Source organism: Allobosea sp. RCC_152_1 (assembly GCF_041360765.1).
GTDB classification, from domain to species: Bacteria; Pseudomonadota; Alphaproteobacteria; order Rhizobiales; family Beijerinckiaceae; genus Allobosea; species Allobosea spartocytisi.
Window position 1 is genome coordinate 1 of sequence record NZ_JBFUPU010000004.1, and the last position, 114464, is coordinate 114464.

The window sequence follows — 114464 nt, forward strand, 5'->3', positions numbered from 1 at the left end:
GCGCAGAAGAGGCGCCGCTCAGCGGCGGCGCCGTCTCGATGGGCGGTTTATAGGCGGGACCCCCGAGACATGTCAACGGCCATTTTGAAAGTTTTTCGAGGGAAAGTGCTTTTGATTTGAAATCAATTACTTAGCTAGGAATCCGCTGTTCACAGCCCCTGGCCGATGCCGTTCCGCCGGAATTTTTCCCGCTGTCCTTCCCCGGGGCCGGGCGAAGCCCCCGCGGGCCTTCAGTCCGCGCCATGCGCGCCCTGCCCCTGAACGGCCATTTCGTCGTTCAAGGCGTCGGCCAGGAAGGCGCTCATCGCCGCGACGGCAGCTCCCGGTCGGCCCGGCGCCAGATGCAGCGCGATCTCCGAAGCCGGCAGCGGTGGCAAGCCATGCTCGATCCCGAGCAGCTGCAGATCCGCGCGCGCGGTACCGGCCTTGACCACGGTCAGCGCCGCGCCGGAGGCCGCGACCGCCTCGACAGCGCCGATACTGGAGCTGGAAAACAGGATGCGCCAGCGCAGCCCCGCCTCGTTCAAGGCGTCCAGCGCCCATTCGCGGAACATGTTCGGCGCCTTCAGCAAGGCGAGCTGCAAGGGCTCTTCCGGAACAAAGGCCATTCTATCCGAGCAAGCCAAGTGCGTCGGCTCGCGCCGCAGCACCTCGCCGCGGCCATCGCCCGCCTTCTGCGTGGCGAGCACGATATCGAACTCCTCGCCGAGACTGTTGAGAAGATCGCGGGTGAAGCCCGTCGTCACCTCGAGCTCGACATCGGGATGGGAGCGGGCAAAGCGCGCCAATGTCTCGGGCAGCACGATCGTCGCGTAATCATCCATCACCGCGAGCCTGACCCGGCCGCTGACGCTCTGCGCATTGATGACGTCGAGCGCCTCGTCATGGAGCGCGACGATGCGGCGGGCATAGCCAAGGAATTGTTCGCCCGCGCGCGTGAGGAGAACCTCATGCGGCGAGCGCTCCAGCAAGGTCTGCCCGGCCAGCTCCTCGAGACGGCGGATCTGGGTGCTGACGGTCGACTGGCTGCGGAAGAGCGCCGCCGCGGCGCGGGTGAAGCTGCGCAGCTCCGCGATGGTGACGAAACTGCGCAGCAGATCGACGTCGATATTGCGCAGCATGGCCGAATGCCCCTCACCTCTTAACGATCCAGCGAGAGCCGTTATGCCAATTCGGCAAGCGTCTGTCCCATGGGCAGACGCGGCTGGCTGCCATGCGTGGCGCCGATCATGGAAATCGAAGAATTCAATTTTGTCACAGGGCGCGGCGACGATAGTTTGCCGCGCAACGGGACATCAGGAGCCCGAGACCGGAGACGCATGAGATGCCCAGGCTGAGATCCGCAACCTCCACCCATGGCCGCAACATGGCCGGCGCCCGCGGCCTGTGGCGCGCCACAGGCATGACGGACGGCGATTTCGGCAAGCCGATCGTCGCGGTGGTGAACTCCTTTACCCAGTTCGTGCCCGGCCATGTCCATCTCCAGGATCTCGGCCAGCTCGTCGCGCGCGAGATCGAGAAGGCCGGCGGCGTCGCCAAGGAGTTCAACACCATCGCGGTCGATGACGGCATCGCCATGGGCCATGACGGCATGCTCTACAGCCTGCCCTCGCGAGAACTGATCGCCGACAGCGTCGAATACATGGTCAACGCCCATTGCGCCGACGCGATGGTCTGCATCTCCAATTGCGACAAGATCACGCCCGGCATGCTGATGGCGGCGATGCGGCTGAACATTCCGACCGTCTTCGTTTCGGGCGGGCCGATGGAGGCCGGCAAGTTCATCGCCGAGGGCGTGCTGAAGAAGGTCGACCTCGTCGACGCGATGATCGCGGCTGCCGACGACAAATATACGGACGAGCAGGTCGACGTGATCGAGCGCTCGGCCTGCCCGACCTGCGGCTCCTGCTCGGGCATGTTCACGGCGAATTCGATGAACTGCCTGACCGAGGCGCTCGGCCTCGCCCTGCCGGGCAACGGCTCGACGCTCGCCACCCATGCCGACCGCAAGCGCCTCTTCGTCGAGGCGGGGCATCTGATCGTCGACCTCGCCCGGCGCTATTACGACCAGGACGACGAGAGCGTGCTGCCGCGCAATGTCGGCTCGTTCAAGGCCTTCGAGAACGCGATGACGCTCGACATCGCCATGGGCGGCTCGACCAACACGGTGCTGCACCTGCTGGCAGCAGCGCATGAGGCCGAGATCGACTTCACCATGGCCGATATCGACCGGCTGTCGCGGCGCGTGCCGGTGCTGTGCAAGGTCGCGCCCGCCGTCGCCGACGTGCATATGGAAGACGTGCATCGCGCCGGCGGCATCATGGCGATCCTCGGCGAGCTCGACCGCGCCGGGCTGATCGACACCTCGCTACCGACCGTCCACGCCACCACCATGGCCGAGGCGCTGGCGCGCTGGGACATCACGCAGACGACGAGCGAGGCGGTGCGCTCGTTCTATAGCGCGGCGCCCGGCGGCGTGCCGACCCAGACCGCCTTCAGCCAGGAGCGTCGCTTCGAGGAGTTGGACACCGACCGCAAGGCCGGCGTCATCCGCAGCGCGGAGCATGCCTATTCCAAGGATGGCGGCCTCGCCGTGCTGTTCGGCAATATCGCGCTCGACGGCTGCATCGTGAAGACGGCGGGCGTCGATGCTTCGATCCTGAAGTTCTCCGGTCCGGCCGTGATCTTCGAGAGCCAGGACGCCGCGGTCGAGGGCATCCTCAACCGCAAGGTCAAGGAAGGCGATATCGTGCTGATCCGCTATGAGGGGCCGCGCGGCGGCCCCGGCATGCAGGAAATGCTCTATCCGACGAGCTATCTGAAGTCGAAGGGGCTGGGCAAAGCCTGCGCGCTGGTCACCGACGGGCGCTTCTCGGGCGGCTCGTCCGGCCTCTCGATCGGCCATGTCTCGCCGGAAGCGGCCGAGGGCGGCGCGATCGGCTTGGTCGAGAGCGGCGACATCATCGCGATCGACATCCCCAACCGCAGCATCACGCTGCAGGTTTCCGACGAGGAGCTCGCACGCCGCCGCGCCGCGATGGAAGCCAGGGGCAAGGATGCCTGGAAGCCGGCCGCGCCGCGCAAGCGCAAGGTCTCGACCGCGCTCAAGGCCTATGCCGCGACGACGACGAGTGCCGCGAAGGGCGCCGTCCGGGTCGTCGACTGAGGCGAGAGCCTCCGCCCGGCCGGCTCCATCCGGCCGGGCTCGCCATTCCCATACCGAATCCGGGTTCCTCTCCCCGTGCTGCTTTAGCGTTGGGAGCCTCCCGGCAACCCGGCACCGACGCAGCCGTCGGATCCCGCCTCGCGGCCGTCGCAGATGCTTTGAAACGACGAACGCCGCGCCTGCCGGCGCGGCGTCCGAATTCCGGCAGAGGCCGGATCAGCTCTTGAGCTTGGTGTTGCACTGGCTCCAGTAGCCGCCGCCCTTCTCGATCCATTTCAGATCGCCATTGGCGTTCGCCGCCTTGTTGGCGTTGTACTGATCGACGCAGGTCTTCAGGCGGGCCTTTCCGGCCGTCTCGCTCGAATATTTCTGCGACACCGCCTTCGGGAACACGGCGGGCTTGGCCTTGCCGGCCGGCTTGGCCGTCGTCGCGGCAGCGGCCGTCGCGGGCGCTGCCGGCTCCGCCGGCATGGCCGCAGCGGCCTCGTCATCGGCGGCGTCATCGTCGCCGCACTGGGCCTTGCGGAAGTCGTTCCACTTCTGGCCCTTCAGGGTATTGGCCTTCTTGGCGTCCTGATATTTGACGCTGCATTCCTTCATCGTCAGAGCCGAGGCCGGCGACGCAGCGAAGGACATCAAAGCAAGGGCTGACGCGGATGCGAGAACGAAAGTCCTGAACATGACGGTCTCCATAGCGAGGCTTCTCTGCCGCGAGCGGCATCGCACTCCTATTCTTGCGGCGATGCAAGCCCTTTTCCGGCGCCCCCAACAACGTTTCACGGACTGCGCGGTTCCATTCCGCTCGCTTGCAGCACGTCTTTCGACGGCATGATGACAACCGCCCTCCCCGGCTTGCCGGGGCCGGGCCTTTGCCGCCATGGTGCCGGCCCTGCGAAGCACCGGAGACAGCATGGCAAGACCATCCGACGCGGCGAAAGACCGAGACCTGATCCGCATCCTCTCGGAGAATGCGCGCCTGCCCCTCTCGGACATCGCCAGGATGCTCGGCGTCTCGCGTGCAACCGTCCAGGGGCGGCTGGCCCGGCTGGAGCGCGACGGAGTCATCGCCGGCTACACGACCATCCTCGGCAAGGCCGCCCGGCCTGCCACGACGATCGCGGCGCTCGTCATGATCGAGCTCGAGGTCAAGCGGCAGGGCGGCGTCGTCGCAGCGCTGAAGAAGCGGCCGGAAATCGTGCAATGCCACACGCTGAGCGGCCATTTCGACCTCTCCGTGAAGGTCGAATGCGAGACCGCGAGCGATCTCGACGCGGTGATCGACTGGATCGCCGAGATGGAGGGTGTGCGCCGCACGACATCCTCGGTGATTCTCGCGCGGAAGTTCGAGCGCTGAGGCAGCCTCCACCGGCGCGATCATTTCCCTTCGATTTCAATCATAATCCATCGATATGACTAATCATAATCCGTCATATCGACGATCCGCCCGTTAAACGACGCAGCCCTTCGCTCCAGCATGGCGTCAAGGAACGGTCCGCTGGGGGCCGGCCATGTCAGGGGATCGTCATGACCTTCCAGAAGCAGCGCATCGCCGTACTCGGCGCGGGCCAGATCGGCGCCATCATCGCCGGCATGCTGGCCGAGCAGGGCCATGAGGTCACGCTGGCCGATGCCTCGAAAGCCCAGCTCGCCCATGCCGCCGGCAAGCGCTTCGGCACGGCAGTGGTCGATGCGGCCGATCTCAGGGCGCTCAGTGCCTTCCTGCGCGACCGCGACATCGTCGTCAGCGCCTGCCCCTATTTCCTGAACAAGGGCATCGCCAAGGTCGCGGCCGAGACGAAAACTCATTATTTCGACCTGACCGAGGACGTCGCCACCACCGCCTATGTCAAGGAACTCGGCCGGAGCGCAGATGTCGCGCTCGTGCCGCAATGCGGTCTGGCGCCCGGCTTCATCTGCATCCTCGGCGCCGACATGGCGGCGCGCTTCGACAGCGTGCGCACCATCAAGATGCGCGTCGGGGCACTGCCGCTCTACCCGACCAATGCGCTGCGCTACAACGTCACCTGGTCGGTCGACGGGTTGATCAACGAATACTGCAACCCTTGCGAGATCGTCTTCGACGGCCAGTCGACGCTGGTGCCGGCGCTCGAGGGTATCGAAGGCGTGATGATCGACGGCGTCGCCTACGAGGCCTTCAACACCTCCGGCGGGCTGGGAACGCTGACCGAGACGCTGGCCGGCAAGGTCCGCAACATGAGCTACAAGACGCTGCGCTATCCCGGCCATGCCGAGATCATGAAGCTCCTGCTGCGCGATCTCGATCTCGCCGATGACCGCGAGACGATGCGGCGCATCCTCAGCCACTCCGCCCCTTTCACCCGCAAGGATGTCGTCGTGATCTTCGTCACCGGCGTGGGCGAGCGCGCCGGCCGGCTGGAAGAGGAGAGCGTGGTGCTGCGCTATGACGGCAATGACGAGCTCGGCGCCATCCAGCTCACCACCGCCGCCGGCTGCGTCGCCATGATCGAGCTCTTCCTCGCCGGCAAGCTGCCCGCCAAGGGCTTCGTGCGGCAGGAGGATGCCGCGCTCGCCGATTTCCTGGCGACGAAGGCCGGAACGCGGCTGGTCCGCGAGGCGCGCGGAGCGGATGCTTCGGGGCTCAAGCTCGCGCCGGCGATCAAGAACGCGGCCTGACGCAGAGGCGAAGCAGCCCGGCCGAGCTCGACAGCGCGCCTTCACGCCCTTGTGTGCAGAGGTGTGGGACAATGTCCCCACGCTTCAGCTATGTCGGGGGCGTGAACCCGCATGATGGAGAGCGGTCGTGACAGCTCCGCTGCGCGCAGAGGCCGAAGCCGTCCAGGGCGTCGCCATCCATGGCGACGCCGGGCGGACGACCGCGCGGACAGGTCGGGCCGACAGAAAGCCTGCAAGCGGCAAGAACGCTGCGAACGGCAAGAAGGCCGGGCTGAGGGAGTGGCTGCCCTGGCTCGACCGGCAGGGCCGGTTTTCGGGCCTGCGGGCCGCCGCTTTCGCGCTGACCCTGCTGCCGGCCGCGCTGATCATCTACGCCGCCTGGATGGGCCAGCTCGGCTCGAAGCCCTGGACGGAGGCGATCCACCGCACGGGCATCTGGGCGGTCAGGCTGCTTGTGCTGTCGCTCGCGATCTCGCCGCTCCGGCGGCTCCTGGACTGGGGCAAGCTGATCGGGGTCCGGCGCATGCTCGGGCTCTCGGTGATGGCGTATGCGCTCGGCCATCTCGGCCTCCATTGCATCGACATGGCCTTCGACTGGGGGCTGATCGTCTCCGAGATCGTCAAGCGCTTCTATCTGACGATCGGCTTCGTCGCGCTGCTGGGCCTTTGCGCGCTCGGCGCGACCTCGACGGACGGGATGATCCGCCGGCTCGGCAAGAACTGGCAGAGGCTGCACAACCTCGTCTATCCGATCGCGGGGCTGGCGCTGCTGCATTTCGCGCTGCAGTCCAAGATCGACGTGACCGAGCCCGCGCTGATGAGCGGGCTGTTCATCCTGCTGCTGTTCTATCGCGGTCTCTATCGCTGGAAGCTGCCGGTTTCGCTGCCCGCCCTCGCCGGCCTCGCCTTGCTGGCCGGGCTCGCCACGGCGCTGCTCGAAACCGGCTGGTATGCGCTCACCAGCGGCGTCTCGCCCTGGCTCGTCTTCCAGGCCAACGCCGACATCCTGACCTATTGGGACTATGCCTCGATCAGGCCGGCGCATTGGGTGGCACTGGCCGGGCTCGCCGTCGTGGCGGCGCGGGCGTGGCGCGCCCGCAAGCCCCGTCCGCCGCGCCAGGCGCGGCTGCCGGCAACGGCCTGAGAGGGCGCCCGCGGGCCTGCGCAAAAACTTTCCCAGTTTCGCCGTTTTCGAAATCGAAAACGGTTTCCTCCGCGCGCCCTCATGCTAACCCTATTCCATGCCTGATGATTTGCATGCCCAACCGACAGCCGATGTGGCGGAAGCCGAACTCGCTTCGGAGGGCATAGCGCGTTCGGACACCTCGCCTTTCGTCCCGCTGCGGCAACCGATCTTCCGGGCCGTCTGGTTCGCCAGCCTCGCCTCCAATTTCGGCGGCCTCGTCCAGGCGGTCGGCGCTTCCTGGATGATGGCCTCGATCTCGCCCTCGGCGGAAATGGTGGCGCTGGTCCAGGCTTCGACGACGCTGCCGGTGATGCTGTTCTCGCTCGCGGCCGGGGCGATCTCCGACAATTACGACCGACGCCGGATCATGCTGACCGCGCAGTTCTTCATGCTGGCCGTCTCTGTCGGGCTCGCGGCCTGCGCCTGGCTCGGGCTTATCACGCCCTGGCTGCTCCTGAGCTTCACCTTCCTGATCGGCTGCGGTACGGCCCTCAACAACCCCGCCTGGCAATCCTCGGTCGGGGACATGGTGCCGCGCCGCGACGTGCCGGCGGCGGTGACGCTGAACAGCGTCGCCTTCAACATCGCGCGCAGCGTCGGCCCCGCCATCGGCGGCGCCATCGTCGCCGCGGCCGGCGCGGTCGCCGCCTTCGTGATCAACGCCTTCTCCTATATCGGCCTGATCACCGTGCTCGCCCGCTGGCAACCGCCCAAGGTCGAGCGGGTGTTGCCGCGCGAAACGCTGTTCATCGCGATGGGCGCGGGCGTGCGCTATGTCGCGATGTCGCCGAACATCCGCGCGGTGATCCTGCGCGCCTTCGCCTTCGGCTTCGGCGCGATCGTCGGCCTTGCCCTGCTGCCGCTGGTGGCGCGCGACCTGATCCGCGGCGGGCCGCTAACCTATGGCATCCTGCTCGGCGGCTTCGGGGCCGGCGCCGTCGCCGGCGCCTTCATGAGCGCCCGCCTGCGCCGGGTGATGAGCACGGAAGCCTTGGTCCGCTCGACCTTCATCGCCTATGCGGTCGGTATCCTGCTGGTGGCCTTCAGCCGGACGATCTGGATGACGATCCCCGGCCTCTTCGTCTGCGGCGCCTGCTGGGTGCTGGCGCTCTCGACCTTCAACGCCACGGTCCAGCTCTCGGCGCCGCGCTGGGTCGTGGGCCGGGCGCTGGCGATCTACCAGATGGCCACCTTCGGCGGCATGGCGATGGGCAGCTGGGCCTGGGGGCGCACGGCGCTGCTGTTCGGAACGGACCGGGGCCTGCAGCTTTCGGCCATCGCCCTGCTGATCGGCGCCAGCCTGGGCCTGCTCTACAGGCTGCCGCCGCTGGAGGAACTCAATCTCGATCCGCTCAGCCGCTGGCGCGAGCCCAAGGTCGCGGTCGATATCGAGCCACGCAGCGGGCCGGTGATCGTCACCGTCGAATACATCATCAGGCCGGAGGACGTCGTCGCCTTCCTGAACGTCATGGCGGAGCGCCGCCGCATCCGCCGACGCGACGGCGCGCGCCACTGGACGCTGCTGCGCGACCTGACCGATCCGACGCTCTGGTTCGAGCGCTACGACAGCCCAACCTGGGTCGAATATGTCCGGCAGAATCAGCGGGTGACGCAGGCCGACGCCGAAATCGGGGAGCGCGTACGCGCCTTGCACAGCGGGCCGAACCCGCCCGTCGTCCACCGCATGATAGAGCGGCAGACCGCCTCGCTCACCTCGGCCCCGGCCGCCGCCCCGGCGACCTCCGTGCCCGTCGCCACCCCGCTGGGGGATCCGTCGCGGGCCGGCTAAAGCCGGATGATTTCAGATGGGATCACCTCATGGATCCCATCTGAAATCTGAAGCCGTCCCGACCGAAAAGCGGGTGCGATCAGCCGACGATCCAGAGCCCGGCAAGCCCGACCAAGCCGACGATGATCCGCCACCAGGCGAAGACCGCGAAGCCGCGCTTCGAGACGAAGTCGAGGAAGGAGCGCACCACGATCAGCGCCGAGAAGAAAGCGGCGACGAAGCCGATGACGATCAGCATGCTGTCGTTGAAGGTCAGGTCCTTGTAGCTTTTCAGGAGATCGTAGGCGAAGGCGCCCGCCATGGTCGGCATGGCGAGGAAGAAGGAGAACTCGGCCGCCGCCCGCTTGCTGGCGCCGAGCAGCATCGCTCCGACGATCGTGGCGCCGGAGCGGGAGACGCCGGGGATCATGGCGAGGCACTGGAAGAAGCCGATCTTGAGATACATCGGCAGCGTGAAGGCGGTCGCGTCGGTGTATTTCTCCTGGAGCTCCAGCTCATCGACCACGAGCAGGACAAGCCCGCCGGCGATCAGTGCGCAGCAGACGATCAGGGGATTGAACAGCACGCCCTTGATGAAGCCGTGCAGGAGCGCGCCGATGACGGCCGCGGGCAGGAAGGCGACCAGCACGCCGATGACGAAGCGCCGGGCGGCAGGATCGCTCGGGAGGCGCAGCGCGATGTCGAGCAGGCGGCGGAAATAGACCAGCAGGATCGCCAGGATCGCGCCGAGCTGGATCAGGACCTCGAAGGTCTTGCCGTTCGATTCGAAGCCGAGGAAGTGGCCCAGCAGCAGGAGATGGCCCGTCGAGGAGACCGGCAGGAACTCAGTGAGGCCCTCGACGATGCCGAGGACGAAGGCTTCGATGAGATTCTGCATGGGAGAACGTCCTCGTGCGACTTGGATCCGCGCCGGCTGGCTTCGGTCGATGCGTTACCGGCTTACGCCCGGCTCTTTGCAAATTGGTTACCACTTCGCCAATGAACCCAGGCAAATCGTCCGCATCCGCTTCCCCCGCGCTTGTGGCGCTTTTCGGGCGTGATATGAGCGGGCGCTGGACGCATAGCGGGGATTTTTCTGGCCTCTCGCCCCGCTCCGGCCGCATTTGACCCGCTTCAAGGCTTCATGAGTGCCATGGCGACGCTGTACCATTATCCGCTATGCCCGCATTCGCGCTTCATCCGTCTCGTGCTCGGTGAATTCGGCATGGAGGCCGAGCTGGTCGAGGAGCGTGTCTGGGAGAGGCGGCGGGAATTCCTCGAGCTCAACACGGCGGGGACCACGCCCGTCTTCCAGGAGCAGAACGGCCTGGCCGTGCCCGGCGCCGGGCCGATCGCCGAATATCTCGACGAGACGCGCGGGCTCGCGCTCGGCGACCGTCGGCTCCTGCCGGAGGGGCCGGGCGAGCGCGTCGAGGTGCGCCGGCTGCTCGACTGGTTCAACCTGAAGTTCCATGACGAGATCACCGGGCCGCTGGTGCTCGAAAAGGTGATGAAGCGCTTCATGAGCCGCGACGAAGGCGGCGGGCCGCCGGAAATGGGCGCGATCCGCGCGGCGCGCTCCAATGTGCGCTATCATCTGCGCTATATCTCCTGGCTGCTCGCCAAGCGGAACTGGCTGGCGGGCGCCGGGCTGAGCTATGCGGACCTCGCCGCGGCGGCGCATCTTTCCTGCGTCGACTATCTCGGTGACGTGCCCTGGGAAGAGGACGAGACGGCGCGCGCATGGTACGCCCGAATCAAATCGCGGCCGAGCTTCCGGCCGCTGCTGAGCGACCGGGTGCCGGGCATGGCTCCGAGCGCCCATTACGACAATCTGGACTTCTGAGCGGCGAGGCGCTGAAGCGCGCTATTGCCGCGCGCGCCCGCACCGAGGGCTTCGCCGCGATGCGCGTCGCGGCGGCCGATGCGATTCCGCTCGCGCCGGGCCGGCTCAAGGCCTGGCTGGAGGCCGGCTATCACGGCGACATGGCCTGGATGGACGAGCGCACCGCCCAGCGCGCCGATCCGCGGGCGCTGTGGAGCGAGGTCCGTTCCGTCATCATGCTCGGGATGAACTATGCCGGCGAGGGCGACCCGCTCGCCATGCTCGCCCACCCCGACAAGGGCGCGATCTCCCTCTATGCCCGCCGGCACGACTATCACGACGTCATCAAGGGTAAGCTCAAGAGCGTGGCCGGGCTGCTCGCGGCGCGCGGCGGCGGCGACGTCAAGGTCTTCGTCGATACCGCCCCGGTCATGGAGAAGCCGCTGGCGCAGGCGGCCGGGCTCGGCTGGCAGGGCAAGCACACCGTGCTCGTCTCGCGCGAGCACGGATCCTGGCTGCTGCTCGGCGCGATCTACACCACGGCTGAATTGCCGGCCGACGAGCCCGAGCGCGACCATTGCGGCTCCTGCCGGCGCTGCCTCGACATCTGCCCGACCGCGGCCTTCCCGGCGCCTTACCAGCTCGATGCGCGCCGCTGCATCGCCTATCTCACCATCGAGCATCCCGGCCATATCGATGCGGAGCTGCGCAGCGGCATCGGCAACCGCATCTTCGGCTGCGACGACTGTCTCGCTGTCTGCCCCTGGAACAAGTTCGCCGAAAGCGCGCAGGAAACCCGCCTCGCCCTGAAGGACGAGCTCGACGGGCTGTCCCTGGCCGAGCTCGCCGGCCTCGACGATGCGGCCTTCCGCACGCTCTTCGCCGGCACGCCGGTGAAGCGGACCGGGCGCGACCGCTTCCTGCGCAACGTGCTGATCGCGATCGGCAATAGCGGCCGGCCGGAGCTGGCCGCCAGCGCCCTTGTGCATCTCGACGCGCCCTCCCCGCTGGTGCGTGCGATGGCGGTCTGGGCGCTCGGCCGCCTCGATCCGGCGCAGGCCGCACTCTTGGCGCCGACGAGCCTGCGCACGGAAACCGACCATCAGGTGCAGGCCGAATGGGCCGCCCTGCTCCCACAGACGGAAGACGCCGCATGAAACTGCTGATCCTCGGCCTCGGCTATTCGGCCGGCTTCTTCGCGCGCGCCGCGCTCGCTCGCGGCTGGGAAGTGACCGGCACCTCCCGCTCGGCCGAGCGGGCCGCGGAGCTCAGCCGCGAAGGCATCCGCACGCTGGTCTTCGGCGGCTTCGCAGTCTCGTCCCCGCTCGCCAAGGCCGTGGCGGAGGCCGAAGCCGTGCTCGTCTCGGTCCAGCCGGGCGAGGATGGCGACCCCGTGCTGCAAAGGCTGCGCAACGAACTCGCCACCGCGCCGGCGCTGCGCTGGATCGGCTATCTCTCGACCATCGGCGTCTATGGCGACCAGGGCGGCGCCTGGATTGACGAAAGCCAGCCGGTGAATCCAGGCAATGCCCGCAACAGGCTGCGCGTCGCGATCGAGGAGGACTGGCTGGCGCTGGGGCGCGGCAGCGGCAAGGCCGTGCAGATCTTCCGCCTTTCCGGCATCTACGGGCCCGGCCGCAACCCCATCGCCAAATTGCGCGAGGGCAAGGCGACGCGGCTCGTCAAGCCGGGACAGGTCTTCAACCGCATCCATGTCGACGACATCGCCGGCATCCTGATGGCGTCGCTGGCGCAGCCGCGCAACGGCGCGATCTACAACGCGACCGATGATGAGCCGGCTCCGCCGCAGGATGTCGTCAGCTTCGCCGCGGGCGTGACGGGGCTGGAGCCGCCGCCCGAAATCCCTTTCGGCGAAGCGAAGCTCTCACCGATGGCGGCGAGCTTCTACGGCGAGAACAAGCGGGTCTCGAATGCGCTGGTGAAGCGGGAACTCGGCTACGCCTTCCGCTATCCGACCTATCGCGAAGCGTTGAAGGCGCTGGCCGCAGCCGGCGAATGAACGGCCGTCAGGCGGCGTAGCGCGAGTTCTCGCCGCCGTAATACTGGGCATAGCGCCTGTCGATCGCCGAGACGGGCAGCACGACGAGCACGTCGGTCGTTCCGAACTGGCGGTCGATGACCGCGCCGGAGCCGAAGCGGGCGCCGAGCCTGAGATAGCCCTTGATCAGCGGCGGCATCTGCTTCAGCGCGAGCTTGTAGTCGACCATCTCCGCGGGCAGCCGGTCCATGCCGACGAGATGCTCGGGATGCGCCTCAGCACTCCATTCGCCCTGCGAGCGGGCATGGTGGTGCAGGAAGCTCAGCGGCAAGGCGAGCGCGTCAGGGTCGGTGCCGTCGAAGGAGGCGCAGCCGAACATGGCGTCGATGCGGTGATGCTCCAGATAGGCCCAGATACCGGACCAGAGCAGCTCGACGGTGCGTTTGTTGCGGTAAGGCTGCAGCACGCAGGAGCGGCCGAGCTCGAGGAAGCGCTGGCCGGGATGGCGTGCCAGCAGGGGCGCGAGATCGAACTCGCTTTGCGTATAGAAGCCGCCCAGCCGATTCGCCGCGCTCTGCCGCATCAGGCGGTAGGTGCCGACGACCTTCGGCTTGATACCGCCGAAACGGCCCTTCGCCGCGTGATCGATGACGAGCAGATGATCGCAGGCCTTGTCGAAGCGGTCGGCATCGCGGCGGAACATGCGGGCGATCACATCGGGCTTCGCCGACATTTCCTGGTAGAAGACGCGGTAGCGCAGCCGCTGCGCGCGCCAGATCTCGCGGGGGCCGCGCGCCAGCCGGACTTCGAGCGAGCCGAGCCGACCCAGGCTCCCCGAAAGCGGCGCTGATTCGCCGGCTTCCAATCCGTAACGGCGCATCGCCCCGCCCGTGATGAGCATCATCGGAGCGAGGCGCGAAAGCAGGGGATTGCCGGCGGAAAACCGGGCCGGCAGCGCGTTCGATCGCTCAGAAACGTGCAATGCCATCGCCTGTCTCACCCTCTAAGCCGCTTCCGGCATCCGGGAAGGCTTGCTCCGCGCATCTTACAACTTCGCGACAAAACTGCGTCGAAGCGGTGACGCCCGTCAAGCCGACAATGTCCGCGAGGCCTCCTTGCCGAGGTGATCGAGCCAGCGCAACAGCGCCGCGCGCTCGAGCGGTTTGGCGAGACAATCATCCATTCCCGCGGCGAGCGCGGCCTCGCGATCCGCCGCCGAAACATTGGCCGTGACGGCCAGCAGCGGCAAGCGCCGGATGCGGCCACGCTCCGCTTCCAGCGTCCGCACGGCACGGGCGCAGTCCAGCCCGGTCATCACCGGCATGCGGATATCGAGAAGCGCGAGATCGAGCGGCGCTGCCGCGCCGGCGAGGCTGGCCTCGATCCGCTGCAGGGCCTCGCGCCCGTCGCGGACCCAGATGACCGAGGAGCCGAGACGCTCCAGCGTCCGCGTCAGCAGCAGCGCATTGATCTCGTTATCCTCCGCGACGAGGATGTTGAGGGGCTTGCGCACCGGCGATCTGGCGGCCTGGCTCTTGCCTGTAGCCGGCAAGATTTGGGGAAAGCGCGTACCCAGCCGCTCATAGAGCGAGCGGGCGCGGACGGGCTTGATGAGGAAGCCCGAGAATCCCGCGGCCTGCGGCGAGCCGAACTGGCGCCGTGCCAGCGACGACAGCAGGATCAGGCAATCGCGGATGCCCGCCTCCCGCACCGTTTCCGCCAGCTCCTTCGCCGCGCCGTCGCCGAGCGCATGGTCGATCAGCACCGCGGTCACCGGGCGTTCGCCGGCAAGGGTCGCCCGTGCCGCCTCCACGGAGGCCGCGACGGAGACCGCCGCCCCCGTGGCCCGGATCGACTCCCAGAGGAAGCGCGCCGCGAAGGGCGCAGGAGAAGCGAGCAGGACATGCTGCTCCGGCCAATGCGGGATCGGCACCGTCTCGGCGCCCGGCGCCGCGGCCAGCGGCAGGATCACGCGGAAGCTCGCGCCCTCGCCGAGGCGGCTCTCCGCCCGGACCTCGCCATCCATCAGCCCGACCAGCCGCCGCACGATGGCGAGGCCGAGGCCGGTACCGGCATGGCGGATTCCGGGGCCATGGTCCAGTTGCTCGAACTCCCCGAAAATGACCTCGAGCCTGTCGGCCGGAATGCCGGGCCCGGTATCGGAGACCAGGATCTCGACCATTCTCCCCACCCGCCGCACGCTCAGGCCGACGCCGCCGGCATCGGTGAACTTGACGGCGTTGCCGACCAGATTGAGCAGGATCTGCCGCAGGCGGTCGCGATCGCCGACGAGCTGCGCCGGCAGTTCCGGCGCGATATAAGCCGCAAGCTCGATTCCCTTGGCCTGGGCCCGGGGCGCCATCAGCTCGGAGACCGTCTCGACCAGCTGGACGACATCGAAGGGTTCCTCGACGAGCTCCAGCCGGCCAGCTTCCACCTTGGCGAAGTCGAGGATGTCGTCGACGAGGGCGAGCAGCGCCTCGCCGGAGATGCGCAGGGCCTGGACATAGGTCGACTGCTCGCCATCGAGGCCGGTATCGGCCAGCAGATCGGACATGCCGAGGATGCCGTTCAGCGGCGTGCGGAATTCGTGGCTCACCGTGGCGAGGAAGCGCGACTTCGCCTCATTGGCGGCCTCGGCCCGGGCGCGCGCCTCGACCAGCGCGTCCTCATCGGCGATACGGGCGGAGATGTCGCGGCCGACGCGCTGGATCAGGGTACGGCCGCCTGGGCCTGGAACCGCCGTCTCGATCCAGGCGATCCAGCGCTCCCCGACATAGGTCGCGAGGCATTCGTCGAAACTGCGGGCTCCGCCGTCGAGGGTCCGCAGCGCCCGCGAGGCGAGCTGCGGCAATTGCGCCTCGCTGCCGACGAGATCGTTCTCTTCGGCGCCGAACAGCGCGGCATAGGCGGTATTCGCGTAGATGATGCGGGCCCCGTCGCGCTGGACGATGAAATCGCCCTGAGCCTCGACCAGGCTGCGATAGCGCTGCTCGCTGTCGGCCAGCGTCCAGAGCTGGTCGTTCAGCGTCTCGACCTCATGGGTGAGCGATGCAAGCTGGCGGCGTGTGCGCGCCAGCTGCCTCAGCGCGAGGATGCCGCCCGCTCCCAGCAGGGCGACGATGACGGCGGCAGCGATGACGAACCATGTCCAGGACGAGAGAGCCATGCTCCCCGTCTAAGGCCGCCGCCCTGAAAAAAGCCGCTTGAGGAAAGCACGATTTTGCCGTCAGCTTTCAAGCAAAGCTTAACCCTGAGGGGCTTGCGGGGCAGCCCGGCTTTTTCCGAAAACCGCAGGACCGGGCTTTCTCTACGCCGCCTGCGCCAGCTCCCCGCCGCGCGTGCGATAGGACAGCGCCTCGGCGAGATGCAGCCGGCCGACCTTCGCTTCGCCGTCCAGATCGGCGAGCGTGCGCGCGACCTTCAGCACGCGGTGATAGGCACGGGCGGTGAGCCGCAGCGCCTCGGCCGCATCCCTCAGCAGGGCAAGGCCGGCATTGTCGGGACGGGCGATCTCCTCCAGCACCGGTCCCGGGCAGGCGGCATTGGTGGTGACGCGGCCAAGCCCGAGCGCCTCGAAGCGGGCGCCCTGGAGCGCCCTCGCCGCCGCGACGCGCGCCGCCACCTCGGCGGAGCCCTCGCTGGCGGCCGGCAGGATGAGGTCGGCGGCGGTGACTGCCGGCACGTCGATCGCGATGTCGATCCGGTCGAGCAGCGGGCCGGAAATCCGGGCCTGGTACTGCGCCATGCAGCGCTCGTTCGGCTGGCGCCGGCAGGCATAGCCCGGCTCCGTCGCCTTGCCGCAGCGGCAAGGATTCATCGCCGCGACGAGCTGGAAGCGCGCGGGATAGACGGCACGATGGTTGGCCCGCGAGATCAGCACGTCGCCGGTCTCCATCGGCTGGCGCAGCGCATCGAGCACCTGCGGCTGGAACTCGGGCAGTTCGTCGAGAAAAAGCACGCCGTGATGGGCGAGCGAGATCTCGCCGGGCTTCGCCTGCAACCCGCCGCCGACAAGCGCCGCCATCGAGGCCGAGTGATGCGGCGCGCGGAAAGGTCGTCGATCGGTCAAGGCACCGCCGGCGAGATGTCCGCCGACGGAGAGCACCATCGAGACCTCCAGAAGCTCGCGTGGCGTCAGCGGCGGCAGGATCGAAGGCAGGCGGCTCGCCAACATCGACTTGCCGGCGCCGGGCGGGCCGTTCATCACCAGGTTATGATACATTAATGCCTGCTTGGCTAAGGTGCCCGGCGATCGGGGAGGCATCATGCCAAAGGCTTATTCCTACATTCGATTCTCATCTGCGGAACAGGCTCGCGGAGACAGCCTGCGCCGCCAAGTTGCGAAGGCAGAGAAGTGGTGCGCCGAACGGGGCCTCGTCTTGGACGAGACGCTTCGGGACGAAGGCGTCAGCGCGTATCGCGGGAGCAATGCAGAAGTCGGTAGCGCGCTCGGCTCCTTCCTCCATCTCGTCAAATCCGCGAAGATCGAGCGCGGGTCCTTGCTGCTCGTTGAGAGCTTGGATCGGCTGAGCCGGGAAAACGTAAACGTCGCCCTGCCACGGTTTCTCGACCTGATCAACGCTGGCATCGTGATCGTGACGATGGAGGACGGACAGGAGTATTCCTCCGCTCGGATCGAACGGGATTTCAGCCCCTTGATCGTATCGCTCTGCGCAATGGCGCGGGCGCACGAAGAGTCCCGCACGAAATCGTTTCGAGTAGGCGAAGCGTGGGGCAAGAAGAGGCAGGCCGCAAGAGAGGATGGCAAGCCGATCGGGCATCGGTGTCCGTCCTGGCTGCGGCTGATGAATGGTCGTTATGAGGTGATTCCGGAACGCGCCGAGATCGTCCGGCAAATCTTTAGCTTGGCCGTCGCGGGGTACGGTCAGCGTGCAATCGTCGCGCGCCTCAATCTGGACGGTGTGCCCGTGTTCCGCGGCTCAAAGAAATCCCAGCGCCCCTCGCCGAGCGGCTGGCAAACATCCACCGTCCGCCGCGTCCTGACCTCTCCGACAGTGCTCGGCGAATATCAACCCCATACCGGCTCGCATCGAGCAGGCTCATGGAAACCCGAAGGCGATCCCATCAAAGCCTATTACCCTGCGGTAATCGATGAAGACGTCTTCTGGCGCGCACAACGGGCGCTGGAAGGGCGGCGCGTCAGTGATGGTTCTCGAGGCCGTGGTGGGCGCCGCGGGAAGGGCATCGCGCACCTCCTCCTCGGTCTCGGACGATGCTCGCGCTGCCGTGGTGCCATGCACCTGCTCAACAAGGGCCCTGCGCCGAAGGGCGGCCTCTATCTGGCCTGTTCGACTTCGATGCGGAAGGCTGGTTGCGAAAACGACGTCCGTTGGCGTGTCGAAGACTTGGAGGCGCGCTTGCTCCGCGGTCTGTCGTATCTGGACGCGCAGTCGATCTTGACCGGCGATCCTGGCCACTCCACCGGCGGTCAAATTGAGACGCTGCGGTCACGGCTCGCTGATGCGGAGCGGCGACGTGATCGTCTCTTGGCCATCGTCGAGTCCGGCGACGATGCCGCCACTGCCCGTTTCAAGTCAGTGGTGGACGAGATCAAGGCAATTCGAAAAGACCTGTCCGCAGCGGAGAAGGAAGCTGCAAAGGCTGCGGCAGATCCCGGGATCCAAACTCGACTCGCCGATGCGATCGATCTGTCGGCGAAGATGGACGAGGCCGATGGAGAGCAGCGAACCGCGATCCGGGTAAGGCTGGCGGAGCAGCTTCGGAATCTCGTTCACGAGATTCGTTGCGATCCGGAACTCGGGGCCCTCGCGATCTTGTCGCCACAACCGAACGTCTCTCCCCAAGAAGTCCCGTGGATCGTAGGTGCCGGGCAGGCCCAGAGGTGGCGCTTGTGGCTCGATGGCGATCCTCAGGGAATGGAAGCCGAGGACGAATGGGACAGCGGCCCAGAACCGGTCACCGTCTTCGGCAAAAGGCTTACGCAACAACCGTCGGCAATGCCTGCCCCGACACCAACTCGCGAGGTGAATGCCGACATTCCGAACTCTTCACCCCGGCAATCCCTTCTGCGGCCTCTTCGCCGGAATGGACGAACACCGGCTCGTTCTTGAATCCACCAACGGAGATCTGGCCGAGCGCGGAGACTTCAATATCGTAGCGCTTGGCCTGATCAGCTTCAGTACACTCGGCAGGATGGCGTGGTGTTCATCCCGCGGCCGGGGAGTGCCGGCGCAGCCGGCACGAGCCGGGCGCAACCGACGTCGCCCCCGCGAGGGCGTGAGGCCCCCTGGAGGGGGCCGGAGCAGAGGCCCTTGGGCCGGGGGTGGTGTGGCATTCCACCCCCGGTTCAGATAGCTTTGCAGACTGCATAGCTGCCATGGCGGAGGAGTGGCGATGAAATGGCTGAATAGACCGTGGAGTCGGAAGGAAGCTCTACGGGTTATATTCTGCGGTTTAGGAGCAGCGGCCGTTGTCTTCGTCCTCGGCACGAATCTCAGCGATTTGTTCTTCTACACATTCCACCCGTTGTCTGTTTTCCTTTCGGATGGTTGGGCAATAGCGCTGGGCGTCGTGTGCGCCTTCTTCGGCGGATACAAGTTCGCGACTGCGCATGACTAGATGCGGTAGCCAGTCCCCGAAGAGGTCGGGCTCATCTACATCGTAAGGGAATAGGTCTTTCATGTGGGTGCCTCACTTCATGGGTGGGGCTTCGGAATATCCGCATGAAAGTTGAGCTGAGAAATCGGGCTTCCGGGCTCTCAAAGGTTCGCCCGATCGGCTATCGGCGTTTGGCCTATGCACGGCCGACAGGCAGCCTTGAAAACGAAGGCCCCTCCGGTCTTCGCGCTGGCAGGCGCTCTCGGAGGGGCGTGTGAACGAGGTCAATAGTGATCGCCGGCATCGCGCATAGCAATCCTGCCCGTCGCTCTGACGGGTGATCCCCAGGCTGGCATACCCTGCCAGCCAGCCGACGCCCCTCTCTACCCCCAAAGCAAAATTTGTTGACGACACCGCTTACCGCCTGACCTCGGGCGGTCTGGGCGCCCGCCTCCAGGCGGACGTCCTGGCGCGCGGCCCGGCTGTGGGAGCACGGGCGGCCGAGGATCGTGCGGCGTCGGTCTTTCGTCTGTTCGATGGACAACCTCTCGCGGACGTCGCGATCCCGCTTCACGAGGCCACGCCTTCGGCCGGCGCAAGGGGCGACGTCGCCGCGGCCCGGGCGGGCCGCCTTGTCAGTAGAGGAGCTACGTTTCCCTCCACCTCTCAGGATGAGGAGGAACGGGAGGGACAGGATGATGTCGCTGACTGCCCTCTCACGACGACCAGGGGTCGCTACGATCTTCGTCATGGGATTGCCCGGATGCTTCGCCCCGCGGACGGAACCAAGGGCCCCGCCGTATGTGGTTGCGGTCGCGCGGGACACGAAGTCGACGACGTTGCCGTCCATCTGTCCGAGGAAGGGCGCGCGTACGCCACGGGCGTATACCGCTGCGATTCCGCTGTCCTCTGCCCGACCTGCGCTCCCCGCCGCGCTTTCGAGATTCAGGAGCGTTTGACCCGCGCTACCCAGGCCTGCGTCGAGCAGGGAGGATCGGTCTGGTTCGTCACGCCGACCGTCCGCAGGGTCAAGGATCAGCCTCTTGCGGAGATGCGCGAGGGGTTCCAGGACGCCTTCCGGGAAGCCCGGCAGGGCTCGGGTTGGACAAAGCCATCTGCGCGGGCGGGCGTGCTGGGAATCTCGGGCGTCATCGAGGCACCATGGAGCCCCGTCACCGGCTGGGGCCTTCATGGCCACTACCTGGTTTTCTTCAATCATCGCGATTCCGAACGCGCCCGTGCAGCCTGCGAGTTACTGATCCGGCGCTTCCTGGCACGCCTTCCGGAACACGGCCTGTCCGGCACCTGGTCCGCCCAGGATGCGGAGGAGTGTGTGGATGCAGAGAAGGCCGCGAGATACTGCGGCAAGATCGCTTCGGAGCTGGCGCACGGCTGGGTCAAGAAGTCCCGAAAGGGGAAATCCACCTCGGTGCATCCCTTCGCGCTCGCGACGAAGGCCAGTATGGAGGGAGTGAACGTCCCCGGCCTCGAACGCGTGTCTCCCGTTCGATGCCGCGAGCTTTGGCTTGAATACGCCGCCGCGATGAAGGGGATTCGGCTCGGCGTCATCTCCTCCCACCTCGCGAAGAAGCTGGGCATCGCGCCCGCCACCGATGATGAGAAGCCCGGCTTGCGCCAACTTCTTGAGGACGAGCGCATCGATACGATCGAGACGCCAACCTGGAACCGGCTCGTCGGCCGGGGACGTGTTGGCGAGCTCTTCGCCCGGATCGAGTCTTCGGTCCACCTCGTTGAGGTCGAGGGCATGAAACCCGAATACATCGGCTGGCAGGAGGTCCGCGCATGGGCCCTGGAAGCCGGAGCAGAAGACCGGCCGGGTGACGACGCATTCCTCCGTCGCGATCCATCCCGGCCAGCCCCCTCGCCTTCGATATCTCCTGCGGAGCGGAAGGCGTCGGCCGAGGTCGATCGATTGATGGCTATTCGCCGGGTCCTGTTGGTCGTCAGATCCTCGACCGGTGCGGGTACGATTGCGGCGATCCGGCGCGCGATCGCCGCGGACGCCGCCGCCTATCCCGGCATCATATTGACCGAAGCCGAAATCCTCAGGGCAGCCTAACGTTAGGTGGGTAGGCGTCGTCTCGCGTTCGAATCCCGCTGGCTCAGCGCGTGCTCATTTCCGCGGACGAGGTACCGATAGGGCTGCTGTAAACACGGCCTTGTCGAGCGCCTCGCCCGGCCTCTCAGCACATTCGAGAGCGGTCGCTACGATCAGGACCGTGTCATTCAGGTGCGCAAACCTATCTGGGGAAGCGCCGCGCATGCTCTCGACGATCCAACGCGATATTTCCTCGTGCAGGACTGGTAACTTCTCGCGGCTTTGCGACCAAGCGAAACAGGAAATATAGGCCTGTAGGAAACGGTGCTTCTTGAACTCTTCGCCCTGAACAGGACTAGAGACTGCGGCCGCTAGGGCCGCGATTGAAAGAGCGCGTTTCACGATCCGAATCCCTTGTAGCCGCCGACCGAATCTAGAGGACCTTGGCAAATCGGCAACGTCGTTCCATCCGAATTCAGTAGGTCGCCAAGTCAGCGGCCGAACGGACGTGCGACGTAGCCAACAGAGCGAGGGAAGCGATAGGATGCGTCCCTCGCGACGTCTCTTTCGTTCTCCCCGTTCCGGGATCCCCGCGGGAGCGCCCTCGGAGAGTTCCCGAAGGGCCCGCGGAGCGTCCCGCGGAAGCGCCGACACCATGCAATGGTGGTAGTCGGTCACTAACATCTGGCGCCGGCAGCCTCGTGAGCTCAGCCTTCCCGGCATGAGTGGCTTTCAGTTCGCCCATCTTGAGGTCTATGGACGGAAACCCGACGCCAAAGGCAGGTCGGTGAACTGGGTGCTGGCCGAAGCAACCCGCGAACCCGATGCCTGCCCGCATGTCGCGACGCCGACGCCACCCGAGCTTGTCCATGGCATCGCCCTCTCCGAGGTTCGTCGCCTTCACGATGAAGCCTGCTCGACCGCCAAGGTAACGTTGTCGAATGGAAGGCTTCGGGCGATCAGCAAGGATCAGAAGACCTTGTTGACCGTGGTGACGTCGCATCCCGCTTTGACGGAGTCCGTGCGTTCCGATCCCGCCTTGGCCGCCGAGGTCCGCGCATGGGAGAAGCGCTCCGTGACTTGGCTCCGTGAGCAATACGGCGAGCGGCTTCTGTCGGTCGTCCGGCACGTCGACGAATCCTATGCCCATCTCCATGCCTATGTTCTCCCCTCCGACTTGAAGGCTGCCGGGCTTCATCCCGGAACGGCCGCAAAGCGAGCCGTCACTTCGGCAGGCCCGGCCGAAGGAGAGGATCCGAAGGCTCTGAATCGTCGTGGCGATGCGGCGTACCGGCAGGCAATGCGCGAATGGCAGGACTCCTATTGGGTGAAGGTGGGATTGCCTTCCGGGCTCGCTCGTCTGGGACCTGGCCGCCGCCGTTTGACCCGGGAGCAGTGGCAGGCCGAACGAATGGCTGCGCGTTCGACCAAAATGGCTCTTGATCAGGCCGTGCTCATCGATCGGAAAAGCCGCGAGCAGGCAGCGAAGGTGAAAGCCGCCATCACCGATGCCCAGGCCCGAACCGAATCCGCGAAAGCCCTCCATGACGCCGCCGTCGACAAGGAGAGAGAGGCATCCACGGCCCTCGATCGCGCCGGCCATCAGGAGATGGCCGCGAAGGCCCTCCAGGCTGCCGCCGAAGTCCGTGAGCAGAAGGCCTCCGCGACACTGGCTCGTGCCGGCGGCGAAGCGGAGCGGATCATCGCCAAGGCGGCTCAGCAGGCGTCACGAATATCTTCGTGGGGCTCTCGGCTTCGGAGCTTCCTCGATGGCTTGCGGAAATCGTCGATCGCTGCCGCGGCGCGCCTCGAAGCGGCGCGGGAGGTCGCGCGCGAGCGAGCGCGAGCCGATGATGCCGCGCGCCGCGCGCTTGAGGAAGCGGCGCGACGTCGCGAAGCTGAGCGACGGGCGCAGGCGGCCACGGAGTCCGTCCTGACAACGGCGCGCGAGCGCGACCAGGCGCGACAAGAACTCGCGGCGCTGCGGCCCGCGCCACCGGCGTTGGATATGGGCAGGAGGTTTGGGCGATGAGGCAACGTTCATGCATCGAAGTCGCGGGCATTCGCGGACGCCATGCCCGGGAGCGAGCCCGTACCGGCGTAGGGCCTTTCTCACCGCTTCGCGGAGAGATCGCTTTCGCCGTGTCCTGGTTGACGTCCTTGATGACCTCGCTGGTGATGGCACCGTTCCGGGCTCGTCCCGCTCCGGGCCCGGAGCTGAGTTCATATCAGCCGACGCAGCGGGAACTGGGCGTGCCGGGGCCGCTGCGGCCTCGGGCACATGGGCGTTTGCTTCACGGTCGATATCGCGCGGCACCGTCGCTGAACCGAATCTTTCGGGATCTTCGCCGTCCGGCTGCGCACGATGCTGCGCGGGCGGCTCTGATGGCCCGCATCAGTGATCCCGATACACTGGCCTGGGCGATCGGCCTCATCGGCTCGGGGCATGCTTGGCGGCTCGCTCTCGCCGTTCGGCCGGGCGCATCCGACGTCGACGTCGTGACCTCATGGCGATCAGAAGCGAAGGCGGACAAAGCCGCTGCGGAAGCCGAGGCCGCCGCCGCGCTGCGGGCGAAGCTAGCCGCTGCGAATGCGGCCGAAGGGAAAGACGACGCCGACGTCGCGCCCCGGCCGCCGGGCTTCTGAAATCCATGATAGATCACCCCACCCACCTCAGACTTTGCGTCCAGCGGGCTTCCTACGGCCTCGTTTCGTGGGTCTGACCTCTGGAATGGCCCAATTCATATCCTTCGCGACAGCACCCCTGCGCTGGCTGCTATTTTGGATCCATGCGCTTCGCATCGATTACGGTGTAGGTCGCACCCTCGACCGGCGACTTGCGTCTGCCAATCTCCTCGATCAACAGATTGGCGAAGGCGGCGCCAGCCCCGAGCACCACCCACAGGGGCACACCAATCGCGGTCCCGAGCGCGGCGATACCGGCTCCTTTGCCACCGAAGACCGCCGCTCCGATCGCAGCGCCACCGAGTCCTAGCTTGGCGGTTTTGCTGCGGTCGTCCCAGCCGATTCTTTTGGCCTCTTTCGCCACCATCTTGGCGACCGGCCAGACCACCTTGCTCGATGCGGTCAAAGACACCGCGGCCTTCGCCTTCTCCAGCTTGCTCAGTGGCGCTGATCGAATCTCAAGGAGCTTGATCGCCCAAACCCGGATCGCGTCGAGATCGGCTGGCGCTGCGGTTTCCGCCACAAAGATCGCGACTTGGCGCTGCTTATCGCTCGTCTCAATCAAGATTCCCTAGCCCCTCAACCATACATAGCCAATCGCAGCGGCAGCTCCGAAGGCGACACATAAACGGATACCTTGAGCAAAGCGCCAATGAAGCCTGTCTTTCCAAGACAGGGAATGGAGCCATGCGCAATACTCCTCCTCTCGCGCATCGTCGTAGTGCTGGTCTACGCGCCATCCCATTCGAGTCTCCAATTAATGTAGCATAACCTAAGGAGATTATGGCCGCCGGCCGCCGCGATCTCGAGCACGCGCTTCGCGCTCTCCTGGCCCTTGATGTCGGCGAGATCGGGCAAGGCCCCGCTCTGGCGCGCCACGGCCGGCTCGGGTCGCGCCATCACCTGCGTGCCCTTGAAATGATTGGCGAGCTGGATCAGCGAGCGCGGCGCCAGGATGTCGATATCGGCCGCCGCCCAGGCCGCCTCCGGGCCGGTCGAAGCCGGGCAGATCAGCCCCTGCCCGCGATCATAGGCCGCGATCGCGGCGGGCAGCACGCCGGCGACGGCCGCGATCGAGCCGTCGAGAGCGAGCTCGCCGAGCACGGTGTAGCCGGCCAGGGCATCCGGCGGGAGCGCGCCGATGGCCGCCATCACGGCGAGCGCGATCGGCAGGTCGTAATGGCTGCCTTCCTTCGGCAGATCGGCCGGCGCGAGGTTGACGGTGATGCGCTTGGCCGGCAGGGCCAGTCCCGAGGCGATGAGAGCCGCCCTGACGCGCTCCCGGCTTTCGGCGACGGCCTTGTCGGGCAGGCCGACGAGGACGAAGGCGACGCTGCCGGAGGAAACCTGCACCTGCACGTCGACGGCCCGCGCCTCGATGCCCTCGAACGCCACCGTCGCGACCCGCGTCACCATCTCAGCCCACCCCGTTCCCCAGCGAAACGCTAGCGGAGCTTCGAGCCCAGCGCAAGAACATATAGAGAACTGACAAAAAAGGGCGCCGCTGACAGCGCCCTTCCCCGGAACTCCGATCCTTTCGCCTCAGGCGTGGACGCCAAGGCCGATCTGGCAGGCGACGCCCGTTCCGCCCAGGCCGCAATAGCCGGCCGGATTCTTGGCGAGATATTGCTGGTGGTAGTCCTCTGCGAAATAGAAGGGCGGCGCCTCGCGGATCTCGGTGGTGATCGGCCCGTAGCCATTCGCCGCCAGCGCCTTCACGTATTCGTCGCGGGAGCGTTCCGCCGCCGCACGCTGCGCGTCGTCGAAGACATAGATCGCCGAACGGTACTGCGTGCCGATGTCATTGCCCTGGCGCATGCCCTGGGTCGGGTCGTGATTCTCCCAGAAGGCCTTGAGCAGATCCTCATAGGAGATCTTGGCCGGATCGTAGACGACGAGCACGACCTCGGTGTGGCCGGTCATGCCGCTGCAGACCTCCTCATAGGTCGGGTTCGGGGTCTCGCCGCCGGCATAGCCGACGGCCGTCACCCAGACGCCGTCACCCATCTGCCAGAACTTCCGTTCCGCGCCCCAGAAGCAGCCGAGCCCGAACACGGCCTGGCGCAGGCCTTCCGGATAAGGGCCAGCGAGGCGATGGCCGTTGACGAAATGGGTTTCGGCGGTGGGGATCGCCGCGGCGCGCCCGGGCAGCGCTTCGGCCGCGGTCGGCAGTGAAGTCTTCTTGCGCAGGGAGAACATCGTCGGCTCCGTTCCGTTCAACTCGACGCCTTATGTAAGCATCGAAACGGCCTCTGCACAGGATGCCGCGTCGCAGCCCGTTCACCGACGCGTGACGATCCCGATCCGGGGCTCGGGAGGCCTAGCGAGCCAAAGCAGGGCAAAGCCGACCAGGAGCGCCACGAGCGCGGCCGGCGCCTGCATCACGGAAAGCAGCACCGGATCCCATAGCAAGGGGTGGATGTCGCGCTCGATCATCGGGCCGAGCAGCCGATAGCGCTCGTGCAGCAGCGCCGCGAGGACATCCCCCACCGTGGTGAAGCGCAGCAGCGCATTCGCGATCGAACGCGCGCCATCGATGACCAGAATGATAAAGCCCGCAGCGACGAGAAGATATCCGACAAGCCTGACCAGAAACCGCACAGCTCAGCCCTCTGCGTCCACGCCTTCGCCTTCGGCACGGGCCTGCCACCGCGCCGACCAGAGATGTGCGCGTGCCGACCGCCGAGCGCAACCCGCCCGGGACGATTTCCGCCGGATCGCGCCAAGCGCGCATCGCTTCGCGAGGCGGGCGAACAGCGGAGCCCGCGGCCTGATCGCAAGGGATTGTGAAAACACTGCGACTCGGCCCTTGAAAGATTACGCCTCGGCGGTCATAAGCAGCCCGCCGGACAGGTGGCCGAGTGGTTGAAGGCGCACGCCTGGAAAGTGTGTATACGGGAAACCGTATCGCGGGTTCGAATCCCGCCCTGTCCGCCAGCTGGTTTCAGCTTTCCCGCATATGCGGTGTGCCACGCCCGATTCCGCGGAGCTTCCGTAGGTTCTTCCGTAGGTTAAAGGGTGGGGGCGATCCTCTCGAGAGGCTGGGCGCGCAGATATCCCGGCATCGCAGGGCCGCATTCTTGGGCTGGCCCGTGCCCGCTTCGGTTCGCCGCGAGAACCGAAGTGGCGTGAAAAAGCCTCCAGTAGCGTGCCCGATCCGCTTTCTGGGCCGTCGCGCGAGCGCCTGACGCGCTACCGGTGACGGCCCGTTGCCGACGTTTGCCAGCGAACCATCGATCTCAGGATTTCAGCCGAGGGGCGGCGCAGGCAAATCGATATTGCCTAGCTTGGAATTGGCTCGCCCCTCTCAGCGCCGGCTGGCGGCTTGCTCGGCTGCGCGCTGCCGTGGCCGGACGATCGCCCAGGAGCCGATGAGCACGATGACCTCCGAGAGCGCGCCGCCGAGCAGGGCCCAGGACGGCGGGACGGTCAGCAGCAGCACGAAGACGAGCAGCAGGCCGGCGGCGGCGGCGATGGCCGAGAGAATGGCGATGGAGCGGTAGTCCTGCGCGATTTCCAGCCAGATGCGCGGCATGACATAGAGCATCGGCAGGCTGCTCATCACCCAGGCCAGGACGGAAATCTTGAAGAAGCGCGTGCCTTCGAGGCTGTCGGGCTCGATGAAGGGCAGGGCGATCAGGACGACGATGCCGTAGAGGATGCCGAGGCAGGCGAGCGGCAGGGGCCAGCGCCGCAGCCGCTGCCCGACCTTGGTGAAATCGCGATGCGCCATGAGCTTGGAGAGCTCGGGATGCATCATGTTGGCGAAGGCGGTGGAGACGATGCGCAGCGGCACGAAATTGACCAGCGCCGCCGCGATCGGAGCATAGGCCGCGGGACCCGCCATCGCCGCGACCATCAAGGCCATGCCCTGGCCCTGGAGGTTGGTGATCGTTACGCTCAGCACCGACCATTTGAGCTCGCGCCAGAGCTTGCGGTAGCGCCGCCAGACATGCCGGCCGAAATTGATCCGCAGGGGGCGCCGCCGCGAGAGGATCAACAGCACCGCGATGCCGAGCGCGTTGGCTGCTGTCATCACCGCGAAGGTGTGCTGGAGGATATGGGTGCCGTCCCAGATCACCCAGGCGGTACCCGCTGCGCCGCAGAGGGTGAAGGTGAGATCGCTGAGGCTCACCAGCATCTGGCGATTGCGCGCAAACAGGACCGTGCGGACATGCGCGCGCATCGACCACAACCCGATGAAGGCCCCGCCGAACAGCGCGCCCTCGTCGAGCCAGACGCCGAGGACGCCGGTGACGACCAGGCCGAGCAGCAGCGACAGCAGCAGCGCAGCCGAACCGAAGGTGACCTCATAGGCGCCGGCCGCGCCGGAGCCGCGACTCTGGGCGATCGCGATGCTGGCAGGCAGCGCCGTGAAGGCGCGGATATAGGTCAGGCCGAGCCCGCCAACGACCATCACCAGGGCGAAGATGCCGTAGTCGCGGGCCGATACGGAATGCAGCAGCGCAATGTTGAGGCCGAGATGGAAGGCGCTCTGCATCGCCTCGCCGCCGACCATGACGACGAGTCGCAGCACGATATGGCGGATGGCCTGGAGGTTCATCGCGGGCGGCTCGAGCCCTGGCGAAGCATGTCGGCGGCCACCGCTGCGATCGCCTGCGCGACGGCCTGCTCGCTGAACAGGGCGTTGAAGCGTTCGCGACCGGCCTGCGCCATCGGCGCGAGAGCCTTCGGATGGCTGACGATGGCGGCGAGAGCCTGTGCCAGCGCGTCGGCATCCCCCGGCGGCAGGAGGCGGCCGGTGACGCCGTCGGCCACGACCTCGCGCAAACCGCCGATGGCCGAGGCGAGCGGCGGGCGGCCGAAGGCCATCGCCTCGATCGCGACGCGGCCGAGCGATTCGGGCCGGCGCGACGGCACGGTCACGACATCCGCCCAGCGATAGAGCGGGGTCGGATCGTCGAGGAAGGGCTCGACGCTGACATGGGAGGCGAGGCCGGCGCTGGTCACGGCTTCGCGCAAGGCAATTTCGAGGCCGGGATCCTCGAAGGCGCTGCCGACGATGCGGGTCTCGATGCGCTCGCGGATCTCCGGCGGCAGGGATGCCAGCGCCGCGAGCAGGACTTCCTGGCCCTTGATGCGATTGATCCGGCCAAGCATCAGCACGCGCAAGGGGCGCTGCCCGTCATAGTCGGTCGGTGCCCAGTCGGCAGGGCCGGCGACGCCGTTATAGATGACGTCGGAGGGGATACCGGGCGGAGCCTCGAAGGCCTCGCGCGTCGCACGGGAGTTGAAGATCAGGCGGGCGCGACCCCAGAGGATCAGCCGCCGCAGCAGCGTGCGGGTCGCGCCTTCCGGGATCTCGTGGATGTGCTGGAGTGCCTTGCCCGGAAAGAACCGGGCGGCCAGCACATGGTCCACGATGACCGAGGTGTTGATGTAGACGAGGTCCGAGCGCCTGAAGCGGCGGGCAGCTCGGAAGATGGCGCGGGGCAAGGCGATCGGCGCGGTCGCGACCAGCCGCGGCAGGTCCTTGCGGCGGAGCACCCAGAGCGGCTCGACGACGATCCGGCTCGCGTTGCCTTCGAGCAGCCGGCGGATCGGCCCATCGCGCGGCAGCACGACTTCGATCTCAGCCGAAGGGTAGGCTTGGCGCAGCGCCGCGACGCTTTCGGCGAAGCTGCGGTCCGAGCCGTAGAGTTCGTACCCTTGATGTATGCAGGCGATACGGAGCGTCACGATCCAATTCCGTTCGAGGCCGCGTCGGTCCGTTCTGGACAAGGTCGCAATCCGGGAAAGCCCGTCCTAACCATTCTGGATGAAAGGAAGATAAATCACGGAAATTCAAGGCATAATGAAATTGCGACGCTTTGCCTGCGCCGGTGCGTGGGTCGGTTTGGACAGATTGAAAATGGACACTCCTCCCACCCTGCTGATCCTTGGAACACGCGGGATTCCGGCAGCGCATGGCGGTTTTGAGACCTTTGCGGAGAAACTTGCTCTGTTTCTCGTCGAGCGCGGCTGGCGCGTGGGCGTCTACTGCCAGGATGAGGTTCCGACCGTCACGCAACGGTTTCGCAGCGAGATGTGGCGCGGCATCGAGCTGATCCGGACGCAGGTCGCATCGGACGGACCGAAGGCGACGCTCGAATTCGACTGGCATTGCGTGCGGGATGCGGCACGACGCGACGCGGTGAGCCTCGTGCTCGGCTATAACGGGGCGGTCTTCCTGCCCTATCTCCGGCTGGCCGGACGCAAGATCTTCACCAACATGGACGGCATCGAATGGCGCCGGCCGAAATGGTCCTTTCCGGTCCGCGCCTGGTTCTGGCTCAACGAATGGATCGCGGCCTGGTCGTCCAACCGGCTGGTGGCCGACCATCCCATCATCGCCGACCATCTGGCAACGCGGCGCCCGCGCTCGGCGACAGCCATGATCCCTTATGGCGGCGTGCCGATCCCGGCGGCACCGATGGCTCCCCTGGCGAAGCTCGGCCTCGAAAGCGGCCGCTATCTCGTCTCGATCGCCAGGATCGAGCCGGACAACTCGATCCTGACGCTGGTCGAGGCGTTCTCGCGCAAGCCGCGCGGCATGAAGCTCGTGGTCCTCGGCACGTTCTCGGACAAGATCGCGTATCACCGCGAGGTCATGGCCGCGACCGGGCCAGAGGTGCTGACGCCCGGCGGGATCTATGATGCCAGCATCGTGCAGGCGCTGCGCTTCCACGCACGCGCCTATATGCATGGCCATACGGTCGGCGGCACCAACCCGTCGCTGGTCGAGGCGCTCTGGGCGGGCAACCCGGTCATCGCGCATGACAATCCCTATAATCGCTGGACGGCGGGCGAGGCCGGGCTTTTCTTCAAGGATGAGGCCAGCTGCTCCGAGGCGATCGGCAGGCTGATCGCCGACGACATTCTCGCCGGGCGTCTGAAGAAGGCGGCCTTGTCGCGGGCGCAGGAAAAGTTCAAGTGGCAGGCCGTGCTCGAGCATTACGAGCGCGAGGCGCTGGCCTTGACGGGTGGGGCCGCGGCACCCGAACTGGCTGCCGTCAAGCTGGCCGACAAGAGCTCCGGATGAGCTTCAGCCGCCGGGCCGTCCTGGCGGGAGGCGTCGGGGCAACGCTGCTCGGCGCGAGGCCGGCGCAGGCCGTACAGCCGCTCGTTCTTCGGCGCGGGATCAATCTATGGCCGTGGTTCTCGCTGACGCGGGAATTTCCGGCGCCGCGTACCGATTACGATTGGCCGCCCTTCCAGCTCGATCGTCCCGTTCCGACGGCGCGCGATCTCGGCCGGTTGCGCCGGGCGGGCTTCGATTTCGTGCGCATCCCCGTCGATCCCGGGCCGATCCTGGCCGCTGCGCCGCGTGAGCGGGCGATCCTGCTCGACCAGGTCATGGCGGCGGTCGCATCGGCGCTCGGCCAAGGTTTCGCCGTCGTCCTCAATCTCCATGCCAATGCGGCCACGCATCACTGGACGCCGGCCCGTCTCTTCGGCAGCGAGGCCGCGCCGGGCCTCCCGGCCTATCTCGCATTGGTTGCGGAACTGGCGAGGCGGCTCGTGCGGCTGGGGCCGGACCGTGTCGCGCTCGAACCCGTCAACGAGCCGTTCCAGGCTTGCGGCGCCGCCGAATGGGATCGGCTCCAGCGACGCATGCTCAGCGCCGCGCGCAGCGCCGCTCCCGATCTCACCCTGGTCGCGTCGGGGGCTTGCGGCAGCATGATCGCCGGATTGGAGCCGTTAAAGGCGAGCGCGCTCGCCGCCTTCGAGCCGCTGCTCTTCACCTTCCATTTCTACGAGCCCTACCTGTTCTCGCATCAGGGCGCGAAATGGATGAGCGAGCCGTTCTATCCCGCGCTCAACGCGGTGCCCTGGCCCGCGTCGCGCGGCACGCTGGAGACGACGCTTGCTGCCGTCCGCGCCCGGATGGCGGAGCTCGGCCAGCCGGCATCAGGGAGCGGCGCCGCGACCTATCGGGAGACCGAGCGGGTGCTGAAGGAGTATTTCGACGCCCGGCCGGACCGCCCCTTCATCGAGGGTTATCTGCGCCAGGTCGGGGCCTGGGCGCAGCGCGAAAGCGTCGCGCCCGGCCGCGTCCTGATGGGCGAATTCGGGGCGGTCCGGACAGGCGCGGGCATCGCCGCATCGGCCCCCGCCGACCGCACGCGCTATGTCAGGGATGTTCGAACGAGCGCCGAGGCACTCGGTTTTCCCTGGGCATTCTGGAACCTGTTCGACAGCCTGGGGCTGCTGGTCGACGATGTCAGCCGGCAGCTCGACCCGGCCATGATCGAGGCGCTCGGGCTGAAGATGCCAGGCTGAGCGGCGCTGCCTTGGTCTGCCGCTCCGGGCGATAGAGGCAGAGCACCACGATCGCGAACTTGGCGGGCAGGTTCGTCTTCGTCGCGATGCTCTCCGAGCCGTTCAGGAGGACGATCCAGACGAGCATCGGCAGCCAGACGCCGCCCGCCCGCCCGATCCGCGCGAGCTCGTACATGAACAGGCCGAAGGCCACGGTCACCAGCGCGGTGACGATCGCGCCCTGGTAGAGCGTCATGCGGATGAAGGGGTTCTCGATGCCCCATTCCAGGCCGTTGACGCGCCGGAGCGTGTCGACGAGGTCGTTGTCGGGACCGAAGACGAGATCGCCCAGCGAGAACATGCCGAGCAGGTCGAGCATCTCCTTGCGCGCGTTGGCGCTGCCGCCATCGGAGACGAAGCGCGTCGCGAGGTCGTCGAAGAAGCCGATGGTCGCCAATCCGCCGATCGCGACCGGCAGCAGCGCCGCCAGCAGGCAGGCGATCGCGGCGCCGACGAGCGAGACCCGCCCGCCGCGCAACGAGGCGAACAGCATGGCGACGCCGTAGCAGAGGCCGAGCGCCAGCGAGACCAGCAGCGCCGTCCGGCCACCGAAGACGACGAGGGCGGCGCTCTGCAAGGCGATCAGCGTGCCGCGCACGGCCGGCGAGAGCGGGCGGGAGCCGCTGATCAACGCCATCAGATAGCACGCGGTGATCATGGCATTGGCCAGCGGATGGCCGTGCAGCGCGGCGGAGCGCGTGTCGGTCTCGAAGGCGATACCGTCGAAGCGGTAGGGGAAGAAGCGGGTCTGGGTGACGAATTCGACGAGCGCGAGCAGGGCGTTCAGCGTCATCACGACATGCAGCAGCGTGGTCAGTGTCGCCATGGTCTCGTCATCGGCGTCGGCGAGCAGGAAGACCAGCAGGCAGGCGGCGACATAGGTGTCGACCATGCCGCCGATGCCGGCGCCGCCGCGCAGGATGGTCACCACGATCACGGCGATGGTGACGACCAGCATCAGGAGCGTCGCCGGCCGGGCGCTGGCGAGGTGGATGGCGCGGCTGACCGGATCGCCGCTGGCGAGCACGCTCCAGCAGAAGAACAGAACGACCATATAGGTCGAGGGATGGATCTTGGTCGCGGCCGAGCCGGCGAGGCCGTCGTAATTGTAGCCGACGAGCCAGAGCATGCCGCCGGAGATGCAGAACAGCACGAGCACCGTGGCGACGAGGCCGATGCGGCTGATGCCGTCGAGCCGGGCCCAGCCCGGTGCCGCCCGCAGCCCGGCGGCGCGCATGAGGAGATTTTGCTGCATTTTCTTCACGCGAACCGGTGTCCACTTCGCTTGAAAATGCTCTAGCCGCGCCCGCCGGGATCGACGAGGATCGTGGCCGTGATCGAGCGGCCCATGATGCGCGCGGCCTCCATGGCCTGGACGATGTCCTGCTGGCGCGTGCCGTAGAGGCGTGCGACCAGCACGATCTCCTCGACCATGCCGACGAGCGGAGCGATCCTGACATTGCGGCCGAGCGCGCCGCCATCCATCACGACGAGGTCGAAATGCCGGCTGGCATCGGCGAGCATCCGCGCCGCGAAGGTCCGGCCGACATGCTTCTGCGGCGGGGCCTTGCGGCGCCCGCCGGACATCATCGCGACATCCTTGCTGGCGCCAAAATGGATCGATGATTCCAGGCTGCTTTCGCCGCGCAGCAGGTCCATCAGGCCGAGGCCGGTTTCCTCTGGCTCCTTTTCCAAATCGGCATCGATCAGCAGGACGCGCTCGCCCTGCCCGAGGGCTGCTTCGGCAAGCTGGTCCGTCACACGCTCGCGATCGACAGCGTCGCTTTCGACCGAGGTCAGGAGCAGGCTGCGCGCCGCAGCGGCAGCCGCTTCCGACGTATTGAACAGTCTGAGCAGGGCAAGCCCGGCCTCGCCATCGGGCCCGGACGGCGCGGGCGGCACCTTGCGCAGGCGCCAGCGCTGCTTTGCGGCGGGCTTGCCGGGGCGCAGCACGGCTATGACCGGGGCGCCCACCAGCGCCTCGGCCTGGGCGCGGGAGATGAGATGGGGCGCGGCATATTCGCGAATCAGGGCCAGGCCTGCGCCAAGTCCGAGCCCGAGCATTCCGGCTGCGGCGACGAGCGGCAGGGTCGGCGGCCAACTCGCCTGCTGCGGCGCCTGGGCGCGGCTGATGATACGGGCATTGGTGGTGTCGAGATTGGCCTGCTCGCGCGTTTCCTGCGCGCGCAGCAGGAAATTGGCATAGACGGTGCGGGCAGCCTCCAGGTCGCGCTGAAGATCGCGCAGCCGGACCGAAGCCTGGTCCGCTCCCTGTGTCTGCTGTGTCAGTGCTTCCAGCTTGCTGGCGAGGAGCTTCTCGTTGCCCTGCGCGCGCTCGTAATCGGTGCGGACGGATTGTTCGACGCGGGTGATCTCGGTCGCGATCATCCGGCGGATGGTGACGAGCTGGCTCTGGGCCGCCCCGATCGAGGGGTGGCGCGGGCCAAGCTGGCTCTGCAGGTCTGCCCCGCGCAGGACGAGCGCCGCCTCCTGCTCGCGCAGTTTGGCGATGACGGGAGACTGGATCGCCTCGGTCGAGTTGCCGGCGAGGCTGCCGCCACGGTGCTGCTGGGCGATCTGCTCGACCTGGGACTTGAGCGCAGCCGTCCGGGCCTGCGCCGCCGAAAGCTGATTGCTGATTTCGCCGAGCTGCTGGTCGCTGATCAACCGGCCTGAGGAGGCGACGAGATTGTTTTCCGCACGGTAGCGTTCGACGGCGTTCTCGGCCTTCTCGACGCGCTTGCGCTGTTCGGCGAGCCGGGCAGTCAGGGAGTCGGCTGCCTCGGTGGCCGCCTTGCTGCGGGCATCGGCCTGGTCGGCGAGATAGGCTTCGGCGATGGCATTGGCGAGCTTCGCGGATTTCTCCGCGTCCTTCGTCGTCACGACGACGTCGACGACGAAGACCTTGTCGGCGCGCCGCACCGAGAACTTGCGGCGCAGGTTGGCGAGCGCCCGCGCCTCCGCGGGCGTCAGGCTGCCATCGGCGTTCGGCGGGTCGGCCGCGACCCGGCCGAGCAGACGCGACAGCAGGCCCTGGCCGTTGAACTCGCTGTCCTCGGCGAGCTTGGTCGTGCGGATCGCGCGCATCAGCACGCTGGTGGACTGGATGACGCTGGCCTGGCTCTCGACTTGCGCCAGCCCGCCATCCGGCGAGACGGAGCTCGGATTGACGTCGTTGCTGACGACGTTGCGGTCGCGCGGGTCGATCAGGAGCTGGGCTGATGCCGTGTAGAGGGGCGAAGTCACGACGCCATAGGCCAGTGTCAGGCCTGCGAGCAGGCCGGCAATGGCCAGAATCATGAAACGGCGGTGCCAGAGGATGCGCCAGAGCTCGGAGATCTCGACAGCGCCATCCTGACGCCGGCGATAAGCCTCCCGAGGAGCCGGCTGCACCGCTTCCTCCTGCCGATGATCGGTCGCAGCCAGGCTGGCCATTCCTCTACTCTACCAACATAACAACGCCGGCACCGCGGCCTTTCCCGATCGCGATACCGCTGGGGACAATGGCATCGAGTCCTTAACAAGCCCCGCTCTACCCCCGCGCCACTGCGCCGGCAGGGCTAACGAAATCGAAATCCCGACATGGCAGGCTACCCTTCGCTCGCGGGCCGCCTGGTGCGCGCGGCCGCGTGGGATGGGGCATGCGACTGAGGTTGACTATCGGTGCTTCGCCGTTGCGGCGATGGCATCTGCTGCTGATCGATCGCCTGCGGAGCCTTCCGGGCCTCGAGCTGTCGCTCTGCCTGCCGGAGAGCGCTCCTGTCGACGGGAGCGGGCTCGGCCCTCTGTTTCGCGTCGAGGGCCTGCTCCATGGCTTGCGCCCCGACAGCCTGTTCGCCGTGGCTGAGCCCGGCGATGCGGCAGTTCCGATCAGCCGGCAGGCCGGCCCCGTCGATCTGGTTCTCGATCTCGGGGACGGGAGCGTGGCGGAAGCCGGGCGGCGCTGGACGCTGCATTTCGACGGCAAGGCGGGAGAAGATGCTCTGGTCGCCGCCCTGCTCGGCGGCGGGATTCCCCTCGTCGAGCTCAGGGAAAGCGGCTATGTCGTCGCCGCGGGCCGGCCGGGCTCCGAAAACGGTCGCATCCTCCTAGCGAAGCTGGACGATATCCTTGCCCGGATCGTGACGCTGATCGTCGCCGCCATGGCCGGCGGACGATTGCACGTTCCGGTTCTGCCTGCGAACGAGACGGGGCCGCCGACGCCGCCCGCCGCGCCGGCCGGCATCGCGAAGACGGTCGTCAAGGCCGGTATCGGGAAGGCGATCGAGCTGGTCTACCGGACCTGCTTCCACGCGCCGCATTGGCGGGTCGGCTGGCGCAAGCTCGACGGGCCTGACCTGTTCACCCTGCAACGGCATCCGGATAGCGGCTGGACCGACCTGCCGGATGACGGCACCCGCTTCTATGCCGACCCCTTTCCGATCCTGCACAAGGGCCGGGTCACGCTCTTCGTCGAGGATTTCGCCCATGCGGCCGGCAAGGGCATCATCTCGGCGGTCGCGTTCGGGCCGGACGGACCGCTGGGCCGGCCCGAACCCGTGTTCGAGCAGCCGGGCCACCTGTCCTATCCCTTCGTCTTCGCCCGCGACGACGAGGTCTGGATGATCCCGGAAAGCTGCAGCGCGGCGCGGGTCGATCTCTTCCGCGCCACGGCTTTTCCGGGTGGCTGGGTGAAGGAGGCGACCCTGATCGAGGGGGTGGTCGCGAGCGACGCCACCCTCATCGAGCAGGATGGGCGGTGGTGGCTGTTCGCGACGGTGCGCGACGGCGGCGGCTCGTTCTCGGACGCGCTGCATCTGTGGTCGGCGCCGGATTTCCGCGGCCCCTGGACGCCGCATCCGCGCAATCCCGTGCTGATCGACATCGCCTCGGCTCGGCCTGCGGGGCGGATGGTACTGCGCAACGGGGAGTTGCTGCGCCCGGTGCAGGATTGCCGTCAAGGGTACGGCAAGGCGCTCGGCATCGCCCGCGTCACCCAACTCGACGACACGGGTTTCGCGCAGGAGGTCGAGACCATCCTGGAGGCGGGGGGGCCGCTCTGGCCCGGCCGCCGCCTGCACAGCCTGAACAGTGCCGGCGGGTTCGAGTTTATCGATGGCTCGGCGATGGTTCGGCGGAATCCGCTGGCGCGCCGGTAGCCGCCGGGCGCGAGCGCCAGTTCTTGATGGCGTGGCCCGCGCTGTCGGCGAGCATCGCCAGCCGGCCGACCAGCGTGCGCGCGCCCGTCACCGATTCCAGCGTCGCGGATTCCGTCGCAAAGCGCCGCTTGAAATCCTCGCCGCCGCACATGAAGTCGACCATCTCCAGCCCCTGGTCGATCGACCACTGGATATAGTCCATCATCAGGACCATGCCGGGCGAGGCACGCTCGAATTCCGGGTCGTAGGTGGTGATGAAGGCCATCATCCGGCGGCGCTGGACGACATTGATCGAGACGGCGACGACCGTGCCGGCCAGTTCCAGCACGAAGGCATGCAGGATGCCGAGCCGGGCCATGACGTCGACCAGCGCGGCGAGCGCAGGGGCGCCCTCGTCGAACAGATCGGAGGCGCGGCCATGCCGCTCCAGCCATTTGCGCTTGAGCGCGGCAACGCGAGTGAGCACCGGCTCCAGCGGCTCGTCGGGCGTCATCAGGCGGAAGCGAAGTTCGCCGGCTTCCTCCATGAATTTCCGGCCGCGTCGGTAGTTCTGCCGGGTCTTCTTCGACTGTGCCTCGAACCAGTCCGTGCCGCGCCGCCAGGGGCCGGCGACGCGATAGCTGATCTCGCTGCGGTGATTGGGGCGCAAGCGGCCGCTCGCGACGTCGGGCGCGATGATGCCCCGGATAACCGCATCCGGCAGGAGGCGGTTGAGGTAGAACATGTCGAAGCCGCCGGCCGCGGCGATCTCCCACCAAAGGGCGGTGACGGCGTCGCGGTTCCGGTCGGGCGCCAGGAGCGCATCGCCATAGTCGCTATGCTCCTTGGCGGCCCATTCGAGCACGGTGACGCTGCGGCGGCGGATCGTGGCCAAGGGCAGCACGGCCTCGAGCTCCGCACCGTTCCAGACCAGCCCGATCAGCAGGTCGCGATCGTCGCGCCGCGTCGCGGTGCGCCACCAGGCGTCGATCCAGGCGTGGCTCTGGAACACGAGCCCATCGGCGCGCCGCCACAGGTCGTCCCAGGCCGGCGCAAGCGCCGCGAGCCGCTCGTAGGAGGTGACGATCTCCAGTTCGCGGCCGGCTGCTGCGGAAACGCGCTTCCCCCCGGTCACGACTGGGTTTCCTCGATCTCGGGCGCGGTCTGCCGGGCCGCGCGGGGGCGCAGACGCAGCTTGATCTGGCGCCACATCCGCTTCAGCGGCATGAGATAGAGGCCCGAAAGCGACTGGTAGTCGCGGACATTGCGCTCCATCAGGCCGAACTTGAAGTCCTCGTCGGGCTTGGGCACGCAGAGCGTCCCGAAGAAGCGATCCCAGAACGAGAAGAGCAGGCCGAAATTCTTGTCGTAATGACGCGGATCGACGCTGTGGTGCAACTGGTGCCAGTGCGGGCAGAGCACGACGCTGTTGAGCGGCCCGAACGAGATCTTGAAATGCGTGTGCCTGACGAAATCCATCATCAGGATATTGCGCATCACATAGACGTTGATGCCAAAGACGGTAAGCTCGACGAGGTTGAGCGAGACAAGCGACCAGATGCCAAAGCAGATGCCGGGAATGACCCCGTCCCAGGCGCGGTTCATCAGTTCGTCCAGCGGGTGGACGCGGTCCTTGGTGATGCCGACCATCACCTCGGCGGAGTGATGGACCTTGTGCAGCTCCCACAGGATCGGGAAGCGGTGCTGCGCGACATGGTACAGGTAATAGGAGATGTCGTAGGCGAGCAGCATCGTCACGGTGAAGATCACCGTGGTGAGCGGGCCGGCCGGGCCGGGGATCAGGGGCGGATCGATGTGGAACAGCGTCGCCAGCACCCGGTTGGTCGCATAGCCGACCGCGACGACGAAGGTGATCCCCGCCGGCAGCATCAGGAAGGGCATGATCGCCTTGCGCGTAACCCAGAACAGCAGGTCCGCCTTCGCCGAAGGATGCATGATGATCTCATGCGGGAACACGAAATCGAAGAACTCGCGGAAGCTGCGCTCCTTCGTCGTCCTGAGATAGGCGACCAGCGCGCTGACGAGCGCCGTCAGCAGGAGCATTCCGGTCGCGATCAGGCTCGTCGCCGAGATCTTGTCGAGGATCTTTCCGACGAAGTCGGTCATTTGCGCAAACATCGGCATCTCAATCATCGATGCGGGGCCACATCTTTGGCACGCAGGTGATTAAGGCTTCGGCCGATGCGATGAAAGACCGTTGCTCAGGGTTAAGCCATTTCTGGTTAAGCCGGGGCGACCGCACTCGCAGAATGTCGAGCATCCATCCCGGCCTACATCGTGTCCTCCTAGACGAAGCTCCCAGCTCCGAGGAGTATCGAAACCCCCACAGCGAATTTGAGAACGAATATCTCTCCTACTATGCCCAGGCCGTCGCTACATATCGAAAGCGCCCACCCAGCGCGGCCGATTATGCTGCCGGCCGCGTGATTTCGGACGCAATCGACGGAGTGATCCACAATGCGGCGCGACGGGGTAACATCGACGACCTCGCGATGCAGAGTGAACTTGTTCGGCTGGTGAGCCTATATCTTGGGGATGATCGCCGCACCTAGGACGACCGCTTAGAGTGTCATTTCGCCCTCAGCTGAAACCGACTCCTTCCCGGCGAAAGACCAGATCTGGCCTACCTTGGTGAGCCACTTTGACCGGGTACGCATCCGCCCCCGCTGCTCTCAGCTTGTCGGCGGCCAAGCCTCGCTACGGTCTCGGCGATCGGCGCCGCTTTCGGAGCGCGCCGACTGCGGAGGCTGCCGAGCTTTCTGGAAGCTGACATGCGGAGCGGCTGTGCCGCCGCATCGATTTCCGATCGGGCAGCGGATCACCGGCTCAGGCCACGGGGTCAATCCGGCTACGACATGAGGCTATGAAGGCGAGGCTCCCGGCTGAGGTTGTCGACGCCAAAGGGATCCGGATCGTGGCGTCCTGGTCCTTGAGCCGATTTCTCGCGCCTTCTCCAGATTTTCATTGCAGGCTTCGAGACAGGAGGACCAGCGGCGCCGATCTTTGAGCTCTTGTAAAATGTTACAAAATGTTTAGGCTTGCCTTTCACCGTGCCACGCCTTCAAGGCGAAGAAGCGCGGAGTTCCAGGGAGATTCAAGAAGCCGACGCTTGGCGGCTGAACCCCATCTCCTCGACTGTTCATGTGAGCTCTGCTCGCTGTCATCGCGCCCCGCCGTGCGTCCATCATCGCCGGTTGCGCGTGCTTTGGCGGCGGCGATCCTCACGGCGATCAAAACCAGCCCGGGCAACGGGACAATCGGAGGAAGCCATGACGACACTGACCCGCCGCGCCGTTCTGGCAGCCGCCGGCGCCACCGCGGCGCTCGGCGCCACCCGCGCCTTCGGCCAGGGCAAGACCACGATCACCTTCGCCGCCGCGACCTTCGCCGAGGCCGGCCGCGGCGACAAGCTCAAGGCCTGGATCGACAAGTTCAACGCCTCGCAGGACAAGGTCGAGGTCCAGCCTGTCGCAATCCCGTTCTCGCAGCTCGCCAACACCGTCTTCACCCAGATGGGCGGCGGTGGCGGCCCGGACCTCGTGCGCTTCGACCAGACCGACTTCTTCGCGGCGCTGCCGGCCAAGCGCATCCTGCCGATCGACGACCTCGTCGATGCCGGCAAGTACACCTTCCAGGCGCCGGACAAGTTCCTCAATGTCGAGGGCAAGCGCTACGGCGTCGTCTTCGAGCTCGCCAACTACCAGCTGATCTACAACCCGGCGCTGCTGCAGGGCGGCGAGCCGCCGAAGACCTTCCCGGAATTCCTCGCCGCGGCGAAGGCCGCCACCGGCAAAGGCAATTTCGGCTACGCCTTCCGCGCGACGATGCCGGAGCGCTCCGGCTTCTGGCAGGACATGACGAACTATGTCTACGGCTTCGGCGGCAACTGGGCCGACGGCAAGCAGCTCACCTTGAACAGCCCGAAAGTGGTCGAGGCGATCACCGCCTACAAGCAGGTCTATGATGCCGGCGTGATCCCGAAGGGCGCGGATGCGGCGACCTATCGGCGGATGTTCTGGGAAGGCAAGATCGCCATGAACATCGACAATGGCGGTGTCGCCGGCATCTTCGCCGCGCAGAACCCCAATCTCGGCTTCAAGGCGGCGCCCTCCCCCTTCCCGAACCGCCAGCAGGGCCTGATCCTGACCTCTCTCTCGGTCAACGCCAACACCAAGAACAAGGAAGCCTGCGGCGTCTTCATCAACTGGATGCTGCAGCCCGCGGCGCAAAGCGAGCTGCAAGGCATCCTCGGCGCCGCCAGCGTCGCCACCCCGGTCGAGCGGCCGAAGGCCGATCTGGAACGCGCGCCCTGGCTCGGCGTCTACGACGCGCAGACTCCCTATGCTCTGCCGCAGCTCGTGCTCGGCTTCGAAACCAAGACGCTGGAGATCCAGCAGATCGTCGTCGAGCAGGTGCTGAAGATCCTCGTCGGCAATGCCGACGTGCAGAAGACCATGGACGAGGTGCAGTCCCTGGCGCTGAAGCGCATCGAGCGGCAGTAAGAGCATGAGCACCGCCAGCCCGGCGACGGCAGCGGCCGGCCGCCCTCCGCAGAGCGGTGGGCGCGACCGGGAGAGCCGCTGGACGCCCTATCTCTTCATCGCGCCCGTCGCGCTCTATCTGGCGGTGTTCCAGGGATATCCGCTGGTCAGCGAGTTCGTGCTGAGCTTTCAGCAGAGCTCGCTGCTGGCGCCGCAGGACGCCCGTTTCGTGGGCCTGCGCAACTGCCACGACCTGGCGACCTCGAGCGATTTCGCCTCCGTACTCTGGACCACGCTGATCTATACGATCGCCTGCGTGGTCTTCGCGATCTCGCTCGGGCTCGGCGCCGCGCTGCTGCTCGACCGGCCGTTCCGCGGCCGCGGTCTGGCGCGGGCGCTCGTCACGGTGCCGTGGGCGGCCCCGCCGGTGGCGGTCGCGACCATCTTCGCCTGGATGCTCAACGCGCAATACGGAATCTTCAACCACGTGCTGAAGCTGATGGATCTCGAGGTCGGCTATGAGAGCTGGCTCGACAATCCCAAGCTCGCGCTGCCGGCGGTCCTGTTCACCACGATCTGGCAGATCTTCCCCTTCTCCTCCGTCGTGCTGCTCGCCGCTCTGCAGGGCGTGTCGGAGGAAGTCCGCGAGGCCGCCCAGATGGACGGCGCTGATCGCTTCAGCATCTTCAAGGTCGCGGTCTGGCCGACCATCCAACCGACGGTGGCGCTGCTCGCGCTCTTCGTCACGATCTGGTCACTGCGCCGCTTCGACCTGATCTGGGTGATGACGCAGGGCGGGCCGATCGGCGCGACCAAGACGCTGGTCATCGAGCTCTACACGCGTGGCTTCGTCGCCCGCGAGCTCGGCGAAGCGGCCGCCGTCGGCATGATCGGGCTCAGCATCGCCCTCGTCGTGACCTTCGTCTACTTCTGGTACACGCAGCGCACCGAGCGCGCGCAGGGGCGCCGCTGATGAAGACCCCTGCCTCCCACGCGCTGCGCATGGCGCTGATCATGGTGTTGCTCAGCGCGGCGCTGTTTCCGATCTACTGGATGGTCGTCACCTCGCTGACCTCCTCGGCGAACCTGTTCGCCGACCGGCCGCAGATGCTTCCCGACCCGGCGCAGGCCTTCAACTATGCCGAGACCTTCGCCAAGACCGGCGTGCTGCTCTGGCTGAGGAACAGCGCGATCGTGGCCGTCGGCACCATGGTGCTGTCGATCCTGCTCGCCATCCTGCCGGCCTATGCGCTCTCGCGCTTCCGCTTCCATGGCAAGGGCGTGCTCGGCTTCGTGCTGTTCGCGACACAGATGCTGCCGGAGGCGATGCTGGTGGTGCCGCTCTATGCGATCTTCGCCAAGCTGCTGCTGCTCGACACGCTGGGCGGCCTCATCCTGGCGAACGCCGCCTTCACGGTGCCGGTCATCACCTGGATCCTGAAGGGCGCCATCGACGGCGTGCCGCTGGAGATCGAGGAGGCGGCCCGCATCGACGGCTGCTCGCGGCTCGACATCGTTCTCGGCATCGTGCTGCCGGTGGTGGCGCCGACGCTCGCCGCCGCCTCGGTGATCGCCTTCTTCCATGGCTGGAACGAATACGTCTTCGCCCAGACGCTAATCCTCAGCCAGGAGCTGCGCACCGCCTCCGTCGGCCTCGCCAGCTTCGTTGGCGAACTCTCGACCCCGATCCACACCGTCATGGCGATCGGCGTGATGTACACGCTGCCCGCCGTCGCCTTCTACCTGATGGTCCAGCGCTATGTCGTGGCCGGCATGACCGCCGGCAGCGTCAAGGGCTGACAAAGCACCGGGCTCAGAAAGAACACGAATGGCCTCGATCACGCTCAATCACGTCGCCAAGCATTTCGGCAACAAGGTCGCGATCGCCGATGTCGACCTGAAGGTCGAGGACGGCGAATTCCTCGTTCTGCTCGGGCCCTCGGGCTGCGGCAAGTCCACGCTTTTGCGCATGCTGGCAGGGCTCGAGACGGTGACCGCGGGCGAGATCCATCTCGGCGGAAGGCGCGTCGACCGGCTGCCGCCGAGCGCGCGCGACATGGCTTTCGTCTTTCAGTCCTATGCGCTCTATCCGCATATGACGGTGCGCCGGAACATCGCCTTCCCGCTGATCATGCGGCAGTTCAAATGGTGGTTCCACATCCCCTTCCTCGGAGGGCTCGCCAAGCGGAAGATCGAGCGCTCGCCCGCCGTGCGCGATCTCGTTGAGAAGACGGCGAAGACGTTATCGCTCACCGAGATGCTCGACCGCTATCCGCGCACATTGTCGGGCGGCCAGCGCCAGCGCGTCGCGCTCGGCCGCGCCATGGTGCGCCAGCCGGAAGTCTTCCTGATGGACGAGCCGCTCTCCAATCTCGACGCCAAGCTGCGCTCGGCGATGCGGGCGGAGATCACGCGGCTGCACCAGCGCGTCGGAGGCACCTTCGTCTACGTCACGCACGACCAGGTCGAGGCAATGACGATGGGCACGCGCATCGCCCTGATGCGCGACGGGGTGATCCAGCAGTTCGGCACGCCGCGCGAGATCTATACCTCGCCGGCCAACACCTATGTCGCGCGCTTCATCGGCACGCCGCCGATGAACCTGATCGAAGGCCGCATCGACAACGGGGCGATCTGCATCGGCAAGGCGCGTCTGCCGCTTCCCCGAGCCTTGGCCGATGTCGCGGGTGACAACATCCTTCTCGGCATCCGGCCGAACGCGCTGAGCCTGTCGGATGCTTCGGCCAGCGGCGGCGGCCTTGCCGGTACCGTCAGTCTCGTCGAGCACGTCGGAGCCGAGTCCGTGGTCGCCGTGAAGCTGTCGGACGGCGCCACGGCGCATGACGAGGAGGGAGCCGTGCCCGGAGAGATCATGGCGACGGTTCAGGGATACAGCGACCTTCAGCCCGGAGCAGCCGTATCTATCGGGCTCGACCTGTCGGAGGTCGTCTTGTTCTCGCGCTCGACCGGTCAGCGCATCTAGGCAAGAGCGAAGCTCAGGCCTCGCTGGCCGCCAGATGAGACCGGCAAACGGACAGAACCGTTTCTCTTAGCCAGCCATGGGCGGGATCCGCATGAAAGCGCGGATGCCACATCTGGGAGATCGTGATCGCGCTTGTCTGCACGGGCAGGTCGAATTCATGGAGCAGGCTCTTGTCGGCTCCCGCGCGAACGAATGATCTGCTCACCAGCCCGACAAGATCCGAAGTCGCGGCGATCGCCATCGTCGCCGGAAAGTCGGGCACGACAACGACGACGCGCCGCTGCAAGCCCAGCGCTTCGAGAGCAGCGTCGACCGGACCATGCGTTCGGCCGCGGCGAGAGGTGACGACATGACCAAACGCCGCGTAACGCGCGGCGGTGACCTCGCCCTGTGCCAATGGATGTCCTTTCCGGACGATTCCGACAAAGCGGTCCCGGAACAAGGTCTGGACCTTGATCTCCGGCGCGCTATCGCCAAGCACGCCGATCTCGAGGTCGACGATCCCCTCGCGCAGGAAGCGCACATTCTTGTCCGGCTTGGGCGCGAAGCGGAGTGTCACGCCCGGCGCCGCTTCGGTGACCGCCGCGACGATCGGGGCTGCGAAGGTCGCGACGAAACCTTCATTGGCGCGGAGGGTGAAAACGCGCTCGAGACCGGCGATATCCAAGGCGCGATCGGCCGGCCGCAGGACGGCCTTCACCTCGTCGGTCAGCGACCTGACGCGTGCGCCGAGCGCCAGGGCATGCGGCGTCGGCACCAGCCTCCGGCCTGCCCGAACGAGCAAAGGGTCGCCCGTTACGGTGCGAAGACGCAGCAGGGTCCGGCTCATGGCGGAGTCGCTCAAGCCGAGAACCCTGGCTGCGCCCGCGACGCTTCCCTCGGCGAGAAGCACGTCCAGGGCAGCGAGCAGATTGAAGTCTGGATGGGACGACATTCACGCAAACCCCGGCGAGGCCATCCGCCTCCGAACTGAGACATGGCGTCTAATGCAGGGATAAATTGCGTTCCCTGCGCGTTCCGCCATGCTTGGCCATCTGTATCCTGTCCTCGATCGACCGAGAACAGGAAACATGATGACCCATTCAGCCCCAGCGGCCCGGAGTTTCGATGGCGCGACGGCCGGGGACGCAGGATTGCCGGCGCCCCGCCGCTCCTATGCGACATTGGCCATCATGGCGGCGATGGTGCTGGTCGTCCTCGACGGCGCCATCGCCAACATCGCGCTGCCGACGATCGCGTCCTCGTTCCAGGTCTCGCCTGCCGCATCGGTCTGGGTCGTCAGCAGCTATCAAATGGCCCTGGTGATGGCCCTGCTGCCTTGCGCCGCGCTGGGAGAAAGCTGGGGTCTCCGCCGAACCTTCACGGCCGGGGTCTTCATCTTCACCGGCGCCTCGCTGCTCTGCGCACTGTCCCCATCGCTGCCGTGGCTGATCGCGGCCCGCTTCATCCAGGGGCTTGGCGGCGCGGCCGTGATGGCGCTGGGGATCGCGCTGATGCGCTTCACCTATCCCCACCGCCTGGTCGGCGCGGTGATCGGCTGGAATGCGACGGTGATCGCGCTGTCGGCGGCGGCGGGGCCGACGGTCGGCTCTACCATCCTCGTCATATCCAGCTGGCAATGGCTGTTTGCCATCAACCTGCCGATCGGCGCGATCGTGCTTCTCGCCGCGCTGGCGCTGCCGCAGCCTGCGGGCTCGGGCCGAACGCTCGACATGGCGAGCGTGGCACTCAACGCGACGGCTTTCGCGTCCCTTGTTCTCGGCGTTGACCGGATCACGAGCGAGCCCGGACTGGCCGCTGCGCTGCTCGTGACATCGGTCGCGAGTTTCGCGGCTCTCGTGAGGCGCGAGATGCCGCGCACTGCGCCGCTCATCCCGCTCGATCTCCTGGCGAACCGCCCCTTCCGCATTTCGGTGATTGCGTCCGTGTGCTGCTTCGCCGGTCAGATGGCGAGCTATATCGCGCTGCCCTTCTACTTCCAGCACAGCCTCGATCTGGATGCCTTCACGACGGGGCTCTACATGACGCCCTGGCCTCTCGTCGTGGCCATCGCCGGCCCTCTCTCGGGACGCATGTCCGATCGGTTCTCTACCGGCCTGCTCTGCGCGGCCGGCGGCGGTTTCCTTGCCCTTGGACTTGCGCTCGTCGCTCTCTGGCCGATCCAGAAGGATCCCTGGCCTCTGGTGCCGTTCCTGATGCTGGGCGGCTTCGGCTTCGGCATCTTTCAAACGCCGAACAACCGCAACATGCTGCTCTCGGCGCCGCGCGAGCGCAGTGGCTCGGCCGGGGGCATGCAAGCCACGGCCCGCCTTCTCGGGCAGACACTGGGTTCGGTGATCATGGCGATGCTGTTCACGCTCACCTCATCGGCGGCCGCGCCCCGGATCGGCCTTGCCGTGAGCGCCGTTCTGGCCCTGGTCGCAGGACTGGTCAGCACGATGCGGATCGAGCGCGACACTGCGGAGATCCGGGCCTCCTGAGCCGATCCCGAAGGACGGCCTCTCCACCGTCGGTCCGGTACCAGGTCCGGAAAACGACTGCGTGACGGAGCTGGAAGCTTCCGGCCGGCGCGTTCGTTTTTCTGAGCGAAGCGGCAAGGTCAGGCACGCCTGCCGTCACCAAGAGAGCTCGACGCCTCCCAGGATGCGCCGGGCGGCGGTCCGAAGGGCGCGCAGATCGGCATAACCGACCGCGCGGGCGATCTGATACGGGGGGCAACCATCCGTCGCCAGCGCGAGCGCCCTGACGACGCGCAGCCGCGCCCGCCAGTCGCCGAAGCTCATGCCGGTCTCGGCGCGGAAACCGCGGGTCAGCGTGCGCCGGCTCGCCCCGGCCCGCTCCGCCCAGGCGTCGATGTCCAGGGCCGAAGCGGGGTCCTTCAGCAGCGCCTCGCAGACGCGCCGCAAACGCGGATCGCGCGGCAGGGGCAAGGTCAGCGGCGTTTCCGGCGCCCGCCCGATCTCGTCGAGGATCAGGGCGGCGAGATGCCCGCCGCGCCCGCCCTCGTCGTAAAGCATCGGCTCGGCCGCCAGCGCGACCAGCGCCGAAGCCAGCAACGGCGTCACCTCCAGCACGCGGCAGCCTTTCGGAAGGATTCCGACCGCCTCCGGGGTGACATAGGCCGAGCACATCGACACCCGGCCATGCATCCTGACATCGTGGAAAAGCCCGGGCGGGATCCAGAGCGCATGCTGCGGCGGCAGGATCCAGGTGCCGTCCTCCGCCGTCACCAGCGTCAGGCCGGAGGTCGCGTAAAGCAATTGCGCGCGCGGATGGCTGTGCCACCCCGTGGCCGCGCCCGCGGCGTAGGATTTCGGCAGGACCGCGACCGCGCGCGGAACGGTCTGATAGGCAGCGCTGTCGCCGTGCATCGCGATTCCATTTGGCCCGATTGCCCCGTAAACGACCCGACAGGACACATCGGGTCAAGTAACAAAATTCCTCCCAAAGCCGGACGCGACCAGGTTGGACAACCCGGCCGGCGTGCCCGTCACTCTCTGTCCGATGGAGCCGAGTGTTCCCATGAGCCCCGAGACGCTGTCCAAGCGCACGCTTCTCTTCGTCAACGCAGCGCATGCGCTCGATCACTTCGTGCTGCTCATCTACCCGACCGCGGTGATCGCCATCGCGGCCCAGACCGGCCTGAGCTATGCCGAACTGATCGGGCTCGCGACCGGCGCCTTCGTCGCCTTCGGCCTGTGCTCCCTGCCGATGGGCTGGCTCTCGGACCGCTTCGGCCGGCGCAACATGCTCGCCGTCTTCTTCCTGAGCTACGGCCTGTCCTGCCTGGGCGTCGCCAGCGCCAGCCAGCCGATGGCCTTCGCGGCCTGGCTGCTCGTTCTCGGCGTTGCGTCCGCGATCTACCATCCGGTCGGCTCGACGATGCTGGTCAATCATGCCCGCCAGCTCGGGCGCGACCTCGGGGTCAATGCCGTCTGGGGCAATCTCGGCGCGGCCTCCGCGGCGGGCGTCACCGCGCTGCTGGCCGCGAGCCTCGGCTGGCGTGCCGCCTTCGTGCTGCCGGGCCTCGTCTGCCTCGCCCTTGGAGCGGCCTTCCTGATGCTCGTTCCCGGCGACGGCGAACCGCATGCAAACCGCACGGGCAAGGCGGACCTCATCCCGCTGAGCCGCCCCAAAACCCTTCTCGTCGTCTTCGCCATCGCCATCATCGCCGGCGGCATGACCTTCAACCTCACCACCATCGCCTTGCCGAAAATCCTCGACGAGCGGCTCGGGCTGGACATGCCGCTGGCGCTGATCGGCTCGCTGGCGACACTGGTCTTCATCTTCGGCGCCGGGGCGCAGTGGCTGATGGGCCGGCTCGTCGACCGCTATACGCTGCCGGCCCTGTTCGTCGGCCTCGCCCTTCTGCAGCCCATCGGCCTCGTCATCGCCGCGATGACACAGGGCATCCCGCTGCTGCTCGGCCTCACCCTGACGATGACCGCGATCTATGGGCAGGTGGTCGTCAACGACGCGATGGTCGCCCGCTACGTGCCGGCCCAGCACCGCGCCAAGGCATTCAGCGTGCGCTATTTCCTCGGCTTCACCGTGAGCGGCTTCGTGGTGCCGATGCTGGCGGTTCTCCATGCGCAAGGCGGCTTCGGGCTGGTGCTGGGCGCAGCGGCCCTGTTCGGCCTGATCGTCTGGGCGGCTTCCGTCGCCTTCTACTGGCTGGCGCAGAGCGCGCCTGCGAAGCAGGCCGCCCCGGCCGAATAGAAACCCGACCACGGATCTCCACCCCCGAAGGCACCCCGGACCAACCGGCGGGTGCCTTCGGACGCGTGGAAATCTTTGATGACAACGTTGTCATAAAGCTTCGCCGGTGCTATGCCCCCCAAAACGCAGGGGTAAGCCGCGATGCAGACAAGTGGTGCGAACACTGAGCCCGCCTTGGACGCGACCCTTCGCGGCGTGCCCTTCGTCGAGCCGGTGCCAGCCGCGCAGTTCCCGCAGAATCGGCTCGACCCGCGCCGCGGCGATCTTTCGCTGCCTGCGCTGACGCTGGACGAGGCGGCGCTGCGCGCCAATCGTGACCTGTTCTTCCGTTACCTGGCTGACCATGGCGCGCAGGTCGCGCCGCATGCCAAGACGCCGATGTCGCCGGAGATCGTCCGAGAATTGCGCGACGCCGGCGCCTGGGGCGCTTCCGTCGCCAATCTCCAGCAGGCTGCAGTCCTGATGCAGGCGGGCGAGACGCGATTGCTGCTCGCCAACCAGATCGGCGGCGCGGTCGCCGGCCGGCGCCTCGGTGCGCTCCTCGCCGCCCATCCGCAGGTCGAGCTTTGCGCCTTCGCCGACAGCCCCGAAGCCGTGGCGAGCCTCGCCATCGCCGCCAAGACCGCTGGGCGGACGGGCTTGCCCATCCTCGTCGAGATCGGTGATGGCCGCGCCGGGGCGCGTGACGATGTCGCCGTGACCAACGTGATCGCGGCCATCCGCGCGGCCGGGCCCCAGCTGCGACTGGCCGGCGTCGCCACCTATGAAGGTGCGGTCGCCGGTCCGGACCCGGTCGCGACCGAGGCGGCCATCGCCCGGCTGATGACGCGAACCGCTGCCGCCTTCGCCGCCGTCAGGGCCGCCGAGCCGGAAGCCTCGCTCATCCTCAGCGCCGGCGGCTCGGCCTATTTCGACCTCGTCGTCGCGGCGCTGTCCCCGATCGTCGCGGCGGACGGCAAGACGACCCTGCTGCTGCGCAGCGGTGCGATCTTCTTCGCCGATCACGGCGTCTATGCGCGGGCCTTCGCTGCGCTCGATGCGCGCGGCGGCCTCGTCATCGGCGGCGAGACACTCAAGGCCGCCGAGGCGTTCCGCCCGGCGCTGCGGCTCTGGGCCGAGGTGCTGTCGCGGCCGGAAACCGGCCTCGCCATCGCCGGCTTCGGCATGCGCGACGTCTCCTTCGATCAGGGGCTGCCGGTGCTTCTGTCCGTCCACCGGGACGGGGCGGAGATCGCCGGCGCGGCCCAAGGCATCACGGTCGAGAAACTCAACGACCAGCACGGCTTCCTGCGCCTGCCGCCGGAGAGCGGGCTCAAGGTCGGGGACGTGCTCTGCCTCGGCATCTCCCATCCCTGCACCTGCCTGGATCGCTGGCGGCTGGTCTTCGGCCTCGGCGAGGACGGCACCGTCTTGCGCGTCCTGCGCACCCATTTCGGCTGAGGCGGGCATGAACTTCCAGCAGCTCTGGCGCTATCAGGACCAGTTCATCGAGGGCGCGCTGATCACGCTCGCGCTGACGCTGATCGCGGCCGTGGTCGGGCTCGCCATCGGCGTCGCGGGGGCGGCCCTGCTGCGCAGCGGCTCGAAACCGGTCAGGCTGGCGATCCGCTCCTATATCGAGATCTTCCGCAACACGCCGTCGCTGATCCAGATCTTCCTGATCTTCTTCGTGCTGCCGGCCGCCGGGCTCAAGCTGCCGGCCTTCGAGGCGGCGGCGGTCGCGCTCAGCCTCTATTTCGGCGCCTATGCCATCGAGATCGTCCGCGCCGGGCTGGATTCGATCCCGAAGAGCCAGGTCGAGGCCGGGCAATGCCTCGGGCTGACGCGCTGGGAGGTCTTCCGCCACATCGTGCTGCCGCCGGCGCTGCGCAACGTCTATCCGGCCTTCACCAGCCAATTCGTGCTGCTCCTGCTCGGCACCTCGCTCGCCTCGCAGGTTGCAGCCGGCGAACTCTTCCATGCGGCGAGCTTCATCGAGAGCCGGACCTATCGCAGCTTCGAGGTCTATGCGGTGGTCTGCGCGATCTATTTCGCGATGGTGATCGCCTTCAAGGCGCTCTTCGCCGTCATCGGATTGGCCGCCTTCCGCTGGCCGGTCAGGCGCTGAGGGAGAGCGGGCACCATGCGTTCCTTCGGCTATATCGACCTTCTCTCCTTCGTCCATGCGCTGCAATGGACGGTGCTGCTGGTCATCGTCGCGCTCGCCTTCGGCGGTCCGCTGGCCCTGCTGCTGGCGACCACGCGCACCAGCCGCCTCGCGCCGCTGCGCTGGCTCGCCGCGGGGCTGATCCAGCTCATCCAGGGCGTGCCGCTGCTCGGGCTCCTGTTCTTCTTCTATTTCGGCATGCCGGTCTTCCTCGGCATCGAGGTTCCCGCGCTCGTCGCGGTCGGCATCGCCTACACGCTCTACACGGCGGGTTTCCTCGGCGACATCTGGCGCGGCGGCATCGAGGCGGTGAAGCCGGCGCAATGGGAGGCCGGAGCCTGCCTGGGCCTCACCTCCTGGCAGCAGTTTCGCCACATCATCGGGCCGCAGGCGCTGCGCCTGTCGCTGCCGCCGACCGTGGGCTTCCTCGTCCAGCTCATCAAGGGCACCTCGCTCGCCTCGCTCGTCGGCTTCGTCGAGCTCGCCCGCGCCGGCCAGGTCGTGAGCGCGGCGACGTTCCAGCCCCTTCTCGCCTACGGCATCGTCGCCGCGATCTATTTCGCGCTGTGCCTGCCCCTGACTCTCTGGTCGCGCACCCTGGAGGCCCGTCTCAATGGCGCTCGTTGAAATCCGTGATGTCCGCAAGAGCTTCGGCCAGGTCGAGGTGCTGAAAGGCGTCTCGCTCGAGGTGAAGGAAGGCGAGATCGTCACGATCATCGGCCGCTCCGGCTCGGGCAAGTCGACGCTGCTGCGCTGCATCAACGCGCTGGAGAAGATCGATTCCGGCTCGATCACGGTCGAGGGCCAGGCGGTCAGCGCCGGCATGGCGAATCTGCGCCAGTTCCGCCAGCGCGTCGGCATCGTCTTCCAGGCCTTCAACCTGTTCCCGCATCTGAGCGTCGAGAAGAACATCACGCTGGCGCCGCTCTTGACCAAGAAGATCGGCAAGGCGGAAGCGCGCCCGCTCGCGCTCGACGTGCTCGGCCGCGTCGGCCTCGCTGACAAGATCGACGCCTGGCCGGAGCGGCTCTCGGGCGGCCAGCAGCAGCGCGTCGCGATCGCCCGCTGCCTCGCCATGGCGCCGCATCTGATGCTGTTCGACGAGGTCACCTCGGCGCTCGACCCCGAGCTCGTCGGCGAGGTGCTCAAGGTGATGGAGGACATGGCCCGGCAGGGCATGACGATGATCCTCGTCACCCATGAGATGGGCTTCGCCCGCAACGTCGCCAACAAGATCGTCTTCATGCACCAGGGCAAGGTCTGGGAAGAGGGGCCGCCGGCCGAGCTCTTCGCCAATCCGAAGACGCCCGAGCTGCGCAGTTTCATCAACTCGGTGAAGTAGCCGACTTCCAAGGCTGCACGAGATCTCAGAGGAGAAGAACCCATGTCGCTGTTCAAGACCATGATGGCGGGGCTCGTTGCCGCCGCGGCGCTCGCGGCCCCCGTCGCGGCCAAGGCCGACAAGCTCCAGGACGTCCTCAAGGCCGGGAAGCTGCGCGTCGGCATCCTGACCGACGCCGCGCCCTGGGGCTTCAAGGACGAGAAGGGCGAGATCGCCGGCCTCGACGCCGACATCGCCAAGCTGCTCTCCGACGATCTCGGCGTGAAGCTCGAGCTGGTGCCGGTCACCGGCGCCGCCCGCATCCCGAGCCTGCTCGCCGACAAGATCGACGTGCTCGTCGCCGGCCTCGGCGCCACGCCCGAGCGCGCCCAGCAGATCATGTTCTCGCAGCCCTATGCGGTGGTGAATCTCGGCGTCTACGGGCCGAAGTCGATCCCCGCCGCGACCGGCAAGAAGCCCGACAACCTCACCGGCAAGACCGTCGCCGTCGCCAAGGGCACGACGCTCGACCTCTGGCTGACCGACAACGCGCCGGGCGTGAAGGTCGTGCGCTTCGAGGACACGCCGGCGGCCATCGCCGCCTATCTCGCCGGCCAGTCCGACACTTTCGCCGAGAACAGCGCCATCGCGGTCAAGGTGATGGACCAGAACCCCGGCAAGGAAGTCGAGATGAAGTTCGTCATCCGCCAGTCGCCGGCCCATATCGGCGTGCGCCAGGGCGAGCAGAACCTGCTGAACTGGCTGAACACCTCGATCTTCTCGAACAAGCTGAACGGCAAGCTCGGCGCCCTCCAGCTCAAGTGGTTCAAGGAAGAGCAGACCCTGCCGACGCTCTGACGGCGCGGCTCGGTCCCACTGCCATCGGCCGCCGGGCATGAGCTGCCCGGCGGCTTCCGCCGGCCCAGCTTGGTGCCGGCGCTTCCAGAGGTCCCCATGCATACCGGTCTCTTCCATGCGCTCGACTTCGCCGCGAACGGCAAGTCGGTCGGCCATCTCAGCATTCCCTTCTCGGTCGACCGCTCGCCCTATTTCCAGGTGAAGGTGCCGGTCTGCCGGATCAGGAACGGCGACGGGCCGCGCGTCCTGCTGATGGCCGGCAATCATGGTGATGAGTACGAAGGCGAGATCGCGCTGACGCGCCTGATCCGCCGCCTCGATCCCGAGCGCATGCGCGGCGAGATCACCATCCTGCCCTTCACCAATGCGCCGGCGGTCTTCGCGGCGCGGCGCCGCTCTCCCCTCGACGAGGGCAATCTCAACCGTGCCTTTCCGGGCGAAGCCGGCGGCACGCCGACGCAGCGCATCGCGCATTTCCTCGAAGCCGAGCTGTTCCCGCGTCATGATGTGGTCTTCGACCTGCATTCCGGCGGCACCTCGATGGCGCATCTGCCCTGCGCGCTGATCGAACGGCAGGGGAGCCCAGAGACCTTCGCGCGGGCGCTCGCGCTGATGGACGGGCTCGGCATGCCCTATGGCTTCGTCGCCGAGAACGGCGCGACGGCGCCGACCTCGATGGCGGCCGCGGCACGGGCCGGCGCGATCGGCATCTCCGGCGAGTTCGGCGGCGGCGGCACCGTCACGCCCGAGAGCATGGCCCTGACCCAGCGCGCCATCGACCGGCTGCTGATCGCGCTCGGCAGCATCACCGAGCCCGTGCTCGGCCCACACCGGCCGGCCGAACAGAAGATGACGCTGCTCGCTCTGCAGAGCCATGAGCAGGCGATCTACGCCACAAGGCGCGGCTGGTTCGAGCCGGCGGTGGATTGCGGTGCAGAGGTCGAGGCGGGCGCGCTCGCGGGCTGGTACCATGATTTCGGCCGCCTCGACGCGGTGGAGGAGGAACTGCGCTTCGCGGTGTCCGGCGTGGTGATCTCGCGCCGGCTGCACAGCGACAGCGAATCCGGCGACTGCCTGATCCAGGTCGGCCGCCGGTTGGACCGTGCCGCCTTCGGCCTGAGCTGACGCAGTGATCTAACGGGAGAGCGAATGCCTGCGACCTATGACAATGTCGTGCGGGTCAGCGGGCGCGCCGAGGCACCGCGCCTCGCGGCGAAGGCGCCTCGCATCGAGATGGTCGCACAGCTCGCCGGCGTCTCGCCCATCACGGTGTCGCGCGCCCTGCGCCAGCCCGAGAAGCTGAGCGAGGCGACGCGCCGCAAGGTGCTCGAGGCGGTCGAGCGCAGCGGCTATGAATCCAACCCGCATGCGCGAGCGCTCCGCTCCGGCCGCTCGACGCTGGTGGCGGCCTTCGTCTCCAACATCCTGAGCCAGCAATTCGGGTTGGCGATCCAGGGCCTGGCGGCCGAGCTGGAGCCCGAGGGCTATGAACTGATGATCGGCCAGACCTCCTATTCCTATGCGAAGGAGGTCGCGATGGTCCGCTCGCTGCGCAGCCTGCGGCCGGCGGCGGTGATGTTCACCGGCGTCATCGAGCTGGAGGAGAACCGGCAGGCACTGCGCGAGCTCGGCATCCCCGTGGTCGAGACCTGGGCCTTTCCGCGCGACCCGATCGACATGCTGGTCGGCTTCTCCAATGTCGATGCCGGCGCGATGGCCGCCCGGCACCTCATCGAAAAGGGCTATCGCCGGCTCGCCTTCATCGGCCGCAGCGGCGGGCGCGGCGCGCTGCGGCTGCAAGGCTTTCGCGAGGAGGCCGGGCGCAGCGGCCTGACGCTGGCGCGGATCGTGACGGTGGACGAGGTCCAGAGCATCGCCGACGGACGCACTGCCCTGACGACGCTGCTGGCGGAAGGCGGGCCGGTCGATGCCGCCTTCTGCGCCAACGACCTGCTCGCGACCGGGGCGGTGATCGAGGCTCGTGCGCGTGGCCTCGCCGTGCCGTCCGACCTCGCCATTCTCGGCTTCGGCGACAACGATGCCGCCGGCGAGATCGCGCCCGGCCTGACCACGATCAGCATGGACGCTCATAATTTGGGCCGGCGCGCCGGCGAATTGCTGCGTGCGCGCCTCGCAGGCCAGGAGCCACAGCACGCGATCCAGAGCCTGCCGCTGCATCTCATCACGCGCGGCAGCACCTGAAGGCCAGGGCCCAGCCCCGCGCTCGGATCAGCGGTTCGCCAAGCTGCAGGCTATCGGATAAGCGCCGCGTTCAAGCCCGGCCAGTTCCGGTCGGCCCTGGCGATGTATTTTGGCGTGGCGCCGAGCCAGGTCTTGCGCACATCGAGGTCGTAGTTGAGGTAGAGCCTGCCCTCGACGATCGACCAGGCTTCCGGCTCGATCTTGACGAGATAGCCGCGCGACGTGCCATAGGCGCAGAAGCCGCCATAGGCAGGCAGATAGCGTTCGGGATCGGCCTCGAACAGTGCCTTGTGCTCGGCGCTGGCGAAGCGCCAGAGCGCGCCGCCATGCCAGACCGAGAATTCCGGCTTGCCCAGCCGCGGCCCACCATCGCGGAAATAGGCGACCGGATCGTAGCCGCGGATTGCGACGCCGTCCGAGGAACCCACCGTATTGACCGGGCGCGCCTTCCCGGCCTGCACCCCGGAGGCGGCGAGCGCGGTGACCGCGAGCAGAATGAGGCTGTGCCTGTCCGGCAGGAAGCGTCGCCTTTCCTGCCCTTGCCCTTCCTGCGTTTGCCGCAGCGCGCTCATGATGGACGCGCCTCCAGCGCCTCGAAGACATAGGCCGAGAGCCAGCCATAGATGGCGTGGCCGATCAGGCTCATGAGGGAGAGGAGCGGCACGTCGTTGAGCAGGAAGTGCTGGCCGCCGAGCGGGGCGAGGAAGCCGAGCGCGATGAAATAGGTGATCACGCCCCAGATCCAGCCATCGGCCGGCATGCCGAAGCTCTTCACCCAGCGCGTCAGGAGCCAGTAGCCGAGCGGGTAGAACAGGAAGCCGGTGGTGAAGTGAATGAGCTTTGCCACCGGCGTCGAGAGCTGGAGGCCGAGCTGAGTGTAGAACAGCGCCTTCACCAGCTCCGGCGGCTCCAGCGGGAAGCCGGCGACCCAGGCGGTCGGCACCGCCGAAAACAGTTCCCAGAAGCCCAGCCCGGCGAAGCCGCCGAGCGCAAGGTTGATGACGGTGCGGCTGGAGGGCAGAGCGAGGCTGCGGGTCATGGTGGCGGTGGTCATGGGTCGATCCTTTCTGCGATGTCAGTGAGCGATGGCGAGAGGCGTCGCAGCGACGGCAAGCGCGGCGAGACGGCCCGAGGGCTGGCGGCGCAATTGGGCCAGACGGCGCATGGCGAAGCGGTTGGCGCCGCCGCGCCGGGCGAGGCGCTGTTCGAGGATGCGGGCCGCGAGATCGTGGCTGCCGGCGCGGATCAGGCTTTCGATATGGGCCTGCTCGAACAGGTCGCGCTGGGCATGGCTGCCACCGATCGCGAGGAGGCCGCTGCGGGCCGCGCCGAGCAGGCGGGCCGCCTCCGCATGATCGCCTTCGCTGAAGGCGATCAGCCCATGGGCCGCAAGCGCGCCGCTGCGCGCAGCTTCGGCCCGCTCGCGGCTCGGATGGGCATGCGCATCGCGGACGAGGCTTTGCGCGATGCTCTCGGCGGCATCGCGCTGGCCGGCGCCGAGCAGCGAGAGCAGATAGTGCAGGTCGGCGAAGACGAGGCGGCCGTCCTGCACCCGGCCTCCCGCCTTGGCGGCAAGCTCCTCCCAGCGATCGCCGACATCGACGCCGGCATAGTCGAGCCGCGCCAGCAGCGAGGCACCGTTGGCGATGTCGCGATAATCGTCGGTCGGCTCGGCGCGGATCTCGTCGTCATAGAGCCGCAGCACCTCGGCGGTCTCGCCGCGCTCCAGCCGGAACAGCGCGAGGTGCCAGAAGATGTGGAAGCGCAGATTATTGGCATGGGCGATCTCGCGGCCGTCGCCGAGCCAGGCGACGCCCTCGTCGGCGCGGCCGGTCATCTCCAGCACATGGGCGACGGCATGCCGGCCCCAGGCGTCGCGCGGACTCAGGCTCACGGCATGGCGGCCGGTGCGCTCGGCCTCGGCATAGAGGCCGCGCTCCTCCAGCGCGAAGGCGTAGCAGCCATGGACATAGCCGGCCAAGGGATGGCTCTCGCCAAAGCCCGGCGCGAAGCGATGCAAGGTGGCGAGCATCTCGCGCTGGTCGCCCAGCATGAAGCGCAGGCCGTGCGAGAGCTTGAGCGCAAGCACGTCATGGGGATGGGCGAGCAGGATCGCTTCCAGCCGCTCCGCCGCCCGGCGCGGGGTGTCGTCGAGCCAGAGCGCCAGCGCCTCGATCACCATCTGCTCGCGCCGCGTGATCGGCCGCAGCAGCGCGGAGGATCGCGCGGTCACCAGACAGTCTCGGGCCGGGGCGAGCAGCTCGGCCCGGGCGAGCGAGAGCAGCATCAGCCCCTTCGCGGCATGAGCGAGCGCGAAATCCGGATCGGAGGCAAGCGTGCGGGCGAGATGCTCGGGCGTCGCCGCGGCATGGGCCAGCAGGGCTTCCAGCGTGTCGTTCCAGGCGAGGCGCGCGGAATCGTTCGCGATGGTGAGGCTGTCGCCGGAGAGGTCGTGATAGAGGGGCTGGGACATGGGCTGCTCCATTGCAGCGCTCTTTTCGAGCGCTCATCAGGGAGTTCGCAGAGGCGCGATCAAACGCCGTTCAACTCGCTTCACGGACCCGTGTTTGCAGGGCGAGGCCGGGCTGTGCCGGCGCCGGCGGCTGGACGGCCGGTTTCGGCGCCGGCCCGAGCCAGGGCGCGCTCTTGAACCAGCCGACCACGACCGCCGTGGCGAGGATCAGCGCGAAGCCGGTAAGGTTCAGCAGCGCCACGACCAGTTCGCTGCGGCCGGCGACATCGGCCACGACGCCCAGGAGCCGTGCCAGCACGACGCTCGCCAGGAAGCAGGCCAGCGACTGCCGACCGATCAGGATGAGGAGATGGCCCGCGCCGCGGTCCAGCCGCTGGCGCCAGGGTTCGATCAGGCTCAGCACGAGATAGGCCAGCGCCAGGAAGTGCAGCACGCGCAGGATGTGCAGGTCGTTCTTCTCGGTCGCGGGCAGGACGAGATCGTGCAGGGCCTGCGCCGCCGGCCAGTGGTCGAGCACGCCCCAGAAGGAGAGCGGCACCGACAGCACGAGGAAGAGCGCCGCCGCCAGCATCAATCGGGCATCGCCGAGGCGAGGCACCGGCAGCCATTTCATCGCGCTGAAGAAGCCGATGAAGAAGATGAATTGCCAGGCGAAGGGGTTCAGGAACCAGCCGGCCCCGGTCCAGGGATTACCGGGCAGGTTCAGCCCTTCCGTCCAGACCAGCGCATAGAGCAGCGCGACGAGCAGGAAGGGCAGCGCCGCATGCAGGCGCCGGAGCAGCATCATCACCGGCACCAGCCCGAGGATGACGAGATACATCGGCAGGATGTCGAGATAGTCCGGCTGCCAGGTCAGGGTGGCCAGGCCGAGCAGCGCGCGTTCCGGATCGGCGGAGAGCGGCGGAAACTGTTTCGCCAGCACGCCGAGGTCGAAGAGCCGGTCGATCCCGGCCGCCAGCGCGATCAGCGCCAGAACCACGCCGATCTGAGCCCAGTAGACCTGCCAAATCCGGTAGGCGATGCGGGTGGTGCCCAGCCACAGGCCGCGCCGCACGAAGACGCTGCCGAAAGCGAGCGCGCTGGCGATGCCGGAGCAGAAGACGAAGAGCTCGGCGCCGGAGGAGAAGCCGAAGCGAGCCGGAATCCAGGCGTTCCAGCTATTCTCCGGCAGATGCGCGATGAAGATGATCAGCATCGTCAGACCGCGGAAGACATCGAGCCGCTCGTCGCGCGGGCGCTTTGCCGGTTTGTCGTGAGGCGCGACCATCAGAAGGCCCCCTCGTATTGCCCGGCGTCGATGCGGCAGGCGAGGATGGTGAAGCCGTCTCGGGCGAAGCCGGCGGCAGCCTCGCGGCGCAGGCTGTCCCGATCCGCGACCGCGACGCCGTGGCCGCCCATGGCCCGCGCCACAGCCGCGAAATCGGTGCCGCCGAAATCGACGCCGGCCCGCACCAGGCCCATCTGACGCTGCTTCAGCGCGATCAGGCCGAGGCTTTCGTCGACGAGGGTGACGATGACCACGGGCAGCCCGAGATCGCGCAGCGTCGCCAGTTCGCCGAGCACCATCTCCAGCCCGGCATCGCCGACGAAGCAAAGCACCGGCCGGCCCGCGCCGAGCGCGGCGCCGGTGGCCAGCGGCAGGGCGCAACCCATGGTGCAGAGCCCGGTCGATTGCAGCAGCCGTCGCGGCCCGTCGCAAGTCCACATCTGGCTGAGCAGGATGCGATGCGCGCCGGAATCAGCGGTGGCGACCGTGCCGGCCGGCGCGACGTCGCGCAGAACCTCGAAAACGGCATGCGGTCCCCAGATCGGAGGCGCCGCAAAGGCCTCATGGAAGCGGGCCCGCACCGCCGCGGGCTCGCCGCCGGGCCAAACGGTTTCCCGAGCCGGGAGCGCTTCCGCCAGCCGCGTCAGGATGGCGCCGACATCGCCTTCGAGCAGCAGGGTCGAGGCATGCATGCCATGCGGCAGCGCCTCCGCGACGATGTCGATGACCGGCTTGTCCTCCGGCCAGGGATTGCGCCAGCCCTGGCGCATCTCGATCGGGTCGTAGCCGGCGAGAACGATCAGATCGGCCGCCTCGATCAATGGCCGGACGATCGCGTCGGCCTTGGGCGAGAGGCCGACGCCGCCGACGACGCGCGGGTCGGCTTCCGGCAGCAGCCCCTTCGCCTTGTAGGTCGTCAGCAGCGGCGCGCCGGTGCGGGTGATGAAGCGTTCCAACGCGGCGGCGTTGCCGTCATTGACGAGGTCGAGCCCGGCGATGACGAGCGGCCGGCGCGCGGTAGCCAGGAGCCTGCTGGCCGGGGCAAGATCGGCGGGCATGGCCAGTTCGGGCAGCCTGATGGTCCGGGGCGCGCGGCGCGGCGCCCTCGCTTCCGCGACTGAGATCGGCAGGTCGATATGGACGGGGCCGGGCCGTCCGCGCCGGGCGAGCGCGACCGCCTTGGCGATGACCAGATCCTCGGTTCCGGGCGCGGCACGGAAACTCGCCTTGACCAGCGGCCGCAGCACGGCCTGATGGTCGAAGACCTGATGGGTGTAGCTCTCGGCGAGGGCCTGGTCGACGCAGCCGGTGATGAAGAGCAGCGGCACGCGATCCTGCTGGGCATTGGCGACGACATTGACCGCATTGGCGACGCCGGGACCCAGCGTCGCTACTAGAACCGGCAGCGTTCCGGTCACATGCCACACCCCCTCGGCCATGAAGCCCGCCGCATTCTCGTGCTTGGCGAGCAGGAAGCGGATGCCGGCACGTTCCAGCGCATCGACCAGCGCCAGCACCTCGCCGCCCGGGATGCCGAAGGCATGGGTCGCGCCTGCCACTGCCAGCCCGGCGGCGATGATGTCGGCACCGGTGACGAGCCCGTCCGGGGCGATGCCGGCGGCGCGGGAAGCGGATATCGGGTCGTGGCGCATAGGCATCTCTCCGGCGGCCCGCGAGGGCGGCGTTGCCAGTGAGATCGCAGCCGGAGCAGCGCCGGTTACATCCTCACGGAGATGTGAGCCTGGCGCCGGCGGCCAGAGGCGCGGGCTCGGCCGGCATCGTCAGGCGCCAGGCGCGCTCGACCCAGGCCGCATCGGCGACATGGCCGCCGCCATGCAGGCAGAGCTCGAGCCGCGCCTCGCCGCCGCAGCCGCTCGCCAGCCGGCAGGTCAGCGCCGTTCCTCCAGCCACGGCGTCGCGCGCCGCATCGGCCCAGCCGGCCGTGCAGCCGCCGGGCGCGAGGATGGCGAAGCTCTTGAAGACATCGCCTTGCCTGTAGCCCTGGCGCAGCGCCCGGCCCGCGAGCGGCACGGTGCTGTCGCTCGTGCCGTGGACATGGATCAGCTTCGGTCGCGGGCCGGCACAGCTCTCCGGCAGAGGCTCCCAGAAGGCACCGGCGATCGGCGCGAAGGCGGCGAAGCGCGTCGGCATCCGGCAGGCGAGATACCAGACCATCGAGCCGCCCTGCGAAAAGCCGCTCGCCATCAGCCGGTGGGGATCGACCGGGAAGCGGCGCGCGATATCGTCGAGCATCTCGGCGACAAAAGTGAACTCGTCGCGGTTGCGTGCCGGAGAGCCGGGGAAAGACCAACTGCGGCCGAGCCCTTCCGGCGCAATCAGCGCGACGCCGAGCCGCCGTGCCACCGCAACCAGGGCGGGATCCGCGATCACCTCCGCGGCCGTGCCCTGATAGCCGTGGAAAAAGACGATGGCGCCACCCTGCCGTCCCGGCTTGGCCTCTGGCGGCAACAGGATGCGATAGGAGCCGCTCGCGACCTTGCAGCCTCCATCGGCCGGACACGGTTCGGCCGATCGGCCCGGCTGCTGCGCCTGCAAGGGCGCCGCGCCCGCGAGGATGGCGCCCAAGCCGACCAGAAAGGCGAAACGAGCAGCGGGAGCCATCAGCGATCCTCCGGGCAGGCAGGCACCGCCTCCCTGCGCAGGAGCGCGAGCGTATCGGCCCTGTCGGCAAGGCTCATCATGCGGTCACGCGCTTGTGAGCCGGGCGCCGCCATGCGACGGGATAAGCGGGATCGGCTTCACATCACCGGAAAAGCGCACCGGCCTTGTCGCTCGAAGAGTTCGAAACGCAGCTCAGGCCCGTCTTCCTCGCGGCGCTCGCCGGCGACGCCTTCGCCTATCGGCGCTTTCTCGACGCGATCGGGGGGCGCCTGCGCGGCTATCTCAGGCAGATGCTGGCGCGTGCCGGCCGGCATGAGCCGAGTGAGGCCGAGGACGTTTTGCAGGAGGTGCTGCTAGCGCTGCATCTCTCCCGCCACACCTATGATCCGGCGAGCCCGGTCACGGCCTGGGCCCATGCGATCGCGCGTTACAAGCTGGTCGACCATCTGCGCCGCTCCGGCCGCCATGCCGGCAACCTGCCGCTCGACGACGAAGCCTTCCAGCTCGCCGACCGGCCGGAGGCGCCATCCACCGAGGCACGGCTCGACCTCGACCGAGCCATGGCGAGCCTGCCCGAACGGACACGCGGCCTGATCGACCGGGTCAGGCTGCAGGGTGCGAGCGTCGCGGAGGCGGCGGATGCCGCCGGCATGACCGAAAACGCGGCCAAGGTCGCGATCCATCGCGGCCTGCAAGCCATGGCGAAATTCCTCTCGCGGCGCGGGGAAAGACCGACATGACCCGCTGCGACATCCCATACCCGTAACGTTTCGCAAGCGCCCCGCGAATTCCCGTTGAAGCAGGACAACCGAAAAAACGGACATGCAGACCAACGAGCTGATTTCCCTGATGAGCGCGAGCCACCGGCCGGTGGATACCGGCTGGCTGCGCCGCGCCACCTGGCTCGGCGCCCTCTGCGCGCTCGCGGTGACGGCCGGACTCGTCCTGCTCACGCTCGGCGCGCGGCACGATTTCGGCCGTGCCTGGCTGACCACGCCGGTCCTGGCCAAGATGCTCCTCGGCGCCAGCGTCGCCGGCATCGCGCTGCCGCTGTTCCAGCGCAGCCTGCGGCCCGGCCTGAAACCGGCGCGGCGCCTGCCGCTCGTGGCGTTGCCGATCCTTCTGGCCGCCGGCTGGGCTCTGCTGACGCTGGTGCAAGTGCCGGCGGAGCAATGGAGCACGCTAATCTTCGGCCGCTACTGGCGCGCCTGCCTCATCGCCGTGCCGCTCTATGCGCTGTGTCCGCTCATCGTGCTCTTGCTGCTGGCGCGCCGGGGGGCTCCGGTGGACGGGCCGCTGACCGGCGCCTGCGCCGGCCTCGCCTCGGCCGGATTGGCGACGGTCGCCTACGCGCTGCACTGCCCCGACGATGCGGCGCCTTTCCTGGCAACCTGGTACACGATCGCGATCGCCTCGATGACCGCTCTCGGCGCCCTGATCTTCCCGCGCTTCCTGCGCTGGTGAGCGCCAGCGGCGCCAGCTGTCACAAGACGGTCATGGGCTGGGCGGTACTCCGCTCGGCATGTCGCGAATATCAGGTCAATCATCGGATCGGCCGCAATGGCCCGCTCCCGGCCACGCTGCCACGGCGGGCCGCCCGGCGCTTCTGCGCCTTCAGGATTTCACCGTCACCCTGTCGGGCACCGTGCCGATCGTGCGCGGCATCGACCTGTCGGTCGGTCGCGGCGAGGCGCTCGGCATCGTCGGCGAATCCGGCTGCGGCAAGAGCATCACCTGGCTCGCGGCGCTGCGCCTGCTCGGGCGCAACGTCACCACGGGCGGTGAGGTCCAGCTCGACGGGCAGGATGTCGGAGGGCTTTCCGAGCGCGAGCTCGCACGGGTCCGCGGCGGCCGCATCGCCCTGATCTTCCAGGATCCGGCCAGCGCGCTGAACCCGGTGCAGCGCATCGGCACGCAGATCGCGGAGGTGCTGCGCCTGCATCGTGGCCTGACCGGGGAACCGGCGCGCCGCGAGGCGCTGCGCCTGCTGGACCGTGTCGGGATCGCCGATGGACCGCGCCGCCTCAAGCAATATCCGCATGAATTCTCGGGCGGCATGAACCAGCGGATGATGATCGCACTGGCACTGGCAGGCGAGCCCGACGTGCTGATCGCGGACGAGCCGACGACCGCGCTCGACGCCACCATCCAGGCGCAGGTCCTCGACCTGATCCGCGAGCTGCGCCGCGAGACCGGCATGGCGCTGATCCTGATCTCGCACGATATCGGCGTGGTCGGCGACCTCTGCGAGCGGATCGCGGTGATGTATGCCGGACGGATCGTCGAAACCGCGGCGACGCATGACCTGCTCACCCGCCCGCGCCACCCCTACACCCAGGGCCTGCTCGCGGCGCTGCCGACGCTCACCGGTCCGCGCCAGCGGCTGACGCCGATCCCCGGCACCGTGCCGGCACCCGCCGCCATTCCGCCCGGCTGCGCCTTCGCGCCGCGCTGCCCGATCGCCGTCGAGCGCTGCGGACGCGAGCTGCCGGAACTCACCTTCGCGGCGCAGGACCAGCGCGCGGCCTGCCTGCGGCTCGGCGAGCCGATCTCGCTTGAAAGCGCGGCCCTTCCGGTCATGACGATGCCAGCGCAGGTCGGGGCGCCGGCATGAGCGTTCTTCTCGATGTTCGCGACCTCGCCCGCGAATACCCGGTCTCGACAGCCGGCGGCGTGCGCCGGATCCTGCATGCCGTCGACGGGGTGAGCTTCTCGCTCGAACGCGGCCGGACGCTCGGCATCGTCGGCGAATCCGGTTGCGGCAAGTCGACCACCGCCAAGCTCGCGCTCGGCCTCCTGCCAGCGACGCGGGGGCAGATCGATTTCGAGGGCCAACCGGTGACCGCACTGCGCGACCGGGCCTGGCGCGCCTTGCGCCGACGCATGCAGCTCGTCCATCAGGACCCGCTCTCCGCGCTCGACCGGCGCCTGCCGGTCGGGCAGCAGGTCGTCGAACCGCTGGTCATCCACACGCTCGAAGACAGCGCGGAAGCACAGCGGCAGAAGGCGCTAGCGCTGTTCGACGCGGTGGGCCTGCGGGCCGATCTGTTCGAGCGCTATCCGCATGAGCTTTCGGGCGGGCAGCGCCAGCGCGTCCTGCTTGCCCGCGCGCTGGTGCTCGAGCCGGCGCTGCTCGTCTGCGACGAGCCGATCTCGGCGCTCGACGTCTCGGTCGCGGCGCAGGTCATCAACCTGATGCAGGATCTGCAGGCGCGCTTCGGCATGGCCTATCTCTTCATCAGCCACGATCTCAAGGTGGTCCGGCAGATCGCCGACGAGGTCGCGGTGATGTATCTCGGCCGCATCGTCGAGCAGGGGCCGCCGGATGCGCTGTTCCATGCGCCGGCCCATCCCTATACCGAGGCGCTGGTTTCGGCCGTGCCGACGCCGTTGCGCGGCACGCAAGGGCGCATCATCCTGAAGGGCGACCCGCCGAATCCCGTCGACAGGCCTTCGGGCTGCGCCTTCCATCCGCGCTGCCCGCGCACCGTGGCCCGCTGCCGGGAGGAGGTGCCCGTGCTGCGGCCCGTGGCCGATGGCCGGCTCGCCGCCTGCCATCTGGCGGTGGCGGCGCCCGCCATGGCCGCAGCCTGACCGTTTGCCTTGCCGACCCCGGAGACGAGATGAGCCGCCCCAACCAGCCGACCGCCGACCGTGTCGTCATCGCCGTCTTCGACGGCTTGCGGCCGGATCTCGTCACGCCCGAGCTCACGCCGAACATCCTGCGGCTCGCCGCGCGCGGAACCTGGTTCCGGCAGGCGCGGAGCGTCTTTCCCTCGGTGACGCGGGTGGCCACGAGCTCGATCGCGGCCGGCGCGCCACCGATCGTCCACGGCATCGTCGGCAACGCCTTCTATCATCGCGAGGCGATTCCCGAGCGGATGTTCGATACCAGCGATGCCGCCCAGATCCGCCGCGCCGAGGCGCATCATGACGGGCGCCTGCTCGCCGCCGACACCTTCGGCGACGTGCTGGCCCGCGCCGGCAAGCGGCTGGCGGTGGTGCATACCGGTTCGGCCGGCTCGGCGCATTTCATCAATCCGCGCGCCCGTGCCAACGGGCACTGGACCTTCTCGATGCACGGCGCCGGGGCGACCCAGACGCCGGAGGCGGTCGAGCAGGCGATCGCCCGCCTCGGCCCGCTGCCGGAGCGCGAATTGCCCCGGCTGCAGGAGCTTGCCTATGGCGGGCGCGTGATGACCGAGATCGTGCTGCCGGAACTCCGGCCGGATGTCGCCCTGATCTGGTTCAACGAGCCCGACACGACCTTCCACTATCGCGGTCTCGGCTCTCCCGAAGCCATGGCCGGCCTGCGCGAAGCCGACCGCGCCTTCGGCAGCATTCTCGACTGGGTCGAGGCTCAAGCCGATGCCGAGCGCATCGCGGTGATCGTCGCTTCCGACCATGGGCAGATCTCGACCGGTTCGGTCGAGCCGCTGTTCGAGACGGCGCGCGAGGCCGGCTTCGACCTCAGCGCGGAGAAGGCGATCAACGGCGCGACCCTTGTCGCCACCGGCGGGATGAGCGGTGAAATCCGCCTGCGCGAGGGCGAGCGCGGCGAAGTCGAGCGCATCGCAAGCTGGCTGATGGAGCATCCCACCATCGGCCATGTCTTCTCGCGCGACCGTAACGGCGTCGAGGGCGAAGTCGCGGGCACGCTCTCATTGAGCCTGATGAATACGGGCCATGCCGAGCGCCAGCCGGAATTGATGTTCATCCTGAAATCGACGCTCGAGGCCGATCAGTACGGCCTGCCCGGCCTCGGCGCGATGACGCCGGGCGACGTACCGCTCGGTGGCGGCATGCATGGCGGCATCAACCCGCATGAATTGAACACCGTGCTGATCCTCGGCGATGCCAGCGGCCATGGCGGCGTCTCGCAGGAACCGGCTGGCATCATCGACATCGGCCCGACCGTGCTCGGCCTGCTCGATCTCGCACCGGCGGCGACGATGATGGGGCGCAATCTCGCCGCTCCGCCCCTCGAGGAGGCCCGCGTCGCGCGGCATTCCGCCGGCACCGGCGCCTTCGCCCAGCATGTCGATATCGTCGAGCAGGACGGCCGGCGCTTCATCCTCGGCGGCGGGCAGTAGAGCTCACGGGTTTCCAACCTGGCGCGGCAAGCCCATGACGACGTCGAATGCAAAAAGGGCGGCCCATGGCCGCCCTTTCCAATTTCAGAGGCCGAACCCAAGCCTCAGGCCCTAGCGAAGCTCAGATTGTCCGGCCGCAGATCCATGAAGTAGAAGGTCGTCGGCCGCCAGCCGATCGACTTCTTGATCGCGTAGGCCTCGCTCGGCTGATAGAGGATCGTCGCCGGCGCCTCATCCTCCCAGATATCGAGCATCTGCGTGAAGAGCGCCTTGCGCTTCACTGGGTCGGTCTCGGCCTCCAGCGCCGTGCCTGCCTTGTTGAAGGCCTGCGTCGAGGTCCAGAACTTCGAGACCTGGATCTCGCCGGCCGGGCCCCAGGCCACCCAGATCGAGCCGAGCGGATCGGGCAGGCGCGTCGAGTTCGACCAGTTGAAGATCTGCGTGTTGGCGCCGCGCATCTGGGTCGAGTTCTCGACGACCTGCAGCGAGGCGTTGATGCCGACGGCCTTCCACTGCTCGGTCAGGATCTGCGCGGCCTCGAGCGCATTGGTGTAGTAGTTGGCCTGCGTCCGGTAGACGATCGGCTCGCCCTTGTAGCCGGCTTCCTTGAGCAGGGCCCGCGCCTTGGCTGGGTCGTAGGAGAGCTTGCGGCCCTCGACGAACATTGGGCCGTATTCCGGGAAATTATGGCTCGCCGGCACCTGCGCCGTGCCCTGCCAGAGCGCCTCGACCAGCTTCTGGCGGTCGATCGCGTAGTTCAGCGCCTGCCGGACGCGCTTGTCGGAGAGCACCTTGTCCTGCTCGTTATAGGCGAGGACATGAACGTTCGCGAGCACGACCGAGCGCACGTCGATGTCCTTGTAGCCGCCGACCACGCTCATCTGGTCGGGCGGGATATTGGTGACGAGGTCGTAATCGCCGGCGACGAGGCCGGCGACGCGCGCCGCCAGTTCCGGCACGCGCTTGAAGATGACGCGCTTGGCCGTCGGCTTGCCCATGAAATAGTCGTCGAAGGCTTCCAGCACCGTGGCGTCGGCGGCCGAATGCGAGACGACGCGGTAGGGGCCGGTCGCGACCGGCTTGCGCGAATAGGCCTCGAAGCCCATCGCCTCATAGGCGCGCTTATTGACGATCCAGGCGCACCAGGAGGCGAGGCGCTGCTCCAGCAGCACATCGGCGACCTTGGTCTTGAAGCGCACGGTGTAGCGGTCGATCGGCTCGACGCCGGCGAGGATGCCGAAATAGGGCTTTCCGCCCGGGATCTGGGCCTTGTCGCCCCACATCCGGCCTTCACGGAAGGTGTAGGCGACGTCCTCCGAGGTCAGCTCGTCACCATTGTGGAACTTCACGCCCTGGCGCAGCGTGACGACGAGTTCCTGCGGCGAGACACGCTCCCATTTCGTCGCCAGATGCGGCTTGAGTTCCGAGCCGCCGCCATCGGCAGCACCGAGGAAATCACGCCGGATCAGCGTGTCGAAGATCGAATAGGTGACGCGGGTGCCGACATTGGAGAGCTCGCGCGCCGGTTCCAGCGTCGCCGGCAGATCGGCCACCGCGACGGTGAAGTTCGGGCGGCTGTCATCGGCGGCGAAGGCGGTCGGCAGAGCGAACGCGACCGGCAGGGCGGCAGCGCCCTCGATGAAGCGGCGGCGGGACAGGACGGGCATGGGGTTCCTCGCAAGACATCGAGCGGCGCTGGCAAGCCGCGCCGCGATGCGGCTGCCTTGCATCAGATTGACGACGGGCCGGTGACAGTTCGGGCCGAGAGAAGCAGGCTGGGATCATCGAGCATCACGGCGTCGGGACCGAGCGCCAGAATGCGGGCGATGCCCTGCGCATCGATCCGGCCGACCGGGAAAGGCGGATAGCCGGGCTCGGGCACCGAACGCGGCTGGCCGGCCATGATGACGGTGGTCATGCCGGCATCGCGCACGGCATCGAGCCGCTCCGGCGTCGCATCGCCCTGCCAGAGACGGAATCCGTCGGCGCCGGCAGCACGCGCCTCGGCGACGCTGTCGGGGTCGGGCAGCAGGGCCAGGATCGCGATCTCCGGCGACAGCCGGCGCGCCGCCGCGATCAGATCGATGTCGCGAAGGCCGAGCAGGCTGCGCGGAAGCGCATCGGCGGCCTCCAGCACGGCCAGGATCGGTGGCAGGATGGCGGGGTCGCACAGCTTGACGTCGAGCAGGAGCCCGAGCGGCGTGGAGGCCGCGATCGCCTCGTCGAGCGTCAGCAGGCCGGGCAGGATGGTCCGAAGCGTCGCGAGATCGGTGTCGGCGACCCGTCGCGGATAGCCGGCGAGGCGCGTCAGATCGGCATCGTGCAGACAGACGAACGCGCCGTCCGCGCTCAGGCGCAGATCGGTTTCAACCATCTCGGCGCCGGCCCCGGCGGAAGCCGCGAAGGCCTCGGCCGTGTTCTCCGGCCCGAGCAGGGCTCCGCCCCGATGCGCGATCGCGAGCGGGCGGGGAGCGGCGGCGAAGAAACCGGGTCGCATCGCGTCAGTGCCTCTCGCTGGTCGGGTCGAAACGATCGCGCAGCCAGTCGCCGAACAGGCTCATCGACAGCGTCGTCAGGAAGATCGTCAGGCCCGGAAAGATCGCGATCCACCAGGCGTTCAGCAGGTAGCGGCGGCCCTCGCCGAGCATCAGCCCGAGCGAGGTGCCCGGCGGCTGCACGCCGAGCCCGAGGAAGGAGAGCGAGGTTTCTAGCAGGATCGTGCCGGGGAAGTTCAGCGTCGCCTGAACCACCAGCGCCGCGGCGATATTGGGCAGGAGATGGCGCAGGACGACCCGCGAGGGGCTCGCACCCAGCGCCTCGACGGCATTGATGTAGTCGCTCTCCTGTTCGGAGACGACGAGCCCGCGCGCCAGCCTCGTATAACGATCCCAGCCGTCGATGCTGACGAGGATGATGAACAGGACGATGTTGTTGCCGAAGAAGGCCAGCATGGTCAGCGCGAGGAAGAGCGCCGGAATCGCCGCCTGGGCATCGACCAGCATCATGATGGCCTGGTCGACGAAGCCGCGCAGCCGCGCCGCGATGAAGCCGAGCAGCGTGCCGAACATGGCGCCGATCAGGGTGCCCATCACGGCGATCAGGATCGAGGTGCGGACCGCGAAGATCATCCGGCTCAGGATGTCGCGGCCGAGCTGGTCGGTGCCGAGCCAGTGGGTCGTGCCCCCGGCTTCCGTGAGAGGCGGCTTCAGCCGGGCGGCGAGGTTCTGCGCGGTGTAGGGCAGCGGCGCCAGCCAATCCGCGAGCAGCGCGACCAGCACCACGGCGAGCAGGAAACCGGCCGAGAGCTTGACGACCGGCGACATCCGGTTGCCGGAGGCGCGGGTGGCCGGCGCCGGCGCGGCGGAAAGGTCGACGGCCGCCATCAGGCCTGTTTCCCAAGGGCGCGGGAGAAGCCGCCGAGCCGGGGATCGATGAGGATATGCACGATATCGACCAGGAGATTGGCGCCGACCATGATGACCGTCACGGTGAAGATCACGGCCTGGACCACGGCGAGGTCGCGCGTCGAAACCGAATCGACCAGGAGCCGGCCGACCCCCGGCCAGGCGAAGATGGTCTCGACCACCGCGCTGCCGGCGAGGATATGGCCGATCTCGATGCCGATGAACATCAGCAGCGGCACCGCCGCATTGGGCAGGGCATGCCGGATGATCACGCGAAGCGGCATCACGCCGCGTCCGCGCGCCGCCCGGATATAGGGCTTGCCCAACACTTCCAGCGTCGCGGTGCGGGCGAAGCGCGCAAGCCTTCCCGCGAGCGGCAGGCCGAGCGTCACCGTCGGCAGGATCAGGTGCCAGAGGCTGTCCGAGCCGGCCGAGGGCAGCACGCGCAGCTTCAGCGCGAAGAGCAGGATGAGCAGGATGCCGAGGAAGAAGACGGGAATGGCATAGCCGAACACCGCCACTGCCATGGCGAGCCGGTCGGCGGCGCGGTTGTGGCGCAAGGCGGCGAGGACGCCGAGCGGCAGACCGACGAGGAGCGCCAGCATCAGCGCGGAGGAGCCGAGTAGGAAGGTCTTCGGCAGGGCCTCCACCACGGCGGCGAAGGCCGGCCGGTCATCGGCGAAGGACAGCCCGAAATCGCCGCGAACCGCGCTGGCGACATAGCGCAGATATTGCTCGGCCAGCGGCCGGTCGAGGCCCCAGGCCTCACGATAATGAGCCCGCACATCCGGCGGCGTATCGCTCGGCAGCATGATCTCGGCCGGGTCGCCGGCCAGGCGCAAGGCGAGGAACACGGCCGACACGCAGATCGCGATGGTCAGCAAAGCGCGCAGACTGCGAAGGGCCAGGAAACGAAACATCGACATCGGGTGCAGAAGATGGGGAAGGTGCTTCTGCAAGCCCTCTTGCGACAGGCTGATGACAGGCCGCCGATCGCCTTCCCTTTGTCGCCGCGCCGGGCGGGCGATCCATGCGTCTCCCACTCGGCACCGACCTGTCCCGGCGAAACGAGCAGGGCGCCCTGCCGTCATTGCCCCTTCCCGGCCGCGCTTCTTTCCTTACGATTTCACCACGGAGCGGATCGCCGCTTCGCGTAAGCTTGCCGCAGCAGAGGTCCGTCATGACGCGCCATCATTTCCAGCCGACGCAGTATTCGAACGTGATCGGCACCCTGCCGGCCGTGCTGGAAATCGCAAGCGGCGACAGCGTCGTCACGACGACGCTCGACGCGGCCGGGGTCGGGCATGACGGCGGCCAGAAGGCGCCGCGCGGCAACCCGATGACCGGTCCGTTCTTCGTGACCGGCGCCGAGCCCGGCGACGCGCTGCTGGTGACGATCGAGCGGATGACGCCGAATCGCGGCACCGGCTGGACCTATTCGCCGCTGGCGCCCGGCGTGCTCGACCCGGCCGCGCTGGCCGATCTGCCGAAGCGCGAGCGTTATGAGTGGGCGATCGATGCGCAAGCCGGCACGGTGAAGCTGCTCGATCCCTCGCCGCGCATCAAGGAGTGGAGCTTCCCACTCGAGCCGATGCTCGGCTGCTTCGGCGTCGCGCCCGAGCGCGGCCAGGCGATCTCGACGGCGACGAGCGGCCCCTATGGCGGCAATATGGACTATCGGTTCTTCGGCCCGGGCGCGACCATCGCCTTCCCGGTCTTCGCGGCCGGCGCCCTGTTCTTCCTCGGCGACGGCCATGCCTGCCAGGGCGACGGCGAGATCGCCGGCACCGGCGTCGAGACCTCGTTCGAGGTCGAGTTCCGCGTCGAGCTGCGCAAGCAGCAGGGCCTGCGCTGGCCGCGCTGCGAGACCGCGACCGATCTGCTGGTCATCGCCGCCGGGCGCCCGCTCGACCAGCCGCTGCAATTCGCGACCACCGAGATGCTGCGCTGGATCCAGGCCGATCTCGGCGTCGATGCCGTCGAGGCCAGCCATCTGCTCGGACAGGCGGTGCGCTACGATGTCGCGAACGTCTTCAACCCGGCCTATTGCGTCGCCTGCCGGCTGGAGAAGACCGAGATCACCCGCGGCATGTCACTGCGCGGCAAGGGCTGAGGGCAGAGCCCCCCACCACAGAAGAAGGCAAGTTGATGCTCTTCATTAGATTTTACCATGAAGAGCCAGCCACGAGCCTCGCCATGGTTGGATCGCGCCATCGACGATCCAACCATGCAAGCTGCCGGTAGCACGATGACCAGGGACCCCGCCAAGCTCAAGGCCGAATTGCTCCAGGCCGTCGATGCGCGCCGCGACGAGATTCTGGCGCTGCTGCAACGCTTCCTGCGCATCAAGAGCGTCAATCCGCCAGGCGATACACGCGAGGCCGCAGACTTCGTGCGCGAGCTGCTGGACAAGGCGGGCGTGCCACATCGCACCGAGGCCTTCACGCCGGAGATGCCGAACATCATCGGCCGCTGGGAGACCGGAAATCCCGGCCGCCATCTCGTGCTCAACGGCCATATGGACATCTTCCCGGTCACCAATGAGAGGCTCTGGGAGGCCGAGATCGTCGACGGCAAGATCATGGGCCGCGGCGCTTCCGACATGAAGACCGGCACGCTCGCCTCGATCCTGACCTATTGCTGGCTCTACCCCTATCGCGGCTGGCTGAACGGCGCGCTGACGCTGACCGTCGTCTCCGACGAGCAGTCGGGCGGGCGCTACGGCACGAAATTCCTGTTCGACAATTTCGAGAACGAGATGGTCGGCGATTGCTGCCTCAATGGCGAGCCGAGCGGCCTCTCCAATCTGCGCTTCACCGAAAAGGGCACGCTGCGCTTCTCGCTTTCGGCAAAGAGCATCGGCGGCCATGGCGGCTATTCGCACCGGGCCCGCAACCCCATCGCCGATGTCAGCCGGCTGGTGACCCTGATCTATGACCGCTACCACCTCAAGCTCGCGACGCTGCCGCCCGAGATCGACGCGGTGCTGACCTCGCCCGAGACCATCGCGGCGGCCGACCACAATCTTGGGAAAGGTGCCGCAGACATCGCCCGGCGCATCACCGTCAATGTCGGCATCATGCAGGGCGGGCAGAAGGCGACGCAGATCCCGACGCATTGCATCGCTCATCTCGACATGCGCGTGCCCATCGGCTCGGACCGCGACGCGATCCGCGCCGATCTCGAAGCCCTCGCCCGCGAGGCGGATTGCGAGATGGTCGTGAACGAGGACCACAGCTATCCGGCGAGCCTGACCGACCCCTTCAGCGAGATGGCCAATATCCTGCGCGGCAATATCCGCGACCTGCTCGGCCATGACGCACCGCCCGTCTCAAGCCTCGGCGGCACCGACACACGCTACTGGCGCTGGCGCGGCGTACCGGCGCTGATCTGCGGCCCCTCCCCGATCAGCATGGGCACAGATGAGGAGCATGCGACGCTGGAGGAGGTGATCGCGGTGATGAAGCTGCACATCGCCTGCACCGTCGACTATCTCGGCTCGGCAGGCGCGAAGGCCTGAAGCGCATCAGCCGCGGGGCTGGGGGAAAACCCGCAAGCCGTCGCCGATCCAGGGCGCGACCTCCCGCAATTCCGGCACGAGCTTGTCCTGGACGAGTGTGTGCAGGATGGCGGCGATCTCCTGGGGAATCGCGCCGAGCTCGCCCTTGCGGGCATAGAGATCGACCCGCCGCCGCAGGCTCAGCCCCGGCACCGGCAGCAGGCGCACGCCGGCCAGGCGCGAGCGGGCCTGCAGCGCCATCAGCGGCGTGGTGATGGCCCAGCCGAGGCCGGCCGCGACCATGGTCAGCACCGTCTCGGCGGTATCGCTCTCGACCTCGCGCGGGAAGTCGAGCCGCAGCCGGCTCAGCGCCTGCTCGACCTGCCGGCCCGTGCTGGTGCGCAGCGTGTAGCGGATCATGCTGCGGCCGGTCAGATCGGAAAGCTTGCCGACCTCCATGTCCCACTCGGCCGGCAAGGCCAGCGCGAAAGGCTCCGCCAGCAGCGGAATCGCCATCGCCGTCTCGACCTCCTGCAGAAAGTCGACGCCGACGATCATGTCGATCTGGCGGGCGTTGAACTGCTGCTCGCTGAGCTCGCGCGGATTGGCGATCAAGGCGCAGCGCGGAAAGCTCTTGCGCAATTCACGGATGAAATCCGGCCCCAGCGTCGTGCTGAGTGAATCGATCATCGCGATCCTGAGCGCCGGAATGGCGTCGCGGGCATTGAGGCGCACGGCGGTGTGGAGCTCATGCGCCTGCCGCAGCAACTCCTGCCCGCGCTCGGCCAGCAGTCGCCCGGCCATGGTGGCGCGGAGCGGGCGGATATCGCGGTCGATCAGCGGAACGCCCATCGCCTTCTCCAGCGCGGCGACGAGCTGCGAGGCGGCCGATTGCGTCAGGCCGAGCTGGCGGGCGCCCCTGGTCATGCTGCCCGTCTCGACGACGGCGCAGAAGACCGCGAGCTGGCGCAGGTCGAAGGCTAATCTCTGACCGCTCGTCATCGACAAGCGCTTACGCCCGCCGGAGACGCCGGACAATGGGCCGATGCCGTTCAGGCACCGACCTTGGCGAGGACATCGGCGCGCAGGAAGCGCTCGATGAACAGCATGAACAGCACCGAGGGCACCAGCAGGATCAGCGCCGTGATCGAGGCGACCTGATAATTGCCGCCCATCGCCGCGTTGTAGAGCAGCAGCGGCAGCGTCGTGACCTGCGGCACGCCGACGAAGAAAGTGCCGGTGAACTCGTCGAGCGATTCCAGGAAGACGAAGATGCCGCTCGCGATGATGCCGGGCGCGGCCAGCGGCAGCGTCACCGAGAAGAACGCCTTGAGCGGCGAGGCGCCGATATTGCGGGCCGCCAGTTCCAGGTCCCGGTCGACGGCGCCGAAGGCGGCCGCCGCGATCCAGACGGAATAGACGAGACCGTGGGCGGCATGGACCAGCACGACGGCGAAGACCGTGCCGTTGATGCCGAGCTGGTAGAAGATGCGGGCGACGTTGATGTAGATCGCGACCGAGGGAAACGCCTGCGGCAGCAGGAACAGGATCATGAAGAAGGCGCGCGCCGGCAGCTTCAATCGCGCTAGCGCGTAGCCGGCGGGAATCGAGAGCGCGAGCGCGACGATGACCGTCAGCACCGCGATCCAGACGGAGGTGCCGAGCGAAGCCATGGCGTCGCCGGTCGGCCGGAAGACCTGCTCCCAGTAGCGCGTGCCGTAGACGACCGGCAGCTTGTAGGGCGTGTACCAGCGCTCGGCGACCGACCAGAGCGCGAGGTTCGCGAGCGGGCCGATCAGCACGAAGGCGAAGGCGGCGAGCAGGAAGGCGGCGAGCGTCGCCCGCACGGTGGAAGCAAGGCGCATCATGGCGTGCCCTCCTTCGCCATGCCGCGCTTGAGATAGATGATCGCCGCCCCGGCCGAGATCAGATAGGTGATGACGCCGAGCGCGTTGGCCGTGGCGTAGTCGCCATAGGCATTGATGCGGAAGGCCATGTCGACGGTCAGCATGGTCGGCTGCGAGCCCGCCACCATCATCGGCACCGAGAGCACCGAGAGCATCGTCACGAAGGACAGGACCAGCGCGACGAGCAGCGTCGGCATCACCTGCGGCAAGGCGAGTTCGATCATCACGCGCAGACGCGAGGCGCCGAGATTGCGGCCAGCTTCGAGCGTGGCGCGGTCGATCGAGGCCAGCGCGCCTGCGAGCAGCAGCGCGACGAAGGGCGTCTGCTTCCAGACGAAGGTCGCGATGATGCCGCGCCAGTCGAGGAAGCTGATCGCCTGCAGCGGCTCCATCAGGCCCAGCGAGACAAAGGTGTTGTTCATCAGCCCGTTCTTGGCGAGGAAGGTGCGCATGCATTGCGCCGCGACGATGAAGGGGATGAAGAGCGGCCAGCGATAGAGCGCCTTCAGCGTGCCGACGATGTAAGGATTCTCGCCGAGCGTCAGCGTGCCGGCGATGACGATCGCGGCAATCGCGGTGAACAGGCAGGAGGCGAGCACGATGACGACGGTGAAGACGACGTCGCCGGAATAGAGCTCCCAGGCCTTGCCGAAGGCCTGCAGCGAGAAGCCCCCCTCCGGCCCGGTGAAGGCCGAGATCAGCGAGAAACTGAGCGGATAGATGAACAGCGCGGCCACGAGCGCGAGGCCGGGCGCGATCAGCAGCAAGGCGAGCTGGCGTTGGGAAAGGCTCATGGCGAGCGGCGCTCTCAGCGACGAATGGGTGGTGGGCATCCGGAACCGCGAGGTCATCCCGGACAAGCGGCGTCAGCCGCGCCGATCCGGGATCCATGCCTGAACCGTTCCGGCATGGATCCCGGGTCTTCGCTTCGCTCAGCCCGGGATGACGCGGTGTCTCCCCGCATCATCCCGTCGTAAGCAGATCAGTTCGCGACCTTCTTCTCGTAGCCCTCGAGGATGTCGTTGAAGTAGGGCGCGATCGGGAAGGGCTTGGCGTTCTGCGACAGATCGGCCGGGGTGATGTCGGTGAAGAGCTTGTCCCAGGCGGCCTTGTCGAGCTTGCCTTCGAGGTTCTTGGCGTCGATGCCCGGATACCAGTTGAACTTCTTGACGATGCCGTCGGCCTGGACCTGCGGCGAGGTGGCGAGCGCGATGAACTCCTCGGCCAGCTTCTTCTGAGCCGACTTCTCCGGGACCGAATAATACATCGGCTGGCCGGGCATGCCGGGCGAGGCGAGCTTCAGCTTCATGCTCGGCGGCAGCTTGCCGTCGGCCTGCCAGGAATAGAACATGTCGACCCAGACCGGGCCCATCGCGATCTCGCCGCGGTTGAGCATGTCGAGCGTGCCGGCATTGCCGGGAGTGATCACGGCGTTCTTGTTGAACTCCTTGAGCTCTCCGAAGGCGGCGTCCCACTTGGCTTTCTCGGCCGCGTCATAAGGGCCCTGGATCAGCTTGTTGGCGTCGCCGCCGAAGGCGTAGACCCAGCCGGCGACGAAAGCGACGCCGGACATGCCGCCCTTGATGCCGTTATAGCCGAACTGCTTCGGGTTCTTCTTCACCCACTCCTTCAGCTCGGTGAAGTTGGCGGGCGGGTTCTTCAGCATGTCGGCGTTGTAGGCGAGCGCCGTCTGCGACTGGAACATCGGCATGACATAGCCGGAGACGTCGGAGCCGAGCGAGTTCTTCGCCGTCTCGCTGGAAACGAGCTTCGAGGTGTCGACATTGGCCGTGTACTTGGCGAGCAGGCCTTCCTTGACCATCTGGCCGGCGGCCTTCTGGTGGATCACGACGACGTCGAAATCGGTCGTGGCCGAACCCTTCTGGGCGTCGAGCTTCTCGTAGATCTTCTGCGAGCCGGCATCGCCGGGGCCGGTGCCGACAGAGACGACCTTCACGCCCGGATGGCTCTTCTCGAACATCGGTCCGAGATAGTCCTTGACGTAGTCGACCATGTTCTGGTCGCCCGCGGAGGCGACGTTGAGGGTCTGCGCGGATAGCGGCGATGCCACAATCAGCGCAGCGAGTGAGCAGGCAAGCGTGATAATGCGCATGTGTCTGACTCCTGTCAGGCGGCAATCCCGGCCTCGGTCGCCGGGAAGATGTGAAGGCGCTGCAGCGGAATGCGCAGACCGACCTTCGTTCCGAGTTCGTGACGGCCGACATCGTCGACCGTGATCTGGCGGCCGGCGGCTTCCACCTTGTAGCGGTAGATGCCGCCGGGATAGGCGCGTGCGGCGATGGTGCCGGGGACGACGAGATCGCCCCCCGAAGCCGGCGCATCGAGGTTGCCCAGGCTTGCGACATCGTCGCGGAAATAGGCGAGCGCCTCGCCGGCCGGCAGTGCGGCGGCGGCTTCGCCGGCAAGCGTCGCGCGGGCGTCGCCGGCGACGATGGAAGCCTGTCCCTCGCCGCGCTCCACCTTGAGCGGCAGCACGTTCTCCGCGCCCATGAAATTGGCGACGAAGGCACTGGCCGGGCGGTCATAGACCTCCTCCGGCGTGCCGACCTGCGCGATATGGCCCGCCTGCATGATCACCAGCCGGTCGGCCATGGTCATGGCCTCCTCGCGATCATGGGTGACATGGACGGCGGTGAGGCCGAGCCGCTGCTGGATGGCCCTGATCTCATGGCGCATCGTCATGCGGATCTTGGCGTCGAGATTGGAAAGCGGCTCGTCGAGCAGCAGGATGCCGGGGTCGATCGCGAGCGCACGGCCCAGCGCGACGCGCTGGCGCTGGCCGCCCGACAGCGCCGTGACCTTGCGCTCCTCGTAGCCGGACAAGCCGAGGAAACTCAGCACCTCGGCGACCCGGGCGGCGATCTCCGCCTTCGACTTGCCGCGCAGCTTGAGGCCGTAGCCGATGTTCTGCAGCACAGTCATATGCGGCCAGAGCGCATAGGATTGGAAGACCATCGCCATGCCCCGCTTCTCAGGCGGCAGGCCGGCGATATCCTTGCCGCCGACGACGATGGAGCCGGCCTCGACCGGAACGAAGCCGGAGAGGGAGCGCAACAGCGTGGTCTTGCCGCAGCCGGAGGAGCCGAGCAGCGCCGTGAAGCTGCCGGGCGCGAAGTCGAGATCGATGCCGTGCAGCACCCGCGTGCCGCTATAGGCGACCTCGAGACCGCGCACGCTGATCGCCGCGCCGCTGCCGGTTTTGGGCTGCGTTTCCACCTGCAAGACAGCTACTCCCTGGCCCTTCCCCGGCCGCCGGCGAACTGGAATATTTCTTCCATTGCCGATCCTTTTGAAATAAATGTTACGCACGGGGCGCAGTCTATGCAAGAGCTTTGTGAAACTTGGATGACAGCTAAAATTCATTCCCTCTGGCTTCTGCCGGCCGCCGATGACGAGGCGATGATGGCGGCTCTCGTCGGCGAATTATCGGGCCGTTTCGGCACGCCCGTCTTCGCCCCGCATCTGACACTGCGCGGCGACACGCCGACGCCCCCTGCCGCCCTGGAGCGCGCGGTGGCGGAGGCCGCGGCGACGGTCGAAGCCTTTGCGGAACCGGTCGCCGTCGTCGAGGGAAGCGACGCCTTCTTCCGCTCATTCTACGCGCGTTTCGCGGTCTCGTCGCCGCTGGCGAAGCTCAAGCGCGCGCTCGATCCAGACGGCCTCGGGAGCTTCATGCCGCATGTCTCGCTGCTCTACGGCCCGGTCGAGGCAGCGGCGAAGGCCGAAGCCATCCGGGAGGTGAATGCGCGGCTCGCCGGACGCAGCATCCGCTTCGACCGGATCGGCGTCGTCACCTCGGGGCAGGATGTCCCGATCGCGGAATGGCGGGTGGTCGCGCAGGCAAGCCTGCGCTCGGCCTGAGCCGGCGGCTTCTCAGATCATCGGCGGAAAAGGGAAGGCAGGCTACTCGCCCGTCAGCTCGCGATTGCGGCGGCTGACCTCCTCGCTGTAGCGCTTGATCGCATGCGCCTCGCTGAGGATGCCGACGAGGCGCCGGCTCTCGCAATCGGCGACGACCGGCAGCGCCTCGCTCTCCGCCTCGTCGAACAGCTTCAGCGTGTCGCGCACCGACATGTTGGCGAGGAGCATCTTGTCGCCGTTGCGCAGGAGATGGCGCACGGTGCGCGGCGCCGGCTCGGCCGCGGCCTGCTCGTCGAGCGCGGGGTCGGGCTCGTAGAGCGCGCCCGGCGGGATCATGCCGGCATAGGCGTCGTTCTGGCCGACGGCGACGAGATAATTGATCGAGCCGGGCGGATATTTCAGCCGGGCCTCGGCGATCGGCGCGTCCGCCTCGATCTTCGGCACTTCGAGACGCATCATGCTGCCGGCCGTGAGATCGCGGATCCAGCCGACGTCATAGGCGCCGCGGATGCTTTCGCCGCGCAGATGGAAGCGCCAGGTCGCGAAGGAGTAGCCGAAGAGCCGGCGCGTCACCAGCGAGGCGGCGCCAGCCGCGCCCATCACCGCCAAGGTGAGCTTGAGATTGCCCGTCATCTCCAGCGCCAGGAGCGCCATCGTCATCGGCCCGCCGACGATCGAGACGGCAAGCGAGCTCATCCCCACCAGCGCGAACAAGGTCTCGTGGCCGACGAGATTGGGGAAGAACGGGGTGAGCAGGCCGATGAAGAGTCGGCCGGTCAGGACCCCGAGCAGCAGCGAGGCGAAGAACAGGCCGCCGCGGAAGCCGGAGCCGATCGAAACCGAAGAGGCCAGCGCCTTGGCGACCAGCACCAGCGCCAGCAGGCCGAGGCTCGCATCCATGCCGAGATAGAGGTTGATGGCGCCGTGACCGGCCGAGAAGACCGACGGAATCCAGATAGCCAGCGCGCCGACGACGAGCCCGCCGAAGGCCGGGCGCAGATAGGTCGGGATGCGCGAGCGGCGGAAGGCCGCCTCGACGAAGGCGGCGGCGCGCATCACGACGATGCCGACGAGGCCGCAGGCCGAGCCGAGCAGGACGACCAGCGGCAGGTCCGAGATGGTGATCGAGCCAATCGCCGGCACCTCGACCGAGAGCAGGGCCGGCGAGAGCAGATCATGCGTGACGGTCGCCATGAAGGTCGCGGCCATGACCGGCACGAAGACCGCGATCGAATAGCTGCCGAGGATGAGCTCGAAGGCGTAGAAGGCGCCGGTCAGCGGCGCGTCGAAGGCGGCGCCGATCGCACCGCCGGCAGCGCAGCCGACGATGAGCCGCATATCCGCCCGGCGCAGGCGCAACCGGCGTCCGATATGGGAGGCGAGCCCGCTGGCGGCCTGCGTGTAGCCGGCTTCAAGCCCGACCGAGGCGCCGGAACCGCTCGAGCCGATAGTCTGGAGCGCGACGATGATGCTGTCGCGCATCGACATGCGCCCGCCATGCAGCGCGTTGGCCTCGATCGGGTCGACCGGCTGGCTGCGACGGCGGAAGAAGAACCAGGAGGCGAAACCGACGACGAGGCCGCCGGCCACCGGCCCGGCAATGGCCCGCCAGGGCGGAATGCCGCTCGCGATCGAAAGCCGCTGGCCGCTGGCGATGCCGAAGATCAGCTCGTGCAGGAACTGCGTCGCCAGCGACATCGCGACGACGACGATGCCGGCCAGGACGCCAACCACCGACGCCAGGACGACGATCCCGATTTCGCTGGACCGGATGAGCGCGCGCAGGCCCTGCGGCGTATCGGGAGACGAGGTGTCGGGAGGGGTGGCTTTGACGGTGATCAAGGCAGCGGCCCGTGAGGCGGGTTTGCGTTGGCCGGCGGTCGCATATTGCCGTGGCGATAACAAGGGCCGGGCGGTCGCCCGATGCGATCATCATGCTTTCGGGTGAAGTGGTTTCAAAAAGATGTCCGTTTGTATGCCCTCGACGCATGACGGCCGCGCTCGATGCGCGGTTGATTGTCATCGTTCCAAAGTGAAGTTTCGGCGATGTGGTCCGCGGCGCTTCGCCGCAGAAGACCAGCCCAGCGAGGCCCATCTATGCCGTCCCTCTCTCCCAGTCGGCGCCAGTTTCTTTCCTCCACCAGTATGTTGCTGCTGATCGCCTCGGCTCCCGGGGCGCGCGCCGCGGAGCATTCCGGTTCGCTGCCGTGGAAGCCCTTCGCGGCCCTGCCTCCCACGACGCTGCCCGGCGGGCGCTGGTACGTCTTCTCCCCGGAGGAAGCCCGCACCGTCGAGGCGATCGTCGACCGATTGATCCCGGCCGACGAGCTCAGCATCGGCGGCAGGGAGGCCGGCTGCGCAGGCTTCATCGACCGTCAGCTCGCCGGCAGCTACGGCTCCTCGGAACGACTCTACACGCAAGGCCCCTTTGCCGCCGGGCTGCCGACGCAGGGCTATCAGGGCAGCGCGGCGCCGACCCGGCGCTATCGGGAAGGGCTCGACGCACTCAACAAGCACACAAGGGCGAATTTCGGCGGCAAAGCATTCTTCGATCTCGGCGCCGCCGAGCAGGACCAGGTGCTGAAGGACTTCGAGACCGGCAAGGTCGACTACAAGCCCGCCGCCGGCTTCTTCAACCTCGTGCTGCAGAACACGATGGAAGGCTTCTTCGCCGACCCGATCTATGGCGGCAACAAGGATATGGCGGGCTGGAAGTTCATCGGCTTCCCCGGCGCCCGCTACGATTATCGCGACTACATCACGGCCCATAACCAGCCCTTCCCCCTGCCGCCGCTGTCGATCGCGGGCCGGCCGGAGTGGAAGACGGGCGACAAGTAAGCGGGAAGCTGACAGATGGCACGCAAACTCCCCCGCAAGGATGTCGTCATCGTCGGGCTCGGCTGGACCGGCTCGATCCTGGCGCATGAGCTGACGGATGCCGGCCTCGACGTCGTCGCGATCGAGCGCGGCCCCTGGCGCGACACCGCGACCGACTTCAACGTTGCCTACGCCCCCGACGAATTGCGCTATGCCGTGCGCAAGGACCTGTTCCTGCAGCCGGCGCAGGAAGCGATGACGATGCGCAACAACGTCACGCAGACGGCGCTGCCGATGCGCGACTACGGCTCCTTCCTGCCCGGCACCGGCGTCGGCGGCGCGGGCACGCACTGGAACGGCCATACCTGGCGCTTCTTTCCGAGCGATTTCACGCTCAAGACGCATCTGACCGAGCGCTACGGCGCGGACAGGCTCTCCGAGCTTCAGATCCAGGACTGGGGCGTGAGCTATGACGAGCTCGAAAGCGCCTTCGACCGCTTCGAATATCTCGCCGGCATTTCCGGCAAGGCCGGAAACCTCAACGGCACGATCCAGCCGGGCGGCAACCCCTTCGAGGGACCGCGCAAGCGCGAATACCCGCTGCCGGCGATGCAGATGACCTATGCGCCGACGCTGTTCGCGGAAGCCGCGCGGTCCAGGGGGCTGCACCCCTTCCCGACGCCCTCGGCCAACCTGTCCAAGGCCTATGTCAACCCGCTCGGCATCGCCATGGGGCAATGCACCGCCTGCGGCTTCTGCGAGCGCTTCGGCTGCGCCAATTATTCGAAGTCGAGCGCGCATACGACCGTGCTGCCCGTCCTGATGCGCAAGTCGAATTTCGAAGCGCGCACCGAATGCGAGGTGCTCAAGATCAACCTGGCGCCCGACGGCAAGACCGCGACGGGCGTCACCTATATCGACGTCAACGGCGAAACTTTCGAGCAGCCGGCCGATATCGTGCTGCTCAACGCCTACGGGCTGCACAATGTCCGGCTGATGCTGCTCTCGGGCATCGGCAAGCCCTACGATCCCGCGACCGGCGAAGGCGTGGTCGGGCGCAACTACTGCTACCAGACCAATGCCTCGGCGCAGGTCTTCTTCGAGGGCAAGTCGATGAACCCGTTCATCGCGGCCGGCGCGCTCGGCCAGACGGTGGACGACTACAATGGTGATGCCTTCGACCATGGCGCGCTGAACTTCGTCGGCGGCGCCGGCATCAACTGCATCCCGACGAATGGCCGCCCGATCCAGTATCGGCCCGTGCCGCCCGGCACGCCGCGCTGGGGCTCGGCCTGGAAGAAGGCGACCAAGCAGTATTACAACAACACCCTGACCTTCTCGTCGCAGGGCTCCTCCTATGCGACGCGCGGCAACTATCTCGACCTCGATCCGACTTACAAGGACCGCTTCGGCCGGCCGCTGCTGCGCGTCACCTTCGACTTCCCGGACAACGACATCCGCATGTCGAATTGGGTGAGCGACCGGATGCAGGAGATCGCCACCGCGCTCGGCGGCAAGCAGGCGGTCGTCGGCAAGCAGCAGAAGGGCTGGAACTCCGTGCCCTATCAGAGCACGCACAACACCGGCGGCGCGATCATGGGCACGGACCCGAGGACCAGCGCGGTCAACCGGCACCTGCAGAGCTGGGACGTACCGAACGTCTTCGCCATCGGCGCCTCGGCCTTCCCGCAGAACGCCGGCAAGAACCCGACCGGGCCGGTCGGCGCGCTTGCCTTCTGGGCCGCGGATTCGATCCGCAACCACTATCTGAAAAACCCCGGCAAGCTGGTGGAAGCATGAAGAAGGCAGCGCTCCTCGCCGGCCTCGCGGCCGCCACGCTCTTCGGGGCGAAAGTCCTCGCCTCCGACCTGTTCGACCGCATCAATGCCGGCCGCTACCAGGCGATCCTGGCCGATTGCGCGGCCTGCCACACCAAGCCCGGCGGCAAGCCCTTCGCCGGAGGCGCGCCGCTGCAGACACCCTTCGGCGCGCTGGTGCCGTCCAACATCACGCCCGACCTCGAGACCGGCATCGGAAGCTGGACCTACGCGGATTTCCGCAGCGCGGTGAAGACCGGCGTCGGCAAGGACGGCAAGCGTCTCTATCCGGCGATGCCCTACCCGGCCTATGCGACGATGAAGGATTCCGACGTCGCCGATCTCTGGGCCTATTTCCAGAAGGTCGAGCCGGTCTCGAACCGCGTCGTCTCGAACCAGCTCCCCTTCCCGTTCAATATCCGGGCCGCGATGATCGGCTGGAACCTCCTCAACTTCTCGCCGAAGGAGTTCCAGGCCGACGCCAGCAAATCGGCCGAGTGGAACCGGGGCGCCTATCTGGTCAACGGCGCCGGCCATTGCGGCACCTGCCATACGCCCAAGAGCCTGACCGGCGCCGACAAGGGCGACGAATTCCTGCGCGGCGGCAATCTGCAGAGCTGGTTTGCGCCGAACATCACCAGCGATCCGCATAAGGGCATCGGAAGCTGGTCGAGCGACGACATCGTCGCCTATCTCAAGACCGGAGCGAACCGCTTCGATATCGCGTCGGGCCCGATGGCCGAGGCCATCAATCACTCGACGCGCCTGTGGGACGACGCCGACCTCACAGCCGTCGCGACCTATCTCAAGGACGTCAAGGGCGACGGCGCGCCCGCACCCACCCCGGTCGCGGTGACCGATGCCGCCATGACCGCGGGCAAGGCGATCTATCTCGACCGCTGCTCGGCCTGCCACATCTCCTCCGGCGCGGGCCAGCCCTCTCTGTTCCCGACGCTGGCCAAGACTCCGACGGTCAACGGCACCGACCCGACATCGCTGATCCGCGTCGTGCTGGAAGGCAGCCAGGCGGCCAGCACCGCCGCCAAGCCGACGACGCCGGCGATGCCCTCCTTCGGCTGGAACCTCAGCGACGCCGATGTCGCCAATGTCCTGACCTATGTCCGCAACAGCTGGGGCAATGCGGCTCCGCCCGTGACAGCCGGACAGGTCAAGGATTTGCGGGCAGCGCTGACGCGATAGGGACCGCGCGGGATTTCCTCGCGCGCTCATCCCGGGCGGAGCGCAGCGCAGACCCGGGATCCATGCCTGAACTTCAGCGGATTCGCTCCGGCATGGATCCCGGATCGGCGCCGCCGGAGGCGGCTTGTCCGGGATGACCGGCGACGGCTCGAGGGCGATACCTAGACCGGGACAGTCAACCCGGTCTTGACCCGGTCCATGGCTACGAATGAGCGGAACTTGCGGATATTGGGGTTGGCGAAGAAGAGTCGGCGGGTCAGCGCCTCATAGGCCGCCATGCTCGGCACCAGCACGACCAGCATGAAGTCGACCTCGCCGGTGACGTAGTAGCATTGCTGCACCTCCGGCGCGGCGAGGAAGGCGGTCTTGGCGGCGTCGATGTCGACGGCCGTTTCGCTGACGAGCTCGATCTCGACGAAGAGCGTGATCGGATGACCGAGCGCGGCGGGATCGACCACCGCGACATTGGCCCGGATGATCCCTTGAGCCTCCATGCGGCGGATGCGGCGCTGCACCGCCGGCGCCGAGAGATGGACCTGCTCGCCGATCACCCGCTGCGGCGTGGTGTTGTCCTGCTGGAGGATGGCGAGGATCGCGCGGTCGAAAGCGTCGAGTTGCATATCCGGCTCGGGCACGCCCTGCTCCGCGAAATAAACTTGCATCCGAAGAGCTGGATTGCAGCACCTTTTTCGCCTGCGTTGCAATATCCATTCGCTATCCGGTGGAATGGCGAGGCGATCTATGTTCCTGCTCAACACGCATCACGACTATGGACGCGATCTCGACCCGGCCGATGTCGCGATGCTCGGGCCGTCTGGGGCGCAAGCCATCGCGCGGCATCTCGCCCAGCGCGCCGGCCATGCGCCGACGCCGCTCCATGCCCTGCCCGGGCTCGCAGCAGCGCTGGGAATCGGCGGGCTGTTCATCAAGGATGAAGGCCGGCGCCTCGGGCTCGGCAGCTTCAAGGCGCTGGGGGGCGCCTATGCGGTGATCCGGCTCGCGCTGGAGGAAGCGTCGGCCAGGCTCGGCCGGAACCTGGGCGACGTCGATATCGACGACCCCGCCATGCGGGCGGTCGCCGCCGGCATGACCTTCGCCTGCGCCACCGACGGCAATCACGGGCGCTCGGTCGCTCAGGGCGCGCAGCTCATCGGGGCCAAGGCCGTGATCTTCGTGCATGGCGGCGTCAGCGAGGAGCGCGTCGCGGCGATCGCACGCTTCGGTGCGCAGATGGTGCGGGTCGCCGGTACCTATGACGATTCGGTCGTCGAAGCCGCGCGCGTCGCGGCCGAGCAGGGCTGGACCGTCGTTTCGGATACCTCCTGGGACGGCTATGAGCGCATTCCGGGCCTGGTGATGCAGGGCTATACGGCCATCGCGAGCGAGGCCTTCGCTCAGCTCCCGGAGCGTCCGACACATGTCTTCGTGCAGGCCGGCGTCGGCGGCATCGCAGCCGCGCTAGCGGCACAGATGCAGACGCAGTTCGGCGCCAACCGCCCGTTCTTCACCGTGGTCGAGCCGGAACTCGCCGCTTGCGTCTTCGCGGCCGCGCAGCAGGGCCGCCCGGTCAAGATCGCCCATGGCGCCCCGACGGTGATGGCGATGCTCGAATGCTACGATCCCTCGCCCCTGGCGCTGCGCGTGCTCTACCGCGCCGCCGACGCCTTCCTCACGGCAGCGGATTCCGATGCCGTGGAGGCGATGAACCGGCTCGCCCGCCCGGTCGCGGGCGATCCCGCGATCGTCGCCGGCGAAAGCGGCGCGGCAGGGCTTGCGGGACTGCTGGCGGCGCTGCGCAATCCCGATACGCGCGCGGCGCTGAAGCTCGACGGGACCTCGCGCGTCTTCCTCGTCAACACCGAGGGCGCGACCGACCCGGCGCGCTATGCCGAGCTGGTCGGGCTTTCGCCCGGCGCGGTGGCGCCATGACCGTGCCGTCGGCGAGCACCGGCGCGCGCCTGCCGCTCTATTCGCAGAGCCACTCACCCTATGCCCGCAAGGTCATCGTCTTCGCCCATGAGGCGGGGCTCGCCGAACGGCTCGCGGTGATCGACCATGAGACCAGCCCGACCAACCGGAACAACGCCGTCTTCGCGGTCAACCCACTCGGCAAGGTGCCGGTTCTGATCACGCCGGAAGTTGGCGCGATCTTCGATTCGCTGGTGATCTGCGACTATCTCGACCGGCTTCATGCCGGCCGGCGGCTGATCCCGCCCGGCGGGCCGACGCGCTGGGAGGCGCTGCGTCTGCACGCCATCGCGCAGGGCCTCTGCGATGCCGGCATCGCGCTGCGCTGGGAGACCGAGCGCCGCCCCGCGCATCTGCGCCATCCGCCGCTGGCCGAGGGGCAGGCCGCCAAGCTCGTCGAATCCTACGACCTCATCGAGCGGCAGAATGGACTCGAAGGGCCCGTGCATCTCGGCCATGTCGCACTGGCGACCGCGCTCGCCTGGCTGGAATTCCGCGCGCTGCCGGATTTCCGCACCGGCCGCCCCCGGCTGACCCAGTGGTACGAGGCTTTTTCCGAGCGCCCGTCGATGCGGGCGACGGACTATTCTGGTGAGACGCAGGATGCTCCGCCGGCCACGACCATTGCCGGATGACCGGCTGACGTCGTAGCAGGGGCGCGCGGCCCGCGATCCGGCCGTGTGCCGGAGACCCGCGATGAAGCTTCGTCCCGATACGCTGGCGATGACGGCCGTCCTCGCCATGCTGACGGCGCTGGGTCCGCTCTCGACCGATTTCTACCTGCCCTCGCTGCCCGACATCGTGCGCGTGATGGGGACCGACGTCGCCGGCGCGCAGGCGACGCTCTCCTCCTTCCTCTTCGGCTTCGCCGCCGGGCAGATCCTGTGGGGGCCGCTCTCGGACCGGCTCGGCCGCAAGCCCGTCCTGCTCGCCGGGCTCGGCCTCTTCACCGTGGCGACGCTGGCCTGTGCCTTCTCGCCCTCGATCGAGGCCTTGACCGCGGCGCGGGCCCTGCAGGCGCTCGGCGCCTCCGGGCCGATCGTGCTCGGCCGCGCCATGGTGCGCGACCTCTACGAGGGCGCGCGTGCCGGCAAGGAACTGGCCCGGATGGGCATGATCATGGGGCTGGTGCCGGCGGTGGCACCCGTCATCGGCGGCGTGCTGCAGGTCGCCTTCGGCTGGCGCTCGACCTTCATCGCCTCGCTCGTCTTCGCGCTCGGGCTGGCGGCGGTGATCGTCACCGTGATGCCGGAGACGCTGCGCAAGCGCTCCCCGCAGCCGCTCTCGCTCGTCACGATCTTCAAAGGCTTCGGCACTTTGCTGGAGAACCGCGCCTTCCGCGTCTATGTCGCGCTGACGGCGCTGGCCTATGCCGGGCTCTTCGCCTTCATCTCCGGCTCTTCCTTCGTGCTGACCGGCGTCTACGGGCTGACGCCGGTGCAATACGGGCTTTCCTTCTCTTTCGGCGTCGTCGGCTTCATTGGCGGCACCATTCTGGCGCAGCGGCTCGTCGGGTCGCGCGGCATGGACGGGATCATCGGGCTCGGCGTGCTCTGCCTGGCGCTCGGCGGGCTGATGATGCTGGGCGCCGTCGCGACGGGCGCGGGCGGGGCCTTCGGGGTGGTGCTGTCCTGGGCGGTCTATGCCTGCGGTGTCGGGCTCACCATGCCGCAGGCGCAGGCCTCGGCGATGATGCCGTTTCCGGACCGTGCCGGCGCGGCCTCGTCGTTCAACGGGCTGTGCCAGATGCTGCTCTCGGCCTGCGTCGGGCTGCTCGTCGGCCACCTGCTGAAGGGGGCGGCGCTGCCCCTGCCGCTGGTGATGTCGGCGCTCGGCGTCGCGGCCTTCGTGCTGTTCAAGCTCAGCGGCCGGGTCAGGGCCGCGAAACACTGAAGGGGGGCTCTAGGCGTCACGCATCGGCTTGCTCCGAAAAGTGCACTCCACTTTTCGGACCGATGCTAGCCCCCGAACAGCCGCTCCAGGAAGTTCTTCTCCTGCGGCGGTGGCGGCACCCAGGCGCGGTCGCCCTCGAGCGGCATCGGGCCGCCCTGTTGCGGCGCGGCCTGGGCGATCGGCGCCTCCACCGGCGTCGGCGCGCCCTGCCAGAAGCCGCCGGGCAGCGGGATCGGCTGCGCACCGGCATGGGCCAGCTTCATGTACTTGCCCCAGATCTCGCCGGGCAGGCCGCTGCCGGTGACGCGCTTCATCTTCGAATTGTCGTCGTTGCCGACCCAGACGGCGGTGACGAGCTTGGCCGTGAAGCCGACGAACCAGGCGTCGCCGTAATCCTGCGTCGTGCCCGACTTGCCGCCGACCTCCCAGCCCGGAATGTTGAATTTGCTGCCGGTGCCGCCATTCATGACGCCATTGAACATCGTGTCCATCATCGCCAGCGGCTGCGGCTGGATGACGGGGCCGAAGCTGTTGGCCTTGCGGGCATAGACGACCTTGCCGCTGGTCTGGCGGACCTCGCGGATGACATAGGGCAGCACCGACTGGCCGCCATTGGCGAAGGTGGCATAGGCCGCCGTCATCTCGAGCGGCGTCACCTCGGAGGTGCCGAGCGCCAGCGACATATTGGGTTGGAGCGCCGAGCTGATGCCGAGGCGCTGGGCCGTGCGGACCACCTCCTTGGGCGTGACCTCCTGGATCAGCCGGGCGGCGACCGTGTTGAGCGAATGCTGCATCGCGGTCCGCAGCGTCACCGGGCCGCGATAGGTCCGCGAATAGTTCTCCGGCTCCCAGCCCTTGATCGAGACCGGGGCATCGTCGCGGATCGTGTCGGGGGTGAGCCCCTTCTCCATCGCCGTCAGATAGACGAAGGGCTTGAAGGAGGAGCCCGGCTGGCGGCGCGCCGCGGTCGCGCGGTTGAACTGGCTCTTGGTGTAGTCGCGCCCGCCGATCAGCGCGCGGATGGCACCATCGGGCGCGAGCGAGACGACCGCGCCCTGCGAGGCATGCAGCTTGGCGCCCTGCGCCGAGAGCGCATCGACGAGGATGGTCTCGGCTGAGCCCTGCAGCTTGGTGTCGATCGTGGTCAGCACGGTGACGTCGCCCTCGACCGCGCCGATGAAGTCGTCGAGCACGTCCATGACATAGTCGGCGGCATAGTTGACCGAGCCCGCGCCGGTGCGTTCGGGCACTTCGGCCGGGGCGGTCATCGCGGTCTTGGCCGCGTCCTGCGAGATGAAGCCCTGATCGGCCATGGCAGCGATGACGAGCTGCGCCCGCTTCTCGGCCAGATCGGGGTTGCGGTTCGGCGCCAGCCGCGACGGCGCCTGGACGAGGCCGGCCAGCATCGCCGCCTCGGCGATCGTCACCGAGCGGGCCGATTTGTTGAAATAGCGCTGCGCCGCCGCCTCGACGCCATAGGCGCCGGAGCCGAAATAGACGCGGTTCAGATAGAGCTCGAGGATCTGGTCCTTGCTGTAGGTGCGCTCCAGCCAGAGCGCCAGGATCGCTTCCTGGATCTTGCGGGCGGCGGTGCGCTCCTGCGTCAGGAAGAGGTTCTTGGCGAGCTGCTGGGTCAGCGTCGAGCCGCCCTGCACGCCGTTGCGGCCGCGCAGATTGTTGACCACGGCGCGGGAGATGCCGACCGGATCGACACCGAAATGGTCGTAGAAGCGCTTGTCCTCGATGGCGACGAAGGCTTTCGGCAGATAAGGCGGTATCTCGCCCAGCGTGACGGTGCGCCCGCCCGTCTCACCACGATTGGCGAGCAGCGAGCCGTCGGCGGCGAGGATCGCGATGTTCGGCGGCCGGCGCGGCACGGTGAGCTGATCGATCGGCGGCAATTGCGAGGCGTAATAGGCCACGGCGCCGCCGACGCCGATGACGCACCAGAGGCCGAGCACCATCGTCCAGTAGATCAGCCCGCCGAAGAGGGAACGCCGCCGGCGCCTGCCGCGTTTCTTACCGCCACCACCACCGCCGCTGCCATTGCGCTTGTCGCGGCGTGGCGGATTGCGCAGTTGGCGCTCAGGCTCGGGCCGGGCCGGAGCCCGCTGGAATCGTGTCGGGCGATCGTCTGGAGAAAGGCGCATGTCACCGTCGTCGCGGCTTTCGCCGCGCCCAGAATCAAAGGAGGGCTCGCGCCGCTCGCCTCGTGAAAGCCGGTCGTTCATCCTGTCCCGTTCGGCCGCTAGCCCGCCCTTCAAGGCGGTCAGGCCAATCAGAATTCAAACATGGCGCTTTTAAGGGTTCGTAAAGCGTGCAGTGCGGCAAGGATAACACAGTCGTCGCGGGAACGTGATTATTTTGCAAATGCGCAAACGAGGATGAGCCCGTTCGGGATGTTGCGCAAAGTCGGAAGCCCTGCCTAAAAGCCGAGCAGGAAACGCGCAGGAACCCGCCGCCCACCACCGCTTCTTCGACAGAGGATCCAGATGACTTCCCTCAATCGCTATGCGCCTCATATGCTCGGCCTGCTGCGTATCGTCACCGCGCTGATCTTCATCGTGCACGGCGCGCAGAAGCTCTTCGGCTTCCCGGCCCCTCCCGGCCCCAGCCTGCCTGCGGTCTTCACGCTCTACTGGTTCGCGGGCGTGCTCGAATTCGTCGGCGGCCTGCTTGTGCTGGTCGGTTTCCAGACCCGGATCGTCGCCTTCATCCTCTCCGGCCAGATGGCCGTCGCCTACTGGATGGCGCATGCGCCGAAGAGCCTCTATCCGGCCCTGAACGGCGGCGATGCGGCGATCCTCTACTGCTTCGTCTTCCTCTACTTCGTCTTCGCCGGCGCCGGTGCCTTCGCGATCGACAAGGACAGCCGCGCCTGAAGCCGCTGTAGCCCCCCGAATCGAAAAGGCCCGCCTCCTCACGGAAGCGGGCCTTTTTTGATGCGATCGTTGAAAAGCGGATCAGACGGCCGCGGAGATCCAGCGCGAGAGATCGCTCTTGGGAGCGGCACCGACCTTCTGCGAGGCGAGCTTGCCGTCCTTGAACAGCATCAGCGTCGGGATCGAGCGGATGCCGAACTGGGCCGGGATCTGCTGATTCTCGTCGACATTCATCTTGACGATCTTGACCTTGCCGTTGAGCTCGGTCGCGATCTCCTCGAGCGCCGGGCCGATCATGCGGCAGGGGCCGCACCATTCCGCCCAGAAATCCACAACCACCGGCTCGGAGGACTTGAGGACATCGGCCTCGAAGCTCTGGTCGGTTACCTTGCTCGTTGCCATGACTGGCCGCCTTTCGGTTTCAGTGGGAGGCAATGCCACCCTTCGCAGCGAAGCTATGAACGACCGCCCCTTCGGTCAAGACGCGTGCATCGCAGGGCAGAGGCGAGGCTGACGCGTCACGATCCCCCCGAAACCAGGCTTGCCCCGACATTGATCGCCATCGCCAGGATCGACGTGTTGAAGATGAAGGTCAGGACTGAGTGCAGCAGCACGACGGCCCGCGCCTCGCGCGTGGTCACGCCGACATCGGAGGTCTGCGAGGTGCAGCCGATCGTGTAGGAGAAATACAGGAAATCGATATAGTCCGGGTCGCCCTTGCCCGGAAAGCCGAGGCAAGGCGTGGTCTTGCCGCCGCGATAATAGATGCTGGCATAGTGCAGGGCGAAGAACGCATGCAGCAGCGTCCACGAACACAGGATCGTGGCCCCGCCGAGCGCCAGATGCAGGCCGCGATCCGGCGCCGGCACCGCCCCGATGCCGGTGAGCTGAAGCACGATGGCGACCAGGCTCGCGCTCGCCGCCAGGCAGGCGATGATGAGAATCGCGAAGGCGCCCTCGTCCTGCCGCTCGGCCCGCGCCCGGATTTCATCGACGCTCTCGGTGAACATGGTCGAGGCGAGCAGAACGAGATAGAGGACCGTGCCAACATCCCAGGCGATCAGCAATCGCGTCGCCCAGCGCCAGTCGCCGGGCAGCAGGACGGTGAGCCCGGCGCCCGCGGCCAATGCCACCAGAAGTCGTGGACGCAGGAGCAGCGACGGCAGGAGTTTCATGGGCGGGATCCAGCAGGGAACTCGACCGTAGCGTCCGGCGCCGCCCCGGCCAAGGTCGCGAGCGCCGCCGAGAGACGCTCTGCGGAAAACTCGAAGCAGGCGAGGTTCGCCGTATAGACCACCAGCGCCCGCACCTGCCGGCCGGGATAGATATCCGCCAGCAGCGCGGCATAGGCCGCGAGCTGGGCCAGCGTGCCGGCCGGAATCGCCTCGATGTCGCGCGGCGGGTTCGCCGTCGTCTTGAAATCGGCGACGATCACGCTGTCGGGCGTTATCGCCAGCCGGTCGATCCGGCCCGACACGGCCCGCTCGATCCCGCCCGGAAGCCGGATCATGCCGGCGACCGGAACCTCCGCCAGCGCCCCCTCGGTGAAGAGCGCAGCGAGGTCGGGCACCGCCAGCAGGCGCAAGGCGTCGGCGGCGAGACGGGCGCGGCGCTCGGGCGGCAGCGCGCCGCCGCGCGCCTGCGCCAGCGCTTCGGCCGTTGCGGCGCGGCGCTCGGCCGGGACATCGGGCAGGAGCTGGAGCAGGAGATGCGCCAGCCGGCCGGCCGCAGCGGCCTCGGCCAGGAACGGCCCGTCGCCCGGACGCTCCTCGCGATCGGCGGCGGCGAGCGCGCCGGACGGCTTCAGCGGCGGGGCCGGCTCGGCCTCCCGCACGACCGGGCGCGCCAGCCAATCGGGGGGCGCAAGCCCTGCCGGAGCGGGGGTCGGTTCGGGCTCATCCTCCGGGGGCGCCGGCGGCGTCACGGTGAAGCGCAGGATCGCCTCATCCCCCTCCCCGATCTCGCGCAGGCCGGCCTCGGAGGCTGCGAGCCCCTCGGCGATCATCGCGTACCAGCTTCCCTCCGGCGCCTCGCCCTTGGCTTGCGCGGCACAGACGATCAGCCGGTCCTCGGCGCGGGTCATCGCGACATAGAGCAGGCGGTGATGCTCCTCGACCATCTGCGCCACCACGATCGCCTTGGCGCCGGCGGTCGCAGCGATGTCCTCGGCGCTTGCCGGCGGCCAGATCGGCACAAGTGAGCCGCCCGGTGCCGGAACGGCCATGATCTTCGGCAGGCGCTTGGCGCCGGGCTCGGGACCGAGATCGGCGAGGATGACGATCTTCGCCTCCAGCCCCTTCGAGCCGTGCACGGTCATGACGCGCACCTCGCCGGCGCTGGCCGAGAGGTCGCGCTTCACATCGGCGGCGCTGCCGCTGACATGCTGGAGGAAGCCCGCGAGCGAGGGGCCGTAGCGCCGCTCATGGTCGAGCGCGGCATTGAGGAAGGCATCGAGCGCGTCGCCGGCCTCGGCGCCCAGTCGCGCCAGAGCGAGACTGCGCCCGCCACCGGGGCCGAGCAGATCGGCGAAGAAGCGGAACGGGCCGCAGCGCCCGGCCTCACGGGTCCAGTGGATCAGCTTCGCTTCCGCCGCGGCATAGCGCGGCTCGGTTCCGGCGGCCTCCTGCAAGGCGGCGCGCAAGGAACCCTTGCGGCCGGGGGCGAGGCGCAGGAGATCGTCGTCGTTCAGATCGATCAGCGGCGTCTTGAGCGCGGTCGCCAGAGTGAGGTCGTCATCCGGCAGCAGCAAAGCGCGGCCGAGCACGACGAGATCCTCCACCGCCGGATGCTCGGCCAGCGTCAGCCGGTCGCGGCCCGCGACGGGAACGTCGGCGTCCTTCAGCGCCTTGACGATCGCCTCGAACAGCGCGCCGCGCTGGCGCAGCAGGATCATCACGTCGCCGGCCTTGAACGGATTGCCGCGATCGTCGCGGCGGTCGCGATGCCAGCGCTGCAAGGTGCGGGCGATGCGTTCGGCGAGCTTGACCGTGCCGCTGCGGCGCTCGGGCGCGTCGACCGGCGTCGTCCAGGCATCGGGCGGCTCGCCGGTATCGTTGGCGGCGAGCGGCCAGATATCGACCGTGCCGGGCGCACTGCGGCGCACGGTGTCGTGCGTTTCCGGCCGCGCCGCGCCGTCGAAGACGAGTCCGCGCGCATGCCCGGGCAGGGCGAAGACGGCATCGACCGCCTGCATGATGTCCGGCGCCGAGCGGAAGGAGGTGTTGAGGCTGATCGCCTCGAAATCCAGCTGCGCGGCCTCGATCCGCCTTTCCAATGCGCGCCTCTCTTCACCGAAGGCTGCGGGCGCGGCTCCCTGGAAGCCATAGATCGACTGTTTCTCGTCGCCGACGACGAAGATGGTGCGCGGCTTCGCCCTGAGGTCGCCGCCGCTGGTGAACTCCTCGGCGAGCTTGCGCAGGATCGCCCATTGCGCCTCGCCGGTGTCCTGCGCCTCGTCGAGCAGGATGTGGTCGATGCCGGCGTCGAGCTTGTAGAGCACCCAGGCGGCCTCGACCCGCTCCAGCAGCGAGCGCGTCCGCGCGATCAGGTCGTCATAGTCGAGCAGCGAGCGCAGGCTTTTCTGGCGTTGGTAGGAAGCCAGCATGCGCGTCACCAGCAAGGCGAGCGCCGCGCTGCGGTCGCGGATGGCGATCGCGTTCAGCCGGTCGGACGCCGTCAGCAGACAATCCGCCAGCGCCTCGAGCGTCGCAAGCAGGGCGCCGTCGAAGGCGGAGTTGCCCCGCCCGCGCACATTGCTGTTGATCGCCCCTTCCGCGGTGATGAAGCCGCGCCGGCAAAAGGCGACAGGGTCGCCATCATCCTGCCCGGCGAGCAGCGCGCGCAAGGTCGCGGCGAAATCCTGCCGGGTCTTGCTGCCGGCGGCGAGCGCCTCGATCAGCGCCTGCAGGCCGGACAGCGCGGTGAATTCCGAGCGAAAAGCGGCCTTGACCGTATCGGCTGTGAGATCGGGCGCGATGCCGAGGAAGGCGGCGATGCCGGCGCGCATCTCCTGCGGATCACGGGCACGGCCGTTCGCATCGCTGAACAAAGCGCGCTGGCGCAGCGCCTCCTGTACCATGCTCTCGAATGAGTCCTGCGCCGCGAGCCGCGCCAGCAGGTCGAGCGCCGTCGCCTCCGGCCCCTGCGGGTTGGCCGCGACGAGCGCGAGCAATTCGCGACGCGCCTCGCGCAGCATCTGCGCCTGGGCGAGATCATCCGCGACCTCGAAGCGCGGCGGCACGTTCGCCTCGAAAGGCGCCGCCTGGAGCACGCGGGTGCAGAAGGCGTGGATCGTCTCGATCCGTAAGCCGCCCGGCGTCTCCAGCGATTCCGCGAAAAGGCGGCGCGCCTTGGCCTGCTCGGCCATGGTCGGCGTACCGCCGGTCAGTCGCGTCAGCTCCCGGCGCAAGGCTTCCGGGTCGAGCGTCGCCCAGTTGCCGAGCGCCTTGAAGATGCGGTTCGCCATGTTGGCGGCCGCCGCCTTGGTATAGGTGATGCACAGCATCCGGCCGGGCGGGACGCCGTCGAGCAGCAGGCGCAGCACCCGGTTGACCAGCACATGGGTCTTGCCGGAGCCGGCATTGGCCGAGACCCAGGCGGAGAGGCCGGGATCGGCGGCCCGCGCCTGCCTCTGATTGGTCAGCGGCGGAACGATCCAGCCCGGCTTCATGGTTCGCCCCCTTCGTCTCCGCCGGGAGCGGCCGACCATTCCTTGACCCGGGCGAGATGATCGTAGGGGCTGGCGTAGCGGATATAGTCCGGCGCGCGGCGCGAGACATAGGCCTCGCGGCCGGAGCGCAGCGCATCGAGATGCTTCAGCAGGTTGTCGAGGTGCCGGGCTGCGACATCCGCCAGCGGCTCGCCGTCGAAATCGAGCGGCTTGTCCTTGGCCCAGCCCTTCGGATCGTGATGCAGCTTCATGTAGAGCAGGCCTGAGACCGGCGTCGGGCCGGCCAACCCCTTGAAGCCGGTCCGGGCGGCAAGTTCGGCTTCGAGCGTGAGCTGGGGGGCGAAGCCCTTTTCCACCTGCGCCTTGCTCGGCGGTGCGCCGGTCTTGAAATCGACGATGCGCAGGCTCGGCTCGCGGGTCAATTCGATGCGGTCGGCGCGGCCATGCAGGCGGAACTCGCTGCCATCGGCCAGCGTAAAGCTCGCGCCGGTGCCGAGTTCGACCCCGATGCGGGCGATCTCGCCGCGGCGGCGCTCCTCCCAGCGGACGAAGTGGCCTGCCATCAGCAGGAAGCGCGGCCACCAGAAGGCGCGCACCTCGGGCACGTCGTCATAAGCCTGGAACAGGCGATTGCCGATGGCGACGACCTGCCCCAAGGCATCGGCGGGCAATTGCTCGGGATAGGTCTTGGTGAAGTCCTCGACGATGCCGTGCAGCAGCTTGCCGCGATCCTGCGCGGTCGGGTCCTCGATCAGTTGATCGAGCGCATCGAGCTTCAGGATCTTGCGGGCATGGATCTGATAGGGGTCGCGATAGAGCGTCTCGACTTCGGTGACGCTGAGCGAGAGCGGCTGCCATTCGCGCGGCGGGCGCGGCGCCGGGCGCGCCACCGGCTTCGCAGCCGCCGGCGCGCTGAGCAGGGCAGCGAAGCCGCGCAACCGATCGCCTCGCTCAAGCGCGGCTTTCCAGACCTCCGTCGGCGCCACCGCCTGCAGGCGCTGCCAGAAGCGCGAGGCGATGGTTTCCGCCTCCCCCGCCTTGCGCGGGCGCGTCAGCGTGACGGTCGGCGCCATCAGCGCCTGGATGAAGTCATGCGCCGTCTGGCCGATGCGGCGCTCCGGCGGCGTCAGGCCGAGCTCGGCGCGCATCGGGCGGTTGATGAAGGAATCGGTCGTGGTCTGCGGCGGCCAGACCGTCTCGTTCAGCCCACCCAGCACGATATGGTCGGCTTCGAGCAGGCGCGCCTCGAGCAAGCCCCAGATGGCGACGCGCGGATGGCCCGGCGCCTTGCGCGCGACTGCGCGCTCGCCCAGCAAGCCGTCGAGGATCGCGATGAAATCCTGGGCCCGGCCGCCCGGCGGCATCACGGTTTCGGCAGCAACCAGCTCGTCGAACAGCCCGGAGAGCGCCTCGCCATCCGGCCCGACAAAAGCGAGCGGTTGACCGGCTTCGCCCGCACTGAAGGCGGTGACGGCCTCGCGGGCCGCCCGAACCACGCGGGCAAGCGACGGCTCTTCGAGAAACAAGGCTTCGAGCAGGGGCGCGCTCGCCCGTTCGACGGCGTGCAGCAGCGCGGCCGCAGCGGCACGATCCTCCGCCGTCAGCCGCGCCTGCGGGCCGGGCACGTGCCGGTCCTTGCGCAATTCGTCCCATTGGTCGAGCGCGACATTGAGCCCGGCGAGCCCCTTGCCGACCGCATTGCCGCGCCAGGTGCCGATCTCCAGCGCCGCCGCGCCACGCGCGACCGCCTCGCGGCTCAAGCCCAACCGACAGAGCGGGTGGGCGAGCAAGGGCACCAGCGTCGCCGGCGTCATCTGCGCCAGCGCCGCCTCCAGGATCTGCCGCAGCAGCGCGCCTGCGGGCCAGCGGCCGAGCGGCAGGCCGGCGGAATCGTCGACCTCGACGCCCCAGCGCCTCAGCTCGACCGCGACGCGCTCGGCAAGGCCTCGGTCCGGCGTCACCAGTGCCGCATGGCTCCCCGGCTGCTCCAATGTCTCGCGCAGCGCCAGCGCCACGGCCAGCGCCTCCTCGCGCTCATCCGCCGCCTCGACGATGCGTAGGCCATCGAAGGCGGCCTCGGCCATATCCTGCGGCACGCGCCGGCCGAGATCGGACCAGAGCTCGGTGACCGAGGCAGGCGACGTCGCCTCACGTACGAGGTCGGCACGGGCGCTGCGGGCGGCATCGGGCACGGCGAGCTCGCGCACATCGGCGCGCGTTGCCTGAAGCACCTCCATCAGGCGGTGCAGCGCGGCTTGCGGGTGGGACGGCGCGGGCTCGGCCTCGATCGCCGTCCAGCTCCGCTCGTCGAGCCCGAGGTCGATGCCGGGCAGCACTACGGCCCCGTTCGGCAGCCGGGCGATGGCCGCGAGCAGTTCCGCCGTCGCGGGCACGGTGCCGGTCGAACCGGCGGCGATGATCGGCCCCTTCGCTTCGCCGGCGAGAAGCCGCTCGCGTTCGGCCGCCAGCATCCGGTTGCGGAAATCGGCGGGATCGCAAGCGTCCAGTTCGGCAAGGATCTGCGGCCAGGCCTCGCCGAGAATGCCGAGGAAGCCGGCATTGAGCTGCCAGACCTTGTCGAAGCGCGCGGCATCGAGCTTACCCAGCCGTTCGACAGGCACGCCCTCGGTCTGCATCTGGTCGAGCAGGGCAGCGAGATCACCGGCCAGCCCATAGGCCTCGGCCAGCGTCGCCGGCACCAATGACGGCTCGGACGGGTCGAGCCGGAGATGGCTGCGATTGGCGCTGCGGCCCCAGGCATCGACCAGCCTGGTCAGCAGCATGCGGCGCATCAGCGGCTCGATCGGCGCGATGCGCCCGCCCGCCCAGGCGCCGGAGCCGATCAACGCCGTCTCGGCCTCGTCGACATCGCCGAGCGGGACGATGCGGGGCAGGAGCAACGGCCTGCCGCCGAGCCTGCCCGCCAGGATCGCGGTGAAGGCGCGGGCGGCGCGGCGCGTCGGCAGATAGAGCGTCGCGCGCGCCATGGCGGCGGGATCGGCCGGGTCGTAGACCGGGCCGAAGCGGCCCTCGACCATCGCCCCGGCCAGCACCTCCAGAAACGGCGCGCCGGCCGGGATGCTGAACAGGTTGAGCTCAGGCATCGACAGGCTGGGCGGCGAGCGCGGCCTCGGCCGGCGCGATCGCGTCGGGCGTGCCGACATGGAGCCAGCGGCCTTCCAGCACCTCGCCGAAGAGGCGGCCCTGCGCGATGGCACGGTCGAAGAGCAGGTTGAGCGAGAACGGACCGTCGGGCGTGTCGGCAAAGAGCCCGGGCTTCAGAATGGCGACGCCGGCATAGACCCATGGCGCGCGCGCGGCCGAACCACGGCGTGTCAGGCGCCCGTCCGCGCCGCGGAAGAAGTCGCCCGCACCGTCGAAGCCGAGACTGGTTTCGAGATCGGCGAGCAGCAGCAGGATGTCCATGCGCTCCGGGTCCCAGCTCCGCGCCATCGCCGGGAGCGCCGGCCGGCCCGTCTCGCGCCAGAGCGCGTCGGAATTGGTGTGGAAGAACGGCGTCGTGCCGAACAGGGGCAGCGCCTTCTTCACGCCGCCGCCGGTCTCGAGCAATTCGGCGCGCTCGTCGGAGATGGTGATGCGGGGCCATTGCCGGGCTGCGAGATGGGCCTCGACCTGGCACGCAAGGTGATGGACGTTGACCACCGCGTCCTCGACCCCCGCATCGGCCAGCCGGTCGAGCATATGGTCCAGCATGGCTCGCCCGCCGATCCTCACCAGCGGCTTCGGCAGCGTATCGGTGATCGGGCGCATGCGCTGGCCGAGCCCGGCCGCAAGCACCATGGCCCGGCGGATCGGCGGCGTAGCGGGTTTGGTCACGCGAATCTCTCCCTGTTCGTCGACCGAAGCTAGCAGACAAGGCCGCGGACCACACCGTCCCTGCCGCGGGTCCCGGCCAGGCGGCGCTCGCTCCTGCCGGCACCGCGGAACCATGCCGGCCATGCGCGGCGCGGGATTGTCAGCGCCGGTTTCTGCGGTCAAAGCCTTGCCCGAAACGAGGATGCCGGAATCGGCACCGGGAACGGATGGAGCGGGATATGAGCTGGGGCAATCGCGATTTCATGGTGCCGGGCCGTTCGGTGGCGGTCGGCGAGCGCGGCATGGCGGCGACCTCGCATCCGGCGGCGACGCTGGCGGCCGTCGACATCCTGCGCGCCGGCGGCAACGCCGTCGACGCGGCCATCGCGGCGGTCGCGGTGCAGGCGGTGGTCGATCCGCATATGACCGGCATCGGCGGCGACTGCTTCGCGATCTATGCCCCGGCCGGCGGCAAGATGGTCGCCATCAACGGCTCGGGCCGCGCGCCCGCCAAGGCCGAGCTCGGCTGGTTCCTCGGCCAGGGCCTGACCGCGATCGCGCCGGATTCGCCTCATGCCGTCACCGTGCCGGGCGCGATCGACGCCTGGTGCCGCCTCAACGCCGATCACGGCAGCAAGAGCCTCGACGAGATCTTCGCTGCGGCGATCCGCGCCGCCGAGGAGGGCTTCGTGGTGACGCCGCGCGTCTCGCTCGACTGGAACCGCTATCGCGGCCGCATCGAGAAGCACGGCCTCGGCAATGCCGTCTACCTGCCGCGCGGCAAGGCGCCGATGACGGGCGACAAGATGGTCCACCCCGCTCTCGGCAGGATGCTGCGCCGCATCGCCCGCGAAGGCCGTGCCGCCTTCTATGAGGGCGAGGCCGCCGAGGAGATGGTCGCCGTCCTGAACAAGGCCGGCAGCCTGATGGCGGTCGAGGATTTCGCCACCGCGAAGCCGGATTATGTCGACCCGATTGGCGCCGCTTATCGCGACCACCATCTCTGGGAGTGCCCGCCGAACGGCCAGGGCATCGCGGCGCTGCTGATCGCGCGCATCCTCGACGGCTTCGATCTCAAGGACGGCAAGCTCGGCGAGGCCGACCGCATCCATCTCCTCGCGGAGGCCAGCAAGGCGGCCTATCGCCAGCGCGACGCGCTGGTCGCCGATCCGGCTGCGAGCCCCTTCGACACCGAGGCGTTCCTGTCCGACGCATTCGTCGGCCGGCTGCGGGCGCAGATCAGCCTGGAGAAGGCGGCGAAGCCTGAAGCCTTCGACATGCCCTTGCACAAGGACACGATCTATCTCTGCGTCGTCGATGGCGACGGCAACATGATCTCCTTCATCAACTCGCTGTTCTCGGCTTTCGGCAGCGGCATCTATGCGGAGAAATCCGGCGTGATGCTGCAGAACCGCGGCTCGGGCTTCCGCCTGATCGAGGGCCATCCCAACGCCATCGCGCCGCGCAAGCGCCCCTTCCACACCATCATCCCCGGCATGCTCGCCAAGGGCGGCCGCGCGGTGATGCCGTTCGGCGTGATGGGCGGTCAGTACCAGTCGACCGGCCACGCCCATTTCATCTCCGGCATTCTCGATCGCGGCCTCGATCCGCAGCAGGCATCCGACGTAGCCCGCAGCTTCGCCTATGACGGCAAGCTCTCGCTGGAGCCGACGATCCCCGAAAGCGTCGCGGCCGATCTCAAGGCACGCGGCCATGACGTGGTCTGGGCCGAGGAGCCGCTCGGCGGCTGCCAGGCGATCTGGGTCGATCACGCCCGCGGCGTGATGTTCGGCGCCTCGGACCACCGCAAGGACGGCATGGCGCTGGCGGTCTGAGGAACGCACCCTTAACTGCGCGCCCGCTATCGCTGGCGACAGCGACGGAGGGGCGCGTGGCGCAGGAACGGTCATTCCGCTGGGGAATCATGGGCACCGGCGCCATCGCCGGGCTCTTCGCCGCCGATCTCGGCCTGCTGCCGCAGGCACGCATCGCGGCCGTTCATTCGCGCTCGCAGGACAAGGCGCAGGCCTTCGCCGCACGCTTTGGCGCGACGGCCTATGACGACGAAACAGCCTTTCTCGCCGACCCGGCCGTCGCAGTGGTCTATATCGCGACGCCGAACCACCTCCATGCCGCGCAGGCGCTGAAGGCCATCGCCGCCGGCAAGCCGGTGCTGATCGAGAAGCCGATCGCGCTGAAGAGCGGCGATGTCGAGGCGATCGCGCAGGCGTCGCGTGAGCGCGGCGTCTTCGCCATGGAGGCGCTGTGGAGCCGCTTCCTGCCAGCGGTGCGCGCGGTCCGCGAACAGCTCGCGGCAGGGCGAATCGGAGACATCAGGCGCATTCGCGCGGATCTCTCCTATGCCCACCCGCAGGAACCGGGCAGCCGCTTCTTCGATCCGGTCCTGGGCGGCGGCGCGGCCTTCGATCTCGGCGTCTATCCGCTGTCGCTGGTGCTGCATCTGCTCGGCGAGCCGCAGGCCGTCAGCGGGCGCTGGCTTGCGGCGGCGAGCGGCGTCGATCTGCGCAGCGAATTCAGGCTCGACTATCCGCAGGCCGTGGCCGAGCTCTCCTGCGGCTTCGACCGCAACGGCACCAATCGTTTCCTGATCGAAGGCACGCGAGGGGCGCTGCTGATCGAAACCCCGTTTCTGAAGGCGCAGCGCCTGAGCTTCGTCAGCGATCCCGTTCGTGCTTCAGCGGTCTATGAGCGCGGACAGGGTCTCGCCACGCGCTTTCTCGACCGCATTCCGAAGGTCGGACGCCGCAGCGAGGTTTTCGCCTTTCCCGGTCACGGCCTGCAATTTCAGGCGGAGGCGGTAATGGCTGCGGTTCGGGCCGGAGAGACGCGTTGCGCGACGATGCCGCTCTCGGAAAGCGCGGCCGTGCTGCGCATCATCGAAACCGTGCTGGCCCAGCCGCCGGCAGGGCGCGGCTGATCAGAAACGCGACCTCACCCGATAAGGCTGCGGCAGGTCGCGCGCATTGTTCAGGGCCAGCGCGAGTTCCGTGATGTGCAGCGCCAGCGCGCCGGAGAAGCGTGGCGCCTCTCCGCGAGCGATCGCCTCGGCCTGGTCGGCGATGCCGCGCATGAAATCGATCTGCGAGGGGAAGTTCGGCAGAGCCTTGCTCGCTGCCTGCGCCGGATAGGGCAGGCGCCGGCCGGGCGTCGGCTTCCAGGGCAAGGCGCGCCCGAGCTTCGCCTCGGCGCGGGTCAAGAGCCGGCCGAGCAGCGGGCGCGGCGCGTCGGTTTCCTCGACATGGACGGTGGAGCGGTTGTCCCAGAGGTCGCGCACCGTGAGCGAGCCCTTTTCCGCGAAGATCTGCAATGAGCGGTCGCGCGGCGCGGCGAGCCCGTTCGTCAGCCTCGCCACGACGCCGGAGCGGAAGCTCAGGCAGCCGACCGAGAAATCCGGCGCCATCGCGATATGCCCGGTGCCCGGCCCCTTGTCCGGAAATGTCACGGCGGAGAAGGCGGTCAGGCTCTCGACCGGGCCGAACAGCGTCACCAGCCAGGAGAGCGCGTACCCGGCATGCTCCAGCGTGCAGCCGATCTCGAATTCGTGCAGCCCCGGCCAGGGCGCACCCGAGCGCGAGCGCCAGCGAGCCCAATTGTCGCGGAAGACCGGTCCGTCCTCCATCGCGGCATAGACCAGCCGGGGCGCGCCGATCCGGCCCGTGCGCAGCGTTTCATCGACAAGGCGATGCGCGTCGCTGAGCCCGTTGGCAGGGGCCGTCGCCAGTGTCAGCCCGGAGCCTTGCGCCTGCGAGATCAGCGCCTCGGCTTGCGCCAGCTCCATGGCGAGCGGCTTCTCGCAATAGACATGCTTGCCGGCAGCCAGCGCGCGATGGGTGATCTCGTAATGGCTTTCGGGCGTCGTCAGGTTGACGACGATGCCGACCGAGGGGTCGGCCAGCAGCGCGTCGAGATCGGGATAGGCCGGGACATTGTGGAAGCTGCGGAAGGCTTCGAGGCGTGCAGTGTCGCGATCCCAGACGCCGGCGAGCGACAGTGCCGGGTGGTTAGCGAGCGTCGTCATGTAATAGTCGGCGACGAAGCCCGTGCCGACGAGCGCGATCTTCATGATGCGGTTCCGTTCCGCCAGCCTTGCAGCCGGCGGAACAGGCTATGCCATCCAAGAATGAAGATCGGCTTTCGCGAAAGCGTGACTTCAGGCCGCGCCGATGGCGTTGGACGGCGTCTGGCGGTCGGTGATCTGCTGGCCGAACAGGCTGCCCGCCAGCTCCACGGCGAGACGCGCCGTCTGGCCGCGATCGTCGAGGAAGGGGTTGAGCTCGACGATGTCCATCGAGCGCACCAGCCCGGAATCGTGCAGCAGCTCCATCACCAGATGCGCCTCGCGATAGGTCGCCCCGCCCGGAACGGTGGTGCCGACGCCCGGCGCCAGCGGCGGGTCGATGAAGTCGACGTCGAAGGAGACATGCAGCACGCCGTTGGCCGCGCGCACCTTCTCGATGACCTGGCGGATCAGCACGCCGACGCCGTGCTCGTCGATGGCGCGCATGTCGGCGACATCGACGCCGCGTGCCTTCACGGCCGCCTTCTCGAGCGGATCGACCGAGCGGATGCCGAACAGGCTGAGCTGGGCCGGGGTGATCGAGGCGCGGGGTTCCGTGCCGAGCAGATCGTCGAGGCCCGCTTCGCCGCAGAGGAAGGCCGAGGACATGCCGTGCATGTTTCCGGAGGGCGAGATGGCCGGCATGTTGAAATCGGCATGGGCGTCGAGCCAGAGCACGAAGAGCTTGCGGCCCTGCTCCTGCCAGTGGCGCGCGACGCCGTTGACCGAGCCCATCGACAGGCTGTGGTCGCCGCCGAGGAAGATCGGTGTCGCGCCGGTGCGGGCGAGCTCATAGGCGCGGGCGCTGAGCGCGCGCATCCAGGCGGCGATCTCAGGGTAGAAGCGGGCGTTCTCGGGCGCCGGACCGTCGACGGGCGTCAGGTCGCGCGGCAGGATGTCGCCATGATCCTCGACGGTGTAGCCGAGCTCTTCCAGCACGCGCGTGAGCCCGGCGGTGCGCAGCCCGGCGGGGCCCATCAGCGCGCCGCGACGGGAGGCGCCGACCTCGATCGGCGCGCCGAGCAGGGCGATGCGGCCCTGGGAGGCGGGTGCGTTCGCGGAAGAGGCGGTCATGCTGGCGGTCCGTTGATGGTGGCTTGAAAGGCGATGACGCCGATGTGCCGTCATTGGCGCATCGGCTTCCACCTGTCGAGTGCCGCGCCAGCGTGACCGCTCTGTGTCGGGGGCGCTCAGCCGAGGCCGAGCACGCCCTTGAGCTTGGCGAGGTCTTCCGCGAGCGTGGTGATCGTCGCGGCGAGCGCCTTGCGGTCGGCCTCGGTCAGCTTGTCATAGGTCTCGAAGCCGCCGTCCTGGAGCTTGTATTTGGCCAGCGTCTTGTCGACCGTGGCGAAATTGGCGTCGATCTTCTCGGACAGCGCCTTGTCGTCCTTGACGAGGAGCGGGCGCAGCAGGTCGACGATCGTCTTGGCGCCGTCGACATTGGCCTGGAAGTCCCAGAGATCGGTGTGGCTGTAGCGATCCTCCTCGCCGGAGACCTTGGTCGCGGCAACCTCCTCGATCAGTGCCGCCGCGCCCCCGACCATCTTGTCCGGCGGAACGGTCAGCCCCTTGATGCGGCCCTGCAACTCGGTGACGTCGGCCATGAGCGTGTCGGCGAAGGGGCCAAGCCCCTCGGTGCTGTTCTTGGCGAAGAGCCCGTATTCGATGCGATGGAAGCCGGTGAACTCCGGGTCCTCCTCCTTCTTTTCGTGATCGTCGGCGCGCGAATCGATCTTGCCATCGAGATCGCTGAACAATTCCGCGACCGGCTCGATCATCTCGTAGGAGACGCGGGTGGGCGCATAGAGGGCCTTGGCCTTGGCGAGATCGCCGGCCTTGACCGCGTCGGTGAAGGCTTTGGTGTCCTTCACCAGCTTGTCGACGCCTTGCGAGACATAGAGCTTGTACGCGGCGACGGGTGCGACGAGATCGAGCGGCGAGGCGGCCTGCGCCGATCCGGCTGTCACAGCGGCGATCAGGCTGGCGCCGGCCAGCCATGCGAAGCGCAAGCTCATATCAATCTCCTGTCTTGCGGGGGGACGTCGAAGCTGCGGCCGGAACGATGCCGCGCGCGGCCCGGATCAGGCCGGCGCCGAGATAGCTCCCAGCGTCAGGCACGCCGGGCAGCGCGAAGAAGTAGCCGCCACCGACGGGCTTGATGTATTCCTCGAGCGGCTCGCCATCGAGGCGCTTCTGCACGGCGATGAAGCTGCGCTCCAGGTCCTGCTGGAACGAGATGAAGAGCAGCCCCATGTCGAGCTGGCCGGCGCGGGTGACGCCGTTGGAATAGTTGAACGGCCGGCGCAGCATGCGGCTCGCTTCCGTCTCCGGTCGGCGCGGATTGGCGAGGCGAATATGAGCGTCGAGCCTGGTGCGCTTGCCTTCGGGATCGTCGGCATAAGCGGGCTCGTCATATTCGCGGCTGCCGCCCATCGGCGCGCCCGACGCCTTCATGCGGCCCATGATGTCCTGCTGCTCGCTGAGCGCGGTGCGGTCCCAGCGCTCGACGAAATTGCGGATGATACGCACGACCTGATAGCTGCCATGGGCTGCCCAGCCCGGCTCGTCGGAGCCTTCCTGCACCCAGACGAGATGGCCCATCAGCGCCTTGTCGGTGATGTCGGGATTGGCCGTGCCATCGCGGAAGCCGAGCAGGTTGCGCGCGCTTTCGGGCGGTTCGCCCGGCCTGGCATCGGTCGATCTGGCCTGGCGCACCGGCACGCTGCCTTCCTGCTTCCAGCGCAGCAGCAACAGATCGGGCGTGTTCTTCAGGATGTCGCGCAGCGCGTGGATATTGGTGTCGGCGGTGTTCGAGCAGATCTGCAGCAGGAGATCGCCATGGCAGAGCGCGCCGTCGAGCGCGTCGTTCGGAAAGCGCTTCATCCGCTGCAGGCGCTTCGGCTTCAGCGGGCTCAAGCCGAAGCGTTCGTCGAAGAGCGAGGCGCCGAGCGCGACGGTGACGGTGAGATTGTCGGGCGCGATCACCGGGCCGAGGATGCCGCTGTCCGGCGGCGGGAAGCCGGGATCGGCGGTAGGCGCCGGGCCGCCCTGCATCAGGAAGGCGATGCGCTCGGTCAGGATGCGCAAGAGCCGGTCGAGCTCGTCGAGCGAGGTGGCCGCGACATCGAAGGCGGCGACGAGACCGGTCGCGGGACGCGGCGTCACGATGCCGGATTGGTGCAGGCCGTGGAAGGGCTGGCGTTGGGCGGTCGCGTCGCTCTCGGGCGCTGCGGCCGGGTTTTGGGCCGGTTGAGGCGCCGCCTGCGCCAGCGTGGCGCCGCCGATGGTTGCCGCGCCGCCGGTCAGCAGCGAACGCCGCGAGGGGGCGAAGCCTTTGCCCGGTTTCGTCACGATCTGCGCTCCGTCTCGGGCAGGGCGAGCGCCTTGCGCATGGCCGCGAGATCCTCGGCCAGCGCCCGCGTCGCGCCGCCCGGCTTGGCGTCGCGCGGCAGGCCGGCAAGATCGGCCCCGGTCCGCGCCGCCAGAACGGGATCGATGCGCGCCGTCAGCGGCAGCAGCAGCCGCGCGATGGCACTCGCGGCGGCGACATCCTCGGGCGCACTCGTCTCGCCATCCTGCGGCGACAACAGCGTGATCGCCCCGGCCAGCATGGTATCGGGCAGCACGGTGCGCTGGCTGAGCGCCATGCGGAAAGCCTCGCCTGCCTGCCGGATCTCGGCGGGGACGGCCGCTGTGTCGCCGGCGAGGGCGGTTTGCACCCTGGCGAAGAGCGTCTCGAGCTCCGTATCGCCCGCCGTCGCGGGACGCAGTACCGGAAGGAGCGCCACGGCGCGACCGCGAGCCTCGCGCGCGGCCTGTGCGTCTCCCGCCGCCTGTGCCTGCTCGAAGGCATCGAGCGCGCTGCCGAACGCGGCCGTGCGCTCGCTCAGGACGGCGCGGTATTCGGCAGCCGGGCCGACCATGTCCATCAGCGTCAGCGCCAAGCGCGGCTGCGCCGTCGAAGCCTGGACGATCAGGCGGCCGCGCGGGGCGCTGAGCAGGCCGCAGGTGATGCTGTACTCGCCGGGATGGAGCTGCGTGGTCAGACGCCGCGACTGGCCGGGCGCGATGTTCTCGCGCTCCTCCAGCACCATGACGCCGTCGAGGATTTCCCATTCCAGCACGCGTGCGCCGCGATTGGTCACGACGAAGCTCAGCCTGCCGGCGGGGACCGTGAGCGTTGCCGGCTCGCAGCTCTTGTCGGTGATGGCGACGGCGATCTCGTTCCGGTCCGGCGTGGCGGCGCGCCGGTTGCCGGCGGCATAGACGAAGGCACTGATGCCGCCGCAGATCAGCAGCAGCGTGGCGACGCCGGCAAGCTTCAGGCGCGGCGAATGGCGGGTTCCGGCGCGCGCCACCGTGGTGGCCTGGTCCTGGCCGCCCGCCCTGAGGAAAGCACGAGCGCCGGCACCAGGAAGGCGAGATAGGCGATGACCTCGCCGAGCGCGGCCCGCTCCTGATAGCCGAAGAAGCCGGAGAGGATTGCGCCCAGCGGACCATCGGCCGGCAAGGTCGTGCCGAGATCGTAGACGTTCTGCTGGAGATGGTTCCAGAGACCGGCCTCGTGCAGCGAGCGCACGGCATTCGCGACCAGCCCGGCCGCGACGAACAGGATCAGGATGCCGGTCCAGCGGAAGAAGACGCGCAGATTGAGCTTCACGCCGAGCGCATAGATGGCGTAGCCGGCCGCGACAGCGAGCAGGATGCCGAGCCCGGCGCCGAGCGCAGGTCCCCAGCCTCCGTTCTGCTGGAAGATGGCGAGCAGGAAGAAGACCGATTCCAGCCCCTCGCGCACCACGGCGAGGAAGGCGAGGCCGACCAGCGCGAAGCCCTGATGCTCGCCGGAAAGCGCCGCATCGACGCCGGCCTGCAATTCGCCCTTGATCGAACGCGCCGCCTTGCGCATCCAGAACACCATCGAAACGAGCATGGCGGCGGCGATCAGGCCGATGACGGCCTCGAACAGCTCCTGCCCGCGCTGCGGCAATTCCCCCGCGACGATGTCGAGCGCCGCGCCGGCCACCAGGCTCGCGGCGCAGGCGAGGCCGACGCCGACCCACAGCGCCGGCAGCCATTCGCGCCGCCCGGTCCTGACCAGATAGCTCGCGACGATGCCGACGATCAGCGCGGCCTCGATGCCTTCGCGAAGCATGATGAGAAACGGTACGATCACGGCGAACCAGGTCCGGTTGCGCGTCGCGGCCGATGCCGTTCGCGGCGCAGATGCCCTGTTGCCTAGGCATCTCGCGCCGGCCGGTCAACCAAAACCGTTCAGTTTAGAAGCATAATAAACTACTGATATCACTGCATTATTGCCACAATCGGCAGCTTGGCGTCGCAGCCGTGGCGGCCTCCCCGGCAGGCATGCCCGCCGCGTGGTCGCGACGCCGCGGAGCCGCGGCGGCCGGGCCCCGGACCCCTCAGCGCCGCTTCATCAGGATCATCTTCTCCTGCGTCATGTCGTGCATGGTGAAGGGGATGCCGCCCGTGCCGTAGCCCGAGACGCGCCGGCCGGCGAAAGGCATCCAGTCGGTGCGGAAGGTGGTGGGGTCGTTGATCATCACCGCCGAGGCGTCGAGCCGGTTGGCGGCCCGGAGCGCGACATCGATATCCTGCGCGAAGATGCTGGACTGGAACGAGACCGGCAGGGAATTGGCCCGGGCGATGGCGTCGTCGAGATCGCGGAAACGATAGATCGCGACCGCCGGCCCGAAGATCTCCTCCTGTGAGATGCGCGCTTCCGGCGCCGGATCGACCAGCACGGTCGGTTCCAGCGTCGTCTCGGAGAGCCGCTTGCCGCCCGCCAGCAGCTTGGCGCCGCCCTTCACGGCCTCGTCGATCCAGGAGGCGACGCGGTCGGCTTCCTTCGGGGTGATCAGCGGGCCGACCTCGGTGTCCTTCAGCGTGGGGTCTCCGGTGCGCAGCTTCTTCACCCGCGCGACGAGGCGCTCGGTGAAGTCGTTGACGATGGAATCATGGACATAGATGCGCTGCGTCGACACGCAGACCTGGCCGGCATGGTAGTAGCCGCCCTTCACGATCGGCTCGATGATCGCCTCGAGATTGGCGCTCCTGTCAACGATCGCCGGCGCGACGCCGCCATGTTCCAGCGCCGAGCGCGCGCCGGGAGCAAGCTTCGAATGCAGGTACCAGCCGACCTTGGCCGAGCCGATGAAGCTGAGGAAGGCGATGCGCGGGTCGGTCGCGAGCTTTTCCGCCAGCGCGGTCTCGGCCGGCACGAAGGTCTGGCACCAGGCTTCGGGCAGCCCGGCCTCATGCACCAGCCTGACGAAGTCGATGCAGGAAAGCGGCGTCGTGCCGGCCGGCTTGACGATGACCGGGCAGCCGGTCGCGATCGCCGGCGCGACCTGATGGACGATCAGGTTGAGCGGATGGTTGAAGGCCGAGATCGCCGCGACGATGCCGATCGGCTCCTTGGTGGTGAAGGCCCAGCGGCCGTCGGCCGCGGCGGACAGCCCCATCGGGATCTCGCGGCCGGCGAAATTGCGCAATTCGTCGGCGGCATTGTTCACGCCGTCGACGGCGCGATTGGCCTCGACGATGGCGTCCGGCAGCGGCTTGCCGCCCTCGCGGGCGATCTGCATGGCGAAATGGTCGCGCTTCGCCTCGAGCAGTCCGGCGAGCTTGCGCAGGATCGCCATGCGCTGATGCGGCTTCAGCCAGTTGTCGCGGTCCTTGAAGACGGCCTGCGCGGCCTGGAGCTTGCGTTCCAGAGCGGCTGCGTCGTCGGTCTCGATCTCGGTGATCGGCGCGCGGTCATAAGCCTGAACAACCTGAAGCATGGTCGTCTCCTTTAAAAACGCGATGAATGTGAAAGCTCAGGCCAGATCGACGTCGGGCACGCGGTTGCGCAGTTCCTCGACGAGAACGCGGGTGTTTTCGGAATAGTCGATCGGGCAATCGACGAGATGGACACCGCCGCCCTTGAACGCGGCTTCGAGCACCGGCACCAGCGCTTCCGCCGAGGTCACGCGCGAGCCCTTGGCGCCATAGGCCTCGGCATAGCGCACGAAATCAGGATTGCCGAAGGTCATGCCGTAATCGGGGAATTTGTCGACGGCCTGCTTCCAGCGGATCATGCCATAGGCGCCGTCATTGAGCACGAGCACGACGAGGTTGAGGCCGAGGCGGACCGCCGTCTCCATCTCCTGCGAGTTCATCATGAAGCCGCCATCGCCGCAGACTGCCATGACGCGCCGGCGCGGATGCAGCATCGCCGCCATCATCGCCGAGGGCAGGCCGGCGCCCATCGTCGCCAGCGCATTGTCGAGCAGCAGCGTGTTGGCGACGTGGGTGCGGTAGTTCCGCGCGAACCAGATCTTGTACATGCCGTTGTCGAGGCAGACGATGCCGTCCTCCGGCATCACCGCGCGCACGTCATGGACGAGCCGCTGCGGCGTGACCGGGAAGCGGTCCTCCTCGGCCCGATCGTTGATCTTCGTCAGGATGCGCTGGCGCAGCTCGAGCATTTTGGCCTGCTCCGGAAGCTTGCCGCCGAGCCTGTCGCCGAGCGCCGTGACGCTCGCGCCGATATCGCCGATCACCTCCGCATCGGGATGGTAGACCTGCTCGACATTGGCCGATTGGTAGCCGACATGGATGACCTTCGGCCCGCCGGCGCTGCGCATCAGGAAGGGCGGCTTCTCGACCGTGTCGTGGCCGACCGCGATGATGAGGTCCGCCGCCGCGACGGCCTCGTGGACATAATCGCCCTCGGACAGGGCAGCGGTGCCCAGATAGAGGTTGGAGCCGCCGGTGACGGCGCCCTTGCCCATCTGCGTGTTGAAGAACGGCACGCCGATCTTGCGCACGAAGGCCGAGAGCGGCTCGACCAGGCGCGGCCGGTTGCCGGCGGCGCCGATCATCACCAGCGGGCGCTTGGCCGCGAGGATCATCTGCGCCGCGCGGTCGAGCGCGACGGCCGGGGCGACAGGCTGGTCGAGCGGATGGACGGGGATGAGCGGGATGTCGTCGATCTCCTCGGCGGCCACATCCTCCGGCAGTTCGAGATGGACCGGCCCCGGCCGTTCCTCCATCGCGACGCGGAAGGCATCGCGCACCACGGAGGGGATGCTGGCCGGGCTGACGATCTGGCGCGTCATCTTGGTCAGCGGGCGCATCGAGGCGACGACATCGACGATCTGGAAGCGCGCCTGCTTGGCGGTCATGATCGCCTTCTGCCCGGTGATCAGGATCATCGGCATGGCGCCGAGATGGGCATAGGCCGCGCCGGTGGAGAAATTGAGCGCACCAGGACCGAGCGTCGCGATGCAGACACCGGGCTTGCCGGTGAGCCTGCCATGGGTCGCGGCCATGAAGGCGGCCGCCTGTTCGTGCCGCGTCAGAACCAGCTCGATCTTGGATTTGCGCAGGGACTCGACGACATCGAGATTCTCCTCGCCCGGAACGCCGAAAACGCGGTCGACGCCTTCATTCTCCAAAGCCGCAACCAGAAGATCGGAACCCTTCTTCATCGTCGTCGCCTTTCCGTCGAGCTGCCCTGCCGGGTCAGCAACGCTAGGCTCCCGACGTAGGAAGGCAACCACGGAGTTACGAGCGCGCCTCGCGCATAGCGGCTTCCGCCTGGGCGCCGTGGCCCCGGCCAGGCGCTCGCGCGGTTCGCGGGGCGCCGCCTGACAGAGGAAGGAAAGTAAATGCGGCAAGTCGTCGCTTGTATTCATGCCGACGACGGCCATTCACGGTGACGTGAATGCTAGTGAAGTCGCGGAGGCATTGGAAATCAGGTTCCGACAATTAGCTGGGTGCTTGTGGGCGTAAGAACAGGAGATTGTCATGATTTCGCGCAAGACTATTGCCGTCGCCGCCGCGCTTCTGCTGTCCGCGGCCGGTTCCACGGCCTATGCCGCCGAGCTCGGGGCGGAAAGCATCGTGCATGAGCAGGCGCAAAATAACCGCGCCCTGGCCGAACAGAGCCAGTATCTCGCCTATCACGAGCACTTCAAGGGGCAGCCGACCCGGCCCTTCGTTCCGGCCGGAACGTTGCCGCACCACAACTGAGCGCTCGTCGAGCAGAACAGAAGAGGGGCCGTCCCGCACGGCC

Annotated in this window: 94 protein-coding genes, 1 tRNA gene and 2 pseudogenes; 48 read left to right on the plus strand and 49 right to left on the minus strand. The window is 67.9% G+C overall.

Annotation, left to right across the window (positions count from 1 at the left end; genetic code table 11):
• Positions 1-230: 230 nt before the first annotated feature.
• Positions 231-1121, minus strand: a complete 891-nt coding sequence (locus AB6806_RS14795) for a LysR substrate-binding domain-containing protein (protein WP_370954832.1) — start codon at positions 1119-1121, stop codon at positions 231-233.
• 203 nt (positions 1122-1324) lie between these two features.
• On the opposite strand from AB6806_RS14795, the gene ilvD reads away from it, so the two are divergent.
• The gene (gene ilvD / locus AB6806_RS14800) at positions 1325-3166 is read left to right on the plus strand and encodes a dihydroxy-acid dehydratase (protein WP_370954833.1); all 1842 of its coding nucleotides are present in this window, start codon (positions 1325-1327) and stop codon (positions 3164-3166) included.
• Positions 3167-3382: 216 nt separating this feature from the next.
• Here ilvD and AB6806_RS14805 read toward each other — a convergent pair whose 3' ends face one another.
• A complete protein-coding gene (locus AB6806_RS14805) occupies positions 3383-3847 on the minus strand; it encodes a hypothetical protein (RefSeq protein WP_038366992.1) in 465 nt (154 codons plus the stop codon).
• A 229-nt stretch (positions 3848-4076) separates the two neighbouring features.
• On the opposite strand from AB6806_RS14805, the gene AB6806_RS14810 reads away from it, so the two are divergent.
• The 4 genes from AB6806_RS14810 (at position 4077) to AB6806_RS14825 (ending at position 8796) form a co-directional block, all read left to right on the plus strand.
• A complete protein-coding gene (locus AB6806_RS14810) occupies positions 4077-4520 on the plus strand; it encodes an Lrp/AsnC family transcriptional regulator (protein ID WP_113254413.1) in 444 nt (147 codons plus the stop codon).
• Between the two features lie 170 nt (positions 4521-4690).
• On the plus strand, positions 4691-5821 hold the full coding sequence (locus AB6806_RS14815) for a saccharopine dehydrogenase family protein (RefSeq protein ID WP_370954834.1): 1131 nt from the start codon (positions 4691-4693) through the stop codon (positions 5819-5821).
• 127 nt (positions 5822-5948) lie between these two features.
• Positions 5949-6965: a protein-methionine-sulfoxide reductase heme-binding subunit MsrQ gene (locus AB6806_RS14820; protein ID WP_210245672.1), complete on the plus strand. Its 1017-nt coding sequence runs from the start codon at positions 5949-5951 to the stop codon at positions 6963-6965.
• Positions 6966-7098: 133 nt separating this feature from the next.
• The gene (locus AB6806_RS14825; protein ID WP_370954835.1) at positions 7099-8796 is read left to right on the plus strand and encodes an MFS transporter; all 1698 of its coding nucleotides are present in this window, start codon (positions 7099-7101) and stop codon (positions 8794-8796) included.
• 79 nt (positions 8797-8875) lie between these two features.
• On the opposite strand, the gene AB6806_RS14830 is transcribed toward AB6806_RS14825, so the two are convergent.
• Positions 8876-9673, minus strand: a complete 798-nt coding sequence (locus tag AB6806_RS14830) for an undecaprenyl-diphosphate phosphatase (protein ID WP_370954836.1) — start codon at positions 9671-9673, stop codon at positions 8876-8878.
• A gap of 255 nt (positions 9674-9928) precedes the next feature.
• Here AB6806_RS14830 and AB6806_RS14835 point away from each other — a divergent pair, with 255 nt between their 5' ends.
• Genes AB6806_RS14835 through AB6806_RS14845 form a run of 3 tightly spaced genes read left to right on the plus strand, consistent with a single transcriptional unit; the run spans position 9929 to position 12620 of the window.
• Positions 9929-10621 carry a glutathione S-transferase family protein gene (locus AB6806_RS14835; RefSeq protein WP_038366875.1) on the plus strand — a complete coding sequence of 231 codons (693 nt, stop codon included), beginning with the start codon at positions 9929-9931 and terminating at the stop codon, positions 10619-10621.
• Positions 10519-11757 carry a tRNA epoxyqueuosine(34) reductase QueG gene (gene queG, locus AB6806_RS14840; protein ID WP_370954837.1) on the plus strand — a complete coding sequence of 413 codons (1239 nt, stop codon included), beginning with the start codon at positions 10519-10521 and terminating at the stop codon, positions 11755-11757. Before AB6806_RS14835 ends, queG begins: the two co-directional genes overlap by 103 nt.
• Positions 11754-12620, plus strand: coding sequence for an SDR family oxidoreductase (locus AB6806_RS14845; protein ID WP_370954838.1), 867 nt, complete (start codon positions 11754-11756; stop codon positions 12618-12620). Before queG ends, AB6806_RS14845 begins: the two co-directional genes overlap by 4 nt.
• Before the next feature lie 7 nt (positions 12621-12627).
• Here AB6806_RS14845 and olsB read toward each other — a convergent pair whose 3' ends face one another.
• From olsB to AB6806_RS14860, 3 genes and pseudogenes are all read right to left on the minus strand, one after another.
• Positions 12628-13587: a l-ornithine N(alpha)-acyltransferase gene (gene olsB / locus AB6806_RS14850; RefSeq protein ID WP_133566007.1), complete on the minus strand. Its 960-nt coding sequence runs from the start codon at positions 13585-13587 to the stop codon at positions 12628-12630.
• A 99-nt stretch (positions 13588-13686) separates the two neighbouring features.
• A complete protein-coding gene (locus tag AB6806_RS14855; protein ID WP_370954839.1) occupies positions 13687-15768 on the minus strand; it encodes an ATP-binding protein in 2082 nt (693 codons plus the stop codon).
• Between the two features lie 141 nt (positions 15769-15909).
• Positions 15910-16818 (minus strand): annotated as a pseudogene (locus AB6806_RS14860) (YifB family Mg chelatase-like AAA ATPase); the annotation flags it as partial.
• Between the two features lie 49 nt (positions 16819-16867).
• Between AB6806_RS14860 and AB6806_RS14865 the strand changes: the two are divergent.
• From AB6806_RS14865 to AB6806_RS14880, 4 genes are all read left to right on the plus strand, one after another.
• On the plus strand, positions 16868-18694 hold the full coding sequence (locus AB6806_RS14865) for a recombinase family protein (RefSeq protein ID WP_370954840.1): 1827 nt from the start codon (positions 16868-16870) through the stop codon (positions 18692-18694).
• Between the two features lie 1250 nt (positions 18695-19944).
• Positions 19945-21261, plus strand: a complete 1317-nt coding sequence (locus AB6806_RS14870; RefSeq protein WP_370954841.1) for a hypothetical protein — start codon at positions 19945-19947, stop codon at positions 21259-21261.
• Between the two features lie 700 nt (positions 21262-21961).
• Positions 21962-23272 (plus strand): plasmid recombination protein, encoded by a 1311-nt coding sequence (locus AB6806_RS14875; protein WP_370954842.1) that lies wholly within the window; start codon positions 21962-21964, stop codon positions 23270-23272.
• A gap of 353 nt (positions 23273-23625) precedes the next feature.
• Positions 23626-23886 carry a hypothetical protein gene (locus AB6806_RS14880; protein ID WP_370954843.1) on the plus strand — a complete coding sequence of 87 codons (261 nt, stop codon included), beginning with the start codon at positions 23626-23628 and terminating at the stop codon, positions 23884-23886.
• A gap of 130 nt (positions 23887-24016) precedes the next feature.
• Here the strand turns inward: AB6806_RS14880 and AB6806_RS14885 are convergent, their stop codons facing one another.
• The 4 genes and pseudogenes from AB6806_RS14885 to AB6806_RS14900 form a co-directional block, all read right to left on the minus strand.
• Positions 24017-24490, minus strand: coding sequence for a hypothetical protein (locus AB6806_RS14885; RefSeq protein ID WP_370954844.1), 474 nt, complete (start codon positions 24488-24490; stop codon positions 24017-24019).
• A 209-nt stretch (positions 24491-24699) separates the two neighbouring features.
• Positions 24700-25341 (minus strand): annotated as a pseudogene (locus AB6806_RS14890) (magnesium chelatase domain-containing protein); the annotation flags it as partial.
• Between the two features lie 126 nt (positions 25342-25467).
• Entirely contained in the window at positions 25468-26124 is a 657-nt protein-coding gene (msrA, locus tag AB6806_RS14895; protein ID WP_112763795.1) for a peptide-methionine (S)-S-oxide reductase MsrA, read from the minus strand.
• Between the two features lie 81 nt (positions 26125-26205).
• The gene (locus AB6806_RS14900) at positions 26206-26526 is read right to left on the minus strand and encodes a hypothetical protein (protein ID WP_142022199.1); all 321 of its coding nucleotides are present in this window, start codon (positions 26524-26526) and stop codon (positions 26206-26208) included.
• Between the two features lie 246 nt (positions 26527-26772).
• Here AB6806_RS14900 and AB6806_RS14905 point away from each other — a divergent pair.
• A tRNA-Ser gene (locus tag AB6806_RS14905) sits at positions 26773-26862 on the plus strand.
• A 370-nt stretch (positions 26863-27232) separates the two neighbouring features.
• On the opposite strand, the gene AB6806_RS14910 is transcribed toward AB6806_RS14905, so the two are convergent.
• Positions 27233-28489, minus strand: coding sequence for a hypothetical protein (locus AB6806_RS14910; RefSeq protein ID WP_142022200.1), 1257 nt, complete (start codon positions 28487-28489; stop codon positions 27233-27235).
• The gene (locus AB6806_RS14915) at positions 28486-29625 is read right to left on the minus strand and encodes a glycosyltransferase family 4 protein (protein ID WP_142022201.1); all 1140 of its coding nucleotides are present in this window, start codon (positions 29623-29625) and stop codon (positions 28486-28488) included. Before AB6806_RS14915 ends, AB6806_RS14910 begins: the two co-directional genes overlap by 4 nt.
• A 172-nt stretch (positions 29626-29797) precedes the next feature.
• Between AB6806_RS14915 and AB6806_RS14920 the strand changes: the two genes are divergently transcribed.
• Together AB6806_RS14920 and AB6806_RS14925 are read left to right on the plus strand one after the other, a co-directional pair.
• The gene (locus tag AB6806_RS14920) at positions 29798-30967 is read left to right on the plus strand and encodes a DUF1972 domain-containing protein (RefSeq protein WP_370954845.1); all 1170 of its coding nucleotides are present in this window, start codon (positions 29798-29800) and stop codon (positions 30965-30967) included.
• The gene (locus AB6806_RS14925; RefSeq protein WP_370954846.1) at positions 30964-32208 is read left to right on the plus strand and encodes a glycoside hydrolase family 5 protein; all 1245 of its coding nucleotides are present in this window, start codon (positions 30964-30966) and stop codon (positions 32206-32208) included. The genes AB6806_RS14920 and AB6806_RS14925 overlap by 4 nt, the downstream gene beginning before the upstream one ends.
• Here AB6806_RS14925 and AB6806_RS14930 read toward each other — a convergent pair.
• Together AB6806_RS14930 and AB6806_RS14935 are read right to left on the minus strand one after the other, a co-directional pair.
• A complete protein-coding gene (locus tag AB6806_RS14930) occupies positions 32150-33502 on the minus strand; it encodes a VpsF family polysaccharide biosynthesis protein (RefSeq protein ID WP_191123744.1) in 1353 nt (450 codons plus the stop codon). The genes AB6806_RS14925 and AB6806_RS14930 overlap by 59 nt on opposite strands.
• 41 nt (positions 33503-33543) lie before the next feature.
• Positions 33544-35682 carry a GumC family protein gene (locus AB6806_RS14935; RefSeq protein WP_370954847.1) on the minus strand — a complete coding sequence of 713 codons (2139 nt, stop codon included), beginning with the start codon at positions 35680-35682 and terminating at the stop codon, positions 33544-33546.
• Positions 35683-35888: 206 nt separating this feature from the next.
• On the opposite strand from AB6806_RS14935, the gene AB6806_RS14940 reads away from it, so the two are divergent.
• Positions 35889-37385 carry a glucosamine inositolphosphorylceramide transferase family protein gene (locus tag AB6806_RS14940; protein ID WP_370954848.1) on the plus strand — a complete coding sequence of 499 codons (1497 nt, stop codon included), beginning with the start codon at positions 35889-35891 and terminating at the stop codon, positions 37383-37385.
• On the opposite strand, the gene AB6806_RS14945 is transcribed toward AB6806_RS14940, so the two are convergent.
• On the minus strand, positions 37336-38499 hold the full coding sequence (locus AB6806_RS14945; protein WP_142022205.1) for a GNAT family N-acetyltransferase: 1164 nt from the start codon (positions 38497-38499) through the stop codon (positions 37336-37338). The two genes, AB6806_RS14940 and AB6806_RS14945, sit on opposite strands and share 50 nt — an antisense overlap.
• Positions 38496-39491 (minus strand): sterol desaturase family protein, encoded by a 996-nt coding sequence (locus AB6806_RS14950; RefSeq protein WP_142022206.1) that lies wholly within the window; start codon positions 39489-39491, stop codon positions 38496-38498. Before AB6806_RS14950 ends, AB6806_RS14945 begins: the two co-directional genes overlap by 4 nt.
• Before the next feature lie 143 nt (positions 39492-39634).
• On the opposite strand from AB6806_RS14950, the gene AB6806_RS14955 reads away from it, so the two are divergent.
• The 5 genes from AB6806_RS14955 to AB6806_RS14975 all read left to right on the plus strand — a co-directional run bounded on the left by AB6806_RS14955 (position 39635) and on the right by AB6806_RS14975 (position 44849).
• Complete coding sequence (locus AB6806_RS14955; protein ID WP_370955004.1) at positions 39635-39937, plus strand: hypothetical protein; 303 nt, start codon at positions 39635-39637, stop codon at positions 39935-39937.
• Positions 39938-40654: 717 nt separating this feature from the next.
• Positions 40655-41887, plus strand: coding sequence for an extracellular solute-binding protein (locus AB6806_RS14960; protein ID WP_113254420.1), 1233 nt, complete (start codon positions 40655-40657; stop codon positions 41885-41887).
• Between the two features lie 4 nt (positions 41888-41891).
• Positions 41892-42839 carry a carbohydrate ABC transporter permease gene (locus AB6806_RS14965; protein ID WP_370954849.1) on the plus strand — a complete coding sequence of 316 codons (948 nt, stop codon included), beginning with the start codon at positions 41892-41894 and terminating at the stop codon, positions 42837-42839.
• Positions 42839-43666 carry a carbohydrate ABC transporter permease gene (locus tag AB6806_RS14970; RefSeq protein WP_038366856.1) on the plus strand — a complete coding sequence of 276 codons (828 nt, stop codon included), beginning with the start codon at positions 42839-42841 and terminating at the stop codon, positions 43664-43666. The genes AB6806_RS14965 and AB6806_RS14970 overlap by 1 nt, the downstream gene beginning before the upstream one ends.
• Positions 43667-43694: 28 nt before the next feature.
• On the plus strand, positions 43695-44849 hold the full coding sequence (locus AB6806_RS14975; RefSeq protein ID WP_142022209.1) for an ABC transporter ATP-binding protein: 1155 nt from the start codon (positions 43695-43697) through the stop codon (positions 44847-44849).
• Between the two features lie 13 nt (positions 44850-44862).
• On the opposite strand, the gene AB6806_RS14980 is transcribed toward AB6806_RS14975, so the two are convergent.
• Positions 44863-45783 carry a LysR family transcriptional regulator gene (locus AB6806_RS14980; RefSeq protein WP_142022210.1) on the minus strand — a complete coding sequence of 307 codons (921 nt, stop codon included), beginning with the start codon at positions 45781-45783 and terminating at the stop codon, positions 44863-44865.
• A gap of 136 nt (positions 45784-45919) precedes the next feature.
• On the opposite strand from AB6806_RS14980, the gene AB6806_RS14985 reads away from it, so the two are divergent.
• Positions 45920-47329: an MFS transporter gene (locus tag AB6806_RS14985; protein WP_370954850.1), complete on the plus strand. Its 1410-nt coding sequence runs from the start codon at positions 45920-45922 to the stop codon at positions 47327-47329.
• A 135-nt stretch (positions 47330-47464) separates the two neighbouring features.
• On the opposite strand, the gene AB6806_RS14990 is transcribed toward AB6806_RS14985, so the two are convergent.
• The gene (locus tag AB6806_RS14990) at positions 47465-48220 is read right to left on the minus strand and encodes an AraC family transcriptional regulator (RefSeq protein ID WP_142022211.1); all 756 of its coding nucleotides are present in this window, start codon (positions 48218-48220) and stop codon (positions 47465-47467) included.
• 151 nt (positions 48221-48371) lie between these two features.
• Here AB6806_RS14990 and AB6806_RS14995 point away from each other — a divergent pair, with 151 nt between their 5' ends.
• The 8 genes from AB6806_RS14995 (at position 48372) to AB6806_RS15030 (ending at position 56095) form a co-directional block, all read left to right on the plus strand.
• Positions 48372-49568 carry an MFS transporter gene (locus AB6806_RS14995; RefSeq protein ID WP_038366848.1) on the plus strand — a complete coding sequence of 399 codons (1197 nt, stop codon included), beginning with the start codon at positions 48372-48374 and terminating at the stop codon, positions 49566-49568.
• Positions 49569-49709: 141 nt separating this feature from the next.
• Positions 49710-51008 carry an alanine racemase gene (locus tag AB6806_RS15000; RefSeq protein WP_142022213.1) on the plus strand — a complete coding sequence of 433 codons (1299 nt, stop codon included), beginning with the start codon at positions 49710-49712 and terminating at the stop codon, positions 51006-51008.
• A gap of 7 nt (positions 51009-51015) precedes the next feature.
• Positions 51016-51675: an amino acid ABC transporter permease gene (locus AB6806_RS15005; protein WP_038366844.1), complete on the plus strand. Its 660-nt coding sequence runs from the start codon at positions 51016-51018 to the stop codon at positions 51673-51675.
• 15 nt (positions 51676-51690) lie between these two features.
• On the plus strand, positions 51691-52341 hold the full coding sequence (locus AB6806_RS15010; RefSeq protein ID WP_370954851.1) for an amino acid ABC transporter permease: 651 nt from the start codon (positions 51691-51693) through the stop codon (positions 52339-52341).
• Entirely contained in the window at positions 52328-53056 is a 729-nt protein-coding gene (locus AB6806_RS15015) for an amino acid ABC transporter ATP-binding protein (protein ID WP_112763813.1), read from the plus strand. The genes AB6806_RS15010 and AB6806_RS15015 overlap by 14 nt, the downstream gene beginning before the upstream one ends.
• A 42-nt stretch (positions 53057-53098) precedes the next feature.
• Positions 53099-53893 (plus strand): transporter substrate-binding domain-containing protein, encoded by a 795-nt coding sequence (locus AB6806_RS15020; RefSeq protein WP_038366836.1) that lies wholly within the window; start codon positions 53099-53101, stop codon positions 53891-53893.
• 96 nt (positions 53894-53989) lie between these two features.
• Positions 53990-55018, plus strand: a complete 1029-nt coding sequence (locus tag AB6806_RS15025; protein WP_142022214.1) for a succinylglutamate desuccinylase/aspartoacylase family protein — start codon at positions 53990-53992, stop codon at positions 55016-55018.
• A gap of 24 nt (positions 55019-55042) precedes the next feature.
• Positions 55043-56095, plus strand: a complete 1053-nt coding sequence (locus tag AB6806_RS15030; protein ID WP_370954852.1) for a LacI family DNA-binding transcriptional regulator — start codon at positions 55043-55045, stop codon at positions 56093-56095.
• A gap of 50 nt (positions 56096-56145) precedes the next feature.
• Here the strand turns inward: AB6806_RS15030 and AB6806_RS15035 are convergent, their stop codons facing one another.
• The 6 genes from AB6806_RS15035 to AB6806_RS15060 all read right to left on the minus strand — a co-directional run bounded on the left by AB6806_RS15035 (position 56146) and on the right by AB6806_RS15060 (position 62457).
• Complete coding sequence (locus tag AB6806_RS15035) at positions 56146-56667, minus strand: YHS domain-containing (seleno)protein (RefSeq protein WP_370954853.1); 522 nt, start codon at positions 56665-56667, stop codon at positions 56146-56148.
• Positions 56664-57149 carry a DUF6789 family protein gene (locus AB6806_RS15040; protein WP_038366827.1) on the minus strand — a complete coding sequence of 162 codons (486 nt, stop codon included), beginning with the start codon at positions 57147-57149 and terminating at the stop codon, positions 56664-56666. Before AB6806_RS15040 ends, AB6806_RS15035 begins: the two co-directional genes overlap by 4 nt.
• A 21-nt stretch (positions 57150-57170) precedes the next feature.
• The gene (locus AB6806_RS15045; protein WP_370954854.1) at positions 57171-58568 is read right to left on the minus strand and encodes a tetratricopeptide repeat protein; all 1398 of its coding nucleotides are present in this window, start codon (positions 58566-58568) and stop codon (positions 57171-57173) included.
• Between the two features lie 70 nt (positions 58569-58638).
• Positions 58639-59835, minus strand: coding sequence for an OpgC family protein (locus AB6806_RS15050; RefSeq protein WP_370954855.1), 1197 nt, complete (start codon positions 59833-59835; stop codon positions 58639-58641).
• Entirely contained in the window at positions 59835-61487 is a 1653-nt protein-coding gene (locus tag AB6806_RS15055) for a thiamine pyrophosphate-binding protein (protein ID WP_370954856.1), read from the minus strand. The genes AB6806_RS15050 and AB6806_RS15055 overlap by 1 nt, the downstream gene beginning before the upstream one ends.
• Before the next feature lie 73 nt (positions 61488-61560).
• Positions 61561-62457 carry a CE1 family esterase gene (locus AB6806_RS15060; protein WP_142022219.1) on the minus strand — a complete coding sequence of 299 codons (897 nt, stop codon included), beginning with the start codon at positions 62455-62457 and terminating at the stop codon, positions 61561-61563.
• 164 nt (positions 62458-62621) lie between these two features.
• Between AB6806_RS15060 and AB6806_RS15065 the strand changes: the two genes are divergently transcribed.
• The 5 genes from AB6806_RS15065 (at position 62622) to AB6806_RS15085 (ending at position 67550) form a co-directional block, all read left to right on the plus strand.
• Positions 62622-63197 (plus strand): sigma-70 family RNA polymerase sigma factor, encoded by a 576-nt coding sequence (locus tag AB6806_RS15065; protein WP_142022220.1) that lies wholly within the window; start codon positions 62622-62624, stop codon positions 63195-63197.
• Positions 63198-63279: 82 nt separating this feature from the next.
• On the plus strand, positions 63280-63921 hold the full coding sequence (locus AB6806_RS15070; protein ID WP_142022221.1) for an NrsF family protein: 642 nt from the start codon (positions 63280-63282) through the stop codon (positions 63919-63921).
• 58 nt (positions 63922-63979) lie between these two features.
• On the plus strand, positions 63980-65071 hold the full coding sequence (locus AB6806_RS15075) for an ABC transporter ATP-binding protein (protein WP_142022222.1): 1092 nt from the start codon (positions 63980-63982) through the stop codon (positions 65069-65071).
• Positions 65068-66051, plus strand: a complete 984-nt coding sequence (locus AB6806_RS15080; RefSeq protein WP_142022223.1) for an ABC transporter ATP-binding protein — start codon at positions 65068-65070, stop codon at positions 66049-66051. Before AB6806_RS15075 ends, AB6806_RS15080 begins: the two co-directional genes overlap by 4 nt.
• A gap of 29 nt (positions 66052-66080) precedes the next feature.
• Complete coding sequence (locus AB6806_RS15085) at positions 66081-67550, plus strand: alkaline phosphatase family protein (RefSeq protein ID WP_142022224.1); 1470 nt, start codon at positions 66081-66083, stop codon at positions 67548-67550.
• 104 nt (positions 67551-67654) lie between these two features.
• Here AB6806_RS15085 and AB6806_RS15090 read toward each other — a convergent pair whose 3' ends face one another.
• From AB6806_RS15090 to AB6806_RS15105, 4 genes are all read right to left on the minus strand, one after another.
• Positions 67655-69217: an ABC transporter substrate-binding protein gene (locus AB6806_RS15090; protein WP_142022225.1), complete on the minus strand. Its 1563-nt coding sequence runs from the start codon at positions 69215-69217 to the stop codon at positions 67655-67657.
• Positions 69218-69279: 62 nt separating this feature from the next.
• The gene (locus AB6806_RS15095) at positions 69280-70047 is read right to left on the minus strand and encodes a glycerophosphodiester phosphodiesterase (protein WP_113253151.1); all 768 of its coding nucleotides are present in this window, start codon (positions 70045-70047) and stop codon (positions 69280-69282) included.
• Positions 70048-70051: 4 nt separating this feature from the next.
• Positions 70052-70933, minus strand: a complete 882-nt coding sequence (locus AB6806_RS15100; protein WP_142022226.1) for an ABC transporter permease — start codon at positions 70931-70933, stop codon at positions 70052-70054.
• Entirely contained in the window at positions 70933-71874 is a 942-nt protein-coding gene (locus AB6806_RS15105) for an ABC transporter permease (protein ID WP_113253158.1), read from the minus strand. The genes AB6806_RS15100 and AB6806_RS15105 overlap by 1 nt, the downstream gene beginning before the upstream one ends.
• Positions 71875-72134: 260 nt before the next feature.
• Here AB6806_RS15105 and AB6806_RS15110 point away from each other — a divergent pair, with 260 nt between their 5' ends.
• Both AB6806_RS15110 and AB6806_RS15115 read left to right on the plus strand, forming a co-directional pair.
• Positions 72135-73067: an acetamidase/formamidase family protein gene (locus AB6806_RS15110; protein ID WP_370954857.1), complete on the plus strand. Its 933-nt coding sequence runs from the start codon at positions 72135-72137 to the stop codon at positions 73065-73067.
• A 114-nt stretch (positions 73068-73181) separates the two neighbouring features.
• On the plus strand, positions 73182-74474 hold the full coding sequence (locus AB6806_RS15115; RefSeq protein ID WP_185747966.1) for a M20/M25/M40 family metallo-hydrolase: 1293 nt from the start codon (positions 73182-73184) through the stop codon (positions 74472-74474).
• Between the two features lie 6 nt (positions 74475-74480).
• On the opposite strand, the gene AB6806_RS15120 is transcribed toward AB6806_RS15115, so the two are convergent.
• The 5 genes from AB6806_RS15120 to AB6806_RS15140 form a co-directional block, all read right to left on the minus strand.
• Positions 74481-75455, minus strand: a complete 975-nt coding sequence (locus AB6806_RS15120; RefSeq protein ID WP_142022229.1) for a LysR family transcriptional regulator — start codon at positions 75453-75455, stop codon at positions 74481-74483.
• Positions 75456-75505: 50 nt separating this feature from the next.
• On the minus strand, positions 75506-76318 hold the full coding sequence (locus AB6806_RS15125) for an ABC transporter permease (protein WP_142022465.1): 813 nt from the start codon (positions 76316-76318) through the stop codon (positions 75506-75508).
• Positions 76318-77154 (minus strand): ABC transporter permease, encoded by an 837-nt coding sequence (locus AB6806_RS15130; RefSeq protein WP_142022230.1) that lies wholly within the window; start codon positions 77152-77154, stop codon positions 76318-76320. The genes AB6806_RS15125 and AB6806_RS15130 overlap by 1 nt, the downstream gene beginning before the upstream one ends.
• A gap of 188 nt (positions 77155-77342) precedes the next feature.
• A complete protein-coding gene (locus AB6806_RS15135; RefSeq protein WP_142022231.1) occupies positions 77343-78473 on the minus strand; it encodes an ABC transporter substrate-binding protein in 1131 nt (376 codons plus the stop codon).
• Between the two features lie 14 nt (positions 78474-78487).
• Positions 78488-79597 (minus strand): ABC transporter ATP-binding protein, encoded by a 1110-nt coding sequence (locus AB6806_RS15140; RefSeq protein WP_465247224.1) that lies wholly within the window; start codon positions 79595-79597, stop codon positions 78488-78490.
• 129 nt (positions 79598-79726) lie between these two features.
• Here AB6806_RS15140 and AB6806_RS15145 point away from each other — a divergent pair, with 129 nt between their 5' ends.
• Positions 79727-80242 carry a 2'-5' RNA ligase family protein gene (locus tag AB6806_RS15145; RefSeq protein ID WP_162737829.1) on the plus strand — a complete coding sequence of 172 codons (516 nt, stop codon included), beginning with the start codon at positions 79727-79729 and terminating at the stop codon, positions 80240-80242.
• A 42-nt stretch (positions 80243-80284) separates the two neighbouring features.
• Here the strand turns inward: AB6806_RS15145 and AB6806_RS15150 are convergent, their stop codons facing one another.
• The gene (locus AB6806_RS15150) at positions 80285-82084 is read right to left on the minus strand and encodes a chloride channel protein (RefSeq protein ID WP_370954859.1); all 1800 of its coding nucleotides are present in this window, start codon (positions 82082-82084) and stop codon (positions 80285-80287) included.
• Positions 82085-82387: 303 nt separating this feature from the next.
• On the opposite strand from AB6806_RS15150, the gene AB6806_RS15155 reads away from it, so the two are divergent.
• Genes AB6806_RS15155 through AB6806_RS15165 form a run of 3 tightly spaced genes read left to right on the plus strand, consistent with a single transcriptional unit; the run spans position 82388 to position 86076 of the window.
• Positions 82388-83080 carry a gluconate 2-dehydrogenase subunit 3 family protein gene (locus AB6806_RS15155; protein ID WP_370954860.1) on the plus strand — a complete coding sequence of 231 codons (693 nt, stop codon included), beginning with the start codon at positions 82388-82390 and terminating at the stop codon, positions 83078-83080.
• A 15-nt stretch (positions 83081-83095) separates the two neighbouring features.
• The gene (locus AB6806_RS15160) at positions 83096-84859 is read left to right on the plus strand and encodes a GMC family oxidoreductase (RefSeq protein ID WP_133565967.1); all 1764 of its coding nucleotides are present in this window, start codon (positions 83096-83098) and stop codon (positions 84857-84859) included.
• Positions 84856-86076 carry a c-type cytochrome gene (locus AB6806_RS15165; protein WP_370954861.1) on the plus strand — a complete coding sequence of 407 codons (1221 nt, stop codon included), beginning with the start codon at positions 84856-84858 and terminating at the stop codon, positions 86074-86076. Before AB6806_RS15160 ends, AB6806_RS15165 begins: the two co-directional genes overlap by 4 nt.
• Positions 86077-86237: 161 nt before the next feature.
• On the opposite strand, the gene AB6806_RS15170 is transcribed toward AB6806_RS15165, so the two are convergent.
• Complete coding sequence (locus AB6806_RS15170; protein ID WP_370955005.1) at positions 86238-86696, minus strand: Lrp/AsnC family transcriptional regulator; 459 nt, start codon at positions 86694-86696, stop codon at positions 86238-86240.
• Positions 86697-86817: 121 nt separating this feature from the next.
• Between AB6806_RS15170 and AB6806_RS15175 the strand changes: the two genes are divergently transcribed.
• The 3 genes from AB6806_RS15175 (at position 86818) to AB6806_RS15185 (ending at position 89937) form a co-directional block, all read left to right on the plus strand.
• Positions 86818-88005, plus strand: coding sequence for a diaminopropionate ammonia-lyase (locus tag AB6806_RS15175; protein ID WP_370954862.1), 1188 nt, complete (start codon positions 86818-86820; stop codon positions 88003-88005).
• Positions 88002-88679: a glutathione S-transferase family protein gene (locus AB6806_RS15180; RefSeq protein WP_370954863.1), complete on the plus strand. Its 678-nt coding sequence runs from the start codon at positions 88002-88004 to the stop codon at positions 88677-88679. Before AB6806_RS15175 ends, AB6806_RS15180 begins: the two co-directional genes overlap by 4 nt.
• A gap of 61 nt (positions 88680-88740) precedes the next feature.
• Positions 88741-89937: a multidrug effflux MFS transporter gene (locus AB6806_RS15185; protein ID WP_142022237.1), complete on the plus strand. Its 1197-nt coding sequence runs from the start codon at positions 88741-88743 to the stop codon at positions 89935-89937.
• 65 nt (positions 89938-90002) lie between these two features.
• Here AB6806_RS15185 and AB6806_RS15190 read toward each other — a convergent pair whose 3' ends face one another.
• Positions 90003-92168, minus strand: a complete 2166-nt coding sequence (locus tag AB6806_RS15190; protein WP_370954864.1) for a transglycosylase domain-containing protein — start codon at positions 92166-92168, stop codon at positions 90003-90005.
• 261 nt (positions 92169-92429) lie between these two features.
• On the opposite strand from AB6806_RS15190, the gene AB6806_RS15195 reads away from it, so the two are divergent.
• Positions 92430-92819 carry a DoxX family protein gene (locus tag AB6806_RS15195; protein WP_113254438.1) on the plus strand — a complete coding sequence of 130 codons (390 nt, stop codon included), beginning with the start codon at positions 92430-92432 and terminating at the stop codon, positions 92817-92819.
• An 81-nt stretch (positions 92820-92900) separates the two neighbouring features.
• Here the strand turns inward: AB6806_RS15195 and trxA are convergent, their stop codons facing one another.
• The 5 genes from trxA to AB6806_RS15220 form a co-directional block, all read right to left on the minus strand.
• Entirely contained in the window at positions 92901-93221 is a 321-nt protein-coding gene (gene trxA / locus AB6806_RS15200) for a thioredoxin (RefSeq protein WP_038366779.1), read from the minus strand.
• A gap of 116 nt (positions 93222-93337) precedes the next feature.
• On the minus strand, positions 93338-93994 hold the full coding sequence (locus AB6806_RS15205; protein WP_112763841.1) for a DUF1345 domain-containing protein: 657 nt from the start codon (positions 93992-93994) through the stop codon (positions 93338-93340).
• Positions 93991-97488, minus strand: coding sequence for a double-strand break repair helicase AddA (addA, locus tag AB6806_RS15210; RefSeq protein WP_370954865.1), 3498 nt, complete (start codon positions 97486-97488; stop codon positions 93991-93993). Before addA ends, AB6806_RS15205 begins: the two co-directional genes overlap by 4 nt.
• Positions 97485-100592 carry a double-strand break repair protein AddB gene (addB, locus tag AB6806_RS15215; RefSeq protein ID WP_370954866.1) on the minus strand — a complete coding sequence of 1036 codons (3108 nt, stop codon included), beginning with the start codon at positions 100590-100592 and terminating at the stop codon, positions 97485-97487. The genes addA and addB overlap by 4 nt, the downstream gene beginning before the upstream one ends.
• The gene (locus tag AB6806_RS15220; protein ID WP_370954867.1) at positions 100585-101325 is read right to left on the minus strand and encodes a nucleotidyltransferase family protein; all 741 of its coding nucleotides are present in this window, start codon (positions 101323-101325) and stop codon (positions 100585-100587) included. Before AB6806_RS15220 ends, addB begins: the two co-directional genes overlap by 8 nt.
• A gap of 218 nt (positions 101326-101543) precedes the next feature.
• Here AB6806_RS15220 and ggt point away from each other — a divergent pair, with 218 nt between their 5' ends.
• Both ggt and AB6806_RS15230 read left to right on the plus strand, forming a co-directional pair.
• The gene (gene ggt, locus AB6806_RS15225; RefSeq protein WP_370954868.1) at positions 101544-103139 is read left to right on the plus strand and encodes a gamma-glutamyltransferase; all 1596 of its coding nucleotides are present in this window, start codon (positions 101544-101546) and stop codon (positions 103137-103139) included.
• A gap of 56 nt (positions 103140-103195) precedes the next feature.
• Positions 103196-104242, plus strand: a complete 1047-nt coding sequence (locus AB6806_RS15230) for a Gfo/Idh/MocA family protein (protein ID WP_370954869.1) — start codon at positions 103196-103198, stop codon at positions 104240-104242.
• Here AB6806_RS15230 and AB6806_RS15235 read toward each other — a convergent pair whose 3' ends face one another.
• The 8 genes from AB6806_RS15235 to AB6806_RS15270 form a co-directional block, all read right to left on the minus strand.
• Positions 104243-105388, minus strand: coding sequence for a Gfo/Idh/MocA family protein (locus tag AB6806_RS15235; RefSeq protein WP_370954870.1), 1146 nt, complete (start codon positions 105386-105388; stop codon positions 104243-104245).
• Positions 105389-105475: 87 nt separating this feature from the next.
• Positions 105476-106456, minus strand: a complete 981-nt coding sequence (gene rocF, locus AB6806_RS15240; protein ID WP_038366767.1) for an arginase — start codon at positions 106454-106456, stop codon at positions 105476-105478.
• Between the two features lie 116 nt (positions 106457-106572).
• Positions 106573-107397 (minus strand): iron uptake system protein EfeO, encoded by an 825-nt coding sequence (gene efeO / locus AB6806_RS15245; RefSeq protein WP_370954871.1) that lies wholly within the window; start codon positions 107395-107397, stop codon positions 106573-106575.
• A gap of 1 nt (position 107398) precedes the next feature.
• Positions 107399-108733 (minus strand): iron uptake transporter deferrochelatase/peroxidase subunit, encoded by a 1335-nt coding sequence (gene efeB / locus AB6806_RS15250; RefSeq protein WP_370954872.1) that lies wholly within the window; start codon positions 108731-108733, stop codon positions 107399-107401.
• Positions 108730-109740: a cupredoxin domain-containing protein gene (locus AB6806_RS15255; RefSeq protein ID WP_370954873.1), complete on the minus strand. Its 1011-nt coding sequence runs from the start codon at positions 109738-109740 to the stop codon at positions 108730-108732. Before AB6806_RS15255 ends, efeB begins: the two co-directional genes overlap by 4 nt.
• Positions 109704-110555 (minus strand): iron uptake transporter permease EfeU, encoded by an 852-nt coding sequence (gene efeU / locus AB6806_RS15260; protein ID WP_370954874.1) that lies wholly within the window; start codon positions 110553-110555, stop codon positions 109704-109706. The genes AB6806_RS15255 and efeU overlap by 37 nt, the downstream gene beginning before the upstream one ends.
• Positions 110556-110802: 247 nt before the next feature.
• On the minus strand, positions 110803-112185 hold the full coding sequence (locus AB6806_RS15265; RefSeq protein ID WP_142022245.1) for an aldehyde dehydrogenase family protein: 1383 nt from the start codon (positions 112183-112185) through the stop codon (positions 110803-110805).
• Between the two features lie 36 nt (positions 112186-112221).
• Positions 112222-113877 carry an acetolactate synthase large subunit gene (locus tag AB6806_RS15270; RefSeq protein ID WP_142022246.1) on the minus strand — a complete coding sequence of 552 codons (1656 nt, stop codon included), beginning with the start codon at positions 113875-113877 and terminating at the stop codon, positions 112222-112224.
• 319 nt (positions 113878-114196) lie between these two features.
• Here AB6806_RS15270 and AB6806_RS15275 point away from each other — a divergent pair, with 319 nt between their 5' ends.
• Positions 114197-114421 carry a hypothetical protein gene (locus AB6806_RS15275; RefSeq protein ID WP_038366758.1) on the plus strand — a complete coding sequence of 75 codons (225 nt, stop codon included), beginning with the start codon at positions 114197-114199 and terminating at the stop codon, positions 114419-114421.
• Positions 114422-114464 lie beyond the last annotated feature (43 nt).

Excerpts from the sequence above, each read along its gene's own strand:
- AB6806_RS14795 (WP_370954832.1), bottom strand. The coding sequence starts at position 1,121 with ATGCTGCGCAATATCGACGTCGATCTGCTGCGCAGTTTCGTCACCATC.
- ilvD (WP_370954833.1), top strand. The coding sequence starts at position 1,325 with ATGCCCAGGCTGAGATCCGCAACCTCCACCCATGGCCGCAACATGGCC.
- AB6806_RS14805 (WP_038366992.1), bottom strand. The coding sequence starts at position 3,847 with ATGTTCAGGACTTTCGTTCTCGCATCCGCGTCAGCCCTTGCTTTGATG.
- AB6806_RS14810 (WP_113254413.1), top strand. The coding sequence starts at position 4,077 with ATGGCAAGACCATCCGACGCGGCGAAAGACCGAGACCTGATCCGCATC.
- AB6806_RS14815 (WP_370954834.1), top strand. The coding sequence starts at position 4,691 with ATGACCTTCCAGAAGCAGCGCATCGCCGTACTCGGCGCGGGCCAGATC.
- AB6806_RS14830 (WP_370954836.1), bottom strand. The coding sequence starts at position 9,673 with ATGCAGAATCTCATCGAAGCCTTCGTCCTCGGCATCGTCGAGGGCCTC.
- AB6806_RS14835 (WP_038366875.1), top strand. The coding sequence starts at position 9,929 with ATGGCGACGCTGTACCATTATCCGCTATGCCCGCATTCGCGCTTCATC.
- queG (WP_370954837.1), top strand. The coding sequence starts at position 10,519 with ATGGTACGCCCGAATCAAATCGCGGCCGAGCTTCCGGCCGCTGCTGAG.
- AB6806_RS14845 (WP_370954838.1), top strand. The coding sequence starts at position 11,754 with ATGAAACTGCTGATCCTCGGCCTCGGCTATTCGGCCGGCTTCTTCGCG.
- olsB (WP_133566007.1), bottom strand. The coding sequence starts at position 13,587 with ATGGCATTGCACGTTTCTGAGCGATCGAACGCGCTGCCGGCCCGGTTT.
- AB6806_RS14855 (WP_370954839.1), bottom strand. The coding sequence starts at position 15,768 with ATGGCTCTCTCGTCCTGGACATGGTTCGTCATCGCTGCCGCCGTCATC.
- AB6806_RS14865 (WP_370954840.1), top strand. The coding sequence starts at position 16,868 with ATGCCAAAGGCTTATTCCTACATTCGATTCTCATCTGCGGAACAGGCT.
- AB6806_RS14870 (WP_370954841.1), top strand. The coding sequence starts at position 19,945 with ATGCTTCGCCCCGCGGACGGAACCAAGGGCCCCGCCGTATGTGGTTGC.
- AB6806_RS14875 (WP_370954842.1), top strand. The coding sequence starts at position 21,962 with ATGAGTGGCTTTCAGTTCGCCCATCTTGAGGTCTATGGACGGAAACCC.
- AB6806_RS14880 (WP_370954843.1), top strand. The coding sequence starts at position 23,626 with ATGGCCCGCATCAGTGATCCCGATACACTGGCCTGGGCGATCGGCCTC.
- msrA (WP_112763795.1), bottom strand. The coding sequence starts at position 26,124 with ATGTTCTCCCTGCGCAAGAAGACTTCACTGCCGACCGCGGCCGAAGCG.
- AB6806_RS14910 (WP_142022200.1), bottom strand. The coding sequence starts at position 28,489 with ATGAACCTCCAGGCCATCCGCCATATCGTGCTGCGACTCGTCGTCATG.
- AB6806_RS14920 (WP_370954845.1), top strand. The coding sequence starts at position 29,798 with ATGGACACTCCTCCCACCCTGCTGATCCTTGGAACACGCGGGATTCCG.
- AB6806_RS14925 (WP_370954846.1), top strand. The coding sequence starts at position 30,964 with ATGAGCTTCAGCCGCCGGGCCGTCCTGGCGGGAGGCGTCGGGGCAACG.
- AB6806_RS14930 (WP_191123744.1), bottom strand. The coding sequence starts at position 33,502 with ATGCAGCAAAATCTCCTCATGCGCGCCGCCGGGCTGCGGGCGGCACCG.
- AB6806_RS14935 (WP_370954847.1), bottom strand. The coding sequence starts at position 35,682 with ATGGCCAGCCTGGCTGCGACCGATCATCGGCAGGAGGAAGCGGTGCAG.
- AB6806_RS14940 (WP_370954848.1), top strand. The coding sequence starts at position 35,889 with ATGCGACTGAGGTTGACTATCGGTGCTTCGCCGTTGCGGCGATGGCAT.
- AB6806_RS14950 (WP_142022206.1), bottom strand. The coding sequence starts at position 39,491 with ATGACCGACTTCGTCGGAAAGATCCTCGACAAGATCTCGGCGACGAGC.
- AB6806_RS14955 (WP_370955004.1), top strand. The coding sequence starts at position 39,635 with ATGTCGAGCATCCATCCCGGCCTACATCGTGTCCTCCTAGACGAAGCT.
- AB6806_RS14960 (WP_113254420.1), top strand. The coding sequence starts at position 40,655 with ATGACGACACTGACCCGCCGCGCCGTTCTGGCAGCCGCCGGCGCCACC.
- AB6806_RS14965 (WP_370954849.1), top strand. The coding sequence starts at position 41,892 with ATGAGCACCGCCAGCCCGGCGACGGCAGCGGCCGGCCGCCCTCCGCAG.
- AB6806_RS14970 (WP_038366856.1), top strand. The coding sequence starts at position 42,839 with ATGAAGACCCCTGCCTCCCACGCGCTGCGCATGGCGCTGATCATGGTG.
- AB6806_RS14975 (WP_142022209.1), top strand. The coding sequence starts at position 43,695 with ATGGCCTCGATCACGCTCAATCACGTCGCCAAGCATTTCGGCAACAAG.
- AB6806_RS14980 (WP_142022210.1), bottom strand. The coding sequence starts at position 45,783 with ATGTCGTCCCATCCAGACTTCAATCTGCTCGCTGCCCTGGACGTGCTT.
- AB6806_RS14985 (WP_370954850.1), top strand. The coding sequence starts at position 45,920 with ATGATGACCCATTCAGCCCCAGCGGCCCGGAGTTTCGATGGCGCGACG.
- AB6806_RS14990 (WP_142022211.1), bottom strand. The coding sequence starts at position 48,220 with ATGCACGGCGACAGCGCTGCCTATCAGACCGTTCCGCGCGCGGTCGCG.
- AB6806_RS14995 (WP_038366848.1), top strand. The coding sequence starts at position 48,372 with ATGAGCCCCGAGACGCTGTCCAAGCGCACGCTTCTCTTCGTCAACGCA.
- AB6806_RS15000 (WP_142022213.1), top strand. The coding sequence starts at position 49,710 with ATGCAGACAAGTGGTGCGAACACTGAGCCCGCCTTGGACGCGACCCTT.
- AB6806_RS15005 (WP_038366844.1), top strand. The coding sequence starts at position 51,016 with ATGAACTTCCAGCAGCTCTGGCGCTATCAGGACCAGTTCATCGAGGGC.
- AB6806_RS15010 (WP_370954851.1), top strand. The coding sequence starts at position 51,691 with ATGCGTTCCTTCGGCTATATCGACCTTCTCTCCTTCGTCCATGCGCTG.
- AB6806_RS15015 (WP_112763813.1), top strand. The coding sequence starts at position 52,328 with ATGGCGCTCGTTGAAATCCGTGATGTCCGCAAGAGCTTCGGCCAGGTC.
- AB6806_RS15020 (WP_038366836.1), top strand. The coding sequence starts at position 53,099 with ATGTCGCTGTTCAAGACCATGATGGCGGGGCTCGTTGCCGCCGCGGCG.
- AB6806_RS15025 (WP_142022214.1), top strand. The coding sequence starts at position 53,990 with ATGCATACCGGTCTCTTCCATGCGCTCGACTTCGCCGCGAACGGCAAG.
- AB6806_RS15030 (WP_370954852.1), top strand. The coding sequence starts at position 55,043 with ATGCCTGCGACCTATGACAATGTCGTGCGGGTCAGCGGGCGCGCCGAG.
- AB6806_RS15035 (WP_370954853.1), bottom strand. The coding sequence starts at position 56,667 with ATGAGCGCGCTGCGGCAAACGCAGGAAGGGCAAGGGCAGGAAAGGCGA.
- AB6806_RS15040 (WP_038366827.1), bottom strand. The coding sequence starts at position 57,149 with ATGACCACCGCCACCATGACCCGCAGCCTCGCTCTGCCCTCCAGCCGC.
- AB6806_RS15045 (WP_370954854.1), bottom strand. The coding sequence starts at position 58,568 with ATGTCCCAGCCCCTCTATCACGACCTCTCCGGCGACAGCCTCACCATC.
- AB6806_RS15050 (WP_370954855.1), bottom strand. The coding sequence starts at position 59,835 with ATGGTCGCGCCTCACGACAAACCGGCAAAGCGCCCGCGCGACGAGCGG.
- AB6806_RS15055 (WP_370954856.1), bottom strand. The coding sequence starts at position 61,487 with ATGCGCCACGACCCGATATCCGCTTCCCGCGCCGCCGGCATCGCCCCG.
- AB6806_RS15060 (WP_142022219.1), bottom strand. The coding sequence starts at position 62,457 with ATGGCTCCCGCTGCTCGTTTCGCCTTTCTGGTCGGCTTGGGCGCCATC.
- AB6806_RS15070 (WP_142022221.1), top strand. The coding sequence starts at position 63,280 with ATGCAGACCAACGAGCTGATTTCCCTGATGAGCGCGAGCCACCGGCCG.
- AB6806_RS15075 (WP_142022222.1), top strand. The coding sequence starts at position 63,980 with ATGTCGCGAATATCAGGTCAATCATCGGATCGGCCGCAATGGCCCGCT.
- AB6806_RS15080 (WP_142022223.1), top strand. The coding sequence starts at position 65,068 with ATGAGCGTTCTTCTCGATGTTCGCGACCTCGCCCGCGAATACCCGGTC.
- AB6806_RS15085 (WP_142022224.1), top strand. The coding sequence starts at position 66,081 with ATGAGCCGCCCCAACCAGCCGACCGCCGACCGTGTCGTCATCGCCGTC.
- AB6806_RS15090 (WP_142022225.1), bottom strand. The coding sequence starts at position 69,217 with ATGCCCGTCCTGTCCCGCCGCCGCTTCATCGAGGGCGCTGCCGCCCTG.
- AB6806_RS15095 (WP_113253151.1), bottom strand. The coding sequence starts at position 70,047 with ATGCGACCCGGTTTCTTCGCCGCCGCTCCCCGCCCGCTCGCGATCGCG.
- AB6806_RS15100 (WP_142022226.1), bottom strand. The coding sequence starts at position 70,933 with ATGGCGGCCGTCGACCTTTCCGCCGCGCCGGCGCCGGCCACCCGCGCC.
- AB6806_RS15105 (WP_113253158.1), bottom strand. The coding sequence starts at position 71,874 with ATGTTTCGTTTCCTGGCCCTTCGCAGTCTGCGCGCTTTGCTGACCATC.
- AB6806_RS15110 (WP_370954857.1), top strand. The coding sequence starts at position 72,135 with ATGACGCGCCATCATTTCCAGCCGACGCAGTATTCGAACGTGATCGGC.
- AB6806_RS15115 (WP_185747966.1), top strand. The coding sequence starts at position 73,182 with ATGCAAGCTGCCGGTAGCACGATGACCAGGGACCCCGCCAAGCTCAAG.
- AB6806_RS15120 (WP_142022229.1), bottom strand. The coding sequence starts at position 75,455 with ATGACGAGCGGTCAGAGATTAGCCTTCGACCTGCGCCAGCTCGCGGTC.
- AB6806_RS15125 (WP_142022465.1), bottom strand. The coding sequence starts at position 76,318 with ATGCGCCTTGCTTCCACCGTGCGGGCGACGCTCGCCGCCTTCCTGCTC.
- AB6806_RS15130 (WP_142022230.1), bottom strand. The coding sequence starts at position 77,154 with ATGAGCCTTTCCCAACGCCAGCTCGCCTTGCTGCTGATCGCGCCCGGC.
- AB6806_RS15135 (WP_142022231.1), bottom strand. The coding sequence starts at position 78,473 with ATGCGCATTATCACGCTTGCCTGCTCACTCGCTGCGCTGATTGTGGCA.
- AB6806_RS15145 (WP_162737829.1), top strand. The coding sequence starts at position 79,727 with ATGACAGCTAAAATTCATTCCCTCTGGCTTCTGCCGGCCGCCGATGAC.
- AB6806_RS15155 (WP_370954860.1), top strand. The coding sequence starts at position 82,388 with ATGTTGCTGCTGATCGCCTCGGCTCCCGGGGCGCGCGCCGCGGAGCAT.
- AB6806_RS15160 (WP_133565967.1), top strand. The coding sequence starts at position 83,096 with ATGGCACGCAAACTCCCCCGCAAGGATGTCGTCATCGTCGGGCTCGGC.
- AB6806_RS15165 (WP_370954861.1), top strand. The coding sequence starts at position 84,856 with ATGAAGAAGGCAGCGCTCCTCGCCGGCCTCGCGGCCGCCACGCTCTTC.
- AB6806_RS15170 (WP_370955005.1), bottom strand. The coding sequence starts at position 86,696 with ATGCAACTCGACGCTTTCGACCGCGCGATCCTCGCCATCCTCCAGCAG.
- AB6806_RS15175 (WP_370954862.1), top strand. The coding sequence starts at position 86,818 with ATGTTCCTGCTCAACACGCATCACGACTATGGACGCGATCTCGACCCG.
- AB6806_RS15180 (WP_370954863.1), top strand. The coding sequence starts at position 88,002 with ATGACCGTGCCGTCGGCGAGCACCGGCGCGCGCCTGCCGCTCTATTCG.
- AB6806_RS15185 (WP_142022237.1), top strand. The coding sequence starts at position 88,741 with ATGAAGCTTCGTCCCGATACGCTGGCGATGACGGCCGTCCTCGCCATG.
- AB6806_RS15190 (WP_370954864.1), bottom strand. The coding sequence starts at position 92,168 with ATGAACGACCGGCTTTCACGAGGCGAGCGGCGCGAGCCCTCCTTTGAT.
- AB6806_RS15195 (WP_113254438.1), top strand. The coding sequence starts at position 92,430 with ATGACTTCCCTCAATCGCTATGCGCCTCATATGCTCGGCCTGCTGCGT.
- trxA (WP_038366779.1), bottom strand. The coding sequence starts at position 93,221 with ATGGCAACGAGCAAGGTAACCGACCAGAGCTTCGAGGCCGATGTCCTC.
- AB6806_RS15205 (WP_112763841.1), bottom strand. The coding sequence starts at position 93,994 with ATGAAACTCCTGCCGTCGCTGCTCCTGCGTCCACGACTTCTGGTGGCA.
- addA (WP_370954865.1), bottom strand. The coding sequence starts at position 97,488 with ATGAAGCCGGGCTGGATCGTTCCGCCGCTGACCAATCAGAGGCAGGCG.
- addB (WP_370954866.1), bottom strand. The coding sequence starts at position 100,592 with ATGCCTGAGCTCAACCTGTTCAGCATCCCGGCCGGCGCGCCGTTTCTG.
- ggt (WP_370954868.1), top strand. The coding sequence starts at position 101,544 with ATGAGCTGGGGCAATCGCGATTTCATGGTGCCGGGCCGTTCGGTGGCG.
- AB6806_RS15235 (WP_370954870.1), bottom strand. The coding sequence starts at position 105,388 with ATGAAGATCGCGCTCGTCGGCACGGGCTTCGTCGCCGACTATTACATG.
- rocF (WP_038366767.1), bottom strand. The coding sequence starts at position 106,456 with ATGACCGCCTCTTCCGCGAACGCACCCGCCTCCCAGGGCCGCATCGCC.
- efeO (WP_370954871.1), bottom strand. The coding sequence starts at position 107,397 with ATGAGCTTGCGCTTCGCATGGCTGGCCGGCGCCAGCCTGATCGCCGCT.
- AB6806_RS15265 (WP_142022245.1), bottom strand. The coding sequence starts at position 112,185 with ATGCTTCAGGTTGTTCAGGCTTATGACCGCGCGCCGATCACCGAGATC.
- AB6806_RS15270 (WP_142022246.1), bottom strand. The coding sequence starts at position 113,877 with ATGAAGAAGGGTTCCGATCTTCTGGTTGCGGCTTTGGAGAATGAAGGC.
- AB6806_RS15275 (WP_038366758.1), top strand. The coding sequence starts at position 114,197 with ATGATTTCGCGCAAGACTATTGCCGTCGCCGCCGCGCTTCTGCTGTCC.